Source organism: Desulfurivibrio nitratireducens, from assembly GCF_044068515.1.
GTDB lineage: Bacteria > Desulfobacterota > Desulfobulbia > Desulfobulbales > Desulfurivibrionaceae > Desulfurivibrio.
Genome location: NZ_JBIPKI010000001.1, coordinates 115,344 through 230,108, shown reverse-complemented (window position 1 = coordinate 230,108; position 114,765 = coordinate 115,344). Strand labels below are relative to the sequence as shown.

Here is a 114,765-nt window from a genome sequence, read left to right as displayed (position 1 = left end):
CCTTGCGGCCCCGGCGGGCGACCACCGGTTTTTTCAGCCCCAGGCGCTCGCCTTCCTTCTCCTGGCGGATCCGGCAGGCCAGGTCGAAGGCTTTTTCCTTGCCGTGCTTGCGAATGGAGATTGAAGTCTTGCCCTGCTTGCCTTCCTGGTTGACCCAGCTTACCTCGTAACGGTTGAGCTTTTCATTGAGGCGCACCCCGACTACCCCGGTCTTGGTATTGCTTACCGTAACGATATGCTTGTCGGTACGGATTTTACCCAGACTGATTTCGGTCTGGTCACGCCAGGCCAGAGCGGTCAGCAGGCTGGAGTAGCGGCCGCCGTACTTGCCGTCGGAAAAGAACTTGGAGTGGGTCGTGCCCATAAAGCGTACCCGGACGTACCAGCCATGGGTCCGCTTACTTTCCTGGTCGATTCTGGCTACATCCTTGTGTTTCTCGAGCATCGTTTTCTTGGTCATGATTTTTCTTCCTCAGAGACTATATTTTTTATTTATTCGAAAAATTCTCCAGCGGGGCTGGAAGAATTTTTCCTCCACCAGGAAGGGCCGCAACCTACGGCGAATAAAGGGATCGGCGCCGGCCTTTCCTGCGAACCGGTAACGCCCGGCCCTGGTTTCTGACATGGCCTTGCAGTCATTACAATAATTACTAGCAATATAAATGCCAACTTTTAAGTATATTTTTTGTTAAGAAACAAACCACCGATAATCAACTAATTGTGCAAATGTTGCAAGTTCGACAAACGCTTTCGGTTTCGCGCCCAGTGCAACAATTCGCGCCAGGTGCGAAATTTTGCGCATTTTATAGGACAGGGATTATGTTTGGAGTTTTCTTGCGTTGTCAGATAGAGAAAGTTATTTTGCCGGCATCTATCGCCAAGGCTTTCCGCCAAACAACAGCAACTAAAGGAGAGGGACCGCCCCGGCCACCCCAGGGGAAAACCCGCCGAACCATATGCCCATAACCAATCAGCAAGAGTCAGCCGCCGCCTTCGCCGAACTTGTCGCCCTGGTTGATCGACTCCGGGCTCCCGACGGCTGCCCCTGGGACCGCAAACAGACCCCGGAAAGCTTCAAGCATTATCTGCTGGAAGAAACCCATGAACTGCTGGAGGCCCTGGCCCGTGACGACCTGCACAATATCCGGGAGGAGTTGGGTGACTTGCTTTTTCAGGTCATCTTTTTGGCCCGGCTCTACCAGGAACAGGAGGCTTTCGGTCTGACCGAGGTGATCCAGGGGATCACCGCCAAGATGGTCCGCCGCCACCCCCATGTTTTTGGCGACAAACAGGTTGCCTCGGAAGCTGATCTCCGGCGCCAGTGGCTGGAGATCAAGGCCGGAGAAAAAAAGTAAGCAGGTAACCGCTGCTGGCTGGCGCCCGTCGCCGGCAACCCAACTCTGACCGCCTCCTTTTCCGCCCGGCTCGGGGCAGGCATAGTCGGACGACAGAGCTCTTGACAGTCCTCCCATCCTCATGGTAAAAGGCCTCTTTTCGGCAACAGCGGAATGGCCGCCGTTCGCCTTAAACACCTCTTTGCCCTTTCTGCGCCTAGCAAAAGGGCCGCATGCCCGTAAGGAGGACCACGTGCGTAATTACGAGACCGTCATCATCATCCGACCCGGCTTGGCCGCCGAGGCCGAACTCACCGCCATCATTGACAAGTACTCCGGGGTGATCAATGCCCACCAGGGCGAAATCGCCGGAGCCGATCGCTGGGGCCTCAAAAAACTCGCCTATCCGATCAAGAAGGAAAACCAGGGCTTCTACATCATGCTCCGCTTCACCTGCGAACCCGACGGGATCAAGGAAATGGAGCGACTGTTGCGGATCGACGATCGGATCCTCAAGTATCTCACCGTAAAACTCATCGACAACCAGGAGCCATTTTCCCTGAGCGACGAAGAGGGGGCCGGCCCCGATACTGACGAGGAAAGCGAAGAGAACGACGACAACGAGGAGACCGCCTAGGTCTCGCAGCCATAAAGGATCATGATCATGATTAAACGGAAGAAATTCTTCGGCCGCCGCAAGGTCTGCCGTTTCTGCAGCGATAAAGGTCTGGTTATTAACTATAAGGATATCAAAACTCTGCGCGGCTTTCTGACCGAACGGGGCAAGATTATCCCCCGGCGAATTTACGGCAATTGCGCCAAGCATCAGCGCCAGTTGTGCGAGGCGATCAAGAGGGCCCGCCAGATCGCCCTGTTGCCCTATTCCGGCAATCCGAACTTTTAATCAGGGTCGGGCCCCGGTTTGACGACTAGTTACGGCGGACCGAGATTTACCCCGGGCCGGATCCGGGCTCTGGCCCTGACGGCCGGACCTTTGGTTCTGCCCCTCTTTGCCATCGAGCTGATTTGGCTGCACACCCTGATCCCCCTGGTGGTCTGCTATCACCTGGTTGTGCTCGGCGGCAGGGAGGGCAATACCGTAGTGACGTGGGCCCTGGGGTCAGCAGGGCTCATGGCCCTGATCAGCCAGAGCCTGCTGGTCTTCGTCTTCGGGCTGACCATGGTGCCCCTGGGCTACATCCTGGCCGCCGGGATCCGGCGCGGGGATGCCCCGAGCTGGACCGGCATAAAGGGACTGGGCTACGTGTTCTGCCTCTGGCTCCTGCTGGGGGCATACTCCGGCCTGACCGGCGGCCCGGGCCCCCTGCAAGTGACTTTGGAAAGCCTGGAACAGAGTATGGTCGCCGCCTTGGGGCAGTTGGAGCCGGCGGCCGAAAACGGCGTCGGCGCCGCGGCAGCTCCCCTGTCGGACCAGGAGTTGGTGGCGGCCTACGAGAACCTGCAGCGCTTTATAAGCAGGGCCTGGCCGGCCCTCTTCACGATTTCTTTTATCAGCCTGGTCTGGCTCAACCTGGTGGCCAGCCACTGGCTGTTGCGGCGCAAGGATCCCCGCCTGACTCCCTGGCCGGAGTTCAAGTACTGGCGCCTGCCGGAACATTTTATTGCCGCGGCCGCCCTGGCTCTGGTCCTGCTGCTGGTTCGGGTGGAACCGCTGGCCACCATCGGCCTCAACGGTTCGCTGATCATCGGGATGCTTTACTTCATGCAGGGGCTGGGCATCATGAGCGCCCTGCTGGCCTACTGGAATGTTCCGCCCCTGTTGCGGGGCATTTGCTACGCCCTGATCCTGATGCAGATTTATGGCCTGCTGTTGCTGGCCCTGCTGGGAATGGCCGATATTCGCCTGAATTTTCGCCAGCGCCTGCAAAAAAGAGAGAGCCCGTGAACCGTGCGGGCAACTCTTGAACATAAACGAAAAGACTTTGCCCAAGAGTTTAACGTTGCAAACTTACCTGTAAAATTGAGTATCCGTCGGCCCAATGCCGACCAATCCCATATGGAGACGTGAAAAATGGAACTTATTCTCAAGGAAACCATTGATACCCTGGGCGAGGAAGGCGATATCGTCAAGGTCAAGGCCGGTTACGGCCGTAATTACCTGATTCCTCAAGGTAAGGCGATGATAGCCAACAAGAGCAATATCGCCATCCTGGCCAAGCAGCAGGCCGCCATCGCCTCCCGCAAGGCCGCCCAACGGTCCGAGGCGGAAAAACTGGCCGACCGGATCGCCGCAGTAACCGTGACCATCGCCCAGCGTACCGGCGAGGACAACAAACTGTACGGCTCGGTGACCAGCTCCGATATCGTGGCCGGCCTCGCGGCGCACGGAGTGACGGTCGACAAGAAAAAGATCCTCCTGGACGAGCCCATCAAGTTGTTGGGCAGCCACACGGTACCCTACAAGGCAGGCTACCAGGTAACCGCCGAGATCAAGGTTGAAGTGGTGCCGCAGGCAGAAGGCGAGGCTCAGTAAGCCGGGTCGGTACCGGGCGGTTCAGCAAGGCCCTCGCTCATCAGTCTCCGGCCTCTTTACCGAGACGCCCCCTTGACCGAGCGCCGGTCTTTGCTGGGCCGCTGTCCGTTTGCGGGTTTCCCGCCGCCCGCCCCGGCCGGCGGGATTCTCTCCCCCTCTTTCTGTTCACTCAGCGGCCCGATCAGCCCGGGACATTATGGAAACTGCAACCGCCTCCACTCACCGCCTTCCGCCGCAAAATGTCGAGGCGGAACAATGCGTGCTGGGTTCAATCCTGCTCCAGGCCGGGGCCATGGCCCGGGCGGCCGAACTGATCACCCCCGACGATTTCTACCGCGATGCCCACCGCGCCATCTTTACCTCCATGGTGGCTCTTTTTGAAAAAAACGAGCCCCTGGACCTGATCACCATCACCAATAACCTCAAGGACGCCGGCAAGCTCGACCAGATCGGGGGCCCGGCTTACCTGGCCTCGCTCACCGACCTGGTGCCGATGGCCGCCAATCTCGCCCATTACGCCCGCATCGTCCGCGACAAGGCCATTCTCCGCCGTTTGATCCAAACCAGCACCGAAATCGCCAGCCGCTGTTACGAAGAACAGGACGATATCGACGCCCTGCTGGACGAGGTCGAACAAACCGTTTTTGAAATCTCGCGGGCCAAAAGCGGCCAGTCTTATTGGCCGATGAAGCAGGTCATCAACGAGACCTTCAAGCACGTTGAAGCCCTTTACGAGCGCAAGGAGCACATCACCGGGGTTCCCACCGACTACCACGATCTCGACAAAATGACCGCCGGCCTGCAGCCCTCCGACCTGATTATCCTGGCGGCCCGGCCCAGCATGGGCAAAACCGCCCTGGCCATGAACATGGTTCAGCATGTCGCCCTGATGCACAAGACCCCGGTGGGCATCTTCAGCCTGGAAATGTCCAAGGAGCAACTGGGCTTGCGGATGCTCTGCTCGGTGAGCCGGGTGGATTCCCAGCGCCTGCGGACCGGTTTTCTCAAGGAGCAGGACTGGCCCAAGCTGACCCGGGCTTACAACATGCTGCTCGACGCCCCCATTTATATCGACGATACCCCGGCGATCAGCGTCCTCGAACTGCGAGCCAAGGCCCGGCGGCTGAAAACCGAACATGATATCGGCATGCTGGTGGTGGACTACCTGCAGCTGATGCGGGGCCGCAGCAACGTGCAGTCGCGCGAACAGGAAATCAGTGAAATTTCACGCTCGCTCAAGGCGATGGCCAAGGAGCTTCATATCCCGGTACTGGCCCTGTCCCAGCTCAACCGCAGCCTGGAAAGCCGGCCCAACAAGCGCCCCCAGCTCTCCGACCTGCGGGAATCGGGAGCCATCGAACAGGATGCCGACGTGATCTGCTTCATCTACCGCGACGAAGTTTACAACAAGGCGGAAGACAACCCCAAACGCGGGATCGCCGAGTTGATCATCGGCAAGCAGCGCAATGGCCCCACCGGCACGGTGGAACTGGCCTTTCTTGACCGTTTCACCACCTTTGAAAATCTCGCCCGCCAAGATATGCCGGGCGATCATTGAGGTCCCCCCCCCGGCCAGTAAGCTGACCCCGGCCACCTGCGGCCCCCCTGGCGGTCCCATCCTCCCCGCCGCGCCGGGGCCCTTCCGGAGCGGCCAACGGTTTATTCCTCTCCGGCCGGCCACCCCGGTCAACTTGCTGGCCCTGGTTGACCAGCGCCGGAGTCAAATAATTTTCTACGAGTTTGTCGCCATCATGGAACTGCAAAGCGTCGGCATCAAGAATATCAGGTATCCCATTACCGTGCGGGAGAAATCAGGCGGCCTCCAACCCACGGTGGCCGCCATCGATCTGCAGGCCAACCTGCCCCGCCAGTACCGGGAGACCTGCGTGACCACCTTCATCGAGATCCTTAATCGCTACCAGGATGAAATGAGCAACCGGATCTTCCGCCAACTGCTGGCTGAAGTGAAAGATAAACTGCGGGCCGATTCGGCCCACGTCGAAATGACTTTCCCCTACTTCCTGGAAAAAAAAGCCCCGGTCAGCGGCACTCCCAGCCTGATGGAGTATACCTGCCGCTTCACCGGCGGAATCGGCCCCGCCGAGGATTTCCTGCTCTCGGTCCGGGTCCCGGCCACCACTCTCTGTCCCTGCTCCCGGGAGATCAGCGCCTGCGGGGCCCACAACCAGCGGGCCGAAATCAATCTCACCGTCCAGTACCGCAAGTTCATCTGGCTGGAGGAGTTGATCGCCATGGCCGAAGCCGGGGCTTCCTGCGAAGTCTTCGCCCTGCTGAAAAGACCCGATGAGAAATTCGTCACCGAAGCGGCCTACCGGAACCCGATGTTCGTCGAGGATGTGGTTCGTCGGGTGGCGGAACTGGCCCGCCGCCATCCGGCCATTTCCTGGTTTTCGGTGGGGGCGGAAAGTTTCGAGTCCATCCACAAGCACAGCGCTTACGCCTACGTGGACAGCGACGAGCTTTAACCAAAGCTGCCCGGATCTCCAAAGCTTGCTCCAAGCCCGACCAAGCGGGGGAATAAAGAGCTAGCAGGGCGCCAAAGCAGCTTATTGGTGCCAGTCCTCCCGGGAACCTTAGAGCTCGCAGGCTTATTTCAGCCAGCCACAACTTTTTTGACTTGGCCGGATCCAGGGCTATCTGCGAGGACGCGGTTGTTTTTTTAGCACCATTCAGGTAAAAGAGCAGGACCGCTTGATTCAGGTTGGCGCTAAAACTCTACGACCGGGTTACCTTCACTGCCCAAGAGGCAAATTGCCATTAAATCTCCCCAAAGAAAGCAAACATGAGCACAGTTCAGACCCGCTACGATTTCACTGCCATCGAGGAAAAATGGCGCTCCCGCTGGCTGGCCGCCAAGACCTGGAAAGTCGAAGCGGAGCCGAGTCGCAGGAAATATTACGTCCTCGAGATGTTCCCCTACCCCTCGGGTCGCATCCACATGGGGCATGTCCGCAATTACACCATCGGCGATGTGGTCGCCCGTTACCGGCGGATGCGCGGCGACAACGTCATCCATCCCATGGGCTGGGACGCCTTCGGCCTGCCGGCGGAAAACGCCGCCATCAAGCACGGCACCCATCCGGCCCGCTGGACCTACGATAATATCGACTACATGCGGGGCCAGCTCCAGCGCCTGGGCCTGAGCTACGACTGGGACCGGGAACTGGCCACCTGCGATCCCGCCTATTACCGCTGGGAGCAACTCTTCTTCTGCAAGATGTATGAGAAAGGGCTGGCTTACCGCAAGCTGACCACCGTCAACTGGTGCGGTCCCTGCCAGACAGTGCTGGCCAACGAGCAGGTGATCAACGGGGCCTGCTGGCGCTGCGACACTCAGGTCACGCCCAAAGAAATGAACGGCTGGTTCCTCAAAATAACCGCTTATGCCGAGGAACTGCTGGCCGGCTGCGACCAGTTGCCGGGCTGGCCGGAAAAAGTCCTGACCATGCAGCGCAACTGGATCGGCAAAAGCACCGGGGCCGAAATTGCCTTCCCGGTGGAGGGAGATCATGATCCGCTGATCATCTTCACCACCCGGCCGGATACCATTTTCGGGGCCACCTTCATGTCGCTGGCCCCCGAGCACCCCCTGGTCGCCAAACTGAGCCGGGGCACCGAACGGGAAAGCGAAGTCAGCGCCTTCGTGGAAAGGACCCGGGCCGCCCGCCGCAGCCTCAAACCCGGCGAGGAACCTCCCAAGGAAGGAGTCTTCACCGGAGGGTATTGCCTCAACCCCTTCACCGGAAGCCGGCTGCCCATTTATGCCGCAAACTTCGTCCTGATGGAATACGGAACCGGGGCGGTGATGGCGGTCCCGGCCCACGACCAGCGCGATTTCGAGTTCGCCCGCCAGTACCGGTTACCGGTGGTCCCGGTGGTCCAACCCGCCGGCGAGACGCTGACGGGAGCGACCATGACCGCCGCCCATGAAGGCCCGGGCGTTCTGGCCGATTCCGGTCCTTTTTCCGGGCTCGAATCTGAAGAAGCCAAGACGGCCATAACCCGCCGGGCCGAGGAACTGCATATCGGCCGGCGCAGGATTACCTATCGCCTGCGGGACTGGGGCATTTCCCGCCAGCGCTACTGGGGCGCCCCGATTCCCATTATCTATTGCGACCGCTGCGGCATCCGGCCGGTTCCCGCCGAGCAGTTGCCGGTGGTGCTGCCCACCGATGTCAACTTCGAAAGTTCCGGCAAGTCACCGCTCCACACCCTGGAGAGCTTCATCCACACCGAGTGTCCCAGCTGCCATGGTCCGGCCCGACGGGAAACCGACACCATGGATACCTTCATGGAGTCTTCCTGGTATTTTGCCCGCTACACCTGTCCCGACAGCCAGGATGGCCCGCTGGAAAAAAAGGCGGCCGCTTACTGGCTGCCGGTTGACCAGTATGTCGGCGGGGTCGAACACGCCATCCTCCACCTGCTTTACTCGCGCTTCTTTACCAAGGTGCTGCGCGACCTCGGTTATCTCTCCATCGACGAGCCCTTCACCAACATGCTTACCCAGGGCATGGTGATCAAGGACGGGGCCAAGATGAGCAAATCCAAGGGCAACGTGGTGGACCCCAACGAACTGATCGCCAAATACGGAGCCGACACCGTCCGGCTCTTCAGCATGTTCGCCGCCCCCCCCGAACGGGACCTGGAATGGAATGACCAGGGCGTCGAGGGGGCCTTCCGTTTCCTGAGCCGGATTCACCGGTTTATCGGCGATCACCTGGCCATGCTGCAAAATGCCGCCCGGGAACTGCCCTCGAACTTGAGCGCCGCCGATCGGACTCTCCATCGCAAAACCCACCAGACCATCCGCAAGGTCAGCCGGGATGTGGAGGGGGGCTTTCAGTTCAATACCGCCATCAGCGCGGTGATGGAACTGACCAACACCCTGTTGGCCCTCAATGGTCCGGAGATCGAGCAAAAACCGGATCCGGCCGTCAACCGCCGAGCGGTGGAGACCGTTCTGACCCTGCTCTTTCCCATGGTCCCGCATCTCTGCGCTGAACTCTGGGAGGAAATAGGCCACCCCGAACCCCTGGACAACCAAAGCTGGCCGGAATACGACCCGGAGGCGGCCAAAGAAGATGAAATCACGGTGGTGATCCAGGTTAAAGGCAAGGTCCGCGGCCGCCTGCAGGTGGTTCCGGGGACGCCGGCAGCGGAACTTGAGCAATTGGCCTTGGCCGATGACAAGGTCAAGGGATTCATCGGCGATGCCCCGGTGCGCAAAGTCATCGTAGTCCCCGACAAGCTGGTCAATATCGTAATCTGAGTTAAAATATCATTTAAGCAACCGCGGACCTTAACCCCGGGAAATTAAGCTACCATGCCCTTTACCCAGCAACCGGCACCGTTGGCCAGTTTGGTTCTTTCCGGGATCCGCCGGTCGGCGGCTTTACTCTTGCTCTGCCTGCTGCTCCTGAACGCCTGCGGCTATCACAACCCCAATGTGATGCCGGCGGTTCGCGACCTGCCGCCCACCCGCATCTACGCCCCCATGTGGACCAACGCCACCAGTGAAATGGGTTTGGAAATGCAGGCCCATAACGCCATCAACGACTGGCTGGCCCAATCGGGACGAATCGTCCTGGTCGCCGAAGAACAGCAGGCTGACTATGTGCTGCGGGGTCGAATCAGTTCGGTGCGCTATCCCGGGTTTTCCTACGATACCACCACCACCGCCCGTTCCCTCACCGCCGTGCTGACCGCCGCGGTAACGGTAAAGGAAAGGGAGAGTGGCCGCATCATCTGGCAAAACAGCAATATGCGCCTGGAAGAAACCTATAATCTCAGCCCCAGCATCAGCCAGACCGACGCCAACAAGCGCCAGGCCCTTTTTCAGTTGGTTGACAGTCTGGCCGAACAGGTGTATCTCCGGCTGTTGCGGAGCCTCAGCCGGGAAACGAGCGGCAACAAGGCCTCGTGACATCGGCCCCGGCGATCTGGCCTGCGCCCCGTTGTCCGCTCCGGACCCGGTCTCGCCGGTCAGCTTGAACCTTGAGAAATTTAACCAGTTCCACCACTTTCAGCCCAAAATCACCAAAGCAGCAGGAGGAAAAAAATGGCCGTCGCCCGCCGCCAACTCGCCAATGCCATCCGCGCCCTGAGCATGGACGCCGTTCAGAAAGCCAACTCCGGCCATCCCGGCGCCCCCATGGGGATGGCCGATATCGCCGAGGTGCTCTGGAACGACTTTCTCAAGCACAACCCGGCCAACCCGGCCTGGCCCGACCGCGACCGCTTCGTTTTTTCCAACGGCCACGGCTCGATGCTGCTCTATTCGGTGCTGCATCTCACCGGCTATGAACTCAGCCTCGATGACATCCGCAATTTCCGCCAACTTCACTCCAAAACCCCCGGCCATCCCGAGTATGGCTATACCCCCGGGGTGGAAATCACCTCGGGCCCCCTGGGCCAGGGAATCGCCGGGGCGGTGGGAATGGCCATCGCCGAACGGACCCTGGCCGCCCAGTTCAACCGGCCCGGCCACGAGATCGTCGATCACTACACCTATGTCTTTCTCGGTGACGGCTGCATGATGGAAGGCATTTCCCACGAGGCCTGCTCTTTGGCCGGCACCCTGGGACTCAATAAGCTGATCGCCATCTACGACGACAACGGCATTTCCATCGACGGCGAAGTCCAGGGCTGGTTCACCGAGGATATTCCCGGCCGCTTCACCGCCTATGGCTGGAAGGTAATCGCCGGAGTGGACGGTCACGACCCCGAGGCGGTCAAGGCGGCCATTGCCGCAGCCCGCCGGGAGCAGGACCGCCCCACCCTGATCTGCTGCAAGACCATCATCGGCTGCTGCGCCCCCAACAAGCAGGGCAAGGAAACCTGCCACGGGGCGCCCCTGGGCGCCGAGGAAATCGTCCTGGCCCGCAAGGAGATGGACTGGCCCCATCCTCCCTTTGAAATTCCGGCCGAAATTGCCGCGGCCTGGAACGCCAAGGAACGGGGCGCGACGGCCGAAGTCGCCTGGGAGGAAAAAATGGCGGCCTACGCCAAGGCTCATCCCGAGGCGGCGGCCGAATTCCAGCGCCGGATCAACGGCGAGCTGCCCTCCGCCTGGGCCGAGCATGCCGCCGCTTTCGTGGCCGCCAGCGAAGCTAAGGCGGCCAAAGTGGCCAGCCGCAAGGCCTCGCAACTGGCCCTGGAAGGTTACGGCCCGCTGTTGCCGGAACTGATCGGCGGTTCGGCCGATCTGGCCGGCTCCAATCTCACCATCTGGAGCGGCAGCCGGGATATCAAGCAGAATCACGACGGCAACTACATCTACTTCGGGGTCCGGGAATTCGCCATGGTGGCCATCGGCAACGGCCTGGCCCTGCACGGGGGATTTATCCCCTACACCGCCACCTTCCTGGTTTTTGCCGATTACGCCCGCAATGCCATCCGGATGGCGTCCCTGATGAAAACAAGGGCGATCTTCGTCCTCACCCACGACTCCATCGGCCTGGGCGAAGACGGCCCCACCCACCAGCCGGTGGAACACGCCGCTTCCCTGCGCCTGATTCCCAACCTCAACGTCTGGCGCCCCTGCGACGCAGTGGAAACCGCGGTGGCCTGGAAGGCGGCCATCGAACGCCACGACGGGCCCAGCGCCCTGCTGCTTTCCCGCCAGAACCTGCCCCACCAGGAGCGGACCCCCGCCCAAAACCGCGAAATCGCCAAAGGAGGCTATGTGCTGGCCGACTGCCAGGGCACCCCTGATTTGATCCTTCTCGCCACCGGCTCGGAAGTGGAACTGGCCATGGCCGCCGGCCGCCAATTGAACGAGCAGGGCCGTAAAACCCGGGTGGTTTCCCTGCCCTGTGTGGAAGTTTTCGAGGCCCAGGACGAAGCCTACCGGCAACAGGTCTTGCCGGCGGAGGTCGAGGCTCGGATCGCCATTGAGGCCGGCAGCACCGCCGGCTGGTACAAGTACGTCGGCAACAAGGGCAAAGTCATCGGTCTGGACCGTTTCGGCGAATCGGCACCGGCTGACCAGTTGTTCGAGTTGTTCGGCTTTACGGTGGCCAAGGTGCTGGCAGCGGCCGGCCGGTAAATGTTGTCCATCGGCGCCCTGACTCTCCAATCCCCCCTGATCGCCGCGCCGCTGGCCGGTTATTCCGATCTGGCCTTCCGCCTGCTCTGCCGGGAGTATGGCGCCGGCCTCTGCTATTCGGAGATGATCAGCTGCCACGGCCTGGTGCGGCACCAGGCCAGTACCCTGGAGTTGCTCCAGACCGTGCCGGCGGAGCGCCCGGTGATCATGCAGCTTTTCGGGGCTGAACCGGAAGTAATGGGAGCGGCGGCGGAGATTTTGGCTGAACGGCCCATCGACGGGATTGATATCAATATGGGCTGCCCGGTGAAAAAGGTGGTCAAAAAGGGGGCCGGGGCGGCCCTGATGCGGGATCCGGCCCGGGCGGCGGCGGTAATCCGGGCGGTGGTCAAGGCCACCAGCCTGCCGGTAACGGTAAAAATTCGCGCCGGCTGGAACCACCAGACCCTCAACGCCCCCGCATTCGCCCGGATGATCGCGGATTGCGGTGGGGCCGCGGTTACCGTCCACGGTCGCACCTGGAGCGCCGGGTTCAGCGGAGAGGCGGATCTGGGGGTGATTGCGGCGGTCAAGCAGGCAGTCGCGATCCCGGTGATCGGCAACGGTGATGTCAAATCATGGCAGGGGGCCCGGGCCATGATGGCGGCCACCGGTTGCGACGGGGTCATGATCGGCCGCGGCGCTCTGGGCGCGCCCTGGATTTTCGCCCCGGACCTGCCCGTTTGCCCCCCCTTGCCCGAGCGCCTGGCGGCGGCCCGGCGCCACCTCGCCCTGATCCGCCAATATCACCCCGGCCACCATCCAGCCCGAGTCGCCAACCAGCTCGGACGCTACTTCAAAACGGTAAGCGGGGGGGCGGGGATCAGGAAAAAGATTTACGAGCTTGCCAGCCTCGATCAGCTGGAACAGCTCCTGGCCCATTATCAGCAGGAGCACATATCTTCCTGAGCGCGCCTCAACTCATCCTTACTCCCCCGCCCCATCTGGCCTGCCGGTGCCGAGCGTTTCGCCCCATCGCGGCGTTTATCTTTTTTCCGCCATAAATTCCAGAAAGATATCAACGTCGTGGGCGTTGCCGACAATCACCGGCACCCGCTGATGCAGTCCTTCCGGCTCGATATCGAGAATTTCCCGGCCGTCGTCGGTAACCGCCCGGCCACCGGCCTGCTCGGCCAGAAAGGCGAGGGGGGCAGCCTCGTACAACAGGCGCAGCTTGCCGTAGGTTTTGGTGGGATTTTTGCTGTCGCGGGGATAGAGGAAGACGCCCCCGGCGATGAGATTGCGGTGAAAGTCAGCCACCATGGAACCGATATAGCGACCGTTGTAGGGCCGGCCGGTGGCCTTGTCCTCCTCCTTGAGATAGTGGAGATAGCGGCGGACCGGTTCCTGCCAGTAGTGATAATTCCCTTCGTTTATGCTGAAATACTTGCTCTTATCGGGAATACGGATATCCGGGTGGGAAAGAAAGAACTCGCCCACGCTGGGATCCAGGGTAAAGCCCTGGACGCCGGCGCCGGTGGTGAAGACCAGCATGGTGCTGGAGCCGTAAATGATATAACCCGCCGCCACCTGGCGGCGGCCGCGCTGGAGCAGATCGGATTCATCGCCGGGCCCGCCGTCGGGGGAAAGCCGGCGGTGAATGGAGAAAATGGTGCCGATGCTGACATTGACATCGATATTGGATGAACCATCCATGGGATCGAAGGCCAGGGTGTACTTGCCTTCATAACCCTCCACCACCGGAATGATATCCGCCTCTTCCTCGGAGGTCATGGCGCAGAGGTAACCGCAACGGGCCATGCGCCGCTTGATCGTGTTGTTGGCAAACTCATCGAGCTTCTGTACATGCTCCCCCTGAATGTTGGTCTTGCCGCTCATCCCGAGAATATCGGCCAGGCCGGCCATGTTGACCTCGGCCGAAATGGTTTTGGCGGCGACGATCAATTCATTGAGCAAACCGGTAAGATCGCCGGTGGCCGCGGGGTGGAGGCGCTGGCTGTCCATGATATGGCGGCTTACCGTTATTCCAAGTGGTCTGGTCATCTGCTGGGCTCCCCTTTCCTGGCTCCTGCTTACTCTCTTGCTGACCCGGCGCCGGGCCCGGCCCCAGGGTCAACTCTCAACCAAGTTTAATACTTCAAACTAAGCATGATATTTCCCGGGGTCAAATGAAATCCCGCTCCCGGCCCGCTTTTGCCCTTGACAGTGCCCGGGAAAAAATCCATTCTGGCCCAATGCCCCCGCCAGAATCCGGAAGCTCCGTCGCCGCGACACCTCCGAGCGCCCCTCCCTCCCCGCCCCATCTGCCCGCCGGGGAATGGCGCTCCTACGTCCTGCTCTTCCGCAACAACAAAAACTATCTCCGCTTCTGGCTGGCCGGGGTGATCAGCCAGGTGGGCAACTGGTTCAACTATATCGCGGTCTTCGTCCTGCTCAACGAATTGACCGGCTCGGGCACCGCGATAAGCTGGTTTCTGATCGCCAAGTTTCTCCCCACCGCCATCCTGGCCCCGGCCGCCGGGGTTATCGCCGACCGCTTCTCGCGGCGGGCGATCATGATTTTCTGCGACGTCAGCCGGATTTTCGTGGTGCTGGGCTTTCTTCTGATCCGGGAACCCGGCCAGGTCTGGCTGGTATTCGCCCTGGCCCTGCTCCAGGAATCGATCTGGTCCTTTTACGACCCGGCCCGCCGGGCTTCGGTACCCAACGTCTGCCGGCCGGAGGAGTTGCACCTGGCCAATGCCCTCTCCGGGGCTACCTGGTCGGTTATGCTGGCGGTGGGTGCCGCCCTGGGGGGCCTGGTAACCGCCGCCTGGGGCTGGCAAACCGCTATTGTCCTCGACGCTCTGACCTTCGCCCTTTCCGCCGCCCTGCTGGCCACCGTGATCCTGCCCCATATCAGGCGGCCCCGGGCCGGAAAAAACACCTGGCGGGACTATACCGGACTCAACGACCTGGTCGCCGGCTTTCGCTACCTGGCCGGCCATGGTCATGTTGCCGCCCTGTTGCTGGTCAAAAGCGGCTGGGCGATTTCCGGCGGCCTGCTGGTAATGCTGGCCATTTTCGGGGAGCAGGTCTTCCAGGTGGGTGGGCAGGGGGGCGGCGGCAGCGGCATTCTCTACAGCATGCGGGGACTGGGGGCGGCCATCGGGCCGATCCTGGTCTGGCGGCTGCTGGGGGAAAGCGACCGGGACATGTACCGCTCCATCGGACTGGCCTTCTTCATGGCCTGTCTTTCCTATCTCGCCTTCAGCCAGGCTCCAAGCCTGGCCTGGGCGGCTCTGTTCGTCTTCCTGGGGCACGTGGGCGGCTCGGTGCAGTGGGTCTTCAGCACCACCCTGCTGCAAAAAGCGGTGGCCGACCAGTACCGGGGCCGGATCTTTGCCGCCGAGATGGCCCTGCTGACCCTGGTCCTGAGCATCTCCACCTATCTCACCGGCGCCGCCCTGGACTGGGGCTTCGATCCCCGCGATGTCACCGTGGTCCTGGCCCTGCTCTTTTTGCTGCCGGGGGTGGCATGGACCCTCTACGCCAAACGGCGCCTGCACCGCTAAGCTTGGGGCAGCACCGTTTAACTGGTTTCACCAGCCAAGGCGGCTCGAGCCGGCTCATACGGCCTGGTGAGCTTGGGGGCGTGGGTGGCGGCCAGAGCCAGGTATTTCCGGCCTTCCGCCGGGCGGCCGTGTTTGAGGCAGCCCTGGCCGTAAATCAGACATTTGCGCACCAGTTGGCGGCGGGCCAGTTCGGCTTGCTCGAGGGTCAGAATCCCGCCCTGGAGGAGCTTACCCAGAGCCGCGATGCGGAAGCGGTCCATGCCCACCCGGAACCTGACCGAAACCTGGTCGGGGCGTCCCCCGTGCTTTTCCGTCAGGGGCTGATCGACGAAGAGGACCGGGCGCCGGGCGCTCAGCCGCAGCCAAAGGTCATAATCCTCGCAACAGGGCAGGGATTCGTCGAAAAAACCGATTTCCGCCAACAGCCGCCGCCGCAGCATCACCGTGGACATTCCCACCACGCACAATTCCAGGCTGCGGGCGAAGATATCCCCGCCCTCCTTGCGGTGGCGGCGTTTCTGGTTGAGGCGACAGCCGTTGCGCCACCAGATCTCTTCGGTATGGGAGAGCAGAAATTCGGGCCGCTCCGCCATGGCCGCGGCCTGGCGGGTCAGCTTGCCGGGCAGAAAGCGGTCGTCGGAGTCAAGGAAGGCCAGCAGGTCGTAGCGGGCCTGGCGAATTCCCAGGTTACGGGCCGCCGCCGGCCCCCGGTTTGGCTGGAAAAAATAGCGCAAAGCCCCGGGCTCGCCGCCGTTTTCGAACCAGTGCCGCTCCGCGGCGGCCACGACCTGGCGGGTATGGTCGGTGGAACCGTCATCGACCACGATCAATTCAAAGCGGGGATACTCCTGGCCCAGAACCGAGGCCAGGGCTCCGGCGAGCAAGTCCGCCCGGTTGTGGCTGGGAATGATGACGCTGACCGGTTCCATGCTGGCCGCCAACTCCTTTATTCAGGAAGATAAACGATTTCGCCGGCGTACTCGGTGATCAGCCGACCATCGACCAGATGGCGCAGGACCAAGCCGCCGGCGGGGTCGATATCCTCCACCACCGCCTCATACTGGGGCGCGAGCTGGACGTCGAAGCCGAACATCACCCGGCGGCCGATGGTGTCGCTGTATTGCCGCCAGGCCGCCAGCAAGGGGTGCCGGGCCGGCGGTTCACCGCTGTCCCCTTCGGCCGCCAACTGCCGGGCCTCGACATAGTGGAGCAGGCCTATATTCCAGCGCAGCTTGGCCAGGAGCCGGGCCGCCAGCAGCTCCAGGTCGGTTTCCCGGCCCAGGACGTCTTTCATCGCCAGGGCCAACCCTGCCAGCTGCGGCGGAAAGCAGTCGTTGTTGACGTTGATGCCGATCCCGATCAGGACATATTCTTCCCGGCCGCTCAGGCCCCGGTCGGTCTCGGTCAGAATTCCGGCCAGTTTGCGATCATTGACCAGGATGTCATTGACCCATTTAATCCGGGCCTCAACCCCGAAGCAACGCAAGGCTTCGGCACAGGCCACTCCGGCGGCCAGGGGATAAAAACGGCCATGCTGGGGCAGCAGGGTATTGACCATCACCAGGGTAAGCCAGAGGCCGCCGGCGGGGGCATGCCAGGCACGGGCGAAACGCCCCCGGCCATCCGCGAGTTCCCGGGCGATGAAAACCTTGCCGCTGGCAAACGAACGGCCGGCCGCCTCTTCCCGCCGGATCAACTCACGGGCATAATCCATGCAGCGAGCCTGGTGGGGGAAAATTTCCACCTCGCTGCCCACCACCGCGCCGTAAGCGAGAATCTCTGCCGCCGCGGCGGCGGAATAAACTCCCTGCCGGCCCACCAGTTCCTCCGTCGTCGCCAGCTGCCGGACCAGTTCGGGATTCAAGCGGCCGAGGCCGCCGGTCGTTTTGACACTTGCCGAATTCATCGTCATCTCTCAACCTGGCCGGTAAAAACCTTTGGTCCCGGGCAAAATTCGGAGGTTCGCGGGGACCGGCCCCGCAATCTCTCCTGACCTCAATCCAAATATCATCAGTTATTTTAATCGGCTCGGGGTCCGTCGCCAAGGGCAAAGCCGGAAAATACCTTGACGAGGGAGAGCCGCCAAGGTATCCAATAGCTTGCAATTATGTACGAAAAACACTTCGGCCTCAGCCACAAACCTTTCGCCATCACCCCCGATCCGCGCTATCTCTACCTCAGTGCCCGGCATCGCGAGGCCTTGGCCCATCTCCTTTATGGGGTGGGCGAGGGCGGCGGCTTCGTCCAACTGACCGGCGAGGTCGGCACCGGCAAAACCACTCTCTGCCGCAGTCTGCTTGAACAGTTGCCCCCCGAAGTAGATCTCGCCCTCATTCTCAACCCCCGCCTGGACGCTGTCGAACTGGTGGCCGCGGTCTGCGATGAACTGGGGGCACCCTACCCCGCCGGCAGCAACAGCCTGAAGGTGCTGGTCAGCGCCTTGAACGACCATCTGCTGCAAAGCCATGCCGCGGGGCGCCGGACGGTACTGGTCATCGACGAAGCCCAGAATCTCAGTCCGGAAGTACTCGAGCAAGTCCGCCTTTTGACCAATCTGGAAACGGCGGAGACCAAGCTGCTGGAAATCATCCTCATCGGCCAGCCGGAGCTGCGGGATCTCCTGGAGCGGCCGGAACTGCGCCAACTGGCCCAGCGGATCACCGCCCGCTACCACCTTGATCCCCTCAGCCCGGCCGAAACCATGGCCTATGTCCGCCATCGCCTGCGGGTGGCCGGAGTGAGCCGATCCCTTTTCAGCAAGTCCGCCTTAAAAACCTTGGCTCGACTCAGCGGCGGCGTCCCGCGCTTGATCAACGTGATCTGTGACCGCGCCCTGCTTGGAGCCTATGTCGAAGAAAAGGCGGAAGTAGATGAGCGCATTATCCGCCGGGCCGCCCGGGAAGTCCGGGCGGAACGCAACCTGCCGGAGCGCTGGCGGCGATCGCTGACGGCCCCGACGGTCAGACGCAATCTGCTGCTGCTGATTCTGTTGATCGTGCTGATCCCGGCGGCTTTGCAGTTTTACCAGGCGCTGCCGGAGCGGGACGTTACTGCCGCCTCACCGGACCTGGCCGCCGTCCCAAATAACGCTGTCGCGCCCGGCGAGCCGGAAGGGGAAACAACCGCCGCCACGCTGGCCGAGCAGCTCGCCGCTTTGCCCGACGACAGTGAAGCCGCGGCCTGGCATGATCTCTTCCAGCTCTGGGGGCACGATTTCCAGCCTGGCCTCGATCCCTGCGCCCAGGCCCGGGATCTCGGCTTGCGCTGCCTTGAGGAGACCGGCAACCTGACCGTTTTGCGTCGCCTGAATCGCCCGGCCCTGCTGCGGTTGTATCCTCCTGGCGGCACCAGCCGGACCGTCCTGCTGGCAGAGCTGGCTGAGCGGGAAGCAGTCCTGATCCTGCCCGGAACGGAACTGCACCTGCCTGCGAGCGCGATCGAACAATTCTGGTACGGCGGCTTTCAAATACTCTGGCCTCCGCCGGTGGCGGCCCAGCTGCTGCGGGAAGGCGACCGGGGGCCTGAAGTCCAACGCCTGCGCGACGCTCTGGACCGGCTGACCGATGAAGGGGAAATGGCGGCCGAAGCTGGCCTTGAACCGCCACCGGTGGCCCAAGCAGACCTTTTCGATTCCGAGCTGCGCCGCCGGGTTATGACCTTTCAGGCGGCTCACGGCCTGCAGCCCGACGGCATTGTCGGCCCCATGACCCTGCTGCGGCTGAGCGAAGCCCTGGTCGATCCCGCTACCCCCCGGCTGGTTCCTGCGGCCGGCAACGACTGATCACCAGGAGATCATTTCCATGTCCTATATCCTGGAAGCCCTGAAAAAATCCGAGCGGGAACGGAAGCTCGGCGAGGTGCCGCGGCTTGATACCCCCCAGCAAGCCGGTGGCAGCGAGCCGGCAAAACCGGCCCGGACCTGGCTGGTTCCGGTGCTGCTGGTCAACACCCTGCTGCTTGCCGGCCTGCTGGGCTACCTGGTCTTGAGTTCACCGGAATCTCCCGGGCGACCGCAGGTTGGGGAAGAACCGAGCGCGACAGCCGGCCAACCGGCGGCGGAACCGGCGGCAGAGGTCCTGCAACCGGGGGCTGGGCCGGAACTAAGTCCCGAACAACCGGCCGCACCTCCCGTCAGCCCCGCAGCCCCAAGCCCAACGGAACCTCCGGCCGCCAGTCCCCTTACCTTGCCTCTCCCCGGCCCGGCCGAGCAACCGGCGCCCTTGGAACCGGCCCCACGGCTGAGCGAATTGCCCGCCGCGGTGCGTGAGCAGATAACTCCCCCAAAACTGGAAATTCATGTTTATTCGGAAAGCCCCGGGCGACGCTTCGTGATGATCGGGGGCCGCCAGTACCATGAAGGCGACCGGCTCCCGGGCGAACTGCGCTTGGAAGAAATCACCCCGACCGGGGCGGTGCTTTCCCGCCACGGCCAAGCCTTCCGCATTGAACGTTAAGCCTTCCTGCTGGATCCGGCGGACACAACTTGGACACAACTTAAGGGGGTGGAGACTGGCCCGGCATGGAGTTCCCAGTCAAATCCAGGCCGGCGCGCAGGAGGATTTCCTCCCCGGCCCATACTCTTCCAGCGGGCGGGACGGCGGTCGCCGGGAAAGCGGCTGGGGCGGCTATTCCCCCAGGCCGCCCGGCCGGGTCGGAAGATGGCAAAAATGGAGGTTTACTCCCACTCGGCTTTGACGCGGGTGATGATCCTTTCAATCAGGGGCAGGCGGTCTTTGGGGCAGACCCCGAAGAGCGGCTCCCCCTGCTCCACGCTTACCCCCGGCTTGAAATAAACCGAATGGATAATGCCTGGCTCCCCGTCGTAATAAACCGGGGTGTCGCGCTTCATCAGGGACATGGTCAGGATTTCATCCCCCGGCTTGATGGCCACCGCCCGCTGGCCGTATTTATCGATCCGGGCCTGCAGATCCAGGGCAAAGAAATATTTGGCCTTTTCCGGAGCCCGGTAGGGGGTCAGAACCTGGCGCAGGATATATTCAATGATCTCCCGCTTCTTGAGGGGATGCTTAATGGTCAGGATATGCTCCCCGGCCTCGACGAACCCCCCCTCGAGATCGCTGCGCACCATGTCCACCTGGCCGTTGATGACGGCGGTGATCTGCTTGAGATTGCGCTCCCGCTCCAACTCATAGAGCAGGGTGCCGGGAATATGATGAAACTTACCGGAGATACCCTCGACCGCGTCCCCTTCCCGCACCTTGAAGCGGAGCCGGCCGGTATGGGAGGTGTGAACCGCCATGTAATCAAAGGGGTCGGCCCGGTACTGGCTCAGTATGGCATCAAAATCAATATCCTGTTCCAACATGGTTTTTCAGGTCCAAGATTCAAGGTTCAAGGCCAAGGCCCAAGGGTCACCTGTTCCAACCGGGGTTTCACCGCCCGCGGCTCCGCTGCTTACCCTGCGACCAAGGTATCTCAGCGATAGTAGAGGTTGCCGCCGCCCATGGTCATCAGTGACTTGTGCAGATTGCGGCGAAAATCGCGGCGATCCCAGATGCCCTGGATATGGCCGCGCTGCAAAGCGCTGCGAGCGCTGTGATAATCGGGGGGAACGTCCTCGCCGGTGGTATCCCGGATCACCCGCGGACCGGCAAAACCGATCCGGCTGGAGCGGATGGCGAACTGGTAGGGCGAACAGCCCAGAAAGCTGGCCACCGGCCCGGCGTAGGAGTTGTTGTCGTAAACCACGATATACAAGCCGCCGGAGTCGATATATTCCCGCACCGCCATGGTGCACTTGGGCATCTGGATTACTCCCAGGGTTCCCTCATGGATCCGGATGCCGCCGGTGGTGTGAACGTAAGAGAGCAGCGGCCGCCTTTTTATGCGGGCCAGTTCGCAGGCCCGGACGAATTTTTCCCCTTCGGCCGCCCCCACCGTGCCGTTGCGGAAATCGCTGTAAAGCATGGCCACCACTATATCAACCCCCAGCACCCGGGCGTCGAAGGTGATCATCGCACAAGGCCGGCCGGTTTTGGCCCGGGCCGCCTCCAGCTTCTTGTCGATCCCCGGGAAATTGAGAGGATTGAGCGAAGCCAGATCGGCGTTGAACTCCCTGATCGAATCAGGCTCGAACAGATGCCGCAGATACCACTGATATTCCAGGGGGAAATGGTGGCCGCAATTTTCGCAGACCCCGCAGAATTCACCGTAGAGATCGGGCACCCAAAGATCTTTGCAGCCGTGCTTCTCGGCATTGGGACAGCTTACGGTCCGGTCTTCGTTGGCCAGGGATGAAGTGTACAGCTCTCCGTATTCCACCTGGTCCTCGCCGACGCTCCCCCAGAGGGTACTGATCCGCGCCGAGCGGCCGTTGGGCTTGCGGGCGATAAAATCATAGGCGGCGGAGAAGGGGGCGGTAACCTGCTTGATCAGCACCGAACCCTCCCCGGAAACATCCTGCATCACCTTCTTGACCTGCTTGTGGCGACTTTTGAGGATATCGTAGCGAAAGGTGTAGTAAAGCTTGGCCAGACCTTTACCGGTCCGGCGATAAAAAGCCGCATAAGGAGACAGGTGTTCCCGGTAGGCCTGGGTGGCCATGCCCCGGTACTTGCGGGACCGGAACTGGAGCAACCGCCTGATTTCATCGTCGGCCAACTCCCAGGAAACATCGATCCGGGGCTCCTCGTCGCCCCCAGCCCCGGCCGCCCGGGCGGCCTTTTCCAGTTTCAGCTCATAGGCTCGAAAGGCCCGCAGACTCTTGGTTTTGAGGACCACTTCATCGGTGGCCCGGATCATTTCGGCCTTGATCTGACGGAAAAAACTGAAATCGTCCCGCCGGGCGCCCAGCAGTGGTTCAGGAATGATCCGATCGATGGTCCCCAGGCGGAGATTGTCCTCGGCGGTTATCAGCAGCCGCTCGGCACAATTTTCCAACAGATCCTTGGGTAATTTGGCGCCCTCCCTGATCTTGCCTTCGATGGCGGCGGCCCCTTCCGGCGAGATCACCGAATAGTAACCGTGGGAGAACATCAGGCGCATATCACCCATTCCCACCGCTTCGGCCCCGCCGGAACCACCCTCGGAGGTGACCGCGATCATCGGCACCCGGAGCTTGGCCATCACGTAAAGATTGCGGGCGATCTGCTGGGCGGCCCCGGGATATTCCTCCACCGGAAAGGCTCCGGGGGTGAAGATATAAAAATGAATCGGGATTCCCTCGGTTTCCGCCACCCGCATGTAGCGCAGGGCCTTTTCGTTGCCCCAGGGCTTGGTGCTGCCACCGTTGCGATATTCCTCACCGTGCCCCTTTTCATGGCCGATGACCATGACCTGCTGCATGATGGTCCGGTTCTTGACCCGCCGGGAAATGCTGGCCCGGGCCGCCACCAGGGCCGGATCGATATTGGCATCTTCCTCGCCTCCCAGCTCGGTGTACTCCTCGTAGACGTTTTCCAGGATGTCCTTGAGGGAAAAGCGCAGGGGGCTGCGGACAATGCGGACCCGCTCCATGGAACTCAAACTCTCCTCGCAGCGGTTCTCGAGAAAAGCGAGGGACTCCTCCAGGGTTCCGATTCTTTCGGCCAGATTTTCCTGGCTGTGCTCGTAAAAAGCGTCGCGCAGCTCTTGCAGGGTTTCCTGGAGGGAGGGCAGATTGCCCCATTCGATGCCTTCCTTGATCTGGCCGAGATAAGCAATCCGTTCCTCGGCCTTGAGCAGGCGTTTGCGTAAGTCTTCCATCAGGTTTAAACCGTCCTTTAGAAGGTCAGCAGGCGGTCCATGTTGTCCGCCAGGTATTGCAGGTTGGTGACGATGGGGGCTCCGGCGGCATTGCTGCCTTCGATGACCATCTCGCCGATAAAGCGCCGGGCTCGCGCCTTGGCCTCGGCCATGGAATCCCCCCAGACTAAAGCCAGGGCCAGGTTGGGATCGTAATCGCTGGGGATAGCGTAAGGCCGGTCGGTGGGTACATGGCTGTAAACCACCGACCATTCATGTTCCGGGTAAGAAAACTGGGAAATGGTGCCGATCCAGGGAGCAAAACCGCGCTGGGCATCCTCGGCCACGATCCGCAACTCGATGCTGGCCCCCCGAAACTCGATATCGCTCTGTGAGTAGCCAAGTTTATCGCCCAAAGCCAGGCGGATCTGCTCGCGGATCAGGTTGGGGTGTTTGCCATCAAGATGACTGATCCGGGCAGAAACATCATTTTCCACCTGAATACGCGTGTTTACCTCAAGAAGATAAGGTTGACCATTACGACTGACAATCCATTCCCAGGTGCCGACATTATCGTAGCGCACATGGGAAGCCAGCTTCAGGGAGTATTCAACGATCCGATCCTGAATGGCGGGGGCATCGAACTCATAGGGAAAGCAGGAACTGTCAAAGCCGGGGGCGGCCTCCAGGCGTTTCTGACGGCCGGTACTCTGAATGGTGCAGTTACGGGTGCCGAAATGGACCCGCTCGCCGTGGCGACTGCACAGCAACTGAACTTCCAGGTGGTTGTAATCCCGCAAACACTGTTCGATCAGAACCCCGGAATCCCCAAACTGGCGCTTGGCGTAGTTCTGGACCTGCCGGTAAACCCGGCGGAAATGTTCGATCTCATGAACCTCTTCGATTCCCATCCCGCCACCGCCGGCGGCCGCCTTTACCAGAATCGAGGGCTGCTGAATATCGCGTTCGGCCTGATCTTCAAGGAGACGCCGGGCAATTTCCTCGGCGTCGATCTCGTTGTAAATGGGCCCATCAGTCCCCGGAATGGTGGGAATTCCCAGTTGGTTGGCCACCCGCTTGGTATTGATCTTATCTCCCAGATCCTTGATCACCTCCCACTTGGGGCCGATGAAGGTCAGGGGCTGATCCCGCACCGTCACCCGGCGGGCAAAGCGGAAGTCCTCGGAAAAGAAGCCGTAGCCGGGATGAATGGCCGTGCATTTGGTATGATCCGCCACCGCCAGGATATCGTTGGGCTCGGTATAGCTGGCCACCCGCCAGGCCCGGCGCCGGTTGCTCTTGCTGTCAAGATTGCGGCGGACATGTTCGGATCCTTCGTCGGCGGCGGTATAAATCACCACGTAGTCCAGGCCCAGATCCTGGCAGGCCCGCATTATTCGCAGAGCGATCTCGCCCCGGTTGGCAATCAGTACCTTATCCTTCAATATTATACCTCTTCCCAGTTTATCGTCTCCGCCGAACGGCCGGGGGCGATTCCGGTTGCTGCCGGCCATGCCGTAGCCAAAAGCAGGCTCTTGGGGGCCCGCCGGCCCCGCATACGTCCGCCGGAGCCGATCAGCTCCGCAAAATAAAAGGGAAAAGAGCCAGCAAAACGCGGCGTTCAGCTTGGCAATTTTTCCCTGGATTGCCGGCATATCTAACCCATTTGCCCGCAAAAGAAAAGGGAAATCGGTTGCGCTCCCGGCCGGGGCCGTCCCTGGCCGGGAAGGACCAGCGGGATAAATAGTATTGACGCGGGAGCCGGGCGCCACTATTGTTCGAGCTAAGGCGGACCGCGCTCGGGTCATCGCCTGGCTACGATCATTTTAATAACAAACTTTGCCACCATACCAGGAGCTTTTTGTCACAATTATGGATCAATCATCAGAGCCCGCGCCCGCGGAGCCCCCGGCCTCGCCCCCGGCGGCGGAATCTCCTTTGCGTCGCCTGCTCAACCTGCTTGGTATCACCAAAGGCCCCGACACCACCGAGAAAATAGAACAGGAAATCCAGGAAATCCTCGATGAAGGCGAGGAACACGGACTGATCACCCCCGAAGAAGGCGACATGATCGCCGGGATCATGGAGTTGAAAGACACCCTGGTCTACGAGGTCATGACCCCCCGCGCCGAGATGGTGCTGACCGAGGCCTCCACCCCCTTGCTGGACCTGATCCGCCTGGTAATAGAAAAAGGCTTCAGCCGGATTCCCGTTTACCGAGAAAATCCCGACCGGATTATCGGCATTCTCCACGCCAAGGATCTCCTGCCTTACTGCCTGGACAGCCACGACCAGCCCAACGCCGCCATGCTGGCCAAACCGGCTGAGTTTGTCCAGGAAAAGCACCAGATAATCAAGCTGCTTAAATATTTTCAGGCCAAGAAAACCCACCTGGCGGTGGTCACCGACGAGTTCGGTGGCGTCCGGGGTCTGATTACCCTGGAGGATATCGTCGAAGAGATCGTCGGTGACATCAGCGACGAACATGACCGCACCACCCGGCGCTGGAAAGTGGTAGATTCGCAAACGGTGCTGGCCGACGCCAAGGTGGATATCGAGGAGGTCGAGGAGTTTTTCAAGGTCGAGATGCCCGAAGGCCCCTACGAGTCGGTGGGCGGGCTGATTCTCCACCACCTGGACAAGGTTCCCGCCCCCGGCAGCACTCTGATTGTCAATGACCTGGTTTTCGAGGTAATAGCGGCTGACAAACGACGGGTGATCACCGTCAAAATCCAAAAAAAGCCGTAAACGGGCAGCAGCACCGCATCTTCGGCCGATCGGCCCGGCTTACGCAGGCGGGCTGCGCGGCGCCGGACCGCTTGGCCGAACCTGCGGCACTGCTGCCCGTTTACGGCGGGCAATAACCTGAAAAATTTAGGCCGCAACACCAGAACCATGCAGTATCGTATCTTCGGACGATCGGCCCGGCTTACGCAGGCGGGCTGCGCGGCGCCGGACCGCTTGGCCGAACCTGCGGCACTGCTGCCCGTTTACGGCGGGCAAGAACTGGAAAGTTAAGATTGCAAACCTATGAGTAAACAGCCGCGCCGCAGCTTGGGACTTGGATGGGGCGGGCCGGTTCTCCTGGCCCTGCTCAGCAGTCTGCTGCTCTATTGGTCTTCGCCGGGCAGCGGCGGGCACGGGCTGCTGGCCTGGATCGCCCTGGTTCCACTCTTGCTGGCCATCCGCGGCCGGGGCTGGCGACCGGCCGCCCTGCTGGGCCTGCTGGCCGGCCTGGGCTATCACCTGCCCCTGCTGCACTGGATCACCATCGTACTGGGGGAGTACGGCGGGGTGCAACCCCTGGTGGCGATGGCGGCCCTGATTCTCCTGGCCCTCTACATGAGTTTATATCCGGCCCTTTTCGCGGCCCTGCTCAGCAGGCTTACCACCTGGGGCGACCAATCCGGCCTTGAATCAGGCCGGCCCGCCGCAAACCAGGCCCTCCCGGCCGAGCGGCCCTCCCGGCCAATGGTGGCGCCGCGCCTGGGGCTTCTGTGGGCGGCGCCGGTGATCTGGGTTGGACTCGATGTCGTCCGGGCCCGGCTTTTCACCGGTTTTCCCTGGCAGGATCTCGGCTACAGTCAGTACAGTTTCCCCCTGGTAATCCAGATGGCCGATTTGGCCGGACACCACGGGATCACTTTTGCCATCGTGCTGGCCAACTCTCTGTTGGCCGGCCTGCTCTGCCACTTCTGGCCGCCGTCATGGGCACCCCGTTCCGCCACTCCCGATCGCCGGACCCCGGCCTCCCCGCCCCCTCCGGCATCCTGCCCGGGCTCCCCCTCGAGATGGACCAGCAGGGCCTCAATGCTGGGCGCAGTGCTGCTGCTGGGCGCCCTGGCCCTTTACGGCCCCCTGCGCCTGCAACAGATCGAAACCATGGCGGCCCGGACACCGACCATGAAGGTCAGTATCATCCAGGGCAATATCCCCCAGGAAGATAAATGGGAGTTTGACCAGCAAACCGCCACCATTGAACTCTACCTGGACCTGAGCGGCCAGGCCGCCGCCGCCGGCCCGGAACTGATTGTCTGGCCGGAAACCGCCCTGCCCTTTTATCCCCTGGGCCATCCGCTTTATCGCCCGGTGGCCTCGTTCCCTTTCCAGCATGACCTTTGCCTGCTGGCCGGTGCCCCCCACCGGGAACTGGACGAAAAAGGCCTGGTCCGCTATTACAACAGCGCCCTGCTGATTGCCCCGGATGAACCGGAAGGCAGGCTGGCCGGCATTTATCACAAGCAGCACCTGGTGCCCTTCGGAGAATACATACCCCTGCGCCGCCTGTTGCCTTTTTTCGCCCCGGTGGTTGAAACCCTGGGGGATTTCAGCCCCGGCACCTCCCCCTATCCTCTGGCCTGTGGGGAGCGCAGGCTCGGCATCCTGATCTGTTTCGAAGCCATTTTCCCTCGCCTGGCCCGGCAAGTGACCGTTAACGGCGCCGATTTGCTGATAAATATCACCAATGACGCCTGGTTCGGGCCCAGCAATGCTCCCTGGCAGCATCTTTCCATGGCGGCCCTGCGGGCCGTGGAGAATCGCCGCTCCCTGGCCCGCGCCGCCAATACCGGCATCAGCGCCTTCATCACCCCGGACGGCCGCATCCACCAAGCCACGGATCTGTTCACGACCGACCAGCGCAGCGCCGATCTGCCCCTGCCCCTGATATCGCCAACCGGATCCCGGCACACCGATACAATTTACCGGGCCGGGGGTTATCTCCTGGCCCCCTTTTGCCTTCTCCTGCTTATGACTGGCATTATCCGGCACATATATGTTAATATAAGAAGTTGGTAATTTCCGGGCTTAACCCGGGCGGGACCGGCCCCGCCGCAATCTCTTTTTGCATCCCCGGATCAAAAGGCCTCTCCTTTTGGTCCCTTGTCTTCTCAGCGCCCCCTGGTGGACCCTCTGCCGTTATTAAAGTTCAGCCACCAATAAGAAAAACGAGGACCATTGCCATGAGTATCAGTATTGCCGCCGAACTTAAGGAAAAAGCCGAAAACCTCAAGGCCCGCCTGCTTACCCTGCGGAGCCATCTTTGACCTGGACGGCAAGCTGCTCCGCATCCAGGAACTGGAACATCGCTCCGCCGCCCCGGACTTCTGGGACAACCCGGACCAGGCCGCCGTTATCCAGAAGGAACAGGGGACCCTGCAGAATATCGTCGACAACTGGAACCAGGTCCACGCCGCCTGGGAAGATGCCGCCATCATGCTGGATCTGGCGGTGGCCGAAAACGACCGGGAGGTTGAACAGGAGGTGGCCCAAACCCTGAAAAACCTGGAGAAACGCCTGGAAAACCTGGAATTGGAATGCATGTTCAACGGCGAACATGATGCCAACAACGCCATCCTCACCATCCATGCCGGCGCCGGCGGCACCGAGGCCCAGGACTGGGTGGAAATCCTGCTCCGGATGTACCTGCGCTGGGCCGAGGACAAGGGGTTCAGCAGTGAAATTCTCGACCAGCTGCCCGGCGACGAGGCGGGAATCAAGAGTGTCACGGTGATGATCAAGGGCCGCTGGGCCTATGGCTTCCTGCGTTCGGAAATGGGCATCCACCGCCTGGTCCGGATTTCCCCCTTCGATGCCGGGGGGCGCCGCCATACCTCTTTTGCCTCTGTTTTCATCTTCCCTGAGCTTGACGACGATATCGAGGTGGAAATCAACGACAAGGATCTGCGGATCGACACCTACCGGGCCAGCGGCGCCGGAGGCCAGCATGTCAACAAGACCAGTTCGGCCATCCGGATCACCCATCTGCCTTCGGGAATCGTCGTCCAATGCCAGAACGAGCGCTCCCAGCACCGCAACAAGGACACGGCCATGAAAATGCTCAAGGCCCACCTTTACGAACGGGAGCGAGCCAACCGCCAGGAGGAACAGCAGCACCTCCATGGCGACAAAAAGGAGATCGCCTGGGGCAGCCAGATCCGTTCCTACGTCCTCCAGCCCTACCGGCTGATCAAGGACCATCGCACCAACCACGAAACCGGCAACGTCGACAGCGTCCTCAACGGCGACCTGGATCCCTTCATCAAGTCCTACCTGCTCTGGCAGCACTAGGCCGGCCGGCGGCAACCATGACCAGGCAGGATACCCCGACACCACCGGCTGCAGCAGCCGGCCCCGAATCTCCCGGAGGCCCCGCCATGGCGCGGGCAACCGGGTCGGGTCCGCCCGCGTGCGCTAAATGCGGCGCCTGCAGCACAGTTTGTCCGGTTTACCGCCAAACCGGCCGGGAATATCACACCGGCCGGGGCAAACTGCATCTGCTGGCCAGACTGGACCCGGCCAACGCCAGCGCAGCCTATGCCGAAATCTTGTCCCATTGTCTTCTCTGCGGAGCCTGCAGCCAGGTCTGCACCCGCGCAATCCCGGTGGCGGAAAGGCTGGCCGCCGCCCGGGCTGAATTGCACCGCCGGGCTGGCAAGCAGGTGCTGTTGCGGGCCCTGGGCGGCAAACTCCTGGGCCAACCCCGCCTTTTGCGGGTCCTGGCTCCCCTGGCCCGCATTGTCAAGGAGCGCCGCCTGCCGGCCGACAGCGGCCTCAATCTGCGGCTCGGCCTGAATCTGGCGCCGGCTGGGCCGGGTGAGACCGCGCCCAGCACGACCCGGGAATCCGGTCCGGACCCCGTCGCCGGCCCGGCAACGCTCTATCTGTTCAGCGGCTGCTACGCCAACTTCATCGAACCGGAAATCCCCCAGGCGGTTTGTTCTCTGTTGGCGAAAAACGGCCTGGGCCGGGCAAGGCCGGCGACCGGCGGGGGCTGCTGCGGCTTGGCGGCCTACAGCAGCGGCCAGGCCGGGCAAGCCCGGCGGCTGGCCCGCAAAAACATCGCCGCCCATCCCGGCTCCGCTCCCATCGTGGTGGCCTGCGCCTCCTGCGCCTCCCATCTGCGGCGCTATGGGGAATTGTTGGCCGATGACCCCGACTGGCGGCAACCGGCCGCGGATTTCGCCCTTCGGGTCCGGGAATTTTCCCAATATATTTACCAGGCAAACAGCCAGGCTCCGGCGGCGGCCGCCGGGGAGCAACCACCGCTGAAGGTGCTTTACCACGATCCCTGCCATCTCCGTTTCGGGCCGCTGCGAGTCGGGGCGGAACCGCGCCGGCTGCTGCAGCGCATCCCCGGCCTGGAACTCACGGAGTTGCCCCGCGGCCCCCAATGTTGCGGCCAGGGGGGCCTTTTCCATCTCGCCCATCCGACCAGTTCGGCCGCCATCCTGGAGCAACTGACCAGCGATTTTCGCCAAAGCGGGGCGGAAGTGGTTACCACCGCCTGCAGTGGCTGCCTGCTGCACTGGCAACAGGCTCGGGCCGATGGCCAGCACCAGGCCCGGGTACTCCACCTGGCCGTCCTGCTGGACCGCTTGCTGCCCCCCTTGGAGCAGCAGCCATAAAGACGATTACCGCCCCACTTGGCCGGTTTAACCCCCAAGAGAAAAGCCCCCGGTCCCGGCCCGGTCTCGCGGGCGGCGCTGGCCGCGCTTCAGGCTAACCAGGGGGACGATGGTTGCCTGGCCACTGCCTCGCCGGCATGCCCCCGCCCGGCCGACTCTGAAGACTGGCTCCGCGACCCGGCGCAATCTTCAGCGCCGGGCCTTGCGTAATCCCCGGATCGGCTTATAATAACCATCCGACGCCGCCGCTGGCCGGGCGGCCGGCAGAACCCGACCCAGCATCAACCCAAGGAGGATTTCCATGCTTTTTCGCTCTTGCGCCGCCGCTCTCCTGATCGCCGTTGTCTTCCTCGCCGGGCCGGCCCAGGCCCGGGTGGCCTGGGAACTGACCCAGACCATCCAACCTCCGGAAAAGCCTTTGGATGTTGCCACCTCCCTGGACGGCAGCCGGATCTACGTGCTGACCAAGGGGGGCCAGGTGCGCATCTATGACCCGGCCGGCGAACTGCTCGGCACCATCCCCGTGGATCCCAAGGTGGAACGGATCAGCGCCGTCGGCTTGCAAACCGCCGGCATTGCGGAAAAGTTAATTTTGAGCAGCAGCGAAACCGGCTTGGTCCAGCAACTGGCCTTGGAGTTCGCGATCTCCATCGACACCAGCGGCGCCCCCTTTCTCGGTCGAGCCGACGCCCCGGTGGAAATCGTCGAATTCAGTGATTTCCAGTGTCCCTTCTGCGCCCAGGTCAAACCCCTGACCGCCAGGATCCTGCAAAATTATCCCGAACAGGTAAAAGTCGTCTTCAAGCATTTCCCGCTCTCCTTTCATGAGCATGCCCGGGCGGCGGCCCTGGCGACCATGGCCGCCCAGAACCAGGGAAAATTCTGGGAATTCCACGACCGGCTTTTTGCCGCCCAGAAGGAGATCAATCCGGAAAGAATCCGCGCCATCGCCCGGGAACTCAACCTGGACCTGGCCCGTTTCGACCGGGACGTGGCCAGCCGGGAGCTGGCCCGCCGCCTGGAAAAAGACATCCAGGATGCCCAGCAGGCGGGAGTGCGGGGCACCCCCACCCTGTTCGTCAATGGCATGCTGTTAAAGCAACGCAACTATGAAACTCTGCAAAGGGAAGTCGACAAAGCTCTGCAGAGATAATAAGCCCTGGGCCGCCGGGGTCCCTTAACCCAGCCCAGCCGGCAGCGGAGCTTTATGCCCCCCAAGCCCAACCAATGGTTACTTGAATGGCCGCTTTGACCAGCGCAGAACTCAGTTTCAGCGATAATACCCTGGCCCTCCAGCTCTACGGTGAGTTGAACCGTAACCTGGCGATTGTGGAAGAAGCCACCGGTGTGGCCATCCAGGTGCGAGGGACGGAGCTAAGCCTCAAGGGCCGGGAGCATGAGGTCGCCCTGGCCGCCTCGGCCCTGCGCAAACTCTACGAGTTGATCCGCTCAGGCTATCCGGTCTACCCCCCGGACGTGGCTTATGCCCTGCGAGTCCTGGAAGCCTCGCCCAAGGCGGTCTTGAAGGAAATCTTTCTCGACAAGGTCTATATCACCGCCGAGCAGAAGGTAATCTCGCCCAAGAGCATCAACCAGAAATTTTATATCGACGCCATTCGCCAACATGACATCGTGTTCGGAATCGGTCCGGCGGGAACCGGCAAGACCTACCTGGCCGTGGCCATGGCGGTGGCGGCCTACGCCAGCCGCCAGGTGAAAACGATCATCCTGGCCCGCCCGGCGGTGGAAGCCGGGGAGCGGCTGGGCTTCCTGCCCGGCGATCTGGCCCAGAAGGTCAACCCCTATCTGCGCCCCCTCCACGATGCCCTCAACGATATGCTCGGCCCCGGCAAGGCCGCCGAGCTGCTGGAGGAGGGAATTATCGAGATCGCCCCCCTGGCCTTCATGCGGGGCCGGACCCTCAACAACGCCTTTGTCATCCTCGACGAAGCCCAGAACAGCACCTCCGAACAGATGAAGATGTTTCTCACCCGACTTGGTTTCAGCTCCAAGGCGGTGATCACCGGCGATGTCACCCAGGTTGACCTCCCTCTGGAGAAAAAATCCGGCCTGATCGAAGCCCGGCGGATTCTCAACCGGGTGGATGGTATCGCCTTCTGCGATTTCACTGATATCGATGTGGTGCGCCATCCCTTGGTGCAGAAAATCATCCGGGCCTACGCCCGCCAGGGCGGCGGCCGCGAAGCCAAGCCGGGCCGGGAAAAGGCCAAAAAACCTTCTCCTGCCCGCGCCAGCGCTGAGCGGAGTCCCCTTAAGCCGGGAGCTTGAGCCGATGCCGGTACTGCTCAGCCATGCTGGAGGGAAAATCGGCGCCGGCGAACTGACCCGACTGGAGCGCCGGGCCGCGCTGCTCTTGCGGCTCTGCGGCCAGGGGGGGAGCGAGTTGAGCCTGCTGCTGCTCGATGACCCGGGGATGCGGCAACTCAACCGGCGCTACCGGAATCAGGACCGACCCACCAATGTCCTGGCCTTTGCCCAGCAGGATGCGGCCGGGATGCCGCCGGAGGCCGGCGGCCGGCTGCTGGGGGATGTGGTCATTTCCCTGGACACTGCCCGGCGCGAGGCCGCCGCGGAAGGGGTCAGCCTGGCCGAGCGCCTTACCCGGCTGCTGATTCACGGGCTCCTGCACCTGCTGGGCCACGACCACGAAGTTTCGCCGGCCGAGGCTGCCATCATGACCCGCCGGGAAGATGATTTACGCCAGCAACTGCAAACCGAGGAGAGGAGAAAAAAAATGGTTCAACTTGCCGTCAACGTCGATCACGTGGCGACCCTGCGCCAGGCCCGGGGTATCACCGAGCCGGACCCGGTGCTGGCCGCCGGGATCTGCGAACTGGCCGGGGCCGCCGGCATCGTCGTTCACCTCCGGGAGGACCGCCGCCACATCCAGGACCGTGATGTCCTGCTGCTGCGGCAGACGGTACAGAGCAAGCTCAACCTGGAAATGGCCGCCGCCCCGGAAATTATCGAGTTTGCCTTGGGTCTCAAGCCGGACATGGTGACCCTGGTCCCGGAAAAGCGGCGGGAGCTGACCACCGAGGGCGGGCTGGACGTACACGGACAAAGGAAAAAACTGGCCCGGGTGATCCGCAGCATGACCGAGGCTAAGATCCCGGTCAGCCTCTTTGTCGATCCCGACCCGAACCAGATCCGAACGGCGGCGGATATCGGCGCCACCTTCGTCGAGATTCACACCGGCCGCTATTGCGACGCCGCCGCTGAAGCTGAACGGGAGCGGGAATTCGCCCTGGTGGCGACGGCGGCGGAAGATGCCCTGGCCGCCGGCCTGCGGGTCAACGCCGGCCATGGCCTCAACTATCTCACCACTGCCCGGGTGGCGGGCCTGGGCACCATCGAGGAGTTGAGCATCGGCCATGCCATCATGGCCCGAGCAATCCTGGTGGGCCTGGAAAAGGCGGTCCGGGAGATGGTAAGCATCGTGCAAAAGGAAGCTTAAGGGGGGACGGCGGGAAACCGCCGGCCAGGGCTCAGTCGGTCAAGCAGGTCAAGCGGCGTCGGCCCGGCGCACCGCGGCCACGGCCCGGCGCACCAGCTCGGAATCTTTGCGGCCCGGGGCCGTTTCCAGCCCCGAATTGAAATCGACGGCAAAGGGTTGGACCTGGGCGATGGCGGCCCCGACGTTCTCGGGATTAAGGCCGCCTGCCAGGACCACCGGGGCGGGGGGGGCCAGGCGGGCGATAATCTGCCAGTCAAAGCTCCGGCCGGTACCGCCGACCATATTTTCATGGAAGGTATCAAGCAGGAAGGCGCCGACACAGCCGCGATAGGCGGCCAGGTCGGCGGCCGAACTGTGCTCGCCCACCCGGATGGCCTTGATGACCCGCAGCGGCATCCGCCGGCAGAAATCGGGCTCCTCGTCGCCGTGCAATTGCAGCAGGGTCAGACCGCAATACTGGGCGATATCGCGAATCACCCCCGCCTCTTCGTTGACAAAAACCCCCACCGCGTCAACAAAAGGGGGTAGCGCGGCGATTATTTCCCGGGCCCGTTCGGGCTCGACCCGCCGGGGGCTGGCGGGAGCAAAGATGAAGCCCAGGGCGTCCACTCCGGCGGCCACCGCCTCCCGGGCCCGGACCAACTCGGTCATGCCGCAAATCTTGATCCGGGTCCGGCCATCCATGACTCAGCTACTCCTTTCCCGCTCAGAGGTTTTGTTGTCTTCCGCCGCCACTCCCCGCAAGGCGAGCAGGGCCTGGCCGGGGTCGGTGGCCCGCATCAGGGTTTCCCCCACCAGGGCGGCGGTAATCCCGTGGGCGGCCAGGGCCCTGATATCGCGATGATCGCGGATCCCCGACTCGCTGACCAGGGGGACTGCGGCCGGAATCAGCCTACGCAGGCGGAAGGTGGTGTCAAGGTCCATGGAAAAGTCGCGCAGATCACGGTTGTTGACGCCGATCAGGCGGGCCCCGGCGGCCAGACTCTTCTCCGCCTCGGCCTCATCGTGAACTTCCACCAGGACATCCATGCCCAGCGCCTCGGCCCGGAGCCGCAGATCCCGGAGTTGGCCGGAATCAAGGATGGCGGCGATCAAGAGAATGGCGTCGGCCCCGTAAAGAGCGGCTTCCTCCACCTGGAGAGGATCGATGATGAAATCCTTGCGCAGGACCGGCAAGTTTACCAGGCCGCGCACCAGAGGAATATAGTCGAGGGAACCCTGGAAAAAATCCCGGTCGGTCAACACCGAAAGGGCGGCGGCCCCGCCCCGCTGATAGCTGCGGGCGATCTCCGCGGGCTCGAAATCGGCCCGGATGACCCCCTTGGATGGCGAGGCCTTCTTCAGTTCGGCAATGATCGCCACTTCTGGGGTGGCCAGCAGGGCGGCCATGAAGCCCCGAGGTCCCTCCACCTCCCCGGCGGGCCGGGCCAGGCCCCGGCGCTTGAGGGCCGCGACCTCTTCCCGCTTGCGTTCAACAATACGATCCAGAATCATCTGCATTAAGGTCCAAAGTTCAAGGGACGGGCGGCAAGGCGCGAGGGGCCGGCGTGAACTTTCCGCGCCTGCTCCCTTGAGCCCTGAATTGCCCCCGCTATTTAACTGCTTTAAAATCGCGGCAGAAAGCGACCAAAGCCTCAAGGCGAGCCAGGCCGGCGCCGCTTTGCACCACTTCCCGGGCCAGGTCGATACCGGCGGCCAGATCGAGACAGCGTTCGGCGGCCACCAGGACGGCGGCGCTGTTCAGCAGGACCATGTCCAGGCGGGCACCTTCGGCGCCGGCCAGAATCGCCCGCAACTGGGCGGCGGCTTCGGCGGCCGTCGAGCCCCCCCGGATATCGGCCAGGGTCGCCCGCGGCAGGCCGAAATCCTCCGGGGCGATGGTATAGCTTGCCACTTGGCCATCCCGGTATTCCGCCACTCTGGTCGGGCCGGTCACCGTGATTTCGTCCACATTGCCCTCGCCGCAGACCACCATGGCCCGGCGGCTGCCCAGCTTGCCCAGCACCTGGGCCAGGGGTTCCACCAAGGCCGGATTATAGACCCCCATGACCTGGACATTGGCTTCGGCCGGATTGGTGAGAGGTCCGAGAATATTGAAAATGGTGCGGATTCCGATTTCCCGCCGGGGGCCGATGGCATATTTCATCGCCCCATGCAGGGCCGGGGCGAACATGAAGCCGATTCCGACTTCCCGGATGGCCCGGGCGATGGCCTCCGGCGGCAGTTGCAAATTCACCCCCAGGGCCTCGAGGACATCAGCGCTGCCGCAGGAGCTGGTGATCGAGCGGTTGCCGTGCTTGGCCACCGGCAAACCAGTCCCGGCCACGACAAAAGCGGTGGTGGTGGAGACGTTGAAAGTGCCCGAGGAATCACCGCCGGTACCACAGGTATCGATCAGGACCTGGCCCGCCGCCAGCTCCTCGGCGCTGAATGGCCTGATCGGGGTGGCTTTGTCCCGCATCACCCGGGCGGCCCCGGTGATCTCGGCCACGCTTTCCCCCTTGATCCTCAGGGCGGTAATAAAGGCGGCGATCTGGGCGGGAGTAGCCGCGCCGCCCATAATTTCGTGCATTACCGCCATCATGGCCTCTTCCGTGAGATCCGCTCCGGCCACCACCTCGGCAATTGCTTCTTTGATCATCTTATCCCCCTCGATTCAGTTCCCCGGCCGGGCACAATGGCGTCCGTCCCCGGGTTAGCGAGCTTTCCTCCCCCCGCAACTCCGGCTGCTCTTCACCAATTCCGGCCACGCCCTGGCCAAGGCTTGGCCCGGCCAAAATATCCCCTCCGGCCGGTGCCTTAGGACCGGGCTAAAAATGAAGGATAGGCCGGATCGATGAAGTTTTTCAGCAAATCAACCCCGGCCGGGGTCATGATCGATTCAGGATGGAACTGCACTCCCTCCACCGGCAGCTCCCGGTGGCGCAATCCCATCAGTTCACCCTGGTCGGAACGGGCGGTGATTTCCAGACAGGCGGGCAGAGTGGCCTCCTCCACCACCAGGGAATGATAGCGCATGGCCTCGAAGGGATCGGGCAGACCGCGGAAAACTCCCTTGCCATCATGGTGGACCAGGCTGGTCTTGCCGTGCATCAGGCGCGAGGCCCGAACGACCCGGCCGCCGAAGGCTTCCCCGATGGCCTGGTGACCAAGGCAGACCCCCAGGATGGGAATTCGACCCTGGAAATGACGGATGGCATCAACGGAGATGCCGGCCTGACCCGGGGTGCAGGGCCCGGGGGAGACCAGGAGGCGATCGGGCCGGCAGGCCGCGATGGCGGCCAGGTCCACCTCGTCATTACGATAAATGACCATTTCGGCCCCCATCCCCCCGAGGGTCTGGACAATGTTGTAGGTGAACGAATCGTAATTGTCGATTACCACTATCATCGCGATCCCATTTCGGCCAGTTGCAGGGCACGCCGCAGCCCCATGGACTTGTTGACCGTCTCAACGAATTCGGCCTCGGGATCGGAATCGGCGACGATGCCGGCCCCGGCCTGGACCCAGAGTTGCTCCCCCATCATCACGAAAGTCCGAATGGTAATGCAGAAATCCATGTTGCCGGTAAAGCCGAAGTAACCCACCGCGCCGGCGTAGGGTCCCCGCCGCTCGGGCTCCAGCTCCTCGATGATCTCCATGGCCCGGATCTTGGGGGCGCCGGAGACGGTGCCGGCCGGGAAACAGGCCCGGATCACGTCGAACTGGTTTTTGCCGGGGTTGAGCTTGCCGTGAACCCCGGAAACAATGTGCATCACGTGGCTGTAACGCTCGATAACCAGCAGGTCACGGACCTCCACCGAACCGTAGCGGGCCACCCGGCCCACGTCATTGCGGCCCAGGTCCACCAGCATCAAATGTTCGGCCCGCTCCTTGGGATCGGCCAGAAGTTCCCGCTCCAGGGCCAGGTCCTCTTCCTGGTCCCGGCCCCGGGGCCGGGTGCCGGCAATGGGCCGCAATTCGATATCATCGCCTTCCAGCCGCACCAGAATTTCCGGGGAGGAGCCGATCTGCACCAGGTCCCCGAGCTTGAGATAAAAGAGGTATGGGCTGGGGTTGATGTTGCGCAGGGCCCGGTAGAGCCTGAGCGGCGGCACCGCGGTGGCGGTCTGGAAACGCTGGGAAAGCACGACCTGGATCACGTCGCCGGCCAGGATATATTCCTTGGCCCGGGCCACCATCTCCTTAAAATCCGCCGGACTCATGTTGGCGGCAAATTCATGCCGGGGCGCGGCACCTTCAGGAATCCCGCTCAGCAGTTCCGGGGCCAGGGGTCGCTCCAGGCAGGCCACCACCCGGTCGATCCGCTCCCGGGCCTGAGCGTACAAAGACTCGGCATCGGCATCCGCGTCGGTCACCACCCAATTGACCACGGTCAGGCGCTGGCGCAGATTATCGTAGACCAGAACCACCCGGGGAATCAGAAAACTGCTGTCAGGAAAAGCGGGCAACGGGGGATTAAGGGCGGGCAGCCGCTCCATGAAGCGGACCATGTCGTAACCGAGGAAGCCCACCGCTCCCCCGCAGAAACGGGGCAGCGAGGAATCGGCGATGGCGGGCCGCAGTTCAGCCAGCAGCTTTTCCAGGATCTGCAGGGGATCCCCCCGCCAAAGCTCCTGGTGGAACTCCGAGCCCGGCGAGGTCCCGGCCTCGGCCGGGCTGCCGAAATCAGCCCGGTTCCGCCGAATGACCACTTCTTCGCCGCGACTGGTAAAAATCAACAGGGGATCGAAGCCGATAAAGGAATAGCGGCCCCACTTTTCGCCGCCCTCGAGACTTTCGAAGAGAAAGGCGTGGGATTGATCCCCGGCCACTTTGGTGAAAATCGACAGGGGGTTGTCGAGATCAACGATCAGCTCACGGGCCACCGGCACCAGGTTGTATTCGGCGGCAAGCTTTTTGAAGTTTTCCAGATCCGGCCGCTGCATGAATAGTCCCGCCTGCTGCTGCGCATAAATCGTGAATACCAAAACCTGAGCAACCCGAAGCTCGAGCCGCCGAGCTGGGCACCTTTACCGGAGCGGCGGTCGAGCCGGGGAGCACCGGAGGCCGGAGGGCCTGGGCCGGGGCACGGCAGGCTGCGGTGCCGCTTAATTTTGATCATAAAAAAAAACCACGGCCGGCCCTGCTGAGGGACGCCATGGTTTGGGAACTCAAAACATCAAGGCCGGGAACAAAAGCCGAAAAGACTAGGCATTGCGGGCCAGGGAGTTGACCCGGCGACTCAACCTCGACACCTTGCGGGCCGCGGTGTTGCGGTGGATGGTGCCCTTGTTGACCGCCTTGGCGATCATCGGCACGGCCGCCTGCAGAGCTTCACGGGCCTGCTCGGGAGCATTGCCTGCCACTGCCTCGTTGACCCGGCGGACCAGGGTTTTGAGCCGGGAGCGGTTGGCCCGGTTCCGTTCGCGCCGTACTACATTCTGCCGATTTCTCTTCATCGCCGACTTGTGATTCGCCAAAGCTGCATCTCCTTACAAAAGATCAAGTAAAATGTTTATCCCACAACAGTCTGATCGCGCTCACCCGGCGCACTCTTGACCGGGGAAACAATCCGCGTGCGCCGATTGGCCGGCCCGAATTGGAAGGACCGATACAAAAGAGGAATATATACCGTTATCGCCGCTTACTGTCAAGCTGCAAGCGCCGAAAAAATACGGCCCCGGTCTGGCGGCCGCCGGGACCAGCAAACCAGCCGATCGGCAAGCCGGGTTTTTTTGAGAAAAATCAAACACTATTCTTGCCTGACCGGGGCTTTATCGGCTACTTTACTTAAGTTACCACTGTGGCCATGCCGACAACAAGCCCTGACCAGTTTTGGTTGCGGCCGGCTCCGCACTATGAAGATGGTTTTTCAACCAGATGCTGACAAACCTGACCTCCCTGCGCTGGCAAGATGTCCTCGATATCTTGATCGTCGCTTACCTTATCTACCGGATAATCCTGCTGATCAGGGGTACCCGGGCGATGCAGATGCTCATCGGCATCGCCGTCCTGATCGTCATCTACTTTGCCGCCCGGGAACTGGAATTCCTGACCCTTTACTGGTTGCTCAGCACCTTTTTAAGCTCGATTTTCCTGATCATCATTATTATTTTTCAGCGCGATATCCGCCGGGCCCTGACCCAGTTCGGCCGCACCCCTTTCGGCAAAGCCGGCGAAAAAACTCACCAGGTCCTGGATGAAGTGGTCAGGGCCGCCTACCTGCTGGCCCAGAAAAGAATCGGCGGCCTGATCGTCCTCGAACGGGAAACCGGACTCAAGGATTTTCTCGAATCGGGCCAGCCCCTGGATTCTATGGTGAGCCACCAGTTGCTCTACTCGCTGTTCGTCCATGAATCACCTCTGCATGACGGGGCGGTGATCATTCGTGACGATCGGATCGTGGCCGCGGCCTGCGTCCTCCCCCTGGCGAAAAATCCCTATATCAGCAAACACCTGGGTACCCGCCACCGGGCCGCCATCGGCATTTCCGAGGAAACCGACGCGGTGGTTATCGTAATTTCCGAGGAAACCGGCCGGGTTTCCCTGGCCCAACATGGAGCCCTGACCCTCGACCTTGACGAGAAAGCGCTGCGCATCCGTCTGGATGCCATTTTTATGCCCAAGGAATATATATCTCCCAAGCTATGGAAAAGCTGGTTGAACAAATAAAAAAGCTGGTCACCGTTGACCTGGCCGGCTACTGGCCCAAGGATTGGGTCCTGCGGCTGCTGGCGCTGCTTTTTGCCATTCTGCTCTGGTACTTCGTGGTCGGCGAGGACAAGGTGGACACCCATCTGCTGGTACCGGTGGAGCTGGTCAATCTGCCCCGGGACCTGGTCATCGCCAATCAGTACAAACAGCAGCTGGAAGTCACCATTTCCGGCCCCCGCGGCCTTATCGACGGCCTCAGGCGCCAGCATATCAGCTGGACCATCAATCTGGCCGATGCCAAGCCGGGCACCATGGCCATCCGCAATGAGCCGGAAGAGTTGCCCTTTCCCCGGGGGATCGAAGTCCTGCGGGTTCAGCCGGCCCACACCACCCTGCTGATTGATCGCCTCAAAGAGAAAAACCTGCCCCTGCAGGCCGAAATCAGCGGCGAGCCGGCCAGCGGCTACGAACTGGCCAGGGTGGAGTTGCAACCGGAAGTAATCAGCGTCAGCGGACCGGAGGCTCTGCTGAGCCGGATCAGCCTCCTGCGGACCATGCCCATCGATGTGGCCGGCCTGGACAGCACCACCATCCGCCAGGTCCCCCTGCTGCTTGACCAGGAATTGATGGAGCTGCTGGGCGAGGCCATGGTAACCGCTCTGGTGGTCATCCGGGAAAAGACCGGGGAAATCAGCCTGAGCAATCTGACGCCGGCCTTGGTGGGGCAGGCAGAAAACCTGGCCTACACCGTTTCCCCCCGCAGCATCCAGGTTCGGGTCCGGGCTCCCTTGAGCCTCCACCAAGATCCCGCCGCCCTGGCCCAACGTCTGGTCATCACCCTCGATGTCGGTGGGCTGGAGCCGGGAAGTCACAGCCTGAGCCCGACCGTCAGCGGCGATGAACCGATCGAGGTGGTCAATATCCGGCCGGAACAGGTCAGCGTCAAAATCGCCCCAAACCCCCAGGCACCATAACGAGCCGCGGCCCATTCAAGGAATTCAGTCCAGAGAGCAAACCATGAGAAGATTGTTCGGAACCGACGGGGTGCGGGGAGTTGCCAACCTTTACCCGATGACCACCGAAATCGCCATGCAGATCGGGCGCGGGATCGCCCTGCTGGTGCGCCAGAAGCATCACCGGCACCGGATCGTCATCGGCAAGGATACCCGCCTTTCCGGCTACATGATCGAAAACGCCCTGGCGGCCGGAATCTGTTCCATGGGGGTAGACATCCTCCTGGTGGGCCCCCTGCCCACTCCGGGCATTGCCTTCATCACCACCAGCATGCGGGCCGACGCCGGCGTGGTCATTTCCGCTTCCCACAACCCTTTTGCCGACAACGGGATCAAAATTTTCGCCGCCGACGGCTACAAATTACCCGACGCCGAAGAGCTGGCCATCGAAGACCTGATTTTCTCCCAGAAGATGGCGACTCTCCGCCCCACCGCCGAAGAAGTGGGACGGGCGTCCCGGCTGGAAGACGCCCGGGGCCGCTATATCGTATTTCTCAAAAACACCTTCCCGGCCGACTACAGCCTGGATGATTTTCATATCGTCCTCGATTGCGCCCACGGGGCCGGCTACGGGGTGGCCCCCCATGTCTTCAGCGAACTGGGGGCCAAGGTGACCACCATCGGGGTGGAGCCCGACGGGACCAACATCAACCGCGACTGCGGGGCGCTCTGCCCCGAGGTGATGGCGGCCAAGGTGCGCGAGGTCGGCGCCGATATCGGCATCGCGCTGGACGGCGACGGCGACCGGCTGATGGTGGCCGATGAAAGGGGCACGGTTTTGGACGGCGACCAGGTCATGGCGATCTGCGCCGGCGACCTGCTGGCCCGCAAAAAGCTGCGCAAAAAAACCCTGGTGGCCACCGTGATGAGCAATCTCGGCCTGGAGCATTTCATGCGGGCCAAGGGCGGCCGGCTGGAACGAACCCAGGTCGGCGACCGCTACGTGGTGGAGCGCATGCGGATCAAGGGCTACAATTTCGGCGGCGAGCAATCGGGCCATTTGATCTTTCTCGACCACAACACCACCGGTGACGGCATCCTCGCCGCCCTGCGCCTGCTGGCGGTGATGATCCGGGAGAACAAAAGACTTTCCGAACTGGCCGGCGAGATGACCGCCATCCCCCAAGTGCTGCGCAACGTCCGCATCTCCCGCCAGCTTCCGGTGGCCAGGATCAGCGGCCTTAAGCAACTGGCGGCCGGCCTGGAGGCCGAACTCGGCCGCGAAGGGCGGATTCTGATCCGGGCATCCGGCACCGAACCGCTGATCCGGGTCATGGTTGAAGGGCCCGACCAGCAATGGATCGAGACCATCGCCACCGAACTCTGTGAACATATCCAGCGCCAAACGGCCGCGGCGGCATGAAAGAACGCCTGGACAAATTGCTGGTGACCCGGGGCCTGGCCCCAAGTCGGCAGCGAGCCCAGGCCCTGATCGCCGCCGGCCTGGTGCGGGCCGGCGATCAAATGGTGGACAAGGCCGGCACCCTGCTGGCTCCGGAAACGGAATTGAGCGTCAAGGAAAACCTCTGCCCCTACGTGAGCCGGGGCGGGTTGAAACTGGCGGCCGCCCTGGATCATTTCGCCGTTGATCCCTCCGGCCTGGTTTGCCTCGATATCGGAGCCTCCACCGGGGGTTTTACCGATTGCCTGCTGCAAAGAGGGGCGGCCCGGGTTTATGCGGTGGATGTTGGCTACGGCCAACTGGCCTGGAAGCTGCGCCAGGACGAGCGGGTGGTGGTCCGGGAAAGAACCAATGCCCGTTATCTGAGTTCGGCCGAGATCCCGGAAGTCATCGCCCTGGCCGTGCTGGACGCTTCTTTTATCTCGCTGGAATTGCTCCTGCCCGCCCTCCTGCCCCTGCTGGAGCCTGAGGCCCGGATTATTCCCCTGATCAAACCCCAGTTTGAGGTGGGCAAGGGCCGGGTCGGCAAGGGCGGAGTGGTGCGGGACGAGGATCTGCGCCGGGAAGTTGTCGCCCGGTTCAAGGATTTTGCCTTGAGTCTGGGCCTGCACTGGGAAGGGGTGATAAACTCGCCGATTCCGGGCCCCAAAGGAAACCGGGAATTTCTCGCCTGTCTGCGCTGCCGGGGAAAGGACCCGGCCGAGACCTGAAAAGTCCGCCGCTGGGCCGGTTGTTGACTTGCCTCCCGGTTGCTGCTAGGCTAACTTGTTGTTGCGATCGTCCCCGGACTGAAAAAGTCCCCGGGGAAAGCCCATGCCGGGGCTGGTCCCCGGTCAACCATGACAACCAAACAATTGCCCCAAGGAGTTGCTTTATGAAGAGATTGCCGCGCTTTTTCAACCTGTCCCGCCGAGGCCTGATCGTCCTGACCTCCTTGCTGCTGCTATCCCTGCCGGCGACGGCGGCGGCGGAATATGTCAGTATCCAGCGCGACAAGGTCAACATCCGCTCCGGCCCCAGCACCGATCATGCCATTGTCTGGGAGGTCTTTCGCGGCTTTCCCCTGCAAATTCTCGAACGGAGGGGCGAATGGGCCCGGGTCAGTGATTTCGAAAATGACCAGGGCTGGATCTACATCCCCCTGGTCAGTAATACCAAAACCCTGATCGTCCGGGTCAATACCGCCAATATGCGCGGTGGCCCCGGGACCAACCATGAGGTCATCGCCTCGGTTCGCTACGGGGTAATTTTCGAGCCCCTGGAAAGAAGGGGGGACTGGATCAGGGTCCGGCACTCCGACGGCGCCACCGGCTGGATCAGCGCCAGCCTGCTGTGGCCGGCCGACATAATCTAGGCTGCAACCCCTGCGGGCAATTCCGAGCTCTTTAAGCCGGTTCCGCAATTCCGGCGGTCAGGACAATTCTGACCGCCGGAATTGCTTAGCCCGATCCCCTCCCCCCGTCAATCTGGCCGCTCTATTCCCGTTCCGTGACCCCGACCAGGCGTCCGTTCTTCATCCGCAGCATCCGATCGGCGGTCCGGGCCAGGGCCGCGTTATGGGTAATCAGAATCATCGTCACCTCCTGTTCCCGGTTAATCCGCCCCAGCAGCTTCATGATCTCGGCCTCCGTTTCTTCGTCCAGGTCGCCGGTGGGCTCATCGGCCAGGATCAGGCCCGGGTTGTTCATCAAGGCCCGGGCAATGGCCACCCGGCGCTGCTGCCCGCCGGAAAGTTCGCCGGGATAAGCCTCGACCCGCTCACCGATTCCCACCAGGTCCAGCAGGTGATCGGCCCGCTGCTGTTCCTCGCGGGAGCGCTCCTGGGCGAAAAGAGCCGCCAGCATGACGTTTTCCCGGGCGGTAAGCATCGGCAGCAGGCTGGCGAATTGAAACATGAAACCGATCCGTTCATTGCGGTAGCCGGAAAGGTCCACATCCCCCAGGGCGCAGATGTCCTCCCCCTCAAACAGGATCTGGCCGGAACTGGGCCGTAAAATCCCGCCGACAATCGAGACCAGGGTGGTCTTGCCGGAGCCGGAATGGCCGACCACCGAGATGAAATCTCCCTTGGCAATACTCAGGGAAACCCGGTCCAGGGCGGTAATGACATTGTCTCCCACCCGGTATATCTTGCTGACTTCTTTCAACTCAAGTTGCGCCACCACATCCCTCATCAGTAGTTAGACCAAAAGCCGGGACCAATTGCCGCCCTGGGCTTAGGCATCTTTGATGGCCAGCAGCGGCTCGACCTTCTTGATCCGGTTAACCGGCAGCAGGGCCCCGGCCAGGCAGACTCCGCCACCCACCAGCAGACCCAGGGCCCCGATGGCCAACTGCTGCCCCAACTCAAGACCGGCGGAGATACTGTTCATCAGGGCAAAACTGGCGGCCAACCGGGCGGAAAGATAGGTTCCGCCCAAAACCCCGAGCAAACTGCCGCCCACCCCCAGCATCCCGGCCTCGAGAAAAAACAGCTTGACCACCTGGGCTTGACGGGCCCCGATGGCCCGCATGATCCCGATTTCCCGGATCCGCTCGTTGGCAATGGCGGTAAAAATCGACCAGACCAGGAAAATAGTCAGCAGCGAGGAAAGGGAAACCGTTACCAAAAATATCTTGTTGATGTCAGCCAAGGTCGTCAGCCAGCGAACTCCCATGCTGCTGCGGGTGACCACGTCCACCTGGAAGACCTGGCCCTCGATCACCCGGCCCATGTAGTCGGGGTCCAGACCATCGTCGAGGCGGATGAAGATCACCGAAATCTGGTCTTTTGACAAAGGAGAGAGCCCGCTGGCGATGATTTCCTGCAAACTTTCCTCGGTCATGAAGAGGGCGTTGTCCAACCCGGTGCCGGTGGCCTCCAACTCCCCGACAATGGTGAAACGATTGTTGAAGAGGGTGGCTTCGATCCCCAGCAGGCCCAAGCCGAGATTCTCGGCGGTTCCAGCCCCGGCAATGGCTTCCCCCGGCCCCAGTTGCCGGCCGATGGCCCGGTTCAACCAGGGCTTGATGATGAAATCAGTGGCCGGATCATAGGCCACGATCATGGTGGGAATGACATCGCAGCAAAGGCCGTCAATGGAAGTGACATAAGTTTGATGGGTTACGGCCCGCACTCCTTCGATCCGCTGCACCTCGTCCAGCAGGGCGGCCGGCATGTAAAAGGAGGTATTGCGGGACTCGAGCAGGTATTCCTGGGCCTCGGTCCGGGCCCCCACCGGCACCGCGATGATATCCGCCCCCAGACGCTTGGAGACGCGATCGATGGTGGAGGTGATGCTGATGGTAAATGATACGGCAAAAACCAGGAGGGCAACGAAAAGACCAATGGCAAAAACCAAAACGGTGGTGCGGAAGGCCTTGCGCTTGAGGTTCTTCAAGGCCAGGGCCAGAAAGGTGATCTGCATGAATGTCGCCGAAAAAAGTTAAATAAAAAAAATCAGGAGGAGCGCAAAGGGAAACGGGAGCCTGAACCCTGAAGCAATGGGGCATCAAGCCTTGCCGGCATGATGCCCCATTGCTGCCATTTCTGCAATCAAGTAGGATTCATTTGGGCGTCTTCGGACCGGAAAGCAGGCCCCGGCCGGAGGGCCTTTTTTTACATGAAGTTGGCATCCATGCCACAAAGCACCGCACTGCCGGCCTTGCCGAAATTCTGGTGGCAGGCGAGGCAGACGGAGGCGCTGTCGCCCACGATCTGGCGGGCCTGAACATCGTAGAGGGCCAGGGTGCCGTCGGTCACAGTACCTTCATCGGCGGCGGAGAAGACTTTCTCCCGCAAGGTGAAGATCGCGTACTTGCCGTCGGGAGTCGGCATCATGTCATGGGCCTCGCCGGGCAGCGGGCTGGCAACCTGCTTGACTTCCAGGGTTTTAGCATCGATGATATAGCCGCGGTCGGCGCCGGACTGGAAGAGATACTTGCCGTCCTCGGTGAAATACTGGCGGAAGGTTATGGTGCCGCCGGAAGCGTCACGGGGCTTGCCGGTGATGGTGGCCTCGGCCACCTTCTTGATCTTGCCCTCTTCCAGGGCTTTCATGTCCAGCAGGATTAACTGGGTGTTGCCGGTGAACTTGGTATGACCGTCGGGGGTCAGGTTGAGGCTGAGCAGGAAATGCTTCATGTCGGGGGTATTGGTCCCGTGGGCGAAGGTGTACTCGCCGGACTTGTAGCCCAGATCATCGAAAAAGACCCGCTGGGTGTGGGCCAGATCATCCTTGGCGAAGACGTCGATATAGCCTTCATCGCCCATGTAAACCGGCATGAAATAGTTTTCCGACTGGCCGGAACCGCAGTAGTTGGCTCCGGTCCAGGTGGCGCGTTCATCCGGCGGCAGGGCGACATCGACCAGGACCCGGCCGGTCTTCAGATCGGATTTGCCCACATGCAGGTTGCCGTCCTCATCCGGCCGGTAGGTGGACCAGAACATGATATTGCGGTCATTGGCGTCGATCCGCCCGTCATGGGTAGGATGGGACTTGCCGCCGATATTGAGCATGCCGAGATTGTTAACGGTGATCGGAGCCTCGCTGTTGTTGGGGTCAATGGTTACATCAGCAACGGCGAAATGGCCGCCCATGCCGGCAACGTAAACGTTGGCTTTATAGTTCTGTTTGCCCGCTACCGCCTGGGCCGCTTCCTTGTCCACGGTGGTGAACGACAGATAACCGCCTACCAGCATCGTTAAAGCCACCGCCGTAACCAATACTTTTTTCATGTTGACTCTCCTCTGTGGTGCTTTAATTTTCGCCGGCCCCTCCCGCGGCGAGGGATTTTTGCTTAAACCCTGTCCACCAACGGATACCACCGGCACCAACCCCTGCTTGAGTGCGACATTTTGTCACACTTTGTAGTATAGTGCCCGAATCGATTCCCCTTTGCAAGCACAAATCTTGCCCTTAATCAAAAAAAAGCACCCAACGACAGCATGATAGAATAGCTATTCTTTCTCGGGACTGCTCCCGGCGCAAAAACGATTGACCACAAGTCCGGAACCAACTAATAATCCTGGCATTATAACTATTATTGATATAACGGTGGTCGCGCCGGGTACACCAGCATGGCCGCCCCGTTGTTTTAACCGCCGCTTATTACCGAGGAATTCTGATGGTTACCATCGCCACCTTAGGCCCTGCCGGCTCCCATGCCTGGCAGGCGGCCCGGCAGTACGATCCCGCAGCCGACCTGCTGCTGCTGCCCAATCCCGCCGCGGTTCTGACCGCCCTCGATGAGGGTCGGGCCGCCCGGGCCCTGTTGCCGGCCTACAATACCCGCGAGGGCCGCAACCGGGATTTCTTCCAATTGCTGACCGCCAGCCGGCGTCACTACTGGCAGGACAACGTGGTGCTGCCGGTCCATCTCTCCCTGGGGGTTCCCGGCGCCGGCAGCAGGATCGAAATCATCACCGGCCGGGCCGCTTTTCTCCGCCAGGGCGAAGAGTACATCGCCGCCAACTATCCTGCCGCCGACCTGCTGGCGGTCCACGACCTGGACCGGACGGTGGCCGAACTTATCAAGGGGGGTGAAGACAACTTCGGGGTAATCGAATCGGAAGAAGCCCTGCGCCGTTACGGCTTGCTGCTGCGGGAGCGGGAAGTCAGCCCTTACAACCGGACCCGTTTCGCGGTCCTCGGCGACACCCTGCCCCCGGCCACCGGTTACGATGCCACCGCGATTATCACCACCCCCCTCAAGGACCGGGTCGGCCTGCTCTATGAAACCCTGGCCGAATTTGCCCGCCGGGGCATCAACCTGTTGGACATGGATTCCGAAACCGAGGTCCAGAGTCAGAAGCTTTGCTTCTTCGTCGAAATGGAGGGGCACGCCGATGATCCCGACATCCGCCAAGCCCTGGAGCATATCGAAACAGAGGTAATCCGGGAGCCGGGCAGCATCAGGATCCTGGGAACCTTCCCCCGGGTGGACATGCGGACCAAGCGGATCCGCAAATGCGGCTTTATCGGCAGCGGCGAGATGAGCCAGTGGTTCGCCCGCCGTCTGGCCGGCGAAGGTTACGAGGTCCTGCTCACCGGCCGCCACAGCGAGCTGCGCCCGGAAACGATGATTCCCCAAGTTGACCTGGTGGCGCTCTGCGTCCCCATCAGCGCCACGGTGGCCAGCATCCGCCAATACGGCCCCCAGCTCCAAAAAAACCAGGCCCTGATCCTGCTGGCCGGGGAAGCGGAAGCCAGCATCGCCGCCGCCCTCGAGCACACCAAGCCCGACGTGGAGGTAATGCTGGTCCACAATCTCTGGGGCCCCAAAGCCGCCAGCATGAAGGACAAGAATGTCTCCCTGGTCCGCACCTCCCGCAGCGGAGTGCTGTGCAGCGAATTCGAGGCCTTTCTCTATAAGCACGGGGCGGTGATCTCCAAGGACTCGGCCCCCCGCCACAACCTGTTGATGGGAGTCAGCCAGAAGCTGCCCAGCGCCACCGCCATGGCCCTGGCCATGACCCTGCGCCAGCACCGGCTACCCCTCGGCGAAATCGAACGCCATGCCACCCTGACCTCGGCCTATTCGATGCTGGCCATGGCCCGGGTGCATTTCCAAAACCCCCGCACCTACGCGGAAATCCTGGCTTGTCCCGGCGAGGGCCGCCGGATCTTGCGGGATTTTGCCGCCAACCTGACCAGGGTGCTGGATCTGGCCGAGGCGGAAGATATTGCCGGGCTGAGCGCCCTGATCGAGGAAAACCGGACCGTGCTGGGGGATGATTTTCTCCGCCCCGCCATGGCCCAGGCCCTGGAGGTGGACAACGTCCTCGGCTCCCGGCGGCGATGAACTCGCTGGCCTACCTCAGCCTGCCCCTGATCGGAGCCCTGATCGGCTACCTGACCAACCATATCGCCATCCGGATGCTCTTCAGACCGCTCAAGCCCTGGCGCATCGCCGGGGTGCGGATTCCCCTGACCCCCGGAGTAATTCCCGCCGCCCGCCACCGCCGTCACCGACCTGCTGGCCGAGGCCCTCGCCGCTCGCCGGGACCGGACTTTGGCCGCGGTTCTGACGGAATTCCGGGGACCCGAGGCCGCCATCGAAGCCCACCGGTTCACCAATGACGAACTGCTGCGGCTGCTCCGCTCGCCCCGGGGCAAACAAATGCTCGACCGGTTGCTCGACGATCTGGTGACAACCCGGCTGCTGGCCAGGCCCCTGGGCCGGCCGGCCAACATCCTGCCCCGCCTGGAGGCCCTGCTGCTTTCAATCATGCAGGATCAGTTCAAGTACATCAATCTGTTCGGCGCCCTGCTCGGATTTATTATTGGCCTGCTCAACCTCTTGATCTTAAGGGTTTTTTAAAAAACTAAAAAAAATCATGCCCCACCCGGAACCTTTCTGTAACCCCACTGTCTATATTTACAAAAGCTCATACCTTCCCTCCTCCTTCAAGGTTTTGTGCTTTTTCCCTCTCTCTCCTTCCTAACGCCCGCAAGGGCACAACAAAAAGGCCGTCACCGGGAAACCGGAGACGGCCTTTTTTATTTGGTTTTTTATAAGCTAAGCCGGCAGATGGTCGCGCCTGCCGCCGGCCGGCGGCAGAACCATGATAAGGGCTAGGCCGCGCTCTTGACCTCGATTTTGCGGGGCCGGGCCGGCTCCACCTTGGCCAGTACCAGGGTGAGAAGACCATCGGCCATGGTGGCCTCGATCTTATTCCGGTCGATGGTTTCGGCCATGGTAAACCGGCGCAGGTAATGGCCGGTTTCAAATTCCCGCAGCAGCACCCGTTCCTCGTTGCCGCCGTTGGCGCCCTTGAAACCCTTGATGGTCAGGGTATCGTTTTCCAGGTTGATTTCCACCCCGTCCTTATCGACGCCGGGCATTTCGGCCCGCAGATGAACGGCATCCTCGGTCTCATAGATATCGACGGCGGGGACGAAATAGCGCTCCGGCTTGGTCGGTTCCCCGGCCTGTTGCACTTCCTGTTTCCGCTGCACTTGCATTTCCTTTTCGATCATAACACACCTCCTGCGCTGGCACTTTAGCGGCTGGACAAATATTGGCTAAGAGTCGCCGGCCGACAAAAGCCGGCTTGCTGCCCCGGCAAGGCTCAACTGGTCTTAACCGTGATTTTGCGCGGCTTGACCTCTTCCGCCTTGGGCAGGGTGATCAACAGGATCCCGTTTTTGCTGGCGGCCGTTACCCCCTCCGGATTGACCCGGGTGGGCAGAGTCAGGGCCCGGCTGAAGTGGCCGCTTTCAATTTCCCGCCGATGACAGGAAACCTGGGCGCCCAGTTCCCGCCCCCGCCGCTCACCCTTGATGGTCAAAGTATCGCCCTCCACCCCGACCTCCAGGTCGGCGGCGGCAACCCCGGGGATCTCGGCCCGGACATAGATGTTATGCTGGTCCTCGCTGACGTTGAGCGCGGGAAAAACCGTGGCCCCGCCCCGGGCCGCTTCACTGCCCAGGCCCCGGAAAAGGGTATCGAATTCCCGGCGCATCCTTTCAAAATCGGCCCAGGGATTACGAAAAACCGGTTGGTCATAAAATCGCATAATCGCCATAATCCACCTCCATTGTTCTGGTTCCGGCATTAGTAGACGGCTTGCAACAGCGGCCGTCGCAATCACCCCCAAGCCCCGGCGCCAATTAGCCGCGCTGGCCGGCCATTGGTACTCCGTAACCGGCGCCGGTCCCTTGGGGGGTCCTCTTTCACGCCTAAAAAATAAGACCGATTCCGCGGCTGTCAACGTGAGGGCCGCCGCCTTTCCCTGCCCATCAATCTCGAGCGAAAACGGTGATCGGGCCGGGCTCAACACAATAAGGGCCGGAGCGGGTTCGGGCGATCCGCGGCCGCATCAGGCTGCTCGTAAAGGAGCAAGCCCTGAGCCGAGGCAGGCCGAAGGCTTGCCCGCCGGGACAGGCAGGGTTGGGCTCTCCAAAACAAAAACGGGGCGTAAGCTTGGCGCATTTATCCTGTTCATTGCCGCCATAATCGGGTATAAGAATTGGTTCCCCATAAATCATCCATTCAATAAAGAGGAGGTTAAAAATGAAACTAATTCTACTGGGCGCCCCCGGCGCCGGCAAAGGCACGGTGGCCAAGATGCTCACCGCCATCGACGGTTCGGTCCAGATTTCCACCGGCGATATTCTCCGCGGCGAGGTGCAGGCCGGCTCGGAGTTGGGCCGTAAGGCCGAAGAGTACATGAACAAGGGTGACCTGGTGCCCGATTCACTGATCATGGGCATCATGGAAAAAAGACTGCAGCAGCCCGATTGCGCCCAAGGTTTTCTGCTGGACGGCTTTCCCCGCACCATCCCCCAGGCCGAAGCCCTCAAGGAGCTGCTGGCCAGGATCGACATCACCCTGGACATGGTGGTCAGCATCGAAGTCCCCCGGGATGTCATCCTCGACCGGCTCACCACCCGCCGGACCTGCGCCAACTCCGCATGCCAGGCGATCTACAACGTCAAGAGCAGCCCTCCGCAAAAGGAAGGGGTCTGCGACAAGTGCGGCAGCCCGGTGATCCAGCGCGACGACGAAACGGTGGCAGCCATCAACCACCGCCTGGAAACCTACAACCAGAAAACCGCCCCCCTGGTCGGCTTTTATGAAAAGGAAGGGTTGTTGAAAAGCATCACCGGCACCTCCAGCGACGCCGTGGTCAACACCATCAAGAGCGAACTGGGGATGTAATGGAAGATAAAGGTCCGGCCCGCCCCCCCAATTCCGTCAGCCGCCCCGGGGAACAGCCCAACCCGGTTGCGCCGGAGCTGACCGCGGCAAGAGCCGGGGCGGCCGGAACTGCAGCCGGAATCACCATCATCGGGGGCGGCCTGGCCGGAGTGGAAGCCGCCTGGCAGGCCGCCCGGCGCGGCTGGGCGGTCACCCTCTACGAGATGAAGCCCTTCTCCTTCAGCCCGGCCCATGAATCGCCGGACCTGGCTGAACTGGTTTGCAGCAACTCCCTGCGGGCTGAGGATCCCCACAACGCGGTGGGCCTGCTCAAGGAGGAGATGCGGCGCCTGGACTCGCTGATCATGGCGGCGGCCGCGGCCACCCGGGTGCCGGCCGGGCGGGCCTTGGCGGTGGATCGCCACCTTTTTTCCCGCTGGATCACGGCAAAAATCGAGCAGGAACCGCTGATCACCGTTATCCGCCGGGAAATCACCGCCGTGCCTCCCCCCGGCCCGGGCCCCCTGATCATCGCCGCCGGCCCCTTGGCCGGAGCGAGCCTTTCCGCCTCCCTGGCGGAACTGATCGGCCACCGGCATCTGGCCTTTTATGACGCCATTGCCCCCATCGTTTATGCCGATTCCCTGGACATGGGCATTGTCTTCCCCGCCTCCCGCTACGAGGCCGGCCCCGGGGATTACCTCAACTGTCCCCTGAACCGGGAGCAGTACCACCACTTTATTCAGGCCCTCAAAAGCGCCCCCCAGGTTCCACTGCATGATTTCGAGGAACCGAAATACTTCGAAGGATGTCTCCCCATCGAGATCATGGCCGCCCGGGGCGACGACACCCCCCGTTTTGGCCCCCTGAAACCGGTGGGACTCACCGACCCCCGCACCGGGCGAGAAGCCTACGCGGTGGTTCAGTTGCGGAAGGAAAATCGTGAAGGCCGGCTTTACAATATGGTTGGGTTTCAGACCAAACTGACCCATCCGGCCCAGAAAGAAGTTTTCCGGCTGATTCCCGGCCTGGCCCAGGCTCGTTTCGCCCGCCTGGGCAGCATTCACCGCAACACCTTCGTCTGCGCCCCCCGGGTTCTCGAGGCCACCTTGCAATTGAAGGCTCGGCCCGATATTCTGCTGGCCGGCCAGCTCAGCGGGGTGGAGGGTTACGTGGAATCCAGCGCCATGGGGCTGCTGGCCGGCCTCAACGCCGTCGACCTCCTGGAGGGGCGAGCGCCGGCGGCGCCCCCTCCGGAAACCGCCCTGGGCGCCCTGGTGAAGCACCTGACCGAGACCGCGGCCGATGTTTTTCAGCCCAGCAATATCAACTTCGGCCTCTTCCCGGCCCTGACCGGCAAAAAAATTCCCAAACGACTGCGAGGAGAACACCGTGCCCAAATCGCCCTGGAGGCTCTGGCCAATTGGCGCCCCCGATGAATGCTCCCCGAACCCGACCGGCTCCCCCCCCCCGGCCTTCCCGCCCTGCCACCGCAGCAGCGGAATTAATTTTTCTACCTCATTGCTGCTCATGCTCTGGCCGCTGATCCTCATCGGCCTGGCCGCCCCGACGGCAGCCGGGCAAAACGCCCCTTTCGACCAGGAAATCAAGACCCTGTTGCTCCGGGAGCTGCATGACCACGCCGGACTGGCCCGCTTGGCCATCTCCGAGGCTGAACTGGCCGAGAAAAAGGGTCAGGTGGAACTGAGCTTCACCCTGCGCCAGCTGCAGACCCCCCACCAGGACCTGGCTGTTCCCCTGTTGATTGTCACCCCCGAGCGCAGTTTCACCGCCACCCTGACCAGCCGGGAAGCCGCAACCCCCGTCAGCCTGCTGTTGCCCGAACGGCCGACCGAAATTCGCCTGGATCCTTACCAGGAAGTATCCCGGCGCCTGGACCGCCGGGAAATCCCCCCCACCTGGGCCGGCTTCGTGGCCGCCGACCACCGGCTGGCCATTCTGCCGGACGCAGCCCCGGCCGCCTGGGCCCCGCTGCTGGACTTTTTGCACGAACTGGGGATCGAAACCACCACCCTGGCCGAGGTGCGGGACCGGCAACTGGCGGCGGCCTCCCTGCTATTTCTCTCCTCCCCGGCCCAAAATCCGGCCCGGGGTTTTTTTGCCGAAAGCGCTCAACCCGCCGACACCATGAGCCTGACCGTCCGGGATAACCCCCTCAACCCCGAGCATTGGGCGGTGCAGCTCGTCATGGGATCAACCGCGGCACCCGATCTAGCCGCCTTGCTGAACCAGTTGAACTCCCCCGGCCTTTTCAGCCAAGTGCTGATCAGGGACGGGGCCATCCAGCAACAAAGCCTGGCGCCGGCAACCAAGGGTCTGCGGGTTGGCCTCGATCAGCCCCCCGCCGGGATCGCCGTTGCCGACCGGCGCGATTTTCAGCAAATCATGACCCAACTGGCCGATACCCGGGTCGTCTACGTGGGCGAGGTCCACAACCGCTACGAGGATCATTTGCTCCAACTCCGGGTTCTGCGGGCCATGCACCGCCAGAACCCCAGGCTGGCGCTGGGGATGGAGATGTTCCCCGCTTCGGCCCAGGCGGCTCTCGATGCCTATGTGGCGGGAGAAATCGATGAACCCCGCTTTCTCAAAGAGTCCAACTACTTCGCCAACTGGAGCTTTGATTACCGGCTTTACCGGGAAATCATCGACTTCGCCCGTCATCACCGTCTGCCCATCGTGGCCCTCAACCTGGAGCGGGGGATAACCAGCAAGGTTTTCCGGGAAGGCGGAATCAGCGCCCTCAGCGCGGAGGAACAGCGGCAAATTCCTGCCGATCGCGACCTGGCCCTGCCCCATTACCACCAACGACTGCAGGGAGCCTTTCGGATGCACGATTCCGACTCGCTGGGTGAAGAAGCGGACAACTTCAGCGGTTTTTTGCAGGCCCAAAGCCTCTGGGATGAACAGATGGCGACCAGGATCGCCGAATTTCTGCGGAGCAATCCGGGCCATCGCCTGCTGGCGGTGGTGGGGCAGGGCCACAGCGACAAGCGTAACGCCATCCCGCCCCGCCTGGCCCGCCGGCTGCCGGTGAGCCAGGCTGTAATCCTGCCGCTGCGGGAACAGCCGGTCCAGGGAGCGGCCGATTACCTGATGTTTCTGGCACCCCAAAACCTGCCGGAACCGGCCCTGCTCGGGGTCCGGGTCCAGGATGGGGCGGAAGATCTCCCCGGCGCGCTGGTGGTCGGCCTGAACCCCCACGGCAAGGCCCAGGCCGCCGGAATCCTCGTCAACGACCTCATCGTCGGCCTGGATAACCAGCAAATCGCCGATGCCACCGATCTGCGCATCGCCTTGCTCTACAAAGAACCGGGCCAGACCGTCCTGGTCGAGGTCCAGCGTCCGCCGGCAGAGGCGGAAGAACCAGCCGAGCATGACCGGCAGGAGGGGGAAAGTCTCACCATTGCCGTGGAATTATGAACCACCGACAGCAGATATCGCCACCTGTTGGACCGCCGGAATAAAGTTGCCCCAGGGGTTTTTCTTGCTTTTTTTTGGCGTCACTTTCATTGTATGCTGATCATATGAACCACGTCCCTCAACCCCCGCAAGAGGAGGCAAGCAATGAGCACCAGCCCAGCGTATAATTTCAAGAAAATCCTGGTTCCCATCGATTTTTCCACCCATTCCATCATGCTGGTCAAGAAAGCCAGTCAATTCGCGGAAAAATTGGGCGCCGAACTGGAGATCCTGCACGTGGTGGAATCACTGACCCCCTATAAAGGCTTTGTGGTGCCCCACATCCCGCTGGACTCCCTAGGCGATGACCTCAACGCCTATGCCAGAAAAAAAATGGAAAAATTCCTGGAGGAGAACCTCGATACCACTGCTCCCTACCGGGCCACGATCGTGGCCGGCAAAGATCCGGCCACCGAGATTATCCGTTACGCCGGGGAAGTCGGCAGTGATTTGATCGTTATCGCCACCCAAGGCTTCAAGGGAATGCCGAAATTTATCTTCGGCAGCGTCACCGAAAGGGTGCTCAAGCAGTCCCCTTGCCCCGTTTTATCCATCAAGCCCAGATAAAATGATCGGCGGCGCCCGGGGTGAACTGCTCGGACAACCTGGCACCTCGGATTTTGCAGATCAGCAGCCGGTTCGCAACCGCCCCGGCTTGGGAGCACGGGCAAATTCTCAACCTAAAAACTGCTAAAGGTGCAATCAATGTCGTCCAGCCCAGATGAGCCCATTGAAGGCAATTGGTACGAGCTTCCCTCCGGTGAAATATTCACCGTGGTCACGATTGATGAGGATGAGGGCATAGTGGAGATTCAATATGATGATGCCAGCCTCGATGAAATCGAACTGGAAAGCTGGGAGGATCTTGGGGCCGACCCCATTGATCCGCCGGACGAATGGGCCGGAGGCTATGGCGACTTCGATGATGACGAGGACCTTGATGTTGACCCCGACGAAATCGAGGAGGAATGAACAACCATGACGACTCAACTTTCATTCACCAAGGACGAAAACGAACTGCTGCCCGATTTTCGCAATAAAATTGGCAGAGCCGAATCGACGGAAGATGTAAAAAAAATATTCGCCCAGACCATGAGCATGCTGCTGAAAAGGATTTTTACCGAGCGCTTGCAAATCGAATATGGCGATGTCAGCCTCAACGTAATGAACGGCTCAGCCACCTTCAGCGTCAGTCAACGACTGGGGAGCAAAACCGAATTCGTCGAAATCTGGGAAAAGTCCGACCTGCCCAACGTCATCGGCCGCCTGGCCCAAACCGCCCAGAATCGCTACAAGCATCTGGAAAAACATCCCGAAAAGACCAACGCCAAAATCAGGATGTAATCCCTGCCAACAAAAAAAAGCCCGGAGCGATCCGGGCTTTTTTTTGTTTGACCAGGCGCCGGTTAAAATCAGTCCAACACTTCCACATCCTCCGCTTGCAGACCCTTGGAAGTTTCCACCACGGAAAAGCTGACTGCCTGGCCATCCTGGAGGGATTTGTAGCCATCGCCGCGGATGCCCCGATAATGGACAAAAACGTCTGAATCGTTTTCCCGCTCGATGAAGCCAAATCCCTTGGGAGCATTGAACCACTTTACCCGCCCATTGACACGTTCCGACATACCCTTCACTCCTTAACCAGAAATTTCCAGCGGTTAACCGCCGCCCAACTCGCGATCCCCCCCCGCGGAAGATCCCGAAAAATCTACCACCTGAATATCATGGAGATATTTTTGGGCCGCGGCAAGATTTTTTTTGGTTTGTGGTACCAAAACCCTGTACCCCAACTGTCAGGCACCCCAACCGGCTCTGCCGGCCCGGCCGGGAACGATACTCCGTGGCACAGTGACCGGCTTTGCTGCTCGGATTCAGCATTGATGAAGCTTGCATAACTCTCGCAAAGGTAATAATTTATTTTGCAAATATTTCTCAGCCTGGCTGCCAGTGGCCCTGCTTGCACCCCGTTTGACCTAACTGTCTGGACTTCAAACCCATGAACCGTGAAACCTCAAATCTTTACCTGAACAAGCTCAAGCCGGCGGTCAACAACGAGAAAAAAAAGCGGACCATTGATCCCGAGGACAAGGCCCGGCGCATTTTTACCAGTGCCCGCAAGCTGTTTGTCGAAAAGGGTTATCACCGGGTTTCGATTCCCGATATCGTTCGTCATTCCGGAGTCAGCACCGGAGCCATCTACAACCTTTTCGGCAGCAAGGAAAACCTGGCCCGGGTACTGCATAAGAAGACCCTCGGCGACTTCCATGAAATGTTCCTGCAACGCCTGCAAAATCGCGAAACCACCTTCGCCAAGCTGCGGACTTTTGCCGAACTGATTTATGAATTGACCGAAGAAGACCCGGCCATGATGGAATACCTCCTGTTCATGAAACATGTGGAATTCATGGAGGACGTTCCCCCGATTTGCTTCTCCGAGCCATTTCAGGTCCTCCGCCGGTTTATCGCCGAAGGCATGGAGCAAGGTGAAATCAAGCCCGGAGACACCTTCCTGACTGCCGTTTCTTTCACCGGCGCCATCCTGCGCCCGGCCCAATTGCGCATCCAGTGCGTGCTGATGGAGCCGCTTACCGCCCTGACCGATCAATTGATGGCCAACGCCTGGGCGGCGATCAAAGCCTGATCACAATCGCTTCCTGCTCTGATTTTTGCTGTTCAGCAATAGCTGTGTCCAGACCCTTATTTGCCGAAACATTCACCCTCCGTGTGGTAGCAAAATCAACAGGCTGACATAATTTTACGTCCACTATGATCCTGCTACATCGTGGTTATATGAGCAGTTTGCGACTTTTCTCTTTTTTTAAAAACGAATGTTTTTTCTATTGACTTTCCCCTTTACCTAACCTAACTTTCGGCAAGTGATTTGCCCTTTATAATTAATTAATGCACACAGAATGATCTTTATCCTCCTTATTTTTTGCCACTTTTAAAGAACGAGCGCTCTATCTATTCCGGGCGCGCTATAGCCGGTTGGACTTCGTTTGTGGCTTGAAAATAACAACTTGGCAAAACCTGGAAGCAATTACTTGCCTCCATAATATCAGCGGAGCAAAATCTTTCACCAAAGGAGTACTGTTATGAAACGCCTGCTTTCCCTCACCCTGATCGCCACTTTCGCCCTGATGACCCTGCCCGGTCTCGCCCTCGCCTGGAACCTTGCAGGCTTTGAAAACGCCAACAAGGAGCGTGGCCAGTGGGCCTGGTTTACCGGCCAGGCTCAGCAGTGCAATGAGCCCATCCCGGTACCTGGGGCTCACACCCGGGCTGAATGGCAGGAAATATTCACCACGGCCAAGGACAAACTGCCCTGTGGGGGCGCCGGCATCAACGCCAGAGCGGTCAAGCACATTTTTCTTTTTGTCCACGAGCATGCCGCCGACACCGACTCCGCCATGAACCAGAAGCCGGAATCCTGCGGTTAAGTTGGCCGAACCATAATCCGCGACACCCATTCGGCGTCGCGGATTTTTTTTGAACACGGCAGCAATATATTAGGCGCCCCATGAAAACAGCAAGCCCCATCAGTTCAGACGACCAGCGGCGGTTAATCAACCTGGCCGGTTATTTTGCTTATCCTACCCCGCTTCTGGCTGAAAAACTGAAGGTCCCGCTGACTGAACTGGAACACAACCATATCCGGCTCTTTATCAATGACCTGGGCGGGGTCAAAACCCCACCCTACGCCGGTTGTTATCTGAACAGTTGTGATCGGCGCCAGTTCATGATCGATTTCAGCGGTTTCTGCCAGACCCATGGAATAGTCCTCGGCAGCGGCCACCCCCCGGATCACATTCCGGCAATGCTCGAAGTTCTGGCGCTGCTACTGGCTGAAAGCCCGGGAGAGGAAACGGCGGAATTGAGTTCCATGATTGGGCCCTATTACCGGGACTGGCCGCAAGGTTTTGCCGCCGCCCTGGCAGAGCATGACACGATCGGATTTTATGCTGCAATTGGAGCTGAAATAGAAAAAGCCCTGGCTACCTTAACCGGCTAAGAAGAGCTGCCTGAATACCAATAAAAAATGCTCGCGAAGGTGCTAAGGGCTCCAGGAGATTTTACGTTGCTGCGCCAGTACACATGGACGTAAATCATCGCCCGGATACTTTTGCGACTCAGACAAAACCAGCAAGTGGAGAATCATACAGATGAGCGTTTCACGAAGAGCCTTTATCGCCGGTTCTGTCGTAGGCCTTGGTGCCCTGGGTATGGGTGCGGGCGCGGGCTTGCGTTACGTCGGGCGAGTCGAAGCGAGGGGCAAGGCCGAGGAAGTAAGATACGTCAATTCCAGTTGTGCAATATGCACCAGCAAATGCGTATTCCGAGGCCAAGTTGTCAACGGAGTAATCAAGCGGCTGGAGCCCGAGCCGGACTTTCCCAAGTCCCGCGGGATGATCTGCGCCAGAGGCAATGCCGGAGCCTGGACCCCCTATGATCCCGACCGGGTTAAATATCCTCTGATCCGCAACGGCAAGCGCGGAGAGGGGAAATGGCGCAAAGCCACCTGGGAAGAGGCTTATAAATATATAGCGGACAAAACCAATCAGCTGGTTGCAGAAGAAGGGGGCCATCGCTCCTGCATCGGCTTTGCCTCATCCGAAGGCACCTTTCAGGAACATTACTGGAATCAGTTTCGCGAGGTTTTTGGCTCTCCCAACTCCCTGCGCCACCCGACCCTTTGTTTGAGCTCTAATATCCGCGGTTTCCAATCAGTGTTCGGCACCTACCCGGTAGCCGATCTTAAAAATGCCCGCTACGTTATCATGGCCGGCGCCAACCGGGCCGAGTCTATCTTCACCCCGGATACCATGGATATTTTCAGCCGCCCTAAGGGCAGCTACAAACTGATCTATCTCGACCCCCGCTTTACTAAAACCGCCGCCAAAGCCGATCAGTGGCTGCCCATCAAACCGGGTACCGACATGGCCTTTGCCTTGGCAATGATGCATGTGATCATCAACGAAGGCCTGCATGATCGCGAATTTGTAGAAAAGTTCTGCGAAGGTTTCGCTCAGCTGACAACCCACGTTAAACAGTACACCCCGGAATGGGCCGAGGGCGAAACCGGGATTGCAGCAGCCGATATCCGCAAGATCGCCAGAGAGTTCGCCACTACCCCCCAAGCGGTTTTCTATCCCGGCCGCCGTTCCTCCTGGCAGGGGGAAGAGGTGCAGACCCGTCGGTCCATCGCCATCTTGAACGCCCTGGTGGGCGCCTTCGACCAGCTCGGCGGCCTGTTGCCGGCAACAAACGTGCCCATGCGCTCCTATTTCTACGAACCCGCCTGGTACAACCAGACCCGACCCCGGCTGGAAAACGATGACGTAACCTTCCTCAACCCCCGGGACGGTTCTTGGGTAGCCTGGCGAGAACGGGCACTCAATAGTGACCCATACCGTATTCGCGGAATGTTCATCTACAAGCAGAACGTGCTGGAATCCGTGCCGGACCGCGAAAAAAACCTGCAGCTCTTCAACCAGCTCGATCTTATCGTCTGCATCGACACCTTCATGAGCGACACCGCCTGGTACGCCGACGTGGTCCTGCCGGAGAGCAATTATCTCGAACGCTTCGACCCGCCCAACGCCTACGGCATGGGAGGCATCGAGCCCACGGTGGTTCTGCGCCAGCCCCTCATCGACCGCCTTTACGATACCAAGCCCTGCTTTGAAATCGTCACTGAACTGGCTGCTTACTTCGAAGATGAAGATGGTTTCCCTTTGAGTGAATATTTTGAGGGCACCCCGGAAGAACATGCCCGGCAATTCGTCGCCGATCATCCTGGCGCCTGGGATAAATTGCGGGAAAAGGCCTTTTTCGCCATCCCCAAGGTGGAATTTGGGACTTTCCGCCAGGGAGGAAGAAGCTTCAATACTGCCACCGGCAAGGTCGAGCTTTACAGCGAAGATTTCGCCAGCCGGGGTCTGGACCCGCTGCCGGTTTTCCGCCGGCCCGAGGATCCCGGCCCGGACCGCTTCCGCTTTCTGGTGGGCCGCCATGCCATCCACACCAACTCCATGACAGCCGCCTTTCCGGAACTCAATTGGCATCTGCCGGAAAACGCGGTCTGGCTCAATCCCGAACCGGCCCGCCGGCTGGGAATAAAGGACGGCGACACGGTGCGGATGACCAACCGGAGCGGCAGCCAGGTCACGGTCAAGGCCAAACTAACTGAGGGGATTCGGCCCGACTGTGTTTACTTCGCTCCGGGCTACGGCTCCATCTCGCCTGGCAAATCCCTGGTTTACCAGCGCGGGGCCTCCCAAGCCGCCATTTTGGAATCTCATTTCGAGCCGATCTCCGGCAATGCCCTGATGCATGAAACCATTGTCGAAATCAGGAGGGCCTAAACCATGTCCGCTAAGAAAAACCAACGATGGGTCATGGTGATCGACCCCAGCAAATGCATCGACTGCAAGGCCTGTGATGTGGCCTGCAAACGGGAGAACAGGATCGACGCCCAGGGTCGGCGCGATACCTACCGCAACTGGATCACCAGCAAGGGAATAGAGGGGACCTATCCCAACCTCAAACAGCGTTTTGAGCCCAGCCAGTGCCAGCACTGCCAGAATCCGCCCTGCGTCAAAGTCTGCCCCACCAGCGCTTCCTACCAGACTGCCGACGGCGTGGTGGCAATCGACTACAAGCGCTGCATCGTCTGTGCCACCTGTATCCTGGCCTGCCCCTATGACGCCCGCTACAAGTCGGCCCAAACCAAAGTAATCGACAAATGCACCTTCTGTTATCACCGGATCCATGAAGGCAAGCTGCCGGCCTGCGTCGACACCTGCCCCACCAAGGTCAGGGTTTTCGGCGACCTTAATGATCCGGACAGCGAGGTTTCTCGGTTACTGGCCCAGCGCCACTATTATGTTCTTAAACCGGAAAAAGGCACCCAGCCAAGTCTTTTTTATCTTTCCTGATAGGTGATCGGCATGAATACACTTGCAGTCAACGGAAAAATCATCACCTCCCGCAGCGACCTGATCTGGGCGCTGACCGCCGGGGCTCTTAGCCTGATCGGACTGGTTGGACTGGCAAACTACCTGATCCAAGGCAATGAAGCCTACAATATCTACCGCCAGGTTCCCTGGGGCATCCTGATCTCCACCTACATTTTTTTCGTGGTTTCCAGTACCGGTCTCTGCCTGATTTCATCCCTGGGGCATGTCTTCGGCATCAAGCAGTTCGAGGTCATCGGTAAACGGGCCATCGTCATGGCGATCATCACCCTGCTTTCCGGGTTCGCGGTGATTGCCGCCGAAATCGGCTACCCCTTCCGGATGTTGATCTACAACGTGCTGACTCCCAACCTTTCAGCCGCCATCTGGTGGATGGGCACCCTTTACAGCCTTTACCTGGTATTTATCCTGATCGAGTTTCGCTTCATGATCAAGGTCAACCACAAATGGGCTGGATACGCCGGTCTGGCCGGCTTTATCGCCGGGGTCGCGGCTCATTCCAACCTCGGAGCAATTTTCGGCTATCTTGATGCCCGCCCCTGGTGGCAGGGACCATTCCTGCCGATTTATTTCATCCTGTCCGCCGCAGTCACCGGCTGTGCCATTATTATTCTGCTCTTTGCCATCCGCTATGCCCGGGAGAAAAGGCCTGACAATGTCCACGAGGCCCTGGTTACCATCAGCCGTCTCTTTGCCCTGCTCCTGGGAATTCTGCTGTTTTTTGAGGCCTGGAAGGTCTTGACCTCGCTTTACGGGGGCGCCCCGGGGAAATATGAAACCATGATGATTCTCCTGAAAGGCCCTCTATCTATGAGTTTCTGGGGTTTTGAAATCATCCTCGGCATGCTGTTGCCCTTCATTCTGCTCCTGGCCAGTAAAGGTCGTAATCTTAAAGTCGCAACCTTTGCGGCCCTGAGCAGTATAATGGGAATTTTCTTCATGCGTTACAACCTGGTGGTAACTGGCCAATTGGTACCCCTGCGCTCCGATGTGGATGCGGTTGGGGCCAATGGTCTGCTTAGTTATGCCCCATCGCTGACCGAGATCGCCATCGTCCTTGGCGGCATGGGCTTGTGCCTGCTTTTATACATCCTGGCAGGCCGAATCTTCAACCTCGATGCCGAGCAGGCCCGTTAACTGATTTACCTCAGCAGTAGTGGCCTGAGCGAAGCGTTCGTCCCGGCCAATTAACCAACCAATGAGAAAGGAGATCACATGAAACCACCTTATCTTGCCAGCGCCCTGGCGTTGCTGCTCCTGCTCTTTACCGCAGGTTGCGCAACCACCACGGCGTCAAGCCCGCCAGCTGTCGCCCCGTCGGCCGCCGGCCACACCAAAGCAGTGGAGCAGGATCCGCAAATCCGGATCACCACCGCCGAGGTCATGGACCTGTTCGCCAAGGAGTTCGGCGACGCGCCGTTGATTGAGGAAACCCTGAAGAAGAACACCTTCCTGCTGGTCGACACCCGGCCGGCCGTCCGCTTCCAGGAAGGCACCGTGCCCGGGTCGATCAACATCCCGACCCCCCGTTTCGCCCAAGAGATTCCCCAGCTGCCTCGCGACCGGACGATTATCTTCTTCTGCGGAGGGTTGGCCTGACCCTTCACCGCAGAGGCGGCGGTCGTCGCCCAAGCAAACGGTCTCACCAACATCCGCGCCTGGTACGAAGGCGAACCCGGCTGGAGCAAGGCCGGCAATTACCTTATCATCTCCACTCCTTACATCAAACGCCTGGTTGAAAGCAGCGAGCGGGAAAATTTCGTCCTGGTCGACTCCCGGCCCCATCGGGTCCACCAGAATGAGTTTATCCCCGGCTCCATTTCCGTTCCCTGGGTGCTGTTCGACCAGAAGAAAGGCCAACTGCCGGCCGACAAGAACACCCCGCTGATCTTCTACTGCGGCGGCCATCATTGCGATCTGAGCCACCAGTCGGCCGCCGCTGCCGCCAAACTGGGTTACGCCAAAGTCTTTGTTTATTCCGCCGGGTTTCCGGAATGGAAGAAGCAGGAACTGCCCCTGTGGGGCAACGAGGCCAGCGGGGTAGCGGTAGCCGCCAAGGCCGCCGACCCCGGCGCCCTGCCGGAGATTATCACCCCCGATGAGTTTCTGGCGGTGCTGGCCGCCGGCAATGTGGCCCTGGTCGACGTCCGCAGCGAGCGGGAATTTGCCACCGGCAATATTCCCGGAGCCATCAACATTCCCGACGGCGAATTCTACAACGACCTGGATGAAACCATTAAAAAACTGCCCACCGACCGGCGGGTGATCTTCATCTGCGCCACCGGCGCCCGTTCGGCCGGGGCCTTCTTCGCGGTAACCGACGAACCCGACCAGTACAAGAATCCCCATGGGGTCCAGTACCTGAGCAAAGGCATCACTTACGACGCCGACGGCAAATTCACCATTCTGCCGTAACCCCCGGCGCGGGGTATGCGGCTCCGGCACTTTTGCCGAACCGCATACCCCGCGACACCCATAGATAAGGTTGTTCCGGATGGGAGCTGATAACTCTCGTCCGCCAGCACCTGGTTTGCTCCCTGGCCACGGGCCGGATCGCTTCCTCCTCTCTGCGATCCGGTTGCGTGGCTTTTTTTTGCCGAATTTCGGGAGTACGACATAGGGGCAGCTAATCCCGGGGCAAGCAAAGGCGACGAATTATCGGAAAACCCGGGCTTCAGAAACCGCCAAGCCCAACTCGCCGACAACCCGGTGGTTCGCCAATGTTGACAAGGAAAGCCCCCCTGTGGTAAACGAACCCACTTATAAAGAAAGGGCTCAGGGATCGGGCAAAAGCCTCATTCCAGGTAAATCATTCATCCCTTGGGAAAAAGACGATGAAAAAAGTGATCGAACCAATCAAGAGTTTTGTCCGCTTCAGGCCTAAGATGAGCATCATCATTCTCGTTGTTTTCATCGCCGTCTTCACCTTTGTAAATATCGAGGTGCTGCACTACACCAGCGAGCCGGGCTTCTGCGAAATGTGTCATCCCGGCACCGACACCGGCGCCCTGAGCGAGGTCCATACCTGGCGCCAGAACATTCACGCCGAGGCCGGGGTTTACTGTCTCGACTGCCATGGCCAACCGGGCCTCTTCGGCTACAAGCGGGCCAAGATCGGCGGCCTTTACGATGTTTACGCGGAAGTATTCCTCTCGGAAGAGGAAAAGCTGGAAATCCTCAACCGGGCGGTTGAAGACCCGGAATACGCCGAAAAGCTGGTCCCCTCCACCACCTGTCTTTTCTGCCATACCGACAGCGTCAACCAGCAGATTCGCCGGGAGCGGATCATGTCGGTGGGGGTCAAGTTCCGGGAACTGGATCGCGTCAAGAACCCCGAATTCCGCCAGGCCCGGGGGATGCGGGACATTTACACCGATGAACTCAAAAGCGACATCGACCCCAACCACCAGAAGCACATGGATGCCGGCCTCACCTGCATGGATTGCCATCACCGCATGGCCCACAGCGGCGAATACCGGCAGGCGGTGGACCTCAATCGCTGCAGCGAGTGCCACCGGGAACGGGCCCGGGAGATCTCCATGTCCGACCTGACCATGGGCGAAGGGGACAGCGCGGTCACCTTCCGCCATTCCACCCACGGCATGATGTTCAGCTGTGATCAGTGTCACCTGGATCTTTTCCCGATGAAGGCCGGGGCCAGCTCAATCACCTTCGCCGATCACACCAGCAGCAACTTCTGCTATGCCTGCCATGACGGCAAGCGGGCTTCCTACGACTGCAACTCCTGTCACAGCCAGACCCCGGCTCCCGCCGACCTGACCATGGGCGAGGGCGACAGCGCCGTCACCTTCCGCCACTCCACCCACGGGGCCATGTTCAGCTGCGATCAATGCCACATGGACCTCTTTCCCATGAAGGCCGGGGCCAGCGCCATCACCTTCGCCGATCACACCAGCAGCAACTTCTGCTATTCCTGCCACAATGGCCGGATGGCCTCGTACAACTGCAACTCCTGTCACGCCAAGGCCCCGGCGCCCCAGGAGCCGATCACCTATACCATGCCGGGGTTTGCCCCGGTTGATTTCAACCACAGTTTCCACGGGGCGGTCTTCAGCTGCGACACCTGCCATCCCGAACCCTGGGAGATGCAGGCCCACGCCACTAAAATGACCATGAACGAGATGTACCAGGGCCAGTTCTGCGGGACCTGCCACAACGGCCAGGCGGCGTTTGCGGCCACGGCCTGCGTCCAATGCCACAAATAGGGAAAACCGGCAGCAGCACCGCATCTTGCGGCGATCGGCCCGGCTTGCATAGCGAACTATGCGGCGCCGGTCCGCTTGCCGCAATCTGTGGCACTGCTGCCGGTTTTCCGGCGCGATATGTCAGTTGGAATTTGCTGGCGGCTTGAACTTTAATAGCCGAGGCTTTGTGATCAAAATCCCCGGTTGGCTTTGGGCGGCCGGGGATTTTTTTGCTAGATTACCCGGACCTGGACGGTTTCGACGAATTTGCCGCCAGCCAGGATGTCGGAGAGGACGATGATCCTTTGGCCGCTGTGGACAATGCCCTTGTCCAGCAACTGCTTGATGGATCGTTCGATCGAAACTTCCGGCTCGCTGGAAAGCTTGACCACGAAGGCCTGCACCCCCCAGAAAATCCCGAGCCGGCGCCGGACATGGCTGGTGTTGGTGAAGGCGAAAATCGGGGTCGTGGGCCGGCAATTGGCCAGCAGGGCGGCCATCAGGCCCCGGCGGGTGATAACCAAAATCCCGGTCGCCTCCAGGTTGTTGCCCAGAATCGCGGCGCTGCGGGAAATTTCCACCTTGGAGCGGGCCCGGGCCGCCACCGGCAGGGCGCGGGGCTCGATGGCCGCGTTGGCCAGCGGGGCCAGACCCCGGCCCTCGGCAGCGACAAAAGGCGCGCCCGGGGGCTGGGCAAAAATTGCCGCCGAATCGGGGGATCTGGCCACCGCCGCGAAATATTCTCCTCCTTGGGCCGGCCCGGCCATACCCGGTTCGCAAGTCCCGTTCCCGGCCGGACCGAAAGCCTGCATTTGCTGGTGTTTTTCGATCCGCCGGGCCACAACGTCCATGACCTCAAGGGCCTTGAAGGGATAACGGCCGGTGGCGGTCTCGCCGGAAAGCATGATGGCATCGACCCCCTGCTGCACGGCATGGGTGATATCGGTGACCTCGGCCCGGGTCGGGGTGGGATTGACGATCATCGACTCCAGCATATGGGTGGCCACCACCACCGGTTTGCCGGACCGCCGGCACTTGCGGACAATCTCCGCCTGCAGCAGCGGCACCTCCTCGTAGGGCATTTCCGCCCCCAGATCGCCCCGGGCGATCATAATCCCGTCCGCCGCGGCGATAATCGAGTCCAACTCGGGAATGGAAGCGGCGCTTTCAATCTTGGCCACAACCTCGACGGCCACCCCCTGCCGGTCCAGGTAATGCTGGAGATCGAGGATCGGCGCGGCCGCCCTGACAAAGGAAAGCGCGATAAAATCGATCCGTTCCTCGATCCCGAAGTCGATGTCCCGCCAATCCTGTTCGGTGATTGCCGGCAGATCGGCGCTCTTGCCCCGGATATTGAGATGGCGCCGCGAACTGAGCACTCCCTCGTCAAGGCTCCGGCACCGGACATCGGTCCGGGTGATCTCCTTGACCTCGAGGCGCAGCATCCCCCCATCCACCAGGATGATATCGCCGAGGGCCACCTCGGCCACGAAACCGTCATGGCTGACCTCGACCCAGTAAGGCGCCAGCTCGGCCTGACGGCGGGTGGTCAGGGTCAGGATATCCCCCACCCGCAGGGCAAGGTCCTGCTTGAGGTCGCCACTGCGCACTTCCGCTCCCCGGGTATCGAGCATGATGGCCAGCGAGCCGGCATATTTTTTATTGTAGCGCTTGATATGGCTGATCACCCCCCGGTGCCACTCCTGGGTACCGTGGGACATATTGAGCCGAGCCACATTCATGCCCTGGTCGGCCAACTGCCGGATAGCCTCGAAGGAAGCGGTTTTCGGTCCGATGGTACAGACGATCTTGGTTTTGCGGGGCGGCTGCTCCGCCGCTACCGGCCTGGCCTGCTCATCATCCATTGGCCTTGCTCCTTGTACGCCGAGAGAAGATTAAAAACTTTCGCCGAAATTCGGCTAAGAGTATAACCGGTTAGCAAGAAATTGACCACGCCGGGAATTCGCCGGGCCGCGCGCAGCTCTTCTCGCCGCCCGGGCCGTCTCCCAGCGGGTTTTTAATATTGCGCGAATTTTTAACAACCTGGCAAGCACGGTCTAAGTTCATGCGCATCTGGAGTCTGCACCCCAAATATCTTGATCCCCGCGGCCTGGTGGCTCTGTGGCGCGAAGGGCTGCTCGCCCAGGCCGTCCTGATGGGGCAAACCAGGGGCTACACCCATCATCCTCAATTGAGGCGCTTCCGGGAGCAACCAAGCCCCGGCGGCTCGATCGCCCAATACCTGCTGATCGTCCACCAGGAGGCGGTAAATCGCGGTTACCGCTTCAAGGCCGAAAAAATCAACCCCGCCCGAGCGAGTCGGCAGCTTTCGGTCACCGAGGAGCAGCTTATGTTCGAATGGCACCACCTGCGGGAAAAATTGCAAAGAAGGGATCCGGCCTGGCTGGCCCGTTGGGACTTGACCAGGCGCCCCCGGGTTCATCCTCTTTTCCGGGTGGTGCCGGGCCCGGTGGCGGATTGGGAAAGAGGATTTACACCCCCTGGCCGCTCCGCTATATTAAAAAAGATTGAACCAATTGTTAACCAGGACTAAGGAGGGACCAATTATGAAATTGCTGGTTGTTTACTATTCGATGTACGGCCACATCTACCGCATGGCCCAGGCGGTGGCCGAGGGCGCCGCCGCGGTGGCGGGGACGGAAGTAATCCTGCGCCGGGTTCCCGAAACCCTGCCCGCCGAGGTCCTGACCAAAATGGGGGCGACGGAAGCGGCCCGCCAACAGGACCAGGTGCCGGTCTGCACCCTCGATGAACTGGCCGGGGCCGACGCGGTTATTTTCGGCACCCCGACCCGCTTCGGCAACATGTGCGGCCAGATGCGCCAGTTTCTCGACTCAACCGGCCAGCTCTGGGCCCAGGGGAGCCTGGTGGGCAAGGCCGGCAGTGTCTTTACCAGCTCCAATACCCAGCACGGCGGCCAGGAGTCGACCATCCTCAGTTTCCATATCACCCTGCTCCACCAGGGCATGGTGGTGGTCGGCCTGCCCTACGCCTTTCCGGGCTTGATGGAAGCCGCCGAGGTGTCGGGGGGCACTCCCTACGGCGCCTCCACCATCGCCGGCGCCGACGGCAGCCGGCTGCCCAGTGAAAACGAACTGGCCGGGGCCCGCTATCAGGGCGAACATGTGGCCAAGATCGCCCAAAAGCTCAGCTCCTGAGGGGCTGATCGGCAAGACTGTCACAAGCCCGAACCGGCGCGGCCGGCCAGGCGGGCGCGCACATCGGGAAACAAGTTCAGGTCGGTGTGGGGAAGAAACTGGGAGGCGGTGTACTGTTCCTGGAAGGCCGGCACCTCGGAGAGTTCGAAGCTGGTCATCCGCCGCACCACCGCGACCACGTCGCGGCGGATATGGTTGCTCATCTCGCTCATCCAGGCCCCCAGCAGGGCGCCGTTGCCCACGTAGATGATCTTCTCGGCGGCGATCTCCGGCAGCAGCCCCACGGTGATCGCCGCGTCGAGATCGAGGTAGCTGCCGAAGGCTCCGGCCAGGATCACCTGCTCCAAGTCATCCATGCTCAGCCCCACCTCCTCCACCAGGGTCTTGGCCCCGGCGTAGATCGCCGCCTTGGCCCGGATGAAGTTTTCGATATCCACCTCGTTGAGCACGATGTCATGCTCGCCGCCACTCTCCCGCCGCCAGGCCAGGACATACTCCCAGCCGCTGCCGCCCTCGCGCAGCCGGGGAGAGGCCGATTGGCGCCGAAATTTGCCCCGGTGATCGATCATTCCATGCTCGAAGAGGGCGGCGATCAGGATCAGCAGGCCGGAGCCGCAGATGCCCAGCGGGGGCCGGTTGCCCACGGTCTGCAAGGTTGGTTCCAGGGTGGCGGGATCGAGGCTGAAATCGCTGATGGCCCCGGCCGCCGCCCGCATCCCGTGGGTGATGCCGCCGCCCTCGAAGGCCGGGCCGGCCGAACAGGCGGCGCAGACCAGCCACTCCCGGTTGCCGATGACGATCTCGGCATTGGTGCCGATATCGATGTAAAGGGTCAGCTTGGCGGTGCGGTACATTCCCGAGCCCATCACCCCGGCCACGATATCGCCGCCGACATAGCTGGAGATGGCGGGATACGGCAGGGCCACGGCATGCTGGGGCAGGTTGATGCCGAGATCGGCGGCCCGCAGGGGCGGCAGAAAGGTACTGACCGGCACGTAGGGGGCCCGGCGGATCTGGCGGGGATCGAGCCCCAGCAGCAGGTGGGTCATGGTGGTATTGGCGGCCAGGGTCAGCGAGGCAATCTCGGCACGTTGCACCGCCCCCTTGGCCTCCTCTTCCGGGGGGTGGGCCCTGGCCAGCAGCCCATCAAGCACCTTGTTGATGGTGCCGACAACCAGTTCTTGCATTAATTCCAGGCCCCGGGGTTTTTCAGCGTAAATGATCCGGGAGATCACATCCTCGCCGTAACTGAGCTGGGCGTTGTAATCGCCGCCGCGGGCCAGCACTTTGCCGCTGTTGAGGTCGATCAAAAGGCCGTAAACCGAAGTGGTGCCGATATCAAAGGCCAGGCCGAAGTTGCGGTGGGTCCAGTTGCCGGGCTGGATATCCATGATGAAGTTCTTGCCCCGACGCACCGGCCGGGCCAGGGTGACGGTGACCCGGAAATCGTCGGCCCGCAAAGCGGCGGGCATTTTGCGCAGGACCGGGAGGGCGACGACCATCCGCCGTTCGCCGTACTGGTGATTGAGGGCGGTGATAACCCGGGCGGCGTCGGCCCGGTTGTCGGCAGAGGTGGCCCGGGGCAGTTCGAGGAAAAATTTCTCCACCGGCGGCAGAAAAAGCCCGTTTTGGCGCAAATCGTCGATGGCGTAGACATGCATCCGGGCCCGGTTGCGGCCCGCGACCCCGGTGGTGAGTCCCCCCTGGCCCAGGCCGGATTCCAGGGGGATCCGCACCACCAGATCGCCGGTCACCACCGTCCGGCAGGCCTGACGCTGGCCGACGCGATATTCGGCGGCGCTGATTTTCTCGCTCTGGCCGCCCCTTGCCTCTCCTTCCTCGACGATGACCCGGCATTTGCCGCAGACCCCGCTGCCGCCGCAGGAGGCGTTGACATGGAGACCGGCCTGCCGGGCCGCCGCCAGCAGGGATTCGCCGACGGCAACCGTTACCGTGCGGCCCCCCGGCAGAAAAGTCACCTTGGCCTTATCGCTCATGGCAACGATGCCATACTTTGCGCCTGGCCGGGCCCGGCCGGAATCATCCCGGCTGCAGCGGCCCTTGTCAATTGGAGCGCTCCAGCACCTTGAATTGCCCCCGATCCTCATCGGTCAGTTCGGCCGCCCCCTTGAGGGTCCAGTGGCCGACCCAGTTCTTGAACAACTGCAGGTTCGGGGCGCGTTCTTCGTCGTCATTGCCCAGATGCCTGTACATATTGCCCGGCTGGCCGTCGGGGGTGTTGGCGCCGTCGTCGAGGCGGCGCATCAGGGCTCCGGCCTCGGCGCCGCTGACCACGATCATCATTTGCTCATAGCTGTTGAGCCGTGGTCCCACCATCATCGCCGCGTATTTTTCCTTGTCGGCATCGAACATCTCAAAGGTGGGGGAATACTCACCGTGGCAGGCATAGCAGCGCCGCTCCATCAGGGGCTTGATGTCATCGACATAGGTCACGGCTTGCTGAACCCCGGCTAGAGCCGGGGCTCCCCCCAGCACGGCGGTTGCGACTACGGCCAAAATCAGCTTTTTCATCACGATCCTCCCGGGAAAAAATGTGGTTGTGGATGGGTTGCCGATATGGGATACTTAACGGCTAGGTGTGCTCTCCCAAGCAGGCCCGCCCCGCTTGCTTTGTCAGATGTTCCAACAGTCATTGGACCCTTGCTAGAGCAAGTATCGCTCAGCCAGGGCCGGCCTGTCAAGCCGGCTCCGGATCATCGCCCCAAACAGGTGCCCCGGCACCCCGTGACAGCCAGCAATGAAGATAATCAACAAACTTAAGAAAAAATGGCGGTGGCCCACGCGCGAGGACCTACGGCGCTTCCCTTTTTTTTCAGGGAAGGTCCTGGCCGCGGCGGTGATGCTCGTCATTCTGCTGCTGCCGGTTTTTTACCTCCGGCATCTCGACCGGCAACTGCGCACCCATTTTGACGGCCAGCGCTGGGAGATCCCGGCTCGGGTTTATGCCAGATCCCTGGAGTTGTACCCCGGCCTGGCGCTGAGCGCCGAGCTCTTGCGGCGGGAACTTGAACTGGCCGGTTACCGCCAGGACCGGCAATTGGCCTCTGCCGGCAGTTACCATCTTGCCGGGGCAACCCTGAACCTCCATACCCGGGCTTTTGATTTCGGCAACAGTCAAGAGCCCGCCCGCCACCTGATGATCCGTTTTGCCAGCGACCGGATCACGGCCCTGGCAACCAGCGCTGGCCAACCCCTGGAGTTGGTGCGGCTCGATCCCGCCCCGATTGCCGCCTTTCATCCCCTGCAGCACGAAGATAGGGTACTGGTTGGCCGGCAGGAGATTCCGGAGGCTCTGGTGCAGGCCCTGCTGGCGGTTGAGGATCGCAACTTCTACCATCACCGCGGCCTCGATTTCCGGGGAATCGGCCGGGCTTTGCTGGCCAATCTGCGGGCCCGGGCCACCGTCCAGGGCGGCAGCACCCTGACCCAGCAGTTGATCAAGAACATGTACCTGACCCGGGAGCGGACCTGGGGCCGCAAGCTCAACGAAGCGGTCATGGCGTTAATGCTGGAGCGGCGCTATGATAAGGAAGAAATCATCACCGCCTACATCAATGAGGTTTTCCTCGGACAGGACGGGCGCAGGGCCATTCATGGCTTCGGTCTGGCCAGCCAGTTCTATTTCCGGCGCCAGTTGAGCGATCTTGAGCTGCCCGAGCTGGCCCTGCTTGTCGGCCTGGCGAAAGGGCCGAGCTACTACGACCCCCGGCGCTTTCCTGAGCGGAGCCGGCAACGGCGGGACGTGGTGCTCCAGACGATGGTCGCGGCCGGATTCATCAGCCCGGCCGCAGCGGAGCAGGCCCAGGCCGCCGCTCTGGCCCAGGACCTGCATGCTACCGGCGGCAGCACCCTCTTCCCGGCCTTTGTCGGCCTGGTCCACCGCCAGTTGCGGGAAAATTACCGGGAGGAAGACCTCACCGGCCAGGGCTTGCAGATTTTCACCACCCTGGATCCCCAGGTCCAATGGCGGGTTGAACAGGCCCTCGATGACATCGTGACCCAGCTGGAGCGCCAGACCGGTCACCAGCGGATTCAGGCGGCGGTAGTGGTCAGCCGTTATGACTCGGGGGAGATCGAAGCCCTCGCCGGCAGCCGGATTGCCGGCGACCGCGGCTTCAACCGGGCGGTCGACGCCCGGCGGCCCATCGGCTCGCTGATCAAGCCGGCGGTCTACCTCTGCGCCCTGGAAAACGGTTATGATCTGACCAGCCTGCTGGAAGACCGGGCCATCGTGGTCGACCTGGAAGATGGCAGCCAATGGCGACCCCGCAACTACGACCAGCAGGAACACGGGACCGTACCGCTCTACGAGGCTTTGGCCCAGAGCTACAACCTGGCCACCGTTCGTTTGGGGCTGGAACTGGGGCTGGGCCGGGTTATCGCCACCCTGGAGCGCCTGGGGTTGCAACGCCCCGTTAAGCCCTACCCCTCGCTGCTGCTGGGCGCCCTTGAGCTCTCGCCCTTAGAGGTAAGCCAGTTTTACCAGACCATGGCCAGCGGCGGGTTCTACAGCCCCCAGCGGGTGATCAACCGGGTGACGGCGGCCGACAATCAGCCCCTGGAGCGCTTTCCGATCAGGGTGGAACAGCGGCTGGAGCCGGAACCGGCCTTTCTGATCAATTCCGCCATGCAAAAAACCATCAGCCAGGGCACCGGGCGCCCCCTAGCCGCTTACCTGCCGGCCGGCCTGGCCCCGGCCGGCAAGACCGGCTCTACCGACGGCCTGCGCGACAGTTGGTTCGCCGGTTTTACCGGCGACCGGCTGGTGGTGGTCTGGCTCGGCCTGGACGATAATCGGCCCCTGGGCTTGAGCGGCGCCAGCGGCGCCCTGCTGGTCTGGGGCGAGATAATCCGGGCCCTGGGCAGCCGCCCTCTGGAACTGGCCACTCCGCCCGCCATCGAGTGGGCCTGGTACGATCCCCAACGCCGGGAGCGAGTGCGCTTCCGCACCGCTCAGGCGATTCAGCTCCCCTTTGTCGCCGCCAAGGTGCCGGCAACGGTCGACCGCCCGCCAGGGAGCGGGCACGACTTTGACGAGCGGGGCTGGCTGGGCCGCAAACTGGACCAACTTATGCGAGGACGGCAATGAGATATCTGACTGGTTTGCTGATTTTGCTGATACTGCTGCTGGCCGGCTGTCAATGGGCCGCAATGAGTCCCCCCCCTCCCCGGCCGGAACCGGAACCGATCGCCGTTGCCCCGCCATCGAGCCCTCTGCTGGCCAGCGCCCAACAGGCCCTGGCCCGCGATGATCTGGCCGGCGCCGAAGGCTACCTGGAACGGGCCATCCGCCTCGACTCCCGCAATCCCCTGCTCTGGCACACCCTGGCCCAAACCAAGTATCGCCAGGGTGATTATCCCCAGACGATTCAGCTTGGCCGCCGCTCCAACGCCCTGCTGCCCCCCAATTCCTCCCTGCATCGGGAAAATTTGCGGCTGATGGCCGCGGCCCATCGCCAACTGGGACAGGAAGAGCAGGCGCGGAAGTTGGAAGCTGAACTGTAACTCTCCCTCGCCAACAGCCCAGGGCAAGGGCTTCAATTGTCGCTTGGCCGCCGGGGCGCCACCGCCCAAAAAATTCCCCCAGCCTCTACTCCTTGCCGCTAGACCCCCGCCGCAACTATGGTTATTTTAGGTTATAGTTAGTTATTATCAGTTTTATGCAAAAATTAATGTTGACTTATGCCAACCATAAAAGCTAGATAATCTTATAAGCTTACCTTTGCCAGCGGAGGATCGCGTGAAAAGCTTGCTGTCTACCAAAGAAGTGGCCCAATTGCTCGATGTCAACGAAAAGATGGTCTATGGCCTGATTGCCGATAAAGGTTTGCCGGCCACCAAAATCACCGGCAAATGGCTGTTTCCCCGGCACCTGGTCGAGCAGTGGCTTGAAAACAACACCGAGAACCTGCCCACCCCGGTCCCGCCGCTGCCGCCTTATCACGGATTGCTTATTGTGGCCGGCAGCGATGATCCCCTGCTGGAGCGGACCCTGAACCTCTTCAACCGGACCTATCCCGAACAGTTGGCGGTGTATGGCAACGTGGGCAGCTTCGGCGGGCTCAGGGCGCTGAAGGACAACCGCTGTCATATCGCCTCCAGCCATCTCATCCAGGAGGACGACGGCGACTTCAATTTCCGCTTTGCCTCGGAAGAGCTGAGCGAACCGCCGGTGGTGGTCAACTTCTGCTTTCGCGAGCAGGGCCTGCTGCTGGCCCGGGGCAACCCTTTGCAAATTAATGCGATGGCCGATCTGGGTACCAGGGATTTGCGGGTGATCAACCGCCCGCCAACCACCGGCACCCGGTTGCTGTTCGACCAACAACTGGCCCGAGCCGGGATATCGGGGCCGGCCCTGGCCGGCTATGGCCGGGAGGTATCCCGCCACCTCGATGTGGGGCTGGCCGTACTTGCCGGCCAGGCCGATGCCGGACCGGCCATTCGGGCGGTGGCCGGCATTCTGGGGCTGGACTTTCTGCCACTGGGCCGGGAACGCTTCGATCTGCTGATTTATCGGGAACGTTATTTCGACAAGGGAGTTCAACAGTTTCTCGGGCTATTGCACGATTCGGCCTTCCGGCAGTTGGCCGCCGACCTGGAGGGCTATGATCTGGCCCAGACCGGGCAGACCGTCTATCCCCGGGAAACCGACAGTGGAGGGGGATGAGGAGGCGACCAAAAGTCGCTATGGGAAAGTTTGCCAACCAAAATTGGAGGAAAAAAGTGATGAGAAAATTGCTGCCAACCCTTATCGGCCTTTTTGTAATGCTGACGGCCACCCCCGCCCTGACCCAGGAGAAGGTGATCATGATGAGCACCACCACCAGTACCGAGGCCTCGGGGCTGCTGGGCTATCTGTTGCCGGAATTCACCAAGGACACCGGGATCACCGTCCGGGTCATGGCTAAGGGAACCGGGGCGTCCCTGCGGGACGGCATGGACGGCAACGCCGACGTGATCTTCGTCCATGATGTCGCCCGGGAAGAAAAATTTGTCGCGGAGGGCTACGGCACCAAGCGTTACTACGTGATGTACAACGACTTTATCATCGTCGGGCCGGCAAACGACCCGGCGGGAATCGGCAAGGCCCCCGATGCCGCCGCAGCCCTGCAGAGGATCGCCGCCGCCGCGGCCCCCTTTGTCTCCCGGGGCGACGACAGCGGCACCCATGCCCGGGAAAGGCAACTCTGGCAGGCCACCGGCCTGCCCTTGACCGAGGCCCGGTCTCCCCGGGACGGGGATGGCTGGTATTTCTCCATCGGCCAGGGCATGGGCGAAGCCCTGATCTTCGCCGAGGAAAAAAATGGCTATGTATTGGCCGACCGGGGCACCTATCTGCAGTACAAATTCGGCCGCCAGCAGCCCTATGAGCTGGAAATCGTCTACGAAGGCGACGACATGTTGAAAAATCCCTACGGGGTGATTCCGGTCAATCCGGCCAAGCATCCCCATGTCAAATTCGAACTGGCCGACACCTTCGCCCGCTGGCTGGTATCCGAACGAGGCCAGCAGGTCATCGGCAATTATAAATTGCACGGCCAGTTGCTGTTCTTCCCCGACGCCAAGTAAACCCCCGCTGGGCAGCGGGGCCGGACCGGCGACCAAGCCCGGCCCCGCTGAACGGCGGACCAAGCCACCCTGCGACTGCTACTAGCCTGTGATCAGGATTTTCGCCCCATGGACTTTCTCGGCCAAAGTTTCATTACCGCCCTGCAGATGATCTGGTCCCTGGACCCGGAGATGTACTTCATCGTCTACATCTCCCTCTACGTAAGCTTTTTCTCCACCCTGATAGCTTCGATCTTAGGAGTGCCGCTGGGTTTTTTAATCGCGGTCAAGAAATTTCGCGGCAAGCGGGTGGTGATTACAATTATGAACACCCTGCTGGCCTTGCCCACCGTGGTAATCGGTCTGCTGGTTTACGCTTTTCTATCCCGGCGGGGGATGCTCGGCCACCTGGGCCTGCTCTACACCCCCAAGGCGATCATCATCGGGCAGATAATCCTGATCCTGCCCTGGGTAGCCACCTTCACCATGGCCGCGGTCAGCCGCATCGATCAGCGCTACCGGAGCACCGCCCTGACCCTGGGAGCTTCCACCTTCCAAGCCGTGCTGGTGGTGGCCCGGGAGGCCCGCTTCGGCATTCTGGCGGCGATCATCGCCGCCTTTGGCCGGGTAATCGCCGAAATCGGGATCGCCATGATGTTGGGCGGCAACATCAAGGGTTTTACCCGGACCATGACCACCGCCATGGCCCTCGAGCACAACAAGGGGGAATTTACCCTGGCCGTGGCCCTGGGCATCGTGCTGCTGACCGTCAGCCTGGTGATGAACGCGGCTTTGCAGTTGATCCAGGGCCGCTACGGAGGTGAGCGATGAGTCTTTATCACCTGCGCGGCCTGCGCCAGATTTTTGCCCGGCGCACGGTGCTGGACCTGGCCGAACTGGAACTGGCTACTGGCGGCAGTTACGCCCTGCTGGGCCCCAACGGGTGCGGCAAAACCACCCTGCTGCACATTCTGGCCTTTCTCGTGCCCCCGGCCGGTGGCGAGATCCGCTTCAAGGGCCGCCTGGTGGAATGGCGCGAACCATCCCTGCGCGCCCTGCGCCAGCAGGTAGTACTGGTAGACCAGCATCCCATCATGTTCACCAGCACGGTTTTGAAGAACGTGGAGTATGGCCCCGCTTTGCGGGGAATGGCGACCCAGCAGCGCCGCCGGCTGGCCGAACAATGCCTGGAACGGGTGGGGATGGGGGAATTCGCCGATCGGCCGGCCCATCTGCTTTCGGGCGGCGAAACCCAGCGAATAGCCATTGCCCGGGCCCTGGCCTGTGAGCCGGAGGTCTTGCTTTTTGATGAGCCCACCGCCAGCGTGGATGTAGAGAACCAGGCGGTTATCGAGAAAATCTTGGCCGAGTTGCGGGGGGAAAAGCATATTTCCATCATCTTTGCCACCCACCGCCAACTGGAAGCCGCCAAACTGGCCGATGAGCGGATTTTCCTCTTTGCCGGCAAACTGACCGGCCCGGGCGGCGAAAATCTGCTGACCGCCCACCTGGAACAACGGAATGGCCGGTCGATCTGCCGCCTGAGCAAGCAAATCGTCCTAGAGGTCCCAGGAAGCGGAACCGGCCGGGCTCGGGTAATGATCAACCCCGAAGGCATCATGGTTAAACCGTTAGGACAAAGCGATCACAACCCTCAGGGAGAAACCACCTACCCCGCCCGGGTGGTGCAGATGACCGTCGAGGGCGAACGGATCAAGCTCCTGCTGGATCTAGGGATCTCCCTGCAGGCGCTATCGACCAGAGAGGCGGTGGCCGCCTCCGGTATTATGGCCGGCGACCGGGTGCAGATCGCCTTCAAACCCGGAGCCGTCCAACTGGCCCCGCGGTCGAATTAAGCGGCGAGGCACAGTTCCGGCGGCAGGACAATTTGGACCATGAATTTCAGGAGGGCCGACTGAAACTAGCGCCGGTGATTGGGCTTGTAACGATGGCAGCTGCAAAACAGCTCCCAGGACATCAATCTTGGGGGGCCGGGGAATTCCGGCTGACGACCATTAATTGGCAAAGGAAAAAAGGTGAAAATATGCAGAGAACAATACTTTATGCCCTTATTTTTACGGCCTCGTTTCTGTTTCCAACGATGACCCCGGCCGCAGAGATAAACCTTTACGCCGCCGGCAGTCTCCGGGCGGCCCTAAGCGATGTGGCCAAGGCCTTTGAACAGCATACAGGCACCATGGTCAAAGGGGCGTTCGCCCCTTCGGGCCTCCTTCGTCAGCGGATAGAAAAGGGGGAAGAGGCAAATGTTTTCGCTTCGGCCAACATGGAGCATCCCCAAACCTTGGTGAACAAGGGCCAGAGTGGTCCCGTGGTGCTTTTCGCCCGCAACAACCTGTGTACTCTGGCCCAGCCTGAAGTTGCTGTTTCCTCTACCACATTGTTGGAGGTCATGCTAATCCCTGAAATAAAGCTGGGAACCTCCACCCCAGTGGCCGACCCTTCCGGAGATTACGCCTGGCAGCTCTTTGAAAAAGCCGAAAGGGTAAGAGCAGGCAGTTTTAAAAAGCTTTCAGATAAGGCCTTGCCCTTGACCGGGGGGCCGGACAGCCCCAAGGCTCCTGAAGGGCGCAATCTTTATGCCTGGGTAATGCAGGAAAAGCAAGCCGATGTCTTTTTGACCTATTGCACCAATGCCGTCCTGGCTCGAAAAGAGGCCCCGGAGTTGCAGATCATTCAAGTTCCGCCGGAGCTCTCAGTCGGGGCCGATTACGGCCTGATCGTGCTTGACGGATCATCCCTGGAAGCCTGGCGGTTTGCCATGTTCATTCTGGCCCCTGAAGGCCAGAAGATCCTCGCCGGCTACGGTTTCGTAGCGGAAGGACTCCCGGCTGAATAAAGTGGTTTGCCAGGGGAGGAAGTTGTTTTCAGCTTAAACTTGAAAAATCAGGTGATTTCTGCAAGGGCTTCAACCATTTGCTCCAAGAACACGACGGCTTTTTGCTCAGGTCGAGAGGCTTTTTAGGCAACTTATAATCTCCAGGGAGGAAAAGAAATGTGCGCTCAATACTTTGAGGGAAAAACGCTGAGAATGGCTACCACCACCAGCACCCAGGATTCGGGACTCTTGGATCTGCTGAATCCCGTTTTCGCAAAGGACACCGGGGCAAAAGTGACCGTCCATGCGAAAGGAAGCGGGGCTGCCCTGCAGATGGCAATGAACAAAAAAGTGGATCTCGTGTTCGTTCACAGCCGGACGGAGGAGGATAAGTTCATCGCCGATGGCTACGGAGTCAACCGCCGAGATGTGATGTACAATGATTTTGTTGTCGTCGGTCCCAATAATGATCCTGCCGGCCTAAAGGGAGTCTCTGACGTTACTGCGGCTTTTTGCCGTTTGAAAGCAGGAGGGGAAATGGGTAACGCCCAGTTTATTTCCCGTAATGATGCTTCAGGCACCCATCATCGGGAATTGGACATCTGGGGAGCGGCCTGCATTCGTCCCGCCTTGTTAACCAATACCGCATGGTACAAGATGAGCGGCAAGGGCATGGGGGAAACCCTTAAGGCCGCGAACGAGACGGCCGCCTATACCCTTGCCGACCGAGGAACTTGGCTCAAATTGAAAAAAGATATGAAGAATCTCAGCATTCTGCTGGAAGGCCCCCTGAAAGCCGGAGACCCCCGCCTGATGAATCCTTATGGAATTATTGCCGTAAATCCAATGTTTAATGCCAGCGCCAATTATACTTTGGCCATGGCCTATATTGCCTTTGTAACCTCGAATATAGGGCAAAAATTAATAAGCAAATACAAGTTTAACGGGGATCAGCTCTTTGTACCGGACACAAAATAGTTCAATTTGCAATATTTTGCTGCTTGTCACAGACAAAAAACGAAAAAGGGCAGCCCGGCGCAAGTGCCGGGCTGCCCTTTACTATTTGGGTGGTGAGCGGAGCGGGATTCGAACCCACGACCTTTAGCTCCGGAGGCTAACGCTCTATCCAGCTGAGCTACCCGCCCACGAAAAAAAATCAGTGCCGCAGCAGCCTGGCAAAGCGGTTGCTCCGTGCGCGGATTTTACGTCCGCTTCAATACCACGGATTCGTCCGGCCGTAAAGATTTTTATCGCCGCCCCGGCCGACGCCGGCGCGGGCGCGGAGCCTCCCGGGCAAAGAGCAGCCAGCGGCTGTCCTTACTGACCACCACCCCGGCGGCCAGATGGGCGATCACCCCCTGCCCCCCCTTGGCCGCCCCCCGCAACAACTGCTCGATCTGGCGGCCGGCGGGCTGAAGGGCCAAGGCCAGCAGGGCCTTTTCCAGCAAGCGGCGCCGCAGGGCCCGGGGCTGGCTGTTGAAAACCTCCAGGGCCAAGGCAACTTCCACCGGAGCGCCGTTGACCAGGGGCGCCGCAGCTCCGGACGCCGGCTGCGGTTGGGCCTGCCGGTAAATCCCGGCCGCCAGGGAATCCAGCAACTCTTCCTCCTCCTGCAAGACCAGGGCGGTCCGGCACAGGGTTTCCCGGAGGTTGGGATTGAAGCGCCTCTCCAGCCAGGGCAGCAACTCCAACCTCACCCGGTTGCGGACAAAACGCAAGTCGCGATTGGAACTGTCCTCGGCATAACTGATTCCGCGCTGCTCGAGGTAGGTCAGCACTTCCGCCTTGCCGACCGCCAGCAGCGGGCGGATAATCCGGCCCCGGGCCAGCGGGGCCATGCCGCTCAAGCCGCCGCGGGCCGTGCCCCGCAACAGGCGCAGCAGCAACTCCTCGGCCTGATCGTCGGCGGTATGGGCCACGGCGATGCGCCGGGCCCCGGTTGCCGTCGCCACCTCGCTGAAAAAAGCGTAGCGCAGGTCCCGGGCGGCATGCTCCAGGGACAGGCCCCGGCGGCGGGCGTATTCCCGGGTCGCGACCCGGCCGCAACGCCAGGGAATAGCGAGGCGTTCGCCCACCGCCATCACCAATTGCCGCTCCGCTTCGGTTTCCGCCGGGCGCAGACCATGATCGACATAGACCGCCAGCAGGCTGAAGCCCAGGGGCTCCGCCAGGGCGTGCAGGGCATGGAGCAGGGCCAGGGAGTCGGGGCCGGCGGAAACCCCCACCAGGACCAACTCTCCCCGCCCGACCAGATCATGACGGATGATGCTCTTTTTAACTTTTTTTTCCAGCGGATGCATGGGCGCCAGGATCGGGTATAATGAGCGAAAAGTGGAGGAAATCATTGCCAAGCCAGGCATTGTTGCCGATACTATAGAGTTTCAAGGCTCCCGGCACAAGACCCAAGTAAGGGGGCCAATCCCCGGAGCCGGACCGGTTTTTATTCCCCGGCTCAAATTGTGTGCCTTCAACCAGGAGGATCTAACCCATGAAAGTTCGCAAGGCGGTAATTCCCGTCGCCGGCCTGGGGACCCGTTTTCTCCCCGCCAGCAAGGCGATTCCCAAGGAGATGCTGACCATTGTCGATCGCCCCACCATTCAGTATATCGTCGAGGAGGTGGTGGCCTCGGGCATCGAAGTTATCATCTTCATCACCAGCGAGGGCAAATCGGCCATCGAGAACCATTTCGATTACGACTTTGAGCTCGATACCCTGCTGCGCCAGAAAAACAAGCTCGATCTCTGCGAGGAGGTCTGCCATATTTCCAACCTCATCGATATTATCTCGGTGCGCCAGAAAAAGCCCCTGGGGCTGGGCCACGCCATCTGGAGCGCCCGCAACGTGGTGGGCAACGAGCCTTTCCTGGTGCTGCTGGGCGACGACCTGGTCCTCTCCGACAACCTGCCCTGCAGCCAGCAGATGCTCAACCTCTTCGAGGAGGTTCAGGAATCCATTGTCGCCATTCAGCAGGTGACGCCGGAAGAAGCAAGCCAGTACGGGATTGTCGAGGGAGAAAAATTGCGGGAAGGAGTCTACCAGGTGAAAAGGATGGTGGAAAAACCGCCTCCCGGCACCACCGATTCCGATCTGGCGATCATCGGCCGCTATATCCTGCAGCCGGAAATTTTCGATATTCTGGGCAAAACCACCCCCGGCCACGGCGGCGAGATCCAGCTTACCGACGCCCTCCAGGCCCTGGCCAAACGGCGGTCGATGTATGCCTACCAATTCGAGGGCACCCGCTTTGACGCCGGTGACAAGCTGGGCTACCTCAAGGCCATCGTGGCCTTTGCCCTCCGCCATCCCAGCCTGGGGGATGATTTCGCCGGGCATCTTAAAAAAGTCTGTGCCTCGCTCTAAGCGACGCCGCTGATGGATTCCGAACTTCCCCTGTATTTCGAAGTAGCGGTGGCTGCGCCGGTCCCCCAGTCCCTGACCTACGCGCCGCCGGCCGGGGTCGTCGCCCCCCTGCCCCCCGGCCATCGCCTGCTGGTTCCCCTGGGACGGCGCCAGGTTACCGGCTACCTGTTGGCCTGCGTGACCTCCCCGCCGCCTTCCCCGCCGGGCCGGGAGGCCGGATCAGCCGAGGCTGACCGCCCCAATAAATGGGGCAAAATCCGCCCCGCCCTGGCCCTTCTCGATCCTGAGCCTCTGTTTCCGGCGGCCATGGTGCCCTTTTTCCGCTGGATCGCCGAATATTACCACCACCCCATCGGCGAGGTGATCCAATGCGCCCTGCCCGCCGGCCTCAACCGCCGGAGTGCCCGGGTCGTCGAGCTGACTCCGGCCGGGGCTCTGGCCCTGGCCCCCTTGCTCGAGTCAGGAAAAAACACTACCCCCCCCAACGCGACTCAGACCCAGCCACCCAGGTCGGCGACCAGGACCAAAGACGCGCCGGCTGGCGGCCAGCAGGAAGAAAATCCGGCCTGGCTGGCCGAACTGCTGGCCAAGGGTCGGCTCAGCCCGACCCTAAGCGCCCGAATTATCCGCCAGCGCCGCAGCCCCCTGCCGCACTGGCAAAAACAGGGCTGGATCCGGCTTGACTCCCTCCTTTGCCGGGAAAGCATCCGGATCAAAACCGAAACCGTAATTACCCCCGTCTCGACCGGCGGAACCCCGGACGACATCGCCGGCCAACTGAAGCCGGCGGAAGCCAAAACCCTGGCCCTCCTGCACGAACTGGCCGGGGATAATCCCCAGGGGGTGCCCCGGCGGGAACTGCTCAAAAAATACCCCGGGGCCGCCCGGGCCCTGAGCGGCCTGCTGGCCCGCCACCTGGTCCGGAGCCGGGAGCAGCGCCGTTACCGCGACCCCTTTGGCGACGCTCCCCCCTTTTTCCCCAAACCCGCCGCCCTCAGCACCGAGCAGGAGGAGGTCCTGGCCCGGTTGCGGCCGGCCCTGGCCGCCAAGGCCTATGCTCCCTTTTTGCTCCATGGCATCACCGGCAGCGGCAAAACCGAGATCTATTTGCGGGCCGCGGAAGAGGTCCTGGCCCAGGGCCGCCAGGTCCTGGTCCTGGTCCCGGAAATCGCCCTGGCCACCCAACTGGAAGGCCATTTCTGCTCCCGCTTCGGCAACGCCGTGGCCCTGCTCCACAGCGGCCTTTCCGGCGGCCAGCGTTTCGACCAGTGGAGCCTGCTGCTCAAGGGTGAGGCCCGGATTGCCATCGGGGCCCGTTCGGCGATTTTTGCCCCCCTGGCCGATCCCGGCCTGATCATCGTCGACGAGGAACACGATCCGGCTTACAAGCAGGAAGACGGCCTGCGTTACAACGCCCGCGATCTCGCCCTGTTGCGCGGCCTGCAGCAGCAGGCCACGGTCATTCTCGGCTCGGCAACCCCGGCGGTCAGCAGCTACTACCAGGCCGAAAAGGGCAAGTTCCGGTTGCTGACCATGACTCGCCGGGTGGAAGACCGCCCCCTGCCGACGGTGCAAGTCGTCGACCTCAAGGAAGTTAAGACTGTTTCCGGCTTCCCGCCGCTTTTTTCGCCCCAGTTGGTCCGGGCTCTGAAGGAAAACCTGGCCGCCGGCCAGCAATCGCTGGTCTTTCTCAACCGCCGGGGATTCGCCAACCTGATGCTCTGCAAGGATTGCGGCCGCCCGGTCCAGTGCGAGCACTGCCAGGTCAGCCTGACCCTGCATAAAAAGGCCGGAGTGCTGCTCTGCCACCACTGCGGCTACCGCCGGCCCCGGGAGACCGTCTGTCCCCATTGCCGCTCGGGATCCCTGGTGGCGGCCGGATTCGGCACCGAGCGGCTGGAGGATGAGCTGCGCCGCCACTTTCCCGCCGCCCGCCTGGCCCGGCTGGACCAGGACACCACCCGCGACCGCAAGCAATTTATGGCGGTGCTCAAGGCGGTCCGCGACCGCCAGGTGGACATCCTGGTCGGCACCCAGATGATCACCAAGGGACATCATTTCCCCGCCGTGACCCTGGTGGGGATCGTCTGGGCCGACGCCGGCCTGGGAATCCCCGATTTCAAAGCGGCGGAAAGAACCTTCCAACTGCTGACCCAGGTTACCGGCCGGGCCGGCCGCGAAGAGCTGCCGGGCCGGGTCATCGTCCAGACCCTGCAGGCCGACCATTACAGCGTTGCCCTGGCCCAGGCCCATGACTACCGGACGCTCTATGAAAAAGAGATCGCCCTGCGGCGCCGGCTCAATTTTCCCCCCTTCGGCCGGCTGATCAACCTCCGCTTCGACGGCGAACAGGAAGAGCGGGTCCGGGACATCGCCCTCCAGCTGGGCCGGCTCGCCGGTGAGGGCGGTGACCGCCGGGTCAGCGTGCTGGGACCGGCTCCCGCGCCGCTTTCCCGCCTCAAGGGCCGTTATCGCTGGCAACTGCTGCTCAAGGGCGGCGAGGTAAAGCCCCTGCACCGGCTCTGTCGCCGGCTGCTGGCCGAATTTGCCCGGCTGCCCGGCGCTTCCACCGTCAAATTGAGTCTGGACGTCGATCCCGAAAACATGTTATAGATTGCTCAACGTCCAGCAGCTGCGTATTTTTGCGCGAACAGGCCCGGCGACATAGCGTTGCTATCGTCGCCGGAACTTCTTGGCATAAACCGCGACCCGGCCGCAGGTTGAGCGGTTGCGTCAGCTTGGGACCGCCGGTCCTGCAAATGGCATTTTCTGTTGCGGTTAACCCCAACGGCACAGTTTTCATGGCTATCAAACCCATTGTCAAATTTCCGGTTGCCAGCCTCAAGAGCAAGGCCCAGCCGGTTACCGCCTTCGATGATGAGCTACGGCGGCTGGTGGCTGATATGATCGACACCATGCGCGACGCTCCCGGCGTCGGGCTGGCCGCCCCCCAGATCGGGGTCCCCCTGCGGGTGGCGGTGATCGCCGGCAATGCGACTCTCCCTGAGGAACCTGCGCCGGAGGAGGTGGCCGCCGACTCCCAACCCTCCGGGCCTGAAGCCGAAGCAGTGCCCCCCTTGGTCCTGGTTAACCCTGAAATAGTCGCCGCCGAAGGCGAGCAGGTGGGAGAAGAGGGCTGTCTCAGCGTCCGTGATTATTTCTCCAACGTCAAACGCTTTGCCAGGATCCGGGTCAAGGCCCAGGATCTTGACGGCCGGGCCCTGGATTTCGAGGCCGAGGACTTTTTTGCCCGGGTTATCCAGCACGAACTCGACCATCTCGACGGCACCCTCTTTCTCGATCGGCTCAGTTCGCTGAAAAGGGCTCTCTACAAGAAAAGACTCAAAAAAATTCTCCAGGCGGAAGAGGAAAATGAGCAAAACTAAGCCCGCCCGCATCGTCTATATGGGCACCCCGGATTTTGCCCTGGAGCCCCTGCAGGCCCTGCTCGAGCACGGAGAAGAGGTGGCGGCGGTGGTTTGCCAGCCCGATCGCCCCAAGGGGCGGGGCAAAAAACTAAGCCCGCCGCCGACCAAGGAGCTGGCCTTAAGCCGCGGAATTCCGGTGCTGCAGCCCAGCGACATCCGCACCCCGGAGTTTCTGGCCGCAATCCGGGCTCTTAAGCCGGACTGCCTGGTGGTGGCCGCCTACGGCCGGATTCTGCCCGGGCCGCTGCTCAACCTGCCGCCCCTGGGCACCATCAACGTGCACGGCTCCCTGCTGCCGGCCTACCGGGGGGCCGCCCCGATCCAGTGGGCGATTCTCAACGGCGAGAGTGAAACCGGTGTTACCATCATGCAGATGGACGAAGGGATGGACACCGGCGACATTCTCCTCCAGCGCCCCCTGACCATCCAGCCCGACGATACCAGTGCCAGCCTGGCCATCAGAATGGCGGTCCTGGGCGGCCAAGCCCTGGTGGAAGCCCTGGATCTGCTCCGGGCCGGCAAGCTGACCCGGAGCAAACAGGACGACAGCCGGGCCACCCTGGCCCCGCCCCTGAACAAAGAGATGAGCCCCATTGACTGGACCCGGCCGGCGGCCCGGATTTCCTGCCAGATCCGCGGCCTCGACCCTTGGCCGTTGGCCCGGACCACCCTGCACGGCCAAGGCATTCGCCTCTTCAAGCCCGAGGTGGCCAGCGAGCCGGCCGGAGCGCCGCCGGGTACCATCACCATGCTGCAGCCGGAAAGCAACCGGCTGGGAATCTCCACCGGCGAGGGTTGCCTGCTGGTCGGTGAAATTCAGCGGGAAGGGGGCAAGCGCCTGTCCATCAGCGCTTTCCATCGCGGTCATCCCCTGGCTTTGGGCCAACGCTTCGGTTCTCAGGGGTAAAAGTTCAGCAGCACCGCATCTTCGGGCGATCAGCCCCGGCGGCATACTGGAGTATAGCCGCCGGGGCTGCTTGCCCGAATTTGCAGCACTGCTGAGCTTTTACCGGCTTGGAAGGCCATTAAACTAAAGAACCAAAACACCACCTCCTCGGCAGGTCAATCTTGCTCCCTTACGGCGATATTTTTTATGAATCAGGCCCCGCCTCCCGCCATTGCTTATCTTGACTGCTTTTCCGGGGTTGCCGGGGATATGCTGCTGGCCGCCTTGCTCGATGCCGGACTGCCGTTGGCTCATTTGCGGGCCCAGCTTAGCCTGCTGCCGCTTGCCGGCTATGACCTGGACTATGGTTCGACCCGCCAGGGGGCCATCCGGGCCGGCCGCCTGCGGGTGCCGGTCAGCAGCGCCCAGCTCCCTCGTTCCTGGCGCGCCATCCGCGCCCTGCTGGCAGAATCGCGGTTAGAAGCGGGAGTCAAGGAGCGGGCCCGGCAAATTTTCTCCCTGCTGGCCTCGGCCGAGGCCAAGGTTCATGGCCTGGAGCCGGAGGAGGTCCATTTCCACGAAGTCGGGGCGGTGGACTCCCTTGTCGATATCGTCGGGGTCGCCATCGGGCTCGACTATTTTGCCGTTGAACGGCTGGTCTGCTCACCCCTGCCCCTGGGCCGGGGCTGGGTGCAAACCAGCCACGGCCCGCTGCCCCTGCCCGCCCCCGCCACCCTGGAGCTGCTGCGCGATCTGCCGGTGTACGGGCTTGATCTGGCCATGGAATTGGTCACTCCCACCGGGGCGGCCATTGTTAAAGCCCTGGCCGCCGATTTCGGCCCGCCGCCACCGATGACCCTGCAACACCTGGGCTATGGCGCCGGGAGCAGCCAGCGCCCCGACGGCAAGCCCAACCTGCTGCGGCTGCTCATCGGCCGGCCGCAAGCTCCCGCCGAGGCCCAGAGCGTCGAAGTGATCGAAACCCAGTTGGATGACTGGTCCGGCGAGAGCTTCCCCTATCTCTGCGAACGCCTCTTCGCCCTGGGAGCCCTGGATGTCTCCCTGACTCCGCTGCTGATGAAGAAAGGGCGCCCCGGCTATCTATTACGGGTGCTGGCCGAACCGGCAGCCGCCCATGGCTTGAAGAACTGCCTGCTCAGCGAAACCACCGCCATCGGCCTGCGATTCCGCCGCGAGCAGCGGCTGACCCTGCCCCGGCAAAGCGGGGTCGTGGCCACTCCCTGGGGAGAAATCGCGGTCAAAAAAGTCGAAACCCCCAGCGGTTCGGTGCTTTACCCGGAGTACGAATCCTGCCGGGTGGCGGCCAGGAACCACGACGTCCCCCTGGTTCGCATTCAGGCGCACGTCGCCGCGACGGCTGTCGGCGAATTCCGGCCGGAGCCGGCGGCAAATGCAGATCCGGCCGCCAAATCCGCCGCCCACAGGTCAGTTCAGGATCAGGAGCAAGATCGTGGATAGACTGATCATGCTGCTGGCCACCGGTTTCGGCCTGGGCCGCCTGCCCAAAGCCCCAGGCACCTGGGGCACCCTGGCGGCCTTCCCCATTCAATTCGCCCTGCTGGGCCTGGCTCCCCTGCCTTATGCCCTCTGGCTGGGGGGAATCATCATCCTGGCGATCCTGATCGCCGGGGCCGCCGAGAAAATCCTCGACCGGCCCGACCCCGGCATGGTGGTGATCGACGAGGTCGCGGGGATGCTGATCGCCCTGATCGCCGTTCCCGCCACCCCCCTCGCCTGGCTGCTGGCTTTCGCCCTCTTTCGCTTTTTCGATATCCTCAAACCCTTTCCCATCCGGCTCATCGACCGGCGCTGCCACGGTGGTCTGGGCATCGTTCTCGACGATCTTCTGGCCGGGGTTTATGCCCTGGCCTGCATCCACCTGCTGCTCTATCTCTTTCCGGCTATCGCCGGCGGCTAAGAGTTCCCGCCCGGGGCCGACTTTACCCGCCCAAGCCGGCAGGGCCAGCGTGGCCAAGCCCGGGTAAAGTCCGGCCTTGGCAAGCAGAGCAGAAACCTGCCCATGTTCACCCTGCCCGCCGGCTCAGCAACCAACCGGCAAAAACTGATTGAGAAAATCCCCGTTTTGGTTTTTCCTGCAGTATCGTTATTGCCGCCGGCCGGACCGGCCGGCATTTTCTCCGACCAGCCCGCCGGACGCCAACCGTGGCCGGCGAAACTAATCACATCTCTGCAGGCAAAAGGTGGATCAATATGGCCGCAACGGGCAAGCAACCAAAAAAGGCCGGACGCAAAAGGGATAAAATCCTGTTGCTGGGCTCCCAGGTTCGGATTACCAACCTGCCGGTTAAGGAGGTCAGCCTGCTGCGGGAGGGCAGCCTGCCGGCCTACGGCTACAATCCCGGCGACCAGGTCGAACTGCTGGCCGGCGAGGTCAGCATCGAGCAGGGCCGCCTGGAGCAAACCCATACCTGGCTTGCCACTTACCTCGGCCGGGCCGGTCTTTATCCGGCCATCGCCACCTTCACTTACGGCGAACAGAAGGAGATTTACCAGATTTTTCGCAACCGCCAAACCGGCCGGGATGGCGGCCCGGAAAAAGGCTGGTTCATGTTCCAGCAGTTTCTGCCCTCCGAAGGCCGCCGGGTCAGCACCCGCACCCTGGAGATCAACAAGCAAAACCAAGCGATTTTAAGCCAGAACCGGGCGATCATGGTGGTCGACGATTCCGGTCGGCCACCCACGGCCACCGCCGACTTCAAGCAACTGAACCCCGAGGCCTGGGTGATCGCCCTGGGCATCGGGGTGGCCCACTGGCAAAGCTGGGCCCGGCAGTTCGGGCCAAAATTCTGCCTATTCTGCCGGCTCTCCGACCTGGAAACCACCCGGATGGAAATGGACAGTTCGGTAATCTGGGAAACCATCGTAGCCATGGCCCTGCGGGCCCTGAAAACCTCCGAGGTCGGCTTGTGGCAGGATGGCAAGTTTCTCTGCCATATCGTGATCGAGATGTATCCCCACGGAGTCATGTATCTGGGCCCCGACGGGGGCTATTTCCGCCACCGGCGGGGTTGTCTGCCGGAGAAAAGTTCGCCCCGCCATAAAGGATCGGCCCCCTGCTATGACACCCTGGCCACCACCCTCCTGGCCAGCGACTGGCTCCAGGCCGGGCAGCCTTTCTTCTGCCGCAACGCCTTTTTCGATTACTCGACCCGGCTGCTCAACAACTGGCAACTGCTCAACCGCGACGGCTACGCCTTCGATAAAATCCTGCGTTTTCCCGAACTGGACTTCGCCTCCATCTATCCCACCGGCGAGGCCTGTTCGTTTATTGAAAACGAGAGCGATCCCTGTTTCATTGATCTGCCCGAACTGACCCCCGATTTCGAACGGGTGCTGGATGTGGTTTCCTGCCAGCAGTGGCACGAGGAGAAGAAGGAAGCGATTCGCGGTTTTTTCCCCTGGCCGGCCAGCGCTTACGTCCGCCAGCGCCTGGGAGCAATGACCAGCGATTGCGTGGGAGTTATCGCCGAGGTTCTCCATTACCTGAAAAACGAGGTGAGCTGGAAAAACGGCTTTGCCGATCTGCGGATGTTCAATGTCGGCAACCTGCGCACCACCGATCCGGCGGAAATCGAACCGGTGATGACCCTGCAGAACGTCATGGACTCCTACGTTTCCCGGGAGCAGGTGCAAAGGCCTCTCTGCGTCGGAGTTTTCGGCCCGCCGGGCTCGGGCAAGTCCTTTGCCGTCAAGGAGGTGGCCAAGGTTATCGGACGGCGGTTCGATATCAGCCCCTTTGATTTTTTCGAATTCAACCTGACCCAGTTCGATGGACCGGCGGAAATCAACAGCGCCATCGACGCGATCCGGGCCTCGGTGGCCAAGGGCAAGGTCCCCATCGTCTTCTGGGACGAATTCGACTGCCGCTACGATCATCATGAATTCGGCTATCTGCGCTATTTCCTGCCGGCCATGCAGGACGGCATCACCTATGTCCACGGGGTCCCCTACAACATCGGCCGGTCGATCTTCGTCTTCGCCGGCGGGGTCAAGGCCAGCTACGACGGCATGGCCGCCCTGCTGGGCAGCGCCGACCCCGGCACCCAGCAACTGGTCCGGACCCTTAAGATTCCCGATTTTTTAAGCCGCTTGCGGGTGGTGCTCGATATCGACGACATCGAAATCTCTTCCGAACTGCTCTGCAGCAAGGCGGGGTCCAACGATTTGGCCCGGCTGCGACGGATCCTGATCAAGCGGGCCTTCATCATCGCCCACCAGATGGATACCCACTGGAAAAAGGCAGCCCGCAAGACCTCGGGGCTGCTGCTGCGGCTCCTGCTGGCCGAATACAAGTTCGGCGCCCGTTCCATCGAGGCGGTGATCGAGGCCTCGGGGGCCTCGGATCGCCTGGTCTACGGTCTGCCGGAATTGATCGCCCCCTCGGCCGCCCGAGTCCACGCCAACTGGCGGGTGGAACTGGAAAGGCTGGTGGACCTGGCCCGCAAACAGCAGGGTCTGCGCGAAATCTGGTAGATCCCGACGCGGTCCCGATAGTTGGGTTGCCGCCGAACAAGCGGGATACAACGGGATGGTTGTCAGGACCGCCGGCAGGGAGGTGCAAACGGGGGTAGGAGGAATATTTTGCAGGAAAGGATTGACAGCAACTAGTTGCCTAAATTAGTTTGGACTATCCGAAAAAACTTATGAGGGAACTATCGCATGGCCAAAAGCGGGAAGCGACTCAGTGCCAGCCTGGAAGATTATCTCGAGACCATTTACCATATCGTGGAGGAAAAGCAGGTGGCCCGGGCCAAGGAAATCTCCGCCCGGCTCAAGGTCAGCCGCTCCTCGGTAACCGAGGCCTTCCGCTCCCTTTCCCAGAAGGGGCTGATCAATTATGCCCCCTACGAGGTGATAACCCTGACCCCGACCGGCACCAAAGCGGCCCGGGACGTAATCCAGCGTCACCGGGCCCTCAAGAATTTTTTTCTGCGGGTGCTGGCGGTGGAGGAAGACTTGGCCGAGGAAGGCGCCTGCCGGATCGAACATACCGCCCCCCGGGAAATAATCGACCGCCTCAGCCAATTGATGAACTACATCGATGAATGCCCCCAGGGCGGGGCAGAGTGGCTCGCCAATTTCAGCCGTTACTGTAAAACCGGCCAAACCCCGGTCAAGTGCCAGGAGTGCGCCGCCCCGGCGCCGGAAAAGTGATCAACCCCGGCTGACAGACCGAAACCGGGCCGGGCGAACCAATCGGCAACCGTCCCGACATTTCAGTTTCAGCCGCATTTGCCGGCTAACCGTCCTGCCTCGGCTAGATCCCGCCGGGGCCAAGAGACTTCCCCGCTCCTTACCCCCAGCTGCCGGCGGACAACCCCGCCTGGCAAGGACGCCCGCCCTTATCGGGCCGGGCGAGCATCCCGCGACCAGACGAGGGTTACTTCAGGACGGCCAGGGCCTGGGCCAGCCGCCGCATCCCTTCTGCCAGGATAGCCATCGAGGTGGCGAAGGAGAAGCGGATAAACTGGTCGGCGCCGAAGGCTACCCCCGGTACCGTCGCCAGCAGCGCCTCTTCCAGCAGATAGTCGGCCAGGGCCACCGAATCATTGATTTCCTTGCCGCCCGGGGTTTCGCGCCCGTAATAAGCAGACAGGTTGGGGAACACGTAAAAGGCGCCGCGGGGACGCACGCAGGTTACGCCGGGAATGGCGGTCAGGGCCTTGATCATGAAATCCAGGCGGGGTACGAAGGCGTCGCGCATGGTGATCGGAAAATCCTGGGAGCCGGTGAGGGCGGCCAGGGCCGCCTTCTGGGCCACCGAGGACGGATTGGAAGTGGATTGACTCTGAATCTTGTTCATCGCCGCGATGATATGCTTGGGTCCAGCGGTATAGCCGATCCGCCAGCCGGTCATGGCAAACGATTTGGAAACCCCGTTGAGAATCAGGGTCTGTTGCTGCAGCCGGGGATCGACATCGAGGATATGGGGCAACTTGGCGGCCCCGTAAACGATGGTGTCATAAATATCATCGGAAATCACCACCCAGCCCTGTGCCAGGGCCATCTGGGCGATGGCCTCCAGGGCCCCGGCCGAGAGGACCGAACCGGTGGGATTGGAGGGGCTGTTCAGAATAATCCCCCGGGTTTTGGGGCCGGCGTATTGCTGCAGCACCGCCGGGTCGAGGTCGAAGTCGCTTTTTTCATCCAGGGGCACGATCACCGGGGTCGCCCCCGCCAGCTGGACGATCGGCGGATAGCTGACCCAGTAGGGGGCCGGCACCAGCACCTCGTCGCCGGGCCCGAAAAGGGCTTGGGCCATGTTGTATAGACCGTGCTTGCCGCCGCAGCTGACCTGAATCTGATCGGGCCGGTACTGCCAGCCGTGATCGGTGGCCAGGCGCTCACAAACCGCCTCCCGCAAGGGCAAAATACCCGGCACCGGGGTATAGCGGGTAAAACCTTGGTCAATGGCGGCCTTGCCCGCCTCGCAGACATGGGGCGGAGTATCGAAATCCGGTTCGCCGACACTGAAATTGAGGACATCGGCCCCCTCGGCCTTCAGGGCCTTGGCCTTGGCATCCACCGCCAGGGTGGGCGAGGCCTTGATTTCTTTCACTCTTGCCGCCAACGCAATGATGGGAGCATCCATAATCGTCGCAACCTCCGTCCGTTTAGTGCAAAATTTGACACCCCGGCCCCAAGACCGCCATAATCTCTTACGGCTCTGACCAAGCGACTGATTGCCGAGGGTGCCCTGCCGGCGCGGCTATTTTGGCCAAGCCGACAAATTGTTAACTCCAGCCTGAATTACCGACTCACAGATAGCTTTATAGACCGCTTATGCCACTGGGAACATCAAGAAAATAACTAGAAACCATGGCTTTGCCCACTCACCAAGCTCCGTGTCGGGAAGATTGGCTAATTGGCCGGCTCGCCACCCGCAAGCGCCGACCACGTTGCCGCCGGCCCGTTATTCAATAATCCACCCGCACCAGGGTCAAGCCGCAAGCCGGTGCGGTGGGACCGGCCTGGGAACGATCGCCGGAGGCCAGCAATTCGGCCAGGGAAGCCATTTCCCGGCGACCCCGGCCGATTTCCAACAGGGTCCCGACCAGATTGCGGACCATATGACGGAGAAAGCCGTCCCCGGTTACGGAGAAAAAGAACTCGTCCTCCTCTCCCTGCTGCCGCTCCAGGCTAAGGTGGTGCAGCCGCCGCACCCCTCCCCGGCCTGATTCCCTGGTCCGGTCGCGCGATCCGGCGGCCTCGAAGGCGGAGAAGTCGTGCTCCCCCAGCAATTGCGGCAAGGCGGCCCGGACCGTCGCCGGGGCGAAAGGGCCGGGGAAATGGGCGCTGTAGAGTCGCCGCCAGGGCGGCATAACCGCGGCCGTGGAGAAACAGTAGTGATAAGTCTTGCCCCGGGCGCTAAATCGGGCATGAAAAGAAGGATCAACCTCGCTGGCGGCCAGAATGCGGATATCCCCCGGCAGCATACTGTTCAGGCCCCGCCGGTAAGCGGCCAGGGGCAGGCGCACGGGGGCCTGGAAATTGGCCACCATCTCCCGGGCGTGAACCCCGGCATCGGTACGCCCGGCCCCGTGCAGCACCACCGCCTCTCCCAGCATCCGGGCCAGGGCATCCTCGATGGCGGCCTGGATGGTGGGCCGGTTAAGCTGGCGCTGCCAACCCCCATAAGCGCTGCCGTCATAGGCAATGGCCAGCCGGATGTTAACCATCAGGGAAAGAGCGGAACCAACTGTCCCAGACCCTGCTCCTCGGGCAAACCGCAGAGCAGGTTCATGTTCTGCACCGCCTGGCCCGCCGCCCCCTTGACCAGGTTGTCAATGGCGGCCAGCACGATCACCCGCCGATTACGCTGATCAACCCGCAGGGCCAGATCGCAGAAATTGCTGCCCCGGACATACTGGGTGGCGGGCAACTGCCCCCCATCCAGGACCCGGACAAAAGGCTCATCCCGATAAAATTCCCGGACAACCCGCTCCAGTTCGGCCTGGTCATGTTCGCCCCGCAGATCCGCATAAATGGTGCTTAGCATGCCCCGGGACATCGGCACCAGGTGGGGGGTGAAGGTGACCGTCAGAGGCTGACCATAAAGCTCGCTCAGTTCCTGCTCGATTTCCGGGGTATGGCGATGGGCCCCGACCTTGTAAGCCCGAAAACCCTCGGTGACCTCGCAATAGAGGGTCCCGGTCTGGGCGGTGCGGCCGGCCCCGGAGGTTCCGCTCTTGGCGTCGATGATCAGGCTGGCGGGGTCGATACAGCCCGCCTTGAGCAGAGGAGCCAGGGCCAGCAGGACACTGGTGGGATAGCAGCCGGGGTTGGCCACCAGGCGGGCGCCGGCGATGGCCGCCCGATGGATTTCCGGCAGGCCGTAAACCGCTTCGGGCAGCAGCTCGGGGGCCGAATGAGCCTGGTACCACTGTTCGTAAACCCGGCGGTCGTGGAGACGGAAATCGGCGGAGAGATCCACCACCTTGGCTCCCCTGGCCAGCAGGCCGGGGACCACCGCCATCGCGGTCTGGTGGGGAACGGCGGTGAAAAAGAAGTCGGCCCGGTCGGCGACCGCCAGCCCGGCCGGATCCTCGCAGACCAGCTCGGTTCTGCCAGCCAGATGGGGAAAAACCCGGGCCAAAGGCTGGCCCGCGTACTGGCGGGAGGTCGCCAGGGTAAGCTCCACGCCGGGATGATTGGCCAGCAACCGCGCCAGTTCGGCCCCGGTATAGCCCGAAGCTCCGATAATTCCAACCCTTATCATCACCAAACTCCCTTCAAATAATAAATTCGCTGATCAAAAAAACGGATCCACTCAGCCTGGCCCAAGCAAAGCGCCCAACTGCGCCGCAGAACACGGGCAAAAAAAATGGGAAGGGGCTCTTCCTGAGCGCCTTCCCATTTTTGCTTTCCGCATAGGCTGTAGATCCGAAGCCGCCGGAGCGCCTCCGCTCCCCCGTTAACGCTTGGAGAACTGGAACCGGGCCCGCGCACCACGCTGACCGTACTTCTTCCGCTCCTTGCTCCGGGGATCACGGGTCAACAGGCCAGCCCGCTTGAGGGTGGTCCGCAACTCGGGATCGGCTTCGGTCAGGGCCCGGGTAATCCCGTGGCGCAGGGCCTCGGCCTGGGCGTTCTTGCCGCCGCCCCGCAGGGTGGCCATGACATCGAACTTGGCCTGAGTATCGGTCAGCACCAGAGGCTTCTCCACCACCGCCTTGGAATAATTGCCGGCGTCGAAATACTCTTCCACCGCCATCTTGTTAACCTGAATCTTTCCACTGCCGGGTTTCAACCAGACCCGGGCAACCGCGGTCTTGCGCTTGCCGGTGGCGTAAAAGCTGTTGTCTGCCATGATTTCTCCGAACTCTCTTATAGGTATGGACTTAGAACTGCAAGGTTTCCGGCTGCTGGGCCTGGTGAGGGTGCTCGGAGCCGACGTAGACCTTGAGCTTCTTAAGCTGCTTGCGGCCCAGGGAATTCTTGGGCAGCATGCCTTTGACAGCCCGGTAAACCAGCTCCTCGGGTTTGCGCTCCCGCAGCTTGGCGGCGGTTTCCTCTTTCAGGCCGCCCATGTAACCGGTGTGCCGATAATAAACTTTGGCATCCCACTTGTTGCCGGTGAGCCGGACCTTGTCGGCATTGAGCACCACGACAAAATCACCGGTATCCATAAAGGTGCTGTAAATCGGCTTGTGTTTGCCGCGCAACCGGGTGGCGATTTCCGATGCCAGGCGACCCAGAACCATGTCCTCGGCATCCACCACATACCATTTGCGGTCGACTTCCTTGACCGGTGTAAGATGGGTTTTCATAAACATTCCCCTAAGATACAGACAAAATTACCTAGACCGCGGGCACCAGGCCCCGACCAAAGAGAAAAAGGTTCGATACATGCTCGAACCTTTGTTATACGCGATTGGAGCGGGAAACGAGATTCGAACTCGCGACTTCAACCTTGGCAAGGTTGCACTCTACCACTGAGTTATTCCCGCCCAGCAGGTTACTCTGTTCAAAGGGGGACTTTATAACAGCGGACCGGTGGCTTGTCAACAAAAAATCCGGCCGATGACCTTTTCGGTTTTGCCTGGACCGCCAACAAAAACGTACTGTCCTCTTGCCTTTCCAACCCGCTCCTTGGTAGAGTGAAAAATGTTCAACCTCGCCGCACCTTGAAACGGTCAGAGTCCCGCCAGGCCGCAATAAAAAAGCGGGCACTGGCCACACTGTCCGGCGGTAGCGCTGGACTTTCAGCACCGAACGGCATGACCGTTCTGCCGCCATCGTCCCATTTATATTGATCGACCGATCCCAAGGGCCAGTTCCCCGGGGTGAACCATGGCAAAAGGAAGCTCATTATGACCACCGCCAAAGCGCGCCGGGGCGAGATTCATCGCCAGACCAGAGAAACCGATATCAAGTTGAACTTAACCCTGGACGGCCAGGGCCGGACCGCCATCAACAGCGGAGTCGGCTTCATGGACCATATGCTGACCCTGCTGGCGGTCCATGGTTTTTTCGACCTGGAGATCAAGGCCAGCGGCGACACCGAGGTTGACGACCATCACAGCGTCGAAGACCTCGGCATCGCCCTGGGCCAGGCCCTGAAACAGGCCCTGGCCGAGATGGGCGGCATCCGCCGCTACGGCATGGCGGCGGTTCCCATGGACGAAGCCCTGGTCAGGGTCACCCTGGACTGCTCCAACCGGCCCTACCTCCATTACGGGGTTACGGTCCCGGACAGCAAGGTGGGCGCCTTCGACACCGCTCTGGTCAAGGAATTTCTGCGGGCCTTTACCCTGCACGGCGGCATCACCCTGCATGTGGAAATGGCCCATGGCGAAAACAGCCACCATATTCTGGAGGCCGTTTTCAAAGCCCTGGGCCGGGCCCTGGACCAGGCCGTCGCCCCGGAAAGCCGTCTGGCCGGGCCGCTTTCCAGCAAGGGTACCCTTTAAAACAGGTAAAACCATGAACAGAAAAGGTAAACCGGCCCTGGCGGCAACCCTGGTCCTCCTCCTGGTCCTGGCGGGCGCCTGCGGCACCCGGCAACCGGATGTTACCCTCATTCCCGCCAAGGACCTGCCCGGCAGCATCCTGGTCGTTCCGGTGACCATCGCCCAAGACCCCCAGGGCACCCGCGACGAAACGACCCGGCAAGAACTGGAAAAAGGGCGCGAAGTCCTGGCTGAACTGGTGGCAGAATTCCTGACAGACCGTCCCCATCTGCGCTTTGCCACCACAGCGCAATTGACCGAGGTGATTCCTGATTACAGCGGCGATCCGCAAGCGGTCGCAAGCGCCGCCGGCCGGCTCGGGACCGATGCGGCCCTGGTCATTACCCTGCACCGCTACCAGGAGCGCCAGGGGGGGCCTTATGCCGTGGCCGCCCCGGCATCGGCGGCTTTCGAGTTCCGGCTGATTGCCAGTGCCGATCTGCAAGTACTCTGCTCGGGGAGATTTGACGAAACCCAGAAAGCCCTGTCCGAAAACGTGCTCGACTTTTTCACCGCGGCCCGCCGCAAGTTCCGCTGGCTGACGGTGGAAGAATTGCTGCGGGATGGCTTGCGAACCAAACTGGAGACCTGTCCCGCCCTGCAGGAACCCGGCCCCGCCCAGCGCTGAAAACCCATGCCCCGGCTGATTCCCTCGGAAATCAACCGCCTGGTCGGCCAGGCCATGCACCGCTACCGGATGCTGGAAGACGGCGACCGGGTTCTGATCGCCGTCTCCGGCGGAATCGACAGCCTGGTGCTCTGTCGGCTACTGGATTTCTGGCGCCAAAAAGCGCCCATCAACTATGAACTGCTGGCGGTTCACCTGGATATGGGTTTTGCCGGCTACATGCCCAGGCCGGCACTCTATTACCGCAACCCTTTGTCGGCGGAACAAGCGGTCGACCACCACTCCCCGGCAGAAAGTCCCCCAATCGTCCCCCTGACCGGCACCTCCGCGGCGGTTCGGGCTCAGCTGGAGAAAATCGGCCTGCCCTGCCACATAGAGGTAACCCCCTTTGGCCCCGAAGCCCTGGAGGCCGAAGGCGGCAAAAACGGCTGCTATCACTGTTCCAGCCGCCGCCGGTCCCGGCTTTTCGCCCTGGCCCGGGAGAAAGGCTGCAACAAACTGGCCCTGGGCCATCACCAGGAAGACATCATCGAAACTTTTTTTCTTAACCTGCTTTATGGCGGCAATCTCAGCACCATGGTCCCCAACCAGCGCTTATTTCAAGGCCGCCTGGAGTTGATCCGCCCCCTGGCGTTACTCGACAAGAATATGGTCCGCCACTTAGGTGAAATCTTCGAGGTTGAGCCGGTGGCCAACCCCTGCCCACTCACCGAAAATTCCCGCCGCCGGGAGGTCCGCGACCTGCTGGCCACGATTACCAAAGGCGACCCCCGTCGCCGGGCCAGCATATTCGCCGCCCTGGGCAACGTCCGCCGGGACTATTTACTCTAGCTGAAAAGACCGAGACCTATTCCGCCGCCGAGCCGCGGCTACTCCTCTGCCGGCCCATCGAAGGTCGCCATGGCGTAGCGCACCCGCTCCTCGGTGGTGGCATGTCCGGGCGTCAGGGCCTCAATCTGGCGGAGGCGGGGGAGCAGACCCTGGTCGTTGGCCAGCTGGATCGCAAGACCCGGGCGAGCGTTGAGTTCCAGCAACAGGGCCCCCCGTGCTTGATCCAGGACGATATCGGCGCCCAGATACCCCAGGCCGGTCATCTCGTGGCAACGGGCGGCCAGGGTTAGAATGCCCGGCCAGTCCGGAATTTGGATCTGTTCAAAGATCTTGCCGGTATCGGGGTGGGCGGTCAGGGGCAGCGAGTACTGAACCGCCTTCAGGCAACGGCCGGTTGCAATATCGAGACCAACTCCCACCGCCCCTTGGTGCAGGTTGGCCTTGCCGTCGGACTCCTGGGTGGCCAGGCGCAGCATCGCCATCACCGGGTAACCCTGGAAAACGATCACCCGGATATCGGGGATTCCTTGATGAGAATAGCCTTGAAAGCGATCATCGAGATTGACCAGTTCCTCGACGATAGCCACGTCGGGAGTCCCGGCCAGCGAGTGGAGTCCCGCCAGGATATTGGAGACATGCCGCTTGATATCGCCAATGGCCAGCCGCTTGCCTGACGCTTTGAGATAGTAACCCGCCCCCTGTTCCTTGATGACCAGGATCCCCTTGCCGCCGGAGCCCTTGGCGGGCTTGACAACGAAGCCGGCCAGGGGGCGCAGCAACTCTTCGATTTTTCTGATCCGGTACTGCTCCCGGACGACAAAGCAGAGGCCGGGCACCGGAATGTCGTGCCGCTGGGCCAGGTATTTGGTTTTAAGCTTATCATCGACCAGGGGGTAGAGCCGGCGGGGATTATAGCGGCCGATGAAGTCCACGTTGCGGCAATTCATGCCGAGAATGCCCAACTGCCGCAGGCGGTGAACCCCGATGAACCACTTCACGGTTCAACCCGCGGGGACATGGCCCGAAAACGGCGCAACTCCAGAAGCTTATAGCCGGTGTAGTTGCCCATCAACATAATGAGGGCCACAATAACCAGGTTGATTTCGGGGAAATGAAAACTCAGATGGCCCATGACCGGCCATTGCATCAGCAAATAGGCCAGCACCGCCACCAGCAGGCTGCCTCCCCCCTGGATCAGCACCTCCCGGGGACCTTCGTCCTCCCAGAGCACCGACATCCGCTCGATGGTCCAGGCGATGATGATGATGGGAAAGAAGGTCACCGTCATCCCGGTGTTGAAGCCCAACTGGTAACCGAAAAGGCTGGAAAAGATAATCACGAAAATGACAATGATGACGACGGTGGAGATTCGGGCGACCAGCAGCAGATTCAGGCCTGACAGATAACCGCGCAACAGGAGGCCGAAGGCCACGATGGAAACAAAACTCACCAGGCCGGGCAGCAGGGTTGTCTTCAAGAAAGCAAGGGCGATCAGAATGGGCATAAAGGTCCCCGAGGTCTGCACCCCCACCATGATGCGCATAAAAACCAGCACCAGGGCTCCCGCCGGCAACAGCAGGAGAATCCGGAGCATATTCTGCTCCTCCACCGGCAGCTTGTGGACACCCAGAAAGGCGAAGCCCGATTCATCAACGGCGGCCCGGGCCAGTTGAACAGCGGAGACATTCTGGCTCATCATGGCAAAGCGGACCTGGGAGTTGCGGCCCCCGCTGACATCCAGCAGCGAACGCTCGTCCTGGCTCCAGAGCAGAAAGTTGTCCGGGATCCCCTGGCGGGCGGTCTCGGGATCAAAAAGCTGCCAGCGATCGGTAACAAAAACTTCCAGCAGCGGTACCAGCCGCTGGTTGCGGCGGCCATCTTCCAGGGAGATGCCATGGACGACGCGGGTGGGCAGATTGCTATAATTGAGCAGCTTCTCCAGCAACGGCACCAGGGGGGTGCCGGCCAGCAGCAAGGCCGCGTTCTGGCCCGGTTCCGGAGCGGCCAGGAGCTTGATCATTTCCCGGGTCAGGCTTGCCGGCGTACTGGAAGTGGCATGGGCCGAAGCCAGCAACTGGCGGGCGGCCAGTTCTTCCGCTTCATCCCAGTGGACGTTGGCGGCCGCCGGCACCGGGACGCTTTCCGGCCGCCGGTCATCCCGGCGGGGCACCAGTTGGATCTTGTAATAGAGGGTCTGGGGGCCATCGGCCTGGCGGATAGACCATTCCCCGCGCCGATTGCCGTTGATCTCCAGGACGGAAAAACCGTAGCCCGGGGAAGCGGTCTGTTCGGCAAAAATCTGAAACCCCGGGGGATCAGCGGGAATATCAAAACCGACGGTCACCGGCTCACCCTGGGCCAGGAAATCTATCCGGGCCTCCACCAGCCAGACCGCCGCCTGCTCCCCCGGCAGAAAAGGGATATGGGTATGGACATGACGCAGCCAGGCCGTACTCAAACCGGCGCCAACCAGGGCCAGCACCAGGAAATAAAAAAAGAGCCGGGACTTCATGGAGTGCCGTTTGCGCCCGACAAATCGGCCGGCAACCGGGGCGGGGCGATAAAGGACTGGCTGACATCGACCACCATGATGTCCATCAGAATGTTGCGCCCGATCAGGACGGGATGCTCCAGGTGACGGCGATCAGACAGGGTAAACTGGGCCGTCTGGGTGGTTTTGCCCACCGTCACCCCCAACTCCACCACCGGCCGCCGCTCCGCTTCGTCCACCACCGCCTGGATGATCCGTACATTACGCACCACCTTGCGTTCCAGGACGATCCGGCTTTCATCCTCGGGATTGACCACCGTAAACCTTACCCAGGGATCACCATTGCGCTCGAAAAATTCCATCTCCTGGGCATCGAGGGACGAAGTGGTGGCCCCGGTATCGATCCGGGCCGACAGCACCGCCCCCGGCGGCGAAAGATAGACTTTTTCCACCGAGCCTACCACCTGTTTGTCGCCGGTCACGGTTTCCAGGCGATCCTGCTGCTCCTCCAGGCGTTCCTCCTCGAGATTGCTCAGCTGCAGGCGGGTACTGCGGATAAAATCCTCCCACTCCCGCTGGCGCTGGATCATTTCCTCCTGTTTGGCCCCGATCGCGTACAGCCTATCAATCATTTCACGATAGGACGTCAACTGGCTGACCCGGGTATCGGCCTGGTCCTGGGAGAGCCGCTCCAGGCGCTCATCCTGCTCCTGAATCCGGGCATCGAGGCGCTGCAGATCGGCCTCGGGAACCCGCAGGTAGCCGACCGCACCGCAACCCGTCAGCAACAGGCTGGCCAACAACAAGAAAACGGTTGTTTTCAAAGCAATATACTCCTTTCAACTAGCAACAAGAGCCGGCCGCCGCCGGTCCCGGACGGGCTCAAGCGGCCAGCAATCTGGCCATGTCCTTGGCAAAATAGGTCAGAATGATATCAGCCCCGGCCCGGCGGATGGAGAGCAGGCTTTCGGCCATCACCCGCTCCTCGTCGAGCCAACCTTGGGCTGCCGCGGCCTTGAGCATGGCGTATTCACCACTGACCTGGTAGGCGGCGATGGGATGGTCGAATTCGTCGCGCAGCATGCGGATGATATCCAGATAGGCCAGAGCGGGTTTGACCATCAAAATGTCGGCCCCCTCTTCCACGTCGAGGGTGGCCTCGCGCAAGGCCTCGCGGGCATTGGCCGGATCCATCTGGTAACCCCGGCGATCACCTTCCTGGGGGGCGCAGTCGGCAGCGTCGCGAAAAGGGCCGTAAAAGGCCGAAGCGTACTTGACCGCATAGGACATGATCGCCACCTGATCAAAATTATTTTCATCGAGAATCGCCCGGATTTCGCCCACCCGGCCGTCCATCATGTCCGAGGGGGCGACAATATCGGCTCCCGCCCTGGCGTGCGACAGGGCGGTCCGGGCCAGAACCTCCAAGGTGGCGTCGTTGTCCACCTGGTGTTCGTGGATGATGCCGCAATGGCCATGGCTGGTGTATTCGCAAAGGCAGACATCGGTGATCACGGTCAGCTCAGGGGCCTTGTTCTTCAGTTCCTTGATCGCCCGCTGGATGATGCCATCGGTAGCATGGGCTCCCGAGCCCACCCGGTCCTTCTTTTCCGGCAGACCGAAAAGAATGATGCTGTTAACCCCAAGCTTGCGGCACTCCTGGGCTTCCCGGGCCAATTGATCCACCGAAAGGCGAAAAACTCCGGGCATGGAGGAAATCTCCTCCCGCTGCTTTTTGCCGGGCATCACGAAGAGGGGGTAAACTAGCTGGGCCGGGCTCAACACGGTCTCCCGGACCAGGGCCCGGAGGTTTTCATTGCGGCGCAGGCGCCGGGGGCGATATTCGGGATACATCATGGCATTAAGCTCCTGAATTGAGATGATCTGACCAAAAAGGCCGACCGGGGTGGTCGGCAAGGGCAAAACCAAGAGTCAGCAAGGGGTTGTGGCCACCGCTAACGCTTTAAGTGACGACAATCTTGACAAGTTTTTAAATAAAAAGCGACCTAAAGGCAAGCCAGGTTGCATCATAACGACAAATAGCTGCGGGTGGGCGGGAATTGCAGCGGTTTTGCGCGGGCCTGTCAATTGGGGAATTAAGGCAGCTTGCAATCCCGGCCCGGCGAGCCCGGCACGGGGAAATTTTACTCAAGACCGGCCCTGATCCGGAAAGACCGGTTAAAAAAAACCAAGCGCCGAGGCCTTTTGCGTCTGTTTGCTAAATCCTCGAAAATTTCACTGGTTCTTAAAGATCCGCCGGTCGTCCTGGAAAAGTCAATCGAGTTTGAAAGCTTTGCTCACCACCTGGTTGATGAAATTATCCGGGGCATCGATGCCGGCGGCGGGAATGACCAGGGCCGCGGGATTGCGGCGCTGACTGAGCAGACGCAGGCCATACTCCATCGCCTGCAGCACCTGATCGCAAACCTCGTTGACCAGGGCTTCCTGGCGCGGGCGGCGGGCCAGGATCCGATCCACCGCTTCTTCGCTGAAGGTCAGGTCCAGGCCGCACTCCTCGGATACCCGGCGGGCCCGGTCGTTGACCAGGTTAACCAGGTCGATGAAACGTTCACAAACCTCGCGGGGTTCAAGGTCTTCTTCCTCGACCTCGTGAGCCATCATCCGCAAACGCTCCGGGGTGGCCAGGACATCGTGACTTTCCAGGTAGCCGCCCAGCTTGTCGCGGATGAAATCCACCAAGCGATTGATTTCCTCGGTGGCCAGCCGGGCGCATTGCCGGGCATGCTGCTCTCGGTAACGGCCATCCTTGAGCAGGCGCGCCAGCACCGCTTCGGGGTCCGCCACCAGGGCTTCAGTGACCACCAGGTGCGAGATCCCGGTGGAAGGGAGTTTTTTTTCAAAATGGAGCAGCACCCGTTCCATGACGCTGACCAGGGCCCGGGCCCCGGTGCCTTCGCAGGCGGCCAGGGCGGCGATTCGGCGCAGGGCCTGGTCTTCAAAGCGCAGTTCGATGCCGTAGGCCCGGAAATCCTGCTTTTTGCCCACCACCACGGCGCCGTTGGGATTGCTTAAAATGGCGTAAAGGTCATCTTCGCTGAGCTCTTCCAGCACGGCGACCACCGGCAAGCGGCCGACGAATTCGCTTTCAAAGCCGTAGGCCACCAGGTCCTCAGCCTTGGCCCGGTCCAGGAAAGTTCCGGATCTGGCCGGGGCGGCGGCGGCCACCGTGCTTTCAAAGCCGATGGAACGCTGCTGCCGGCGCTGGCGGACGATTTCATCGAGCCCGGCAAAGGCGCCGCTCATGATGAAAAGAATATGGCGGGTATTGACGGTCTGGCGGCGGCGCTGCCCGGTCGTCCGGTAATGCTCGACCGCCTCGATCATCGAGATGGGATCGTGGGGCACCTTCATCTCCACCTCGGTCTCTTCCATGGGCTTGAGCAGGGCCCGCTGGACCCCGCTGCGGGAAACATCCAGGCCCCGCTGGTTGTTGCCGCCGGCCGCGATCTTATCGACCTCGTCGAGATAAACGATGCCGAAGCGGGCCCGCTCCAAATCGTTGTCGGCCTCCCGGACCAGATCGCGAATCAGGTCTTCGACGTCGCCGCCGACATAACCGGTTTCGCTGAACTTGGTGGCATCGCCCTTAACGAAAGGCACCCCGATATACTGGGCGATCAGTTTGATCAGGTAAGTTTTGCCCACCCCGGTGGGGCCGATCAGCAGGACGTTATTCTTGATCCGGCCGATGTTGCGGCCGGCCGCGCCGCCGGGCCGCGCCAGGCTGCGGCTGATCCGGTTGAAATGAGTGCAGATCTTGGTGGCCAGAATGGCCTTAGCCTCCTCCTGGCCCACCACATACTGGTCGAGATGGGCGATCAGCTCCTCCGGAGCCAGGTCAAAATGGAATTTTTTCTCGGCCGCCGCCCCCCCGCTATCCTCGCCTACCGGGTCGCTCTCGGCCAGGGGCAGCTGGCCGGTGGATACGATCCGCACCCTACGGCCGTACTTATTACTCAAATATTCGCTGATTTCCCGCTCCAGTTCCTTCTGGCTGGGAAAGTTCGCTTCCTCTAAATCACTCATTATGTCGGTTCCACCTCTTTCGAACTCGTATCGCATCTTGCGGCCCGCCAGGATGGGGCGGCAAGTAACCGGTTCGTAGTTCAAGGTTAAGGTTCAGGTTCAGGTTCCTCTCCTGCCTGTTCCTTATCCCTGTTCTTACTCCATTTCCAGAGTTTTCATCTTCTTGTGAAGATGACTGCGTTCCAAACCGATTTGTTCCGCAGTTTGACTGATATTACCACTATTGTCCTCCAGGCACATCCGCAAATATTCCCGCTCAAAGAGCCGCTTGGCATCCTTGTAGCTGAGGCGGCGAAACTCCCCGAGCCGCGTCGGGACCGGTTCAGCGGCGGGGCCGGCTGCCAGCAGGTTGCGGACCAGGTCCGCTTCAATTCGCTCCTCGGGACTCATGATCAAGGTCCGTTCAATAAAATTGCGCAGTTCGCGGACATTGCCCGGCCAGGAATATTCTTCCAGCACCGCCAGGGCCGCGGGGCTGAACTCCTTGGCGCCCAGTCCCTTGCGGCCGAATTCCTGCAGAAAGTCGGCCACCAGCAGGGAAATATCCTCGCGGCGCTCGCGCAGCGGCGGCACGAAAACCGGCACCACGTTGAGGCGGTAAAAAAGATCGGCCCGGAAATTTCCCTGCTCGATTTCCTCCTCCAGGTTCTTGTTGGTGGCCGCCAGCACCCGGACATTGACCTTGATGGTCCGGCCCCCGCCCACCCGCTCAAATCTCTGTTCCTGGAGGATGCGCAGGATCTTGGCCTGGGTTTTCAGACTCATGTCGCCGATTTCATCGAGAAACAGCAGGCCGCCATCGGCGAGATCGAACTTGCCCCGGCGGGAGGTGGCCGCTCCAGTGAAGGAGCCCTTCTCATGGCCGAAAAGCTCGCTTTCAATCAACTCCTCGGGAATGGCGGCACAGTTGAGCTCGACCATGGGCCGGTGGGCCGCCGGCGAAAGGCGGTGAATGGTCTGGGCCACCAATTCCTTGCCGGTCCCGTGTTCGCCGCGGATCAGGACCCAGGCGTCGGTGGGAGCCACCCGTTCGATCTGGCGCCGGAGATGGCGCATGGGAGCGGATTCGCCGGTCAGGGAATGCTGCTTGGCCTGACCCCGCAGGATGCGGTTTTCCTCTTCCAGGCGGCAAAGGCGCAAGGCATTGTTGATCGCCAGGATTACCTTGTCGTAGGAAAGGGGTTTTTCAATGAAGTCGTAAGCCCCGAGCCGGGTGGCCTGGACCGCGGTTTCAATGGTGCCATGGCCCGAAATCATGATCACCGGCAGGCGGGGTTGGAGTTCCTTGAGCCGGGCCAGCACCTCCATCCCGTCGGCCCCCGGCATCCAGATATCCAGCAGCACCAGGTCCACCTGCTCGGTCTCGAGCAAAGCCAAACCGGCCTCGCCGTTGGCCGCGGTCAGAGGCGCGAAACCCTCATCTGCCAGAATGCCGGCCAGGGATTCGCGAATCCCCGCCTCGTCATCAATCACCAGTATTCTTTTCATCGCACCAAACCGTCACCTGTCTGCGTTAGAGCCGCGCAAGCCCCAAGCTATCCGGGACCCGCAAGGCCGGTCAACCGGTCAACCCCGGCGGGAGCCCGGCAATTTCAGCCCTGGCTTTCATCCCGGGCCAGTGGGAGTTCCACTACGAAGCAGGCCCCCTGGGGTTCGTTATCACGAACCCGGATGGCTCCGCCATGATCGGAAACCACAGTGCCGGCGATGGCCAGACCCAGGCCGGTTCCTCCCTTCTTGGTGGAGAAATAGGGCTCGAAGAGGCGGAGCTTGTCCTCCTCGCGAATGCCCGGCCCGTTATCCCGAACCTCCAGCAAGGCCAGCTCCTGCTCCCGGTCAAGCCCCAGCACCACTTTGATTTCTCCGCCGCTTTTCGGCACCGCCGCCACCGCGTTGTCCAGCAGGTTGATCAAAACCCGCTTTAGCTGCTTGGGATCGAACATAAAGGGCGGCACCGGCCCACCCTCCCGGCTGAACTTTATTTCCTTGTGCCCTTCCCGATAAAGCACCAGGACTTCATCGACCATGACCGCCAGATCACTGAAGGTTCGATGGATGGCCGGCATCCGGGCGAAGCTGGAAAATTCCTCCACCAGCTTCTGCAGCTCCTCCACCTGGTTGATGATCGTCTGGGTGCAGAGATCGAAGACCTCGCCCTCCCCGGCCAGGCGCTTAAGGTATTTCTTGCGCAAACGCTGGGCGGAGAGCTGGATCGGGGTCAGGGGATTTTTGACCTCATGGGCGATCCGGCGGGCGACCTCCCGCCAGGCCGCCATCCGCTGGGCCTTTTCCAACTCGCTGAGATTGTCGAAAACCAGGACCACCCCCAGGGGACGGCCTTCTTCATCATAAAGCCGGGTGAAGTGGATCCGCAGGGAAAAGGTTTCCTCGCCGACGGTCAGGCGCAGGGGGCGCTGAATGGAGTTCTTGCCGGATTCGGTCAGCTCATGCAGGAAACCCTCCAGCACCTTGAGATGCTCACGGCGCAGGATCGCCCGGTAATGACGGCCGACGATTTCCTCCCGATCTACCTTGAGCAATTCCTCGGCAAAGCGATTGAGGGTAATAACCCGGCCGGCATCGTCCAGGGAAATGACGCCGGCGGCCACGTTCTGGAGGATAGTTTCGGTATAGCGCCGGCGGCGATCAAGCTCCTGGGCGGTCTGTTCGATCTGGCGGCGGCTGCCGAGCAGATCCCGGGTCATCCGGTTGAAGGAATCGACCAGGGTGCCCATTTCATCGCCGGAGGTCTTTTCCAGGACGAAATCCAGCTCCCCGTCGGCCACCCGGCGGGTAGCCTCGGCCAGCTTCTTGATCGGACCGGTGAGACCGGAAGCCACGTAGAAACCAAACCAGATCGCGCAAAAGACAATCAGCAGGGTGACGATCAACAGGGTTACCAGCAGGCTGGTCTTGATCGGGGTCTGGAACATCATCAACTGGCGGTAACCCTCCAAGCCCGACGAGATGATTTCCATCCGCTCCAGCCGCTCTCCGGGAATCAGGCGGGAGAGTACTAAAACCGCGTTGTCCCGCCCCAGGCCGGGCAGGGCCAGCGGGGTCAGGCCGCGGACCAGCTCACCCGCCCCGACTTCCTGGATCACCACCTGCCCGCTTTCGCCGGCCAGGGAGCGGCGGAGCACCTCCCCCGGCAGTTCCGGCACCCCGGCGCTGGTAATGGCGGGAAGATAGACGCCGACCAGCCGGCTGCGCTCCTCGCCGATGATTTCGATCCCGCTCAGGTTATGGCTGAGCAGCATATCCTGCAGGAAAGGCTCCATTTCGGCGGCCGCGCTGAAACGATAACGGCCGGACTGCAACTGGCTGGCGATGGCCCCACCCTCCCGGATGGTTTCGGCCTGGGCTTCCTGGTAGACTTCGCGGGCCACGTCCAGAGACTCCACCAGGGACTGCTCGACATTGATGTTGAACCAGTAATCGATGCTGGTGGAGATGAACTGCAGCGACAGCAGGAAAAGCAGGCCGGTGGGGATCAGGGACAGGGAAACGAAGGAGATGACCAGCTTGGTTCGCAGCCGGGCCCCCAGGATCCGGCGGCGACGTTCGAAGACCAGCTCCACCAGGTTGCGCAGCACCAGGAAGATCACTGCCACCAGGAGTAGGATATTGATGTTGATCATCACGAAGATCAGCAGATTGCCGCTGACCGGGAGATCCAGCTCTCCCATTTCAAAAATACGGGTTTCCAGGTAAGTCAGGAGGACGAACAGGGCCAGGCAGCCCAGCGCGATCCAGCGCAGGCGCCGGCGGCGGCGGCGACGGTCCTGGGCGATAATTTCCTCTCGGATATCGGCGGGGCTGATTTTTTCCATCGCGGTTAACCGTCCACCAAGGGCAATAAACGGGACTTTACCGGGCCCCGGCCGGCCGGCGCGGGGGCTGCCGGTTCAGCAGTTCAATAGCGAAACTCCACGCTGTACCAATCGGTTTCGAAACTCCACAGGCGCCGGAAAGGCAGGAGCCGGCTGAAAAAGGCCGGACTGCTCCTTTCCCCCATGCGGGCCTTGATCCGCAGGGTGTAAACCTGGTCGGGGGTCAATTCGGCCAGGGGCACCACGCTCAGGCCGCTGACCCGGTTGAGCAGCTGGCGGGCCTCGATCAGCGATGCGGTGACGGTGGTACGCTCCCCCAGTTCCTCGCGCAGAACCCGGTATTCATCCTTGAGGTTGTCATAGCTGAGGCGATGATTGAACTCCAGGTTAACCAGGCGCTGATCCGGCCAGCCCGCCCGGTGCCGATGCAGTTCGACCAGAAAGGTGATGGTCAGGGGCAGTCCGTTTCTGACCCCCTCCTCCATCTCCGGGGTGATGGCGTCGCGGACCTGGAAGTAGAGCAAGACATCGCGGCTGGAGTTGGTGACCACCACCTCGTCGATCCGGGCTTCCCCGGCGGCCGGTGCAGGGGCCGGGGCCAGGAGCGGGCTTAGGACGAGCAGCAGGGCGACCAGCAGAAATTTCACCGAGTTGAACCTCCGCAATTATTGCCAACTTTTCAGGACCGCGTGGCGGGCCCGCTCGAGGAGGGGGGGAAAGGTCGCGGGGTCCAGGGCGCTGACCATTACCGCGTCGTAAAGGGCCGCCTGCTCCCGAACCCATTCCTGGTCCGCCACCCGGTCAATTTTATTGAGAACGGTCAGACGGGGCAGCTCGGCCAGATCCAGTTCGCGCAGGAGTTGCTCCACAACCTTGATATGCTCGGCAAAGCGGGGGTTGCTGATGTCCACCACATGGATCAGGACATCGGCCTCGCCCAGCTCTTCCAGGGTGGCCTTGAAGGCCTGGAGCAACTCGGCCGGCAAATGGCGGATAAAACCCACCGTATCGGTGATGATCACCTCCATCTCCTCGGGGAAGCGCAGGCGACGGCTGGTGGGATCCAGGGTGGCAAAGAGCTTGTCCTCGGCCAGGATCGCGCTGCCGGTGAGGGCGTTGAGCAGGGTGGACTTGCCGGCATTGGTATAGCCCACCAGGGAGAGAACCGGGACCTCCTTCTTGCGGCGGCGCTCCCGGCGGCGATAGCGCTCCCGGCTGACCTCCTTGAGCTTGGCGGCCAGCTTGGTGAGCCGATCGCGGATCCGGCGGCGGTCGACCTCCAGGCGGGTTTCCCCCGGCCCCCGGCCGCCGATGCCGCCGGTCAGGCGGGAAAGAGCATCGTCACGGGTCCCGAGCCGGGGCAGCATGTATTTGAGCTGGGCCATTTCGATCTGGAGCTTGCCCTCCCGGCTCAGGGCCCGGCGGGCGAAGATATCCAGAATGAGCTGGGTCCGGTCGATGACCCGCATTTCGGTGTGATCGGTGATCGAGCGGACCTGGGAAGGATTCAGCTCTTGGTCGAAAATCAACAGGTTGGCATTGAGCTGGAGGGCCTGCAGCATGATTTCGCCCAGCTTGCCCCGGCCCAGGATCAAACGGGGGTTGATCCGGTCGCGGCGCTGGATCACCCGGGCCAGCACCTGGACCCCGGCGGAGGCGGCCAGTTCGGCCAGTTCAGCCATCGACTCCTCGGCCTGGCGGCGGCCGGCGCTGCTGACGCTGACCAGAATGGCCCGGTCCCGGCCCCGGTCAATCTCCCTTACCGGCCGCAGCCGGCTGAATTCCCCTTCCAGGGCGGTAATCATTTCCCGCAACTGGTCCGACTGGCGGGAAACCGGGCGGGGGGGCAGCAGAATCCAAGGGGCGTTTACTCCCCCGTCCTCTTTGGCATTGGGGCCGGCACCGGCAGCCGGGGGGAGCTGCTCGGCCCCGGCCGGGCTGCTAAGCGCCCGCGGACTGAGGTGGGCGCTGTGGAGTTTGCCGGGCAAGCCGGTGGGGTCGACCTCGAGGACGCTCATCAAATCGAAGCGCAAAAAGAGCAGATCCATGAAATCATCCTGGGTCAGGCCTTCCCCGCCCAACTGGGTATGCAGGCAGCGCAGGCCCCGCAAACGCCCGCCGGCGGCCCGGCTCTGGCCCAGGGCCGGAATCATGATCGAACGATGATCCCCCACCAGGACCAGCTCCACCTGACCGGCCCGATCAATGATCAGGCCGAGCTGGCGGCCGGTTTCCCGGGATAGGGTCGCCAGGGAACGGGCCAGTTCGGGGGTGACGATCTGATCCGGCCCCAGCCGGCGGCTGCCCAGGCGTTCCAGCATTTTCAGCTGCGCCGGCTTCAGGCCGGCGGTATTACCGCTTATGGTGGCGATGGAGTATCTCCCGTCCGCAAATTAAGGTTCCAATGGAGTCGTAAGCCCGGCTGGTTGCCCCGGCTTCGCCCGAAGTTTAGTGGAGTAACCGCCGGGTCGCAAGCGGGAAATAAGAGCAGGGCCCAAATCCTGTTAAGATAAAGTAAACATTGGTGTCCGGCGGAACAATACCTTGGAACGGAACTACTATTAGGTTACATGGCATGGGGTCGGCCCTCCCCGGCAGGGCCGGCCCGCCTCGCCGGAACCGCCCTGACCCTGAAACGCCCCCAACACTACCGACGGCGCCCCGCGCCGGCAGCGGCGCCCGCGCACCAACCGATGGAGAAAACATCTTGGCCTGGTTGTCCCGATTTTGCTTCCGCCTGTCAAAAGCCACCCACAAGTATCTCGGCCTGCTCCTGCTGCTCTATTTCTTTGCCATGGGGGCCAGCGGCCTGCTGCTCAACAACCCCGGCCTGATCAGCGGTTTGAGTGTCCCCTGGAGCCTGACTCCTGCCAACTACGAGCCCCGGGCCTGGAACCGGATGTACCTGCGCGGCGGCACGATCAACGGTGATGACTGGTTTCTGGCGGGCAAGCCGGGAGTTGTGCACAGCGCTGACGGCGGCCGCACGTTCACCATCCTGGCAGAAGGTTTCGCCCCCTCACCCTACGGACGCGACACCATGGGCCTGCTGGTCAGACCGGGCCCGGCCGGCTACGAACTCCTGGCCGCCACCCGGGCGGGACTATATTGGCGTTACCGGGATCAACCCTGGCAGCAGCTGGAGCTGCCCGGGGCCGGCCGGAATCCGGTGGTAGAGGATGTCATCGCCACCCCCAAGCTGATCGTGGCCTTCACCCAGCAGGGACTTTATGTCGCCCCCGTTCCGGCAGCCGCTCCCCCCGGCGCCGGCCATAATCAATTCGCCGAGAGCAGGACCGGGCCGGAATACCAGTTCACCGCC

General features: G+C 61.5%; 103 protein-coding genes and 2 tRNA genes (2 of these 105 running past the window's edge). 66 read left to right on the top strand and 39 right to left on the bottom strand.

The features are described 5' to 3' along the window. A protein-coding gene (locus ACHHTY_RS01025) for an AP2/ERF family transcription factor (RefSeq protein ID WP_395492177.1) crosses the window boundary here: on the bottom strand, positions 1 to 460 show its 5' portion. 185 nt of this gene lie to the left of the window's left edge; only the first 460 of its 645 coding nucleotides appear in the window; the start codon lies at positions 458 to 460; its stop codon lies off the left edge, out of view. 496 nt (positions 461 to 956) lie between these two features. On the opposite strand from ACHHTY_RS01025, the gene ACHHTY_RS01020 reads away from it, so the two are divergent. The 11 genes from ACHHTY_RS01020 to dusB all read left to right on the top strand — a co-directional run bounded on the left by ACHHTY_RS01020 (position 957) and on the right by dusB (position 12,847). Next, entirely contained in the window at positions 957 to 1,355 is a 399-nt protein-coding gene (locus tag ACHHTY_RS01020; protein ID WP_395492176.1) for a MazG nucleotide pyrophosphohydrolase domain-containing protein, read from the top strand. 232 nt (positions 1,356 to 1,587) lie between these two features. After that, positions 1,588 to 1,971, top strand: a complete 384-nt coding sequence (gene rpsF / locus ACHHTY_RS01015) for a 30S ribosomal protein S6 (protein ID WP_395492175.1) — start codon at positions 1,588 to 1,590, stop codon at positions 1,969 to 1,971. Between the two features lie 27 nt (positions 1,972 to 1,998). After that, entirely contained in the window at positions 1,999 to 2,238 is a 240-nt protein-coding gene (gene rpsR, locus ACHHTY_RS01010) for a 30S ribosomal protein S18 (RefSeq protein ID WP_395492174.1), read from the top strand. A gap of 18 nt (positions 2,239 to 2,256) precedes the next feature. After that, complete coding sequence (locus tag ACHHTY_RS01005; protein WP_395492173.1) at positions 2,257 to 3,240, top strand: DUF2232 domain-containing protein; 984 nt, start codon at positions 2,257 to 2,259, stop codon at positions 3,238 to 3,240. Positions 3,241 to 3,366: 126 nt separating this feature from the next. Next, positions 3,367 to 3,828 (top strand): 50S ribosomal protein L9, encoded by a 462-nt coding sequence (gene rplI, locus ACHHTY_RS01000; protein ID WP_395492172.1) that lies wholly within the window; start codon positions 3,367 to 3,369, stop codon positions 3,826 to 3,828. A gap of 196 nt (positions 3,829 to 4,024) precedes the next feature. Further along, positions 4,025 to 5,386 carry a replicative DNA helicase gene (gene dnaB, locus ACHHTY_RS00995; protein ID WP_395492171.1) on the top strand — a complete coding sequence of 454 codons (1,362 nt, stop codon included), beginning with the start codon at positions 4,025 to 4,027 and terminating at the stop codon, positions 5,384 to 5,386. Between the two features lie 193 nt (positions 5,387 to 5,579). Beyond that, positions 5,580 to 6,314 (top strand): GTP cyclohydrolase FolE2, encoded by a 735-nt coding sequence (gene folE2, locus ACHHTY_RS00990; RefSeq protein WP_395492253.1) that lies wholly within the window; start codon positions 5,580 to 5,582, stop codon positions 6,312 to 6,314. A 317-nt stretch (positions 6,315 to 6,631) separates the two neighbouring features. Then, a complete protein-coding gene (leuS, locus tag ACHHTY_RS00985) occupies positions 6,632 to 9,121 on the top strand; it encodes a leucine--tRNA ligase (RefSeq protein WP_395492170.1) in 2,490 nt (829 codons plus the stop codon). Positions 9,122 to 9,202: 81 nt separating this feature from the next. Beyond that, the gene (lptE, locus tag ACHHTY_RS00980) at positions 9,203 to 9,775 is read left to right on the top strand and encodes an LPS assembly lipoprotein LptE (protein WP_395492169.1); all 573 of its coding nucleotides are present in this window, start codon (positions 9,203 to 9,205) and stop codon (positions 9,773 to 9,775) included. Between the two features lie 135 nt (positions 9,776 to 9,910). Continuing rightward, positions 9,911 to 11,899, top strand: coding sequence for a transketolase (gene tkt / locus ACHHTY_RS00975; RefSeq protein WP_395492168.1), 1,989 nt, complete (start codon positions 9,911 to 9,913; stop codon positions 11,897 to 11,899). Further along, positions 11,900 to 12,847, top strand: a complete 948-nt coding sequence (gene dusB, locus ACHHTY_RS00970) for a tRNA dihydrouridine synthase DusB (protein ID WP_395492167.1) — start codon at positions 11,900 to 11,902, stop codon at positions 12,845 to 12,847. It abuts the gene before it with no gap. 75 nt (positions 12,848 to 12,922) lie between these two features. Here the strand turns inward: dusB and fbp are convergent, their stop codons facing one another. Continuing rightward, positions 12,923 to 13,942, bottom strand: a complete 1,020-nt coding sequence (gene fbp, locus ACHHTY_RS00965) for a class 1 fructose-bisphosphatase (protein ID WP_395492166.1) — start codon at positions 13,940 to 13,942, stop codon at positions 12,923 to 12,925. A 191-nt stretch (positions 13,943 to 14,133) separates the two neighbouring features. Between fbp and ACHHTY_RS00960 the strand changes: the two genes are divergently transcribed. Then, on the top strand, positions 14,134 to 15,453 hold the full coding sequence (locus tag ACHHTY_RS00960) for an MFS transporter (protein ID WP_395492165.1): 1,320 nt from the start codon (positions 14,134 to 14,136) through the stop codon (positions 15,451 to 15,453). Between the two features lie 17 nt (positions 15,454 to 15,470). Here the strand turns inward: ACHHTY_RS00960 and ACHHTY_RS00955 are convergent, their stop codons facing one another. Together ACHHTY_RS00955 and ACHHTY_RS00950 are read right to left on the bottom strand one after the other, a co-directional pair. Continuing rightward, positions 15,471 to 16,382 carry a glycosyltransferase family 2 protein gene (locus ACHHTY_RS00955; protein ID WP_395492164.1) on the bottom strand — a complete coding sequence of 304 codons (912 nt, stop codon included), beginning with the start codon at positions 16,380 to 16,382 and terminating at the stop codon, positions 15,471 to 15,473. A gap of 17 nt (positions 16,383 to 16,399) precedes the next feature. After that, positions 16,400 to 17,359 carry a biotin--[acetyl-CoA-carboxylase] ligase gene (locus ACHHTY_RS00950; protein ID WP_395492163.1) on the bottom strand — a complete coding sequence of 320 codons (960 nt, stop codon included), beginning with the start codon at positions 17,357 to 17,359 and terminating at the stop codon, positions 16,400 to 16,402. A 201-nt stretch (positions 17,360 to 17,560) separates the two neighbouring features. Between ACHHTY_RS00950 and ACHHTY_RS00945 the strand changes: the two genes are divergently transcribed. Together ACHHTY_RS00945 and ACHHTY_RS00940 are read left to right on the top strand one after the other, a co-directional pair. Further along, a complete protein-coding gene (locus ACHHTY_RS00945) occupies positions 17,561 to 19,234 on the top strand; it encodes an ExeA family protein (RefSeq protein ID WP_395492162.1) in 1,674 nt (557 codons plus the stop codon). Positions 19,235 to 19,253: 19 nt separating this feature from the next. Beyond that, a complete protein-coding gene (locus ACHHTY_RS00940) occupies positions 19,254 to 19,907 on the top strand; it encodes a general secretion pathway protein GspB (protein WP_395492161.1) in 654 nt (217 codons plus the stop codon). A gap of 221 nt (positions 19,908 to 20,128) precedes the next feature. Here the strand turns inward: ACHHTY_RS00940 and ACHHTY_RS00935 are convergent, their stop codons facing one another. The 3 genes from ACHHTY_RS00935 to ACHHTY_RS00925 all read right to left on the bottom strand — a co-directional run bounded on the left by ACHHTY_RS00935 (position 20,129) and on the right by ACHHTY_RS00925 (position 24,581). Further along, a complete protein-coding gene (locus tag ACHHTY_RS00935) occupies positions 20,129 to 20,779 on the bottom strand; it encodes a biotin/lipoyl attachment domain-containing protein (RefSeq protein WP_395492160.1) in 651 nt (216 codons plus the stop codon). Positions 20,780 to 20,889: 110 nt separating this feature from the next. Further along, positions 20,890 to 23,157, bottom strand: a complete 2,268-nt coding sequence (locus ACHHTY_RS00930) for an acetyl-CoA carboxylase carboxyl transferase subunit alpha/beta (protein WP_395492159.1) — start codon at positions 23,155 to 23,157, stop codon at positions 20,890 to 20,892. 17 nt (positions 23,158 to 23,174) lie between these two features. After that, on the bottom strand, positions 23,175 to 24,581 hold the full coding sequence (locus ACHHTY_RS00925; protein ID WP_395492158.1) for a biotin carboxylase N-terminal domain-containing protein: 1,407 nt from the start codon (positions 24,579 to 24,581) through the stop codon (positions 23,175 to 23,177). A 427-nt stretch (positions 24,582 to 25,008) separates the two neighbouring features. On the opposite strand from ACHHTY_RS00925, the gene ACHHTY_RS00920 reads away from it, so the two are divergent. From ACHHTY_RS00920 to ACHHTY_RS00890, 7 genes are all read left to right on the top strand, one after another. Then, a complete protein-coding gene (locus ACHHTY_RS00920; RefSeq protein WP_395492157.1) occupies positions 25,009 to 25,884 on the top strand; it encodes a hemolysin family protein in 876 nt (291 codons plus the stop codon). 282 nt (positions 25,885 to 26,166) lie between these two features. After that, positions 26,167 to 27,933 (top strand): apolipoprotein N-acyltransferase, encoded by a 1,767-nt coding sequence (lnt, locus tag ACHHTY_RS00915; RefSeq protein WP_395492156.1) that lies wholly within the window; start codon positions 26,167 to 26,169, stop codon positions 27,931 to 27,933. A gap of 164 nt (positions 27,934 to 28,097) precedes the next feature. Next, positions 28,098 to 29,205 (top strand): peptide chain release factor 2 gene (prfB, locus tag ACHHTY_RS00910; protein ID WP_395492155.1). Its coding sequence is split into 2 segments (ribosomal slippage): positions 28,098 to 28,178 and positions 28,180 to 29,205, totalling 1,107 coding nucleotides; the frame shifts between segments, so codons are not numbered across the junction. A gap of 86 nt (positions 29,206 to 29,291) precedes the next feature. After that, positions 29,292 to 30,542 (top strand): (Fe-S)-binding protein, encoded by a 1,251-nt coding sequence (locus ACHHTY_RS00905; RefSeq protein ID WP_395492154.1) that lies wholly within the window; start codon positions 29,292 to 29,294, stop codon positions 30,540 to 30,542. Positions 30,543 to 30,843: 301 nt separating this feature from the next. Next, positions 30,844 to 31,695, top strand: coding sequence for a thioredoxin domain-containing protein (locus ACHHTY_RS00900; protein ID WP_395492153.1), 852 nt, complete (start codon positions 30,844 to 30,846; stop codon positions 31,693 to 31,695). An 86-nt stretch (positions 31,696 to 31,781) separates the two neighbouring features. Then, positions 31,782 to 32,831 carry a PhoH family protein gene (locus ACHHTY_RS00895; protein ID WP_395492152.1) on the top strand — a complete coding sequence of 350 codons (1,050 nt, stop codon included), beginning with the start codon at positions 31,782 to 31,784 and terminating at the stop codon, positions 32,829 to 32,831. A gap of 4 nt (positions 32,832 to 32,835) precedes the next feature. Continuing rightward, on the top strand, positions 32,836 to 34,020 hold the full coding sequence (locus tag ACHHTY_RS00890) for a pyridoxine 5'-phosphate synthase (protein WP_395492151.1): 1,185 nt from the start codon (positions 32,836 to 32,838) through the stop codon (positions 34,018 to 34,020). Between the two features lie 48 nt (positions 34,021 to 34,068). Here the strand turns inward: ACHHTY_RS00890 and ACHHTY_RS00885 are convergent, their stop codons facing one another. The 6 genes from ACHHTY_RS00885 to rpsT all read right to left on the bottom strand — a co-directional run bounded on the left by ACHHTY_RS00885 (position 34,069) and on the right by rpsT (position 39,482). Beyond that, positions 34,069 to 34,704, bottom strand: coding sequence for a phosphoribosylanthranilate isomerase (locus ACHHTY_RS00885; RefSeq protein WP_395492150.1), 636 nt, complete (start codon positions 34,702 to 34,704; stop codon positions 34,069 to 34,071). A 3-nt stretch (positions 34,705 to 34,707) separates the two neighbouring features. Further along, the gene (gene trpC / locus ACHHTY_RS00880; protein WP_395492149.1) at positions 34,708 to 35,514 is read right to left on the bottom strand and encodes an indole-3-glycerol phosphate synthase TrpC; all 807 of its coding nucleotides are present in this window, start codon (positions 35,512 to 35,514) and stop codon (positions 34,708 to 34,710) included. Between the two features lie 97 nt (positions 35,515 to 35,611). Then, on the bottom strand, positions 35,612 to 36,661 hold the full coding sequence (gene trpD / locus ACHHTY_RS00875) for an anthranilate phosphoribosyltransferase (protein WP_395492148.1): 1,050 nt from the start codon (positions 36,659 to 36,661) through the stop codon (positions 35,612 to 35,614). Between the two features lie 158 nt (positions 36,662 to 36,819). Then, the gene (locus ACHHTY_RS00870) at positions 36,820 to 37,410 is read right to left on the bottom strand and encodes an anthranilate synthase component II (RefSeq protein ID WP_395492147.1); all 591 of its coding nucleotides are present in this window, start codon (positions 37,408 to 37,410) and stop codon (positions 36,820 to 36,822) included. Continuing rightward, the gene (gene trpE / locus ACHHTY_RS00865; RefSeq protein WP_395492146.1) at positions 37,407 to 38,948 is read right to left on the bottom strand and encodes an anthranilate synthase component I; all 1,542 of its coding nucleotides are present in this window, start codon (positions 38,946 to 38,948) and stop codon (positions 37,407 to 37,409) included. The genes ACHHTY_RS00870 and trpE overlap by 4 nt, the downstream gene beginning before the upstream one ends. A 261-nt stretch (positions 38,949 to 39,209) precedes the next feature. Continuing rightward, positions 39,210 to 39,482 (bottom strand): 30S ribosomal protein S20, encoded by a 273-nt coding sequence (rpsT, locus tag ACHHTY_RS00860; protein ID WP_395492145.1) that lies wholly within the window; start codon positions 39,480 to 39,482, stop codon positions 39,210 to 39,212. A 400-nt stretch (positions 39,483 to 39,882) separates the two neighbouring features. Between rpsT and cdaA the strand changes: the two genes are divergently transcribed. From cdaA to ACHHTY_RS00835, 5 genes are all read left to right on the top strand, one after another. Further along, positions 39,883 to 40,674: a diadenylate cyclase CdaA gene (cdaA, locus tag ACHHTY_RS00855; RefSeq protein WP_395492144.1), complete on the top strand. Its 792-nt coding sequence runs from the start codon at positions 39,883 to 39,885 to the stop codon at positions 40,672 to 40,674. After that, on the top strand, positions 40,650 to 41,630 hold the full coding sequence (locus ACHHTY_RS00850) for a CdaR family protein (RefSeq protein ID WP_395492143.1): 981 nt from the start codon (positions 40,650 to 40,652) through the stop codon (positions 41,628 to 41,630). The genes cdaA and ACHHTY_RS00850 overlap by 25 nt, the downstream gene beginning before the upstream one ends. A 43-nt stretch (positions 41,631 to 41,673) precedes the next feature. After that, complete coding sequence (glmM, locus tag ACHHTY_RS00845; RefSeq protein ID WP_395492142.1) at positions 41,674 to 43,032, top strand: phosphoglucosamine mutase; 1,359 nt, start codon at positions 41,674 to 41,676, stop codon at positions 43,030 to 43,032. Beyond that, positions 43,029 to 43,781 carry a TlyA family RNA methyltransferase gene (locus ACHHTY_RS00840; protein WP_395492141.1) on the top strand — a complete coding sequence of 251 codons (753 nt, stop codon included), beginning with the start codon at positions 43,029 to 43,031 and terminating at the stop codon, positions 43,779 to 43,781. Before glmM ends, ACHHTY_RS00840 begins: the two co-directional genes overlap by 4 nt. Before the next feature lie 164 nt (positions 43,782 to 43,945). After that, a complete protein-coding gene (locus ACHHTY_RS00835; protein WP_395492140.1) occupies positions 43,946 to 44,425 on the top strand; it encodes an SH3 domain-containing protein in 480 nt (159 codons plus the stop codon). 121 nt (positions 44,426 to 44,546) lie between these two features. On the opposite strand, the gene ACHHTY_RS00830 is transcribed toward ACHHTY_RS00835, so the two are convergent. The 3 genes from ACHHTY_RS00830 to ACHHTY_RS00820 all read right to left on the bottom strand — a co-directional run bounded on the left by ACHHTY_RS00830 (position 44,547) and on the right by ACHHTY_RS00820 (position 47,788). Next, positions 44,547 to 45,236 (bottom strand): ABC transporter ATP-binding protein, encoded by a 690-nt coding sequence (locus ACHHTY_RS00830; protein WP_395492139.1) that lies wholly within the window; start codon positions 45,234 to 45,236, stop codon positions 44,547 to 44,549. Positions 45,237 to 45,287: 51 nt separating this feature from the next. Continuing rightward, complete coding sequence (locus ACHHTY_RS00825; RefSeq protein ID WP_395492138.1) at positions 45,288 to 46,478, bottom strand: ABC transporter permease; 1,191 nt, start codon at positions 46,476 to 46,478, stop codon at positions 45,288 to 45,290. 191 nt (positions 46,479 to 46,669) lie between these two features. Beyond that, positions 46,670 to 47,788, bottom strand: a complete 1,119-nt coding sequence (locus tag ACHHTY_RS00820) for a hypothetical protein (RefSeq protein WP_395492137.1) — start codon at positions 47,786 to 47,788, stop codon at positions 46,670 to 46,672. A 389-nt stretch (positions 47,789 to 48,177) separates the two neighbouring features. On the opposite strand from ACHHTY_RS00820, the gene ACHHTY_RS00815 reads away from it, so the two are divergent. The 3 genes from ACHHTY_RS00815 to ACHHTY_RS00805 are packed head-to-tail and all read left to right on the top strand — an operon-like array spanning position 48,178 to position 50,373. Beyond that, positions 48,178 to 49,854: a prephenate dehydratase domain-containing protein gene (locus tag ACHHTY_RS00815; protein ID WP_395492136.1), complete on the top strand. Its 1,677-nt coding sequence runs from the start codon at positions 48,178 to 48,180 to the stop codon at positions 49,852 to 49,854. Continuing rightward, positions 49,851 to 50,132 (top strand): DUF445 domain-containing protein, encoded by a 282-nt coding sequence (locus ACHHTY_RS00810; protein WP_395492135.1) that lies wholly within the window; start codon positions 49,851 to 49,853, stop codon positions 50,130 to 50,132. The genes ACHHTY_RS00815 and ACHHTY_RS00810 overlap by 4 nt, the downstream gene beginning before the upstream one ends. Next, positions 50,065 to 50,373, top strand: coding sequence for a DUF445 domain-containing protein (locus tag ACHHTY_RS00805; RefSeq protein ID WP_395492134.1), 309 nt, complete (start codon positions 50,065 to 50,067; stop codon positions 50,371 to 50,373). Before ACHHTY_RS00810 ends, ACHHTY_RS00805 begins: the two co-directional genes overlap by 68 nt. Before the next feature lie 254 nt (positions 50,374 to 50,627). On the opposite strand, the gene ACHHTY_RS00800 is transcribed toward ACHHTY_RS00805, so the two are convergent. After that, a complete protein-coding gene (locus ACHHTY_RS00800; protein ID WP_395492133.1) occupies positions 50,628 to 51,032 on the bottom strand; it encodes an Hsp20/alpha crystallin family protein in 405 nt (134 codons plus the stop codon). A gap of 92 nt (positions 51,033 to 51,124) precedes the next feature. Beyond that, on the bottom strand, positions 51,125 to 51,580 hold the full coding sequence (locus tag ACHHTY_RS00795; RefSeq protein ID WP_395492132.1) for an Hsp20/alpha crystallin family protein: 456 nt from the start codon (positions 51,578 to 51,580) through the stop codon (positions 51,125 to 51,127). 488 nt (positions 51,581 to 52,068) lie between these two features. On the opposite strand from ACHHTY_RS00795, the gene ACHHTY_RS00790 reads away from it, so the two are divergent. The 6 genes from ACHHTY_RS00790 (at position 52,069) to ACHHTY_RS00765 (ending at position 57,522) form a co-directional block, all read left to right on the top strand. After that, positions 52,069 to 52,716, top strand: a complete 648-nt coding sequence (locus ACHHTY_RS00790; RefSeq protein WP_395492131.1) for an adenylate kinase — start codon at positions 52,069 to 52,071, stop codon at positions 52,714 to 52,716. Further along, positions 52,716 to 54,134 carry a methylenetetrahydrofolate--tRNA-(uracil(54)-C(5))-methyltransferase (FADH(2)-oxidizing) TrmFO gene (trmFO, locus tag ACHHTY_RS00785; RefSeq protein WP_395492130.1) on the top strand — a complete coding sequence of 473 codons (1,419 nt, stop codon included), beginning with the start codon at positions 52,716 to 52,718 and terminating at the stop codon, positions 54,132 to 54,134. The genes ACHHTY_RS00790 and trmFO overlap by 1 nt, the downstream gene beginning before the upstream one ends. Positions 54,135 to 54,225: 91 nt before the next feature. Next, entirely contained in the window at positions 54,226 to 56,139 is a 1,914-nt protein-coding gene (locus tag ACHHTY_RS00780; RefSeq protein ID WP_395492129.1) for a ChaN family lipoprotein, read from the top strand. A 144-nt stretch (positions 56,140 to 56,283) separates the two neighbouring features. Then, positions 56,284 to 56,745: a universal stress protein gene (locus tag ACHHTY_RS00775; protein ID WP_395492128.1), complete on the top strand. Its 462-nt coding sequence runs from the start codon at positions 56,284 to 56,286 to the stop codon at positions 56,743 to 56,745. Positions 56,746 to 56,883: 138 nt separating this feature from the next. Beyond that, on the top strand, positions 56,884 to 57,150 hold the full coding sequence (locus tag ACHHTY_RS00770; RefSeq protein WP_395492127.1) for a DUF6763 family protein: 267 nt from the start codon (positions 56,884 to 56,886) through the stop codon (positions 57,148 to 57,150). 6 nt (positions 57,151 to 57,156) lie between these two features. Further along, entirely contained in the window at positions 57,157 to 57,522 is a 366-nt protein-coding gene (locus ACHHTY_RS00765) for a hypothetical protein (RefSeq protein ID WP_395492126.1), read from the top strand. A 68-nt stretch (positions 57,523 to 57,590) separates the two neighbouring features. On the opposite strand, the gene ACHHTY_RS00760 is transcribed toward ACHHTY_RS00765, so the two are convergent. After that, entirely contained in the window at positions 57,591 to 57,803 is a 213-nt protein-coding gene (locus ACHHTY_RS00760; RefSeq protein WP_395492125.1) for a cold-shock protein, read from the bottom strand. A 371-nt stretch (positions 57,804 to 58,174) separates the two neighbouring features. On the opposite strand from ACHHTY_RS00760, the gene ACHHTY_RS00755 reads away from it, so the two are divergent. The 9 genes from ACHHTY_RS00755 (at position 58,175) to ACHHTY_RS00715 (ending at position 67,381) form a co-directional block, all read left to right on the top strand. Further along, positions 58,175 to 58,819, top strand: a complete 645-nt coding sequence (locus ACHHTY_RS00755) for a TetR/AcrR family transcriptional regulator (RefSeq protein WP_395492124.1) — start codon at positions 58,175 to 58,177, stop codon at positions 58,817 to 58,819. A gap of 454 nt (positions 58,820 to 59,273) precedes the next feature. Then, positions 59,274 to 59,618 carry a hypothetical protein gene (locus tag ACHHTY_RS00750; RefSeq protein WP_395492123.1) on the top strand — a complete coding sequence of 115 codons (345 nt, stop codon included), beginning with the start codon at positions 59,274 to 59,276 and terminating at the stop codon, positions 59,616 to 59,618. Positions 59,619 to 59,698: 80 nt separating this feature from the next. Further along, the gene (locus tag ACHHTY_RS00745) at positions 59,699 to 60,190 is read left to right on the top strand and encodes a molecular chaperone TorD family protein (protein WP_395492122.1); all 492 of its coding nucleotides are present in this window, start codon (positions 59,699 to 59,701) and stop codon (positions 60,188 to 60,190) included. A 151-nt stretch (positions 60,191 to 60,341) separates the two neighbouring features. Further along, a complete protein-coding gene (locus ACHHTY_RS00740) occupies positions 60,342 to 62,543 on the top strand; it encodes a molybdopterin-containing oxidoreductase family protein (RefSeq protein ID WP_395492121.1) in 2,202 nt (733 codons plus the stop codon). A gap of 3 nt (positions 62,544 to 62,546) precedes the next feature. Further along, positions 62,547 to 63,116, top strand: coding sequence for a 4Fe-4S dicluster domain-containing protein (locus ACHHTY_RS00735; protein WP_395492120.1), 570 nt, complete (start codon positions 62,547 to 62,549; stop codon positions 63,114 to 63,116). A gap of 12 nt (positions 63,117 to 63,128) precedes the next feature. Then, positions 63,129 to 64,292 (top strand): NrfD/PsrC family molybdoenzyme membrane anchor subunit, encoded by a 1,164-nt coding sequence (gene nrfD / locus ACHHTY_RS00730; RefSeq protein WP_395492119.1) that lies wholly within the window; start codon positions 63,129 to 63,131, stop codon positions 64,290 to 64,292. Positions 64,293 to 64,370: 78 nt separating this feature from the next. After that, the gene (locus ACHHTY_RS00725; protein WP_395492118.1) at positions 64,371 to 64,754 is read left to right on the top strand and encodes a rhodanese-like domain-containing protein; all 384 of its coding nucleotides are present in this window, start codon (positions 64,371 to 64,373) and stop codon (positions 64,752 to 64,754) included. A gap of 234 nt (positions 64,755 to 64,988) precedes the next feature. Beyond that, positions 64,989 to 65,570 (top strand): rhodanese-like domain-containing protein, encoded by a 582-nt coding sequence (locus ACHHTY_RS00720; protein WP_395492117.1) that lies wholly within the window; start codon positions 64,989 to 64,991, stop codon positions 65,568 to 65,570. A 419-nt stretch (positions 65,571 to 65,989) separates the two neighbouring features. Beyond that, positions 65,990 to 67,381 (top strand): c(7)-type cytochrome triheme domain-containing protein, encoded by a 1,392-nt coding sequence (locus tag ACHHTY_RS00715; RefSeq protein WP_395492116.1) that lies wholly within the window; start codon positions 65,990 to 65,992, stop codon positions 67,379 to 67,381. A gap of 212 nt (positions 67,382 to 67,593) precedes the next feature. On the opposite strand, the gene pyk is transcribed toward ACHHTY_RS00715, so the two are convergent. Further along, positions 67,594 to 69,225, bottom strand: a complete 1,632-nt coding sequence (pyk, locus tag ACHHTY_RS00710) for a pyruvate kinase (protein ID WP_395492115.1) — start codon at positions 69,223 to 69,225, stop codon at positions 67,594 to 67,596. Between the two features lie 200 nt (positions 69,226 to 69,425). Between pyk and ACHHTY_RS00705 the strand changes: the two genes are divergently transcribed. Continuing rightward, positions 69,426 to 69,914, top strand: coding sequence for a pyrimidine dimer DNA glycosylase/endonuclease V (locus ACHHTY_RS00705; RefSeq protein WP_395492114.1), 489 nt, complete (start codon positions 69,426 to 69,428; stop codon positions 69,912 to 69,914). A 13-nt stretch (positions 69,915 to 69,927) separates the two neighbouring features. After that, on the top strand, positions 69,928 to 70,539 hold the full coding sequence (wrbA, locus tag ACHHTY_RS00700) for an NAD(P)H:quinone oxidoreductase (RefSeq protein ID WP_395492113.1): 612 nt from the start codon (positions 69,928 to 69,930) through the stop codon (positions 70,537 to 70,539). A gap of 20 nt (positions 70,540 to 70,559) precedes the next feature. Here the strand turns inward: wrbA and ACHHTY_RS00695 are convergent, their stop codons facing one another. Beyond that, positions 70,560 to 72,536, bottom strand: a complete 1,977-nt coding sequence (locus ACHHTY_RS00695) for an ASKHA domain-containing protein (protein ID WP_395492112.1) — start codon at positions 72,534 to 72,536, stop codon at positions 70,560 to 70,562. 67 nt (positions 72,537 to 72,603) lie between these two features. Further along, positions 72,604 to 73,071: a cytochrome C gene (locus ACHHTY_RS00690; protein WP_395492111.1), complete on the bottom strand. Its 468-nt coding sequence runs from the start codon at positions 73,069 to 73,071 to the stop codon at positions 72,604 to 72,606. Positions 73,072 to 73,297: 226 nt separating this feature from the next. Here ACHHTY_RS00690 and mrcB point away from each other — a divergent pair, with 226 nt between their 5' ends. The 8 genes from mrcB (at position 73,298) to ACHHTY_RS00650 (ending at position 81,922) form a co-directional block, all read left to right on the top strand. Further along, positions 73,298 to 75,649, top strand: a complete 2,352-nt coding sequence (gene mrcB / locus ACHHTY_RS00685) for a penicillin-binding protein 1B (RefSeq protein WP_395492110.1) — start codon at positions 73,298 to 73,300, stop codon at positions 75,647 to 75,649. Next, positions 75,646 to 76,065 carry a hypothetical protein gene (locus ACHHTY_RS00680; protein WP_395492109.1) on the top strand — a complete coding sequence of 140 codons (420 nt, stop codon included), beginning with the start codon at positions 75,646 to 75,648 and terminating at the stop codon, positions 76,063 to 76,065. The genes mrcB and ACHHTY_RS00680 overlap by 4 nt, the downstream gene beginning before the upstream one ends. A gap of 235 nt (positions 76,066 to 76,300) precedes the next feature. Continuing rightward, positions 76,301 to 77,227: a substrate-binding domain-containing protein gene (locus ACHHTY_RS00675; protein WP_395492108.1), complete on the top strand. Its 927-nt coding sequence runs from the start codon at positions 76,301 to 76,303 to the stop codon at positions 77,225 to 77,227. 59 nt (positions 77,228 to 77,286) lie between these two features. Continuing rightward, a complete protein-coding gene (locus ACHHTY_RS00670) occupies positions 77,287 to 78,129 on the top strand; it encodes an ABC transporter substrate-binding protein (RefSeq protein WP_395492107.1) in 843 nt (280 codons plus the stop codon). Between the two features lie 108 nt (positions 78,130 to 78,237). Continuing rightward, positions 78,238 to 78,939 carry an ABC transporter permease gene (locus ACHHTY_RS00665; protein ID WP_395492106.1) on the top strand — a complete coding sequence of 234 codons (702 nt, stop codon included), beginning with the start codon at positions 78,238 to 78,240 and terminating at the stop codon, positions 78,937 to 78,939. After that, positions 78,936 to 79,964, top strand: a complete 1,029-nt coding sequence (locus ACHHTY_RS00660) for an ABC transporter ATP-binding protein (RefSeq protein WP_395492105.1) — start codon at positions 78,936 to 78,938, stop codon at positions 79,962 to 79,964. Before ACHHTY_RS00665 ends, ACHHTY_RS00660 begins: the two co-directional genes overlap by 4 nt. Positions 79,965 to 79,996: 32 nt before the next feature. Beyond that, a complete protein-coding gene (locus tag ACHHTY_RS00655; protein WP_395492104.1) occupies positions 79,997 to 80,965 on the top strand; it encodes a molybdate ABC transporter substrate-binding protein in 969 nt (322 codons plus the stop codon). Between the two features lie 192 nt (positions 80,966 to 81,157). After that, on the top strand, positions 81,158 to 81,922 hold the full coding sequence (locus tag ACHHTY_RS00650; protein WP_395492103.1) for an ABC transporter substrate-binding protein: 765 nt from the start codon (positions 81,158 to 81,160) through the stop codon (positions 81,920 to 81,922). 90 nt (positions 81,923 to 82,012) lie between these two features. Here ACHHTY_RS00650 and ACHHTY_RS00645 read toward each other — a convergent pair. After that, a tRNA-Arg gene (locus tag ACHHTY_RS00645) sits at positions 82,013 to 82,089 on the bottom strand. 102 nt (positions 82,090 to 82,191) lie between these two features. Then, positions 82,192 to 83,244: a tRNA lysidine(34) synthetase TilS gene (gene tilS, locus ACHHTY_RS00640; protein ID WP_395492102.1), complete on the bottom strand. Its 1,053-nt coding sequence runs from the start codon at positions 83,242 to 83,244 to the stop codon at positions 82,192 to 82,194. 188 nt (positions 83,245 to 83,432) lie between these two features. Here tilS and galU point away from each other — a divergent pair, with 188 nt between their 5' ends. From galU to ACHHTY_RS00600, 8 genes are all read left to right on the top strand, one after another. Beyond that, positions 83,433 to 84,305 carry a UTP--glucose-1-phosphate uridylyltransferase GalU gene (gene galU, locus ACHHTY_RS00635; RefSeq protein WP_395492101.1) on the top strand — a complete coding sequence of 291 codons (873 nt, stop codon included), beginning with the start codon at positions 83,433 to 83,435 and terminating at the stop codon, positions 84,303 to 84,305. 12 nt (positions 84,306 to 84,317) lie between these two features. Continuing rightward, positions 84,318 to 86,918 carry a replication restart helicase PriA gene (gene priA / locus ACHHTY_RS00630; RefSeq protein ID WP_395492100.1) on the top strand — a complete coding sequence of 867 codons (2,601 nt, stop codon included), beginning with the start codon at positions 84,318 to 84,320 and terminating at the stop codon, positions 86,916 to 86,918. Positions 86,919 to 87,106: 188 nt separating this feature from the next. After that, a complete protein-coding gene (locus ACHHTY_RS00625) occupies positions 87,107 to 87,691 on the top strand; it encodes a peptide deformylase (RefSeq protein ID WP_395492099.1) in 585 nt (194 codons plus the stop codon). Further along, positions 87,678 to 88,640, top strand: coding sequence for a methionyl-tRNA formyltransferase (fmt, locus tag ACHHTY_RS00620; protein WP_395492098.1), 963 nt, complete (start codon positions 87,678 to 87,680; stop codon positions 88,638 to 88,640). Before ACHHTY_RS00625 ends, fmt begins: the two co-directional genes overlap by 14 nt. A 186-nt stretch (positions 88,641 to 88,826) precedes the next feature. After that, positions 88,827 to 90,098, top strand: coding sequence for a nickel pincer cofactor biosynthesis protein LarC (larC, locus tag ACHHTY_RS00615; protein WP_395492097.1), 1,272 nt, complete (start codon positions 88,827 to 88,829; stop codon positions 90,096 to 90,098). Beyond that, positions 90,091 to 90,558, top strand: coding sequence for a phosphatidylglycerophosphatase A family protein (locus ACHHTY_RS00610; RefSeq protein ID WP_395492096.1), 468 nt, complete (start codon positions 90,091 to 90,093; stop codon positions 90,556 to 90,558). Before larC ends, ACHHTY_RS00610 begins: the two co-directional genes overlap by 8 nt. Before the next feature lie 293 nt (positions 90,559 to 90,851). Then, on the top strand, positions 90,852 to 93,134 hold the full coding sequence (locus ACHHTY_RS00605; RefSeq protein WP_395492095.1) for an AAA family ATPase: 2,283 nt from the start codon (positions 90,852 to 90,854) through the stop codon (positions 93,132 to 93,134). A 186-nt stretch (positions 93,135 to 93,320) separates the two neighbouring features. Further along, the gene (locus tag ACHHTY_RS00600) at positions 93,321 to 93,815 is read left to right on the top strand and encodes a metal-dependent transcriptional regulator (RefSeq protein ID WP_395492094.1); all 495 of its coding nucleotides are present in this window, start codon (positions 93,321 to 93,323) and stop codon (positions 93,813 to 93,815) included. 226 nt (positions 93,816 to 94,041) lie between these two features. Here ACHHTY_RS00600 and ACHHTY_RS00595 read toward each other — a convergent pair whose 3' ends face one another. From ACHHTY_RS00595 to ACHHTY_RS00570, 6 genes are all read right to left on the bottom strand, one after another. Next, positions 94,042 to 95,253, bottom strand: coding sequence for a pyridoxal phosphate-dependent aminotransferase (locus ACHHTY_RS00595; RefSeq protein WP_395492093.1), 1,212 nt, complete (start codon positions 95,251 to 95,253; stop codon positions 94,042 to 94,044). A gap of 325 nt (positions 95,254 to 95,578) precedes the next feature. Beyond that, on the bottom strand, positions 95,579 to 96,340 hold the full coding sequence (gene truA / locus ACHHTY_RS00590; protein WP_395492092.1) for a tRNA pseudouridine(38-40) synthase TruA: 762 nt from the start codon (positions 96,338 to 96,340) through the stop codon (positions 95,579 to 95,581). Then, positions 96,340 to 97,380: an N-acetyl-gamma-glutamyl-phosphate reductase gene (argC, locus tag ACHHTY_RS00585; RefSeq protein WP_395492091.1), complete on the bottom strand. Its 1,041-nt coding sequence runs from the start codon at positions 97,378 to 97,380 to the stop codon at positions 96,340 to 96,342. The genes truA and argC overlap by 1 nt, the downstream gene beginning before the upstream one ends. 195 nt (positions 97,381 to 97,575) lie before the next feature. After that, the gene (gene rpsI, locus ACHHTY_RS00580; protein WP_395492090.1) at positions 97,576 to 97,971 is read right to left on the bottom strand and encodes a 30S ribosomal protein S9; all 396 of its coding nucleotides are present in this window, start codon (positions 97,969 to 97,971) and stop codon (positions 97,576 to 97,578) included. Positions 97,972 to 98,002: 31 nt separating this feature from the next. Further along, entirely contained in the window at positions 98,003 to 98,431 is a 429-nt protein-coding gene (gene rplM, locus ACHHTY_RS00575; protein ID WP_395492089.1) for a 50S ribosomal protein L13, read from the bottom strand. Between the two features lie 105 nt (positions 98,432 to 98,536). After that, positions 98,537 to 98,611: transfer RNA gene (locus ACHHTY_RS00570), tRNA-Gly, on the bottom strand. Between the two features lie 363 nt (positions 98,612 to 98,974). Between ACHHTY_RS00570 and hisB the strand changes: the two genes are divergently transcribed. Genes hisB through ACHHTY_RS00555 form a run of 3 tightly spaced genes read left to right on the top strand, consistent with a single transcriptional unit; the run spans position 98,975 to position 101,072 of the window. Next, entirely contained in the window at positions 98,975 to 99,574 is a 600-nt protein-coding gene (hisB, locus tag ACHHTY_RS00565) for an imidazoleglycerol-phosphate dehydratase HisB (RefSeq protein ID WP_395492088.1), read from the top strand. A 13-nt stretch (positions 99,575 to 99,587) separates the two neighbouring features. Continuing rightward, positions 99,588 to 100,241 carry a hypothetical protein gene (locus ACHHTY_RS00560; protein WP_395492087.1) on the top strand — a complete coding sequence of 218 codons (654 nt, stop codon included), beginning with the start codon at positions 99,588 to 99,590 and terminating at the stop codon, positions 100,239 to 100,241. A 6-nt stretch (positions 100,242 to 100,247) separates the two neighbouring features. Continuing rightward, positions 100,248 to 101,072, top strand: a complete 825-nt coding sequence (locus tag ACHHTY_RS00555) for an ATP-binding protein (protein ID WP_395492086.1) — start codon at positions 100,248 to 100,250, stop codon at positions 101,070 to 101,072. A 38-nt stretch (positions 101,073 to 101,110) separates the two neighbouring features. Here the strand turns inward: ACHHTY_RS00555 and ACHHTY_RS00550 are convergent, their stop codons facing one another. From ACHHTY_RS00550 to hflX, 9 genes are all read right to left on the bottom strand, one after another. Further along, on the bottom strand, positions 101,111 to 102,019 hold the full coding sequence (locus ACHHTY_RS00550) for an alpha-L-glutamate ligase-like protein (RefSeq protein WP_395492252.1): 909 nt from the start codon (positions 102,017 to 102,019) through the stop codon (positions 101,111 to 101,113). 47 nt (positions 102,020 to 102,066) lie between these two features. Beyond that, positions 102,067 to 103,584: a UUP1 family membrane protein gene (locus tag ACHHTY_RS00545; RefSeq protein WP_395492085.1), complete on the bottom strand. Its 1,518-nt coding sequence runs from the start codon at positions 103,582 to 103,584 to the stop codon at positions 102,067 to 102,069. Continuing rightward, complete coding sequence (locus ACHHTY_RS00540; RefSeq protein WP_395492084.1) at positions 103,581 to 104,387, bottom strand: ATP-dependent zinc protease family protein; 807 nt, start codon at positions 104,385 to 104,387, stop codon at positions 103,581 to 103,583. The genes ACHHTY_RS00545 and ACHHTY_RS00540 overlap by 4 nt, the downstream gene beginning before the upstream one ends. A 58-nt stretch (positions 104,388 to 104,445) precedes the next feature. Further along, positions 104,446 to 105,420: a porphobilinogen synthase gene (gene hemB, locus ACHHTY_RS00535; protein WP_395492082.1), complete on the bottom strand. Its 975-nt coding sequence runs from the start codon at positions 105,418 to 105,420 to the stop codon at positions 104,446 to 104,448. A 417-nt stretch (positions 105,421 to 105,837) separates the two neighbouring features. Beyond that, entirely contained in the window at positions 105,838 to 107,610 is a 1,773-nt protein-coding gene (locus ACHHTY_RS00530; RefSeq protein WP_395492081.1) for an AAA family ATPase, read from the bottom strand. 135 nt (positions 107,611 to 107,745) lie between these two features. Further along, on the bottom strand, positions 107,746 to 109,098 hold the full coding sequence (locus tag ACHHTY_RS00525) for a sigma-54-dependent transcriptional regulator (protein WP_395492080.1): 1,353 nt from the start codon (positions 109,096 to 109,098) through the stop codon (positions 107,746 to 107,748). 104 nt (positions 109,099 to 109,202) lie between these two features. After that, positions 109,203 to 111,443 (bottom strand): sensor histidine kinase, encoded by a 2,241-nt coding sequence (locus ACHHTY_RS00520; protein ID WP_395492079.1) that lies wholly within the window; start codon positions 111,441 to 111,443, stop codon positions 109,203 to 109,205. A gap of 83 nt (positions 111,444 to 111,526) precedes the next feature. Then, positions 111,527 to 112,090, bottom strand: a complete 564-nt coding sequence (locus ACHHTY_RS00515; RefSeq protein ID WP_395492078.1) for a DUF4390 domain-containing protein — start codon at positions 112,088 to 112,090, stop codon at positions 111,527 to 111,529. A gap of 18 nt (positions 112,091 to 112,108) precedes the next feature. Continuing rightward, a complete protein-coding gene (gene hflX / locus ACHHTY_RS00510; RefSeq protein WP_395492077.1) occupies positions 112,109 to 113,764 on the bottom strand; it encodes a GTPase HflX in 1,656 nt (551 codons plus the stop codon). Between the two features lie 386 nt (positions 113,765 to 114,150). On the opposite strand from hflX, the gene ACHHTY_RS00505 reads away from it, so the two are divergent. After that, positions 114,151 to 114,765: the 5' portion of a PepSY domain-containing protein gene (locus tag ACHHTY_RS00505; RefSeq protein WP_395492076.1), read on the top strand. Its footprint extends 1,008 nt past the window's final position; only the first 615 of its 1,623 coding nucleotides appear in the window; it begins with the start codon at positions 114,151 to 114,153; the stop codon falls past the right edge of the window.

Coding starts and splice junctions, on each gene's coding strand:
- ACHHTY_RS00750 (WP_395492123.1), top strand. CDS start 59,274: ATGAAACGCCTGCTTTCCCTCACCCTGATCGCCACTTTCGCCCTGATG.
- trpE (WP_395492146.1), bottom strand. CDS start 38,948: ATGCAGCGGCCGGATCTGGAAAACTTCAAAAAGCTTGCCGCCGAATAC.
- glmM (WP_395492142.1), top strand. CDS start 41,674: ATGAGAAGATTGTTCGGAACCGACGGGGTGCGGGGAGTTGCCAACCTT.
- ACHHTY_RS00800 (WP_395492133.1), bottom strand. CDS start 51,032: ATGATCGAAAAGGAAATGCAAGTGCAGCGGAAACAGGAAGTGCAACAG.
- rplM (WP_395492089.1), bottom strand. CDS start 98,431: ATGAAAACCCATCTTACACCGGTCAAGGAAGTCGACCGCAAATGGTAT.
- ACHHTY_RS00765 (WP_395492126.1), top strand. CDS start 57,157: ATGACGACTCAACTTTCATTCACCAAGGACGAAAACGAACTGCTGCCC.
- mrcB (WP_395492110.1), top strand. CDS start 73,298: ATGAAGATAATCAACAAACTTAAGAAAAAATGGCGGTGGCCCACGCGC.
- ACHHTY_RS00935 (WP_395492160.1), bottom strand. CDS start 20,779: ATGTTGGAACAGGATATTGATTTTGATGCCATACTGAGCCAGTACCGG.
- rplI (WP_395492172.1), top strand. CDS start 3,367: ATGGAACTTATTCTCAAGGAAACCATTGATACCCTGGGCGAGGAAGGC.
- ACHHTY_RS00660 (WP_395492105.1), top strand. CDS start 78,936: ATGAGTCTTTATCACCTGCGCGGCCTGCGCCAGATTTTTGCCCGGCGC.
- ACHHTY_RS00530 (WP_395492081.1), bottom strand. CDS start 107,610: ATGAGTGATTTAGAGGAAGCGAACTTTCCCAGCCAGAAGGAACTGGAG.
- hflX (WP_395492077.1), bottom strand. CDS start 113,764: ATGCTGGAACGCCTGGGCAGCCGCCGGCTGGGGCCGGATCAGATCGTC.
- ACHHTY_RS00900 (WP_395492153.1), top strand. CDS start 30,844: ATGCTTTTTCGCTCTTGCGCCGCCGCTCTCCTGATCGCCGTTGTCTTC.
- ACHHTY_RS00520 (WP_395492079.1), bottom strand. CDS start 111,443: ATGGAAAAAATCAGCCCCGCCGATATCCGAGAGGAAATTATCGCCCAG.
- priA (WP_395492100.1), top strand. CDS start 84,318: ATGGATTCCGAACTTCCCCTGTATTTCGAAGTAGCGGTGGCTGCGCCG.
- ACHHTY_RS00895 (WP_395492152.1), top strand. CDS start 31,782: ATGGCCGCTTTGACCAGCGCAGAACTCAGTTTCAGCGATAATACCCTG.
- ACHHTY_RS00890 (WP_395492151.1), top strand. CDS start 32,836: ATGCCGGTACTGCTCAGCCATGCTGGAGGGAAAATCGGCGCCGGCGAA.
- dnaB (WP_395492171.1), top strand. CDS start 4,025: ATGGAAACTGCAACCGCCTCCACTCACCGCCTTCCGCCGCAAAATGTC.
- ACHHTY_RS00670 (WP_395492107.1), top strand. CDS start 77,287: ATGAGAAAATTGCTGCCAACCCTTATCGGCCTTTTTGTAATGCTGACG.
- trmFO (WP_395492130.1), top strand. CDS start 52,716: ATGGAAGATAAAGGTCCGGCCCGCCCCCCCAATTCCGTCAGCCGCCCC.
- ACHHTY_RS00945 (WP_395492162.1), top strand. CDS start 17,561: ATGTACGAAAAACACTTCGGCCTCAGCCACAAACCTTTCGCCATCACC.
- ACHHTY_RS00950 (WP_395492163.1), bottom strand. CDS start 17,359: ATGAATTCGGCAAGTGTCAAAACGACCGGCGGCCTCGGCCGCTTGAAT.
- wrbA (WP_395492113.1), top strand. CDS start 69,928: ATGAAATTGCTGGTTGTTTACTATTCGATGTACGGCCACATCTACCGC.
- ACHHTY_RS00740 (WP_395492121.1), top strand. CDS start 60,342: ATGAGCGTTTCACGAAGAGCCTTTATCGCCGGTTCTGTCGTAGGCCTT.
- nrfD (WP_395492119.1), top strand. CDS start 63,129: ATGAATACACTTGCAGTCAACGGAAAAATCATCACCTCCCGCAGCGAC.
- ACHHTY_RS00840 (WP_395492141.1), top strand. CDS start 43,029: ATGAAAGAACGCCTGGACAAATTGCTGGTGACCCGGGGCCTGGCCCCA.
- leuS (WP_395492170.1), top strand. CDS start 6,632: ATGAGCACAGTTCAGACCCGCTACGATTTCACTGCCATCGAGGAAAAA.
- ACHHTY_RS00545 (WP_395492085.1), bottom strand. CDS start 103,584: ATGAAGTCCCGGCTCTTTTTTTATTTCCTGGTGCTGGCCCTGGTTGGC.
- ACHHTY_RS00665 (WP_395492106.1), top strand. CDS start 78,238: ATGGACTTTCTCGGCCAAAGTTTCATTACCGCCCTGCAGATGATCTGG.
- ACHHTY_RS00650 (WP_395492103.1), top strand. CDS start 81,158: ATGGCTACCACCACCAGCACCCAGGATTCGGGACTCTTGGATCTGCTG.
- ACHHTY_RS00690 (WP_395492111.1), bottom strand. CDS start 73,071: ATGAAAAAGCTGATTTTGGCCGTAGTCGCAACCGCCGTGCTGGGGGGA.
- argC (WP_395492091.1), bottom strand. CDS start 97,380: ATGATAAGGGTTGGAATTATCGGAGCTTCGGGCTATACCGGGGCCGAA.
- ACHHTY_RS00760 (WP_395492125.1), bottom strand. CDS start 57,803: ATGTCGGAACGTGTCAATGGGCGGGTAAAGTGGTTCAATGCTCCCAAG.
- ACHHTY_RS00600 (WP_395492094.1), top strand. CDS start 93,321: ATGGCCAAAAGCGGGAAGCGACTCAGTGCCAGCCTGGAAGATTATCTC.
- ACHHTY_RS00885 (WP_395492150.1), bottom strand. CDS start 34,704: ATGGATGGCCGGACCCGGATCAAGATTTGCGGCATGACCGAGTTGGTC.
- ACHHTY_RS00775 (WP_395492128.1), top strand. CDS start 56,284: ATGAGCACCAGCCCAGCGTATAATTTCAAGAAAATCCTGGTTCCCATC.
- fmt (WP_395492098.1), top strand. CDS start 87,678: ATGAGCAAAACTAAGCCCGCCCGCATCGTCTATATGGGCACCCCGGAT.
- hemB (WP_395492082.1), bottom strand. CDS start 105,420: ATGATGTATCCCGAATATCGCCCCCGGCGCCTGCGCCGCAATGAAAAC.
- ACHHTY_RS00920 (WP_395492157.1), top strand. CDS start 25,009: ATGGATCAATCATCAGAGCCCGCGCCCGCGGAGCCCCCGGCCTCGCCC.
- larC (WP_395492097.1), top strand. CDS start 88,827: ATGAATCAGGCCCCGCCTCCCGCCATTGCTTATCTTGACTGCTTTTCC.
- ACHHTY_RS00835 (WP_395492140.1), top strand. CDS start 43,946: ATGAAGAGATTGCCGCGCTTTTTCAACCTGTCCCGCCGAGGCCTGATC.
- tilS (WP_395492102.1), bottom strand. CDS start 83,244: ATGCATCCGCTGGAAAAAAAAGTTAAAAAGAGCATCATCCGTCATGAT.
- hisB (WP_395492088.1), top strand. CDS start 98,975: ATGACCACCGCCAAAGCGCGCCGGGGCGAGATTCATCGCCAGACCAGA.
- tkt (WP_395492168.1), top strand. CDS start 9,911: ATGGCCGTCGCCCGCCGCCAACTCGCCAATGCCATCCGCGCCCTGAGC.
- cdaA (WP_395492144.1), top strand. CDS start 39,883: ATGCTGACAAACCTGACCTCCCTGCGCTGGCAAGATGTCCTCGATATC.
- ACHHTY_RS00955 (WP_395492164.1), bottom strand. CDS start 16,382: ATGGAACCGGTCAGCGTCATCATTCCCAGCCACAACCGGGCGGACTTG.
- ACHHTY_RS00850 (WP_395492143.1), top strand. CDS start 40,650: ATGGAAAAGCTGGTTGAACAAATAAAAAAGCTGGTCACCGTTGACCTG.
- ACHHTY_RS00905 (WP_395492154.1), top strand. CDS start 29,292: ATGGCGCGGGCAACCGGGTCGGGTCCGCCCGCGTGCGCTAAATGCGGC.
- ACHHTY_RS00745 (WP_395492122.1), top strand. CDS start 59,699: ATGAAAACAGCAAGCCCCATCAGTTCAGACGACCAGCGGCGGTTAATC.
- ACHHTY_RS00870 (WP_395492147.1), bottom strand. CDS start 37,410: ATGATAGTGGTAATCGACAATTACGATTCGTTCACCTACAACATTGTC.
- ACHHTY_RS00770 (WP_395492127.1), top strand. CDS start 56,884: ATGTCGTCCAGCCCAGATGAGCCCATTGAAGGCAATTGGTACGAGCTT.
- ACHHTY_RS00550 (WP_395492252.1), bottom strand. CDS start 102,019: ATGAATTGCCGCAACGTGGACTTCATCGGCCGCTATAATCCCCGCCGG.
- fbp (WP_395492166.1), bottom strand. CDS start 13,942: ATGACCAGACCACTTGGAATAACGGTAAGCCGCCATATCATGGACAGC.
- ACHHTY_RS00825 (WP_395492138.1), bottom strand. CDS start 46,478: ATGCAGATCACCTTTCTGGCCCTGGCCTTGAAGAACCTCAAGCGCAAG.
- ACHHTY_RS00790 (WP_395492131.1), top strand. CDS start 52,069: ATGAAACTAATTCTACTGGGCGCCCCCGGCGCCGGCAAAGGCACGGTG.
- ACHHTY_RS01020 (WP_395492176.1), top strand. CDS start 957: ATGCCCATAACCAATCAGCAAGAGTCAGCCGCCGCCTTCGCCGAACTT.
- ACHHTY_RS00695 (WP_395492112.1), bottom strand. CDS start 72,536: ATGAGCGATAAGGCCAAGGTGACTTTTCTGCCGGGGGGCCGCACGGTA.
- truA (WP_395492092.1), bottom strand. CDS start 96,340: ATGGTTAACATCCGGCTGGCCATTGCCTATGACGGCAGCGCTTATGGG.
- rpsR (WP_395492174.1), top strand. CDS start 1,999: ATGATTAAACGGAAGAAATTCTTCGGCCGCCGCAAGGTCTGCCGTTTC.
- ACHHTY_RS00680 (WP_395492109.1), top strand. CDS start 75,646: ATGAGATATCTGACTGGTTTGCTGATTTTGCTGATACTGCTGCTGGCC.
- ACHHTY_RS00705 (WP_395492114.1), top strand. CDS start 69,426: ATGCGCATCTGGAGTCTGCACCCCAAATATCTTGATCCCCGCGGCCTG.
- ACHHTY_RS00725 (WP_395492118.1), top strand. CDS start 64,371: ATGAAACCACCTTATCTTGCCAGCGCCCTGGCGTTGCTGCTCCTGCTC.
- ACHHTY_RS00735 (WP_395492120.1), top strand. CDS start 62,547: ATGTCCGCTAAGAAAAACCAACGATGGGTCATGGTGATCGACCCCAGC.
- trpC (WP_395492149.1), bottom strand. CDS start 35,514: ATGATTCTGGATCGTATTGTTGAACGCAAGCGGGAAGAGGTCGCGGCC.
- ACHHTY_RS00715 (WP_395492116.1), top strand. CDS start 65,990: ATGAAAAAAGTGATCGAACCAATCAAGAGTTTTGTCCGCTTCAGGCCT.
- ACHHTY_RS00625 (WP_395492099.1), top strand. CDS start 87,107: ATGGCTATCAAACCCATTGTCAAATTTCCGGTTGCCAGCCTCAAGAGC.
- ACHHTY_RS00755 (WP_395492124.1), top strand. CDS start 58,175: ATGAACCGTGAAACCTCAAATCTTTACCTGAACAAGCTCAAGCCGGCG.
- rpsI (WP_395492090.1), bottom strand. CDS start 97,971: ATGGCAGACAACAGCTTTTACGCCACCGGCAAGCGCAAGACCGCGGTT.
- ACHHTY_RS00810 (WP_395492135.1), top strand. CDS start 49,851: ATGAACTCGCTGGCCTACCTCAGCCTGCCCCTGATCGGAGCCCTGATC.
- ACHHTY_RS00560 (WP_395492087.1), top strand. CDS start 99,588: ATGAACAGAAAAGGTAAACCGGCCCTGGCGGCAACCCTGGTCCTCCTC.
- folE2 (WP_395492253.1), top strand. CDS start 5,580: ATGGAACTGCAAAGCGTCGGCATCAAGAATATCAGGTATCCCATTACC.
- galU (WP_395492101.1), top strand. CDS start 83,433: ATGAAAGTTCGCAAGGCGGTAATTCCCGTCGCCGGCCTGGGGACCCGT.
- ACHHTY_RS00605 (WP_395492095.1), top strand. CDS start 90,852: ATGGCCGCAACGGGCAAGCAACCAAAAAAGGCCGGACGCAAAAGGGAT.
- ACHHTY_RS00780 (WP_395492129.1), top strand. CDS start 54,226: ATGCTCTGGCCGCTGATCCTCATCGGCCTGGCCGCCCCGACGGCAGCC.
- trpD (WP_395492148.1), bottom strand. CDS start 36,661: ATGATCAAAGAAGCAATTGCCGAGGTGGTGGCCGGAGCGGATCTCACG.
- ACHHTY_RS00820 (WP_395492137.1), bottom strand. CDS start 47,788: ATGAAAAAAGTATTGGTTACGGCGGTGGCTTTAACGATGCTGGTAGGC.
- lnt (WP_395492156.1), top strand. CDS start 26,167: ATGAGTAAACAGCCGCGCCGCAGCTTGGGACTTGGATGGGGCGGGCCG.
- pyk (WP_395492115.1), bottom strand. CDS start 69,225: ATGGATGATGAGCAGGCCAGGCCGGTAGCGGCGGAGCAGCCGCCCCGC.
- dusB (WP_395492167.1), top strand. CDS start 11,900: ATGTTGTCCATCGGCGCCCTGACTCTCCAATCCCCCCTGATCGCCGCG.
- ACHHTY_RS00595 (WP_395492093.1), bottom strand. CDS start 95,253: ATGGATGCTCCCATCATTGCGTTGGCGGCAAGAGTGAAAGAAATCAAG.
- ACHHTY_RS00525 (WP_395492080.1), bottom strand. CDS start 109,098: ATGAAAAGAATACTGGTGATTGATGACGAGGCGGGGATTCGCGAATCC.
- ACHHTY_RS00795 (WP_395492132.1), bottom strand. CDS start 51,580: ATGGCGATTATGCGATTTTATGACCAACCGGTTTTTCGTAATCCCTGG.
- ACHHTY_RS00940 (WP_395492161.1), top strand. CDS start 19,254: ATGTCCTATATCCTGGAAGCCCTGAAAAAATCCGAGCGGGAACGGAAG.
- ACHHTY_RS00815 (WP_395492136.1), top strand. CDS start 48,178: ATGGTTACCATCGCCACCTTAGGCCCTGCCGGCTCCCATGCCTGGCAG.
- ACHHTY_RS00930 (WP_395492159.1), bottom strand. CDS start 23,157: ATGGAAGACTTACGCAAACGCCTGCTCAAGGCCGAGGAACGGATTGCT.
- ACHHTY_RS00960 (WP_395492165.1), top strand. CDS start 14,134: ATGCCCCCGCCAGAATCCGGAAGCTCCGTCGCCGCGACACCTCCGAGC.
- ACHHTY_RS00555 (WP_395492086.1), top strand. CDS start 100,248: ATGCCCCGGCTGATTCCCTCGGAAATCAACCGCCTGGTCGGCCAGGCC.